This is a genomic window from Marinitoga sp. 1138, assembly GCF_013363265.1.
GTDB lineage: Bacteria > Thermotogota > Thermotogae > Petrotogales > Petrotogaceae > Marinitoga > Marinitoga piezophila.
On record NZ_LBFA01000019.1, the window covers coordinates 1 to 95,366 of the forward strand.

Annotated in this window: 83 protein-coding genes and 1 pseudogene; 55 read left to right on the forward strand and 29 right to left on the reverse strand. The window is 30.0% G+C overall.

What is annotated here, in order from left to right; genetic code table 11:
* Positions 1-214: 214 nt before the first annotated feature.
* The 4 genes from XO11_RS06905 to XO11_RS06920 are packed head-to-tail and all read left to right on the forward strand — an operon-like array spanning position 215 to position 8,318.
* The gene (locus XO11_RS06905; protein ID WP_254873316.1) at positions 215-4,528 is read left to right on the forward strand and encodes a PQQ-binding-like beta-propeller repeat protein; all 4,314 of its coding nucleotides are present in this window, start codon (positions 215-217) and stop codon (positions 4,526-4,528) included.
* 20 nt (positions 4,529-4,548) lie between these two features.
* On the forward strand, positions 4,549-6,297 hold the full coding sequence (locus tag XO11_RS06910) for a hypothetical protein (RefSeq protein WP_014296889.1): 1,749 nt from the start codon (positions 4,549-4,551) through the stop codon (positions 6,295-6,297).
* A 10-nt stretch (positions 6,298-6,307) separates the two neighbouring features.
* Entirely contained in the window at positions 6,308-7,939 is a 1,632-nt protein-coding gene (locus XO11_RS06915) for a hypothetical protein (protein ID WP_175418412.1), read from the forward strand.
* A gap of 10 nt (positions 7,940-7,949) precedes the next feature.
* Positions 7,950-8,318 carry a hypothetical protein gene (locus XO11_RS06920; protein ID WP_014296891.1) on the forward strand — a complete coding sequence of 123 codons (369 nt, stop codon included), beginning with the start codon at positions 7,950-7,952 and terminating at the stop codon, positions 8,316-8,318.
* Between the two features lie 30 nt (positions 8,319-8,348).
* On the opposite strand, the gene XO11_RS06925 is transcribed toward XO11_RS06920, so the two are convergent.
* From XO11_RS06925 to XO11_RS06960, 8 genes are all read right to left on the reverse strand, one after another.
* A complete protein-coding gene (locus XO11_RS06925; protein WP_175418413.1) occupies positions 8,349-10,433 on the reverse strand; it encodes a hybrid sensor histidine kinase/response regulator in 2,085 nt (694 codons plus the stop codon).
* Positions 10,434-10,450: 17 nt separating this feature from the next.
* Positions 10,451-11,530, reverse strand: a complete 1,080-nt coding sequence (locus tag XO11_RS06930; protein ID WP_014296893.1) for an ABC transporter substrate-binding protein — start codon at positions 11,528-11,530, stop codon at positions 10,451-10,453.
* Positions 11,531-11,555: 25 nt separating this feature from the next.
* Positions 11,556-12,587: an HD domain-containing phosphohydrolase gene (locus XO11_RS06935; protein ID WP_014296894.1), complete on the reverse strand. Its 1,032-nt coding sequence runs from the start codon at positions 12,585-12,587 to the stop codon at positions 11,556-11,558.
* A 104-nt stretch (positions 12,588-12,691) separates the two neighbouring features.
* The gene (gene fba, locus XO11_RS06940) at positions 12,692-13,642 is read right to left on the reverse strand and encodes a class II fructose-1,6-bisphosphate aldolase (RefSeq protein ID WP_014296895.1); all 951 of its coding nucleotides are present in this window, start codon (positions 13,640-13,642) and stop codon (positions 12,692-12,694) included.
* 64 nt (positions 13,643-13,706) lie between these two features.
* Positions 13,707-14,063, reverse strand: coding sequence for a signal transduction histidine kinase (locus XO11_RS06945; RefSeq protein WP_014296896.1), 357 nt, complete (start codon positions 14,061-14,063; stop codon positions 13,707-13,709).
* Position 14,064: 1 nt separating this feature from the next.
* Positions 14,065-15,408: a radical SAM protein gene (locus tag XO11_RS06950; protein ID WP_014296897.1), complete on the reverse strand. Its 1,344-nt coding sequence runs from the start codon at positions 15,406-15,408 to the stop codon at positions 14,065-14,067.
* Positions 15,405-16,175 carry a type III pantothenate kinase gene (locus XO11_RS06955; RefSeq protein WP_175418414.1) on the reverse strand — a complete coding sequence of 257 codons (771 nt, stop codon included), beginning with the start codon at positions 16,173-16,175 and terminating at the stop codon, positions 15,405-15,407. Before XO11_RS06955 ends, XO11_RS06950 begins: the two co-directional genes overlap by 4 nt.
* Before the next feature lie 3 nt (positions 16,176-16,178).
* Positions 16,179-17,204 carry an L-threonylcarbamoyladenylate synthase gene (locus XO11_RS06960; protein ID WP_014296899.1) on the reverse strand — a complete coding sequence of 342 codons (1,026 nt, stop codon included), beginning with the start codon at positions 17,202-17,204 and terminating at the stop codon, positions 16,179-16,181.
* A 151-nt stretch (positions 17,205-17,355) separates the two neighbouring features.
* Between XO11_RS06960 and XO11_RS06965 the strand changes: the two genes are divergently transcribed.
* Complete coding sequence (locus XO11_RS06965) at positions 17,356-17,949, forward strand: hypothetical protein (protein ID WP_014296900.1); 594 nt, start codon at positions 17,356-17,358, stop codon at positions 17,947-17,949.
* Positions 17,950-18,005: 56 nt separating this feature from the next.
* Here XO11_RS06965 and fliS read toward each other — a convergent pair whose 3' ends face one another.
* Together fliS and XO11_RS06975 are read right to left on the reverse strand one after the other, a co-directional pair.
* On the reverse strand, positions 18,006-18,464 hold the full coding sequence (gene fliS, locus XO11_RS06970; RefSeq protein ID WP_075780651.1) for a flagellar export chaperone FliS: 459 nt from the start codon (positions 18,462-18,464) through the stop codon (positions 18,006-18,008).
* Positions 18,465-18,473: 9 nt separating this feature from the next.
* Positions 18,474-19,082 (reverse strand): hypothetical protein, encoded by a 609-nt coding sequence (locus XO11_RS06975; protein ID WP_014296902.1) that lies wholly within the window; start codon positions 19,080-19,082, stop codon positions 18,474-18,476.
* Positions 19,083-19,433: 351 nt separating this feature from the next.
* On the opposite strand from XO11_RS06975, the gene XO11_RS06980 reads away from it, so the two are divergent.
* From XO11_RS06980 to malE, 7 genes are all read left to right on the forward strand, one after another.
* A complete protein-coding gene (locus XO11_RS06980) occupies positions 19,434-19,967 on the forward strand; it encodes a cupin domain-containing protein (protein WP_075780815.1) in 534 nt (177 codons plus the stop codon).
* A 36-nt stretch (positions 19,968-20,003) separates the two neighbouring features.
* On the forward strand, positions 20,004-20,399 hold the full coding sequence (gene speD, locus XO11_RS06985; protein WP_014296904.1) for an adenosylmethionine decarboxylase: 396 nt from the start codon (positions 20,004-20,006) through the stop codon (positions 20,397-20,399).
* Positions 20,400-20,412: 13 nt separating this feature from the next.
* Positions 20,413-21,294, forward strand: a complete 882-nt coding sequence (gene speE, locus XO11_RS06990; RefSeq protein ID WP_014296905.1) for a polyamine aminopropyltransferase — start codon at positions 20,413-20,415, stop codon at positions 21,292-21,294.
* Positions 21,295-22,218: 924 nt separating this feature from the next.
* Entirely contained in the window at positions 22,219-22,578 is a 360-nt protein-coding gene (locus tag XO11_RS06995; protein ID WP_014296906.1) for a DUF1622 domain-containing protein, read from the forward strand.
* Positions 22,565-23,545: a DNA-processing protein DprA gene (dprA, locus tag XO11_RS07000; protein WP_014296907.1), complete on the forward strand. Its 981-nt coding sequence runs from the start codon at positions 22,565-22,567 to the stop codon at positions 23,543-23,545. The genes XO11_RS06995 and dprA overlap by 14 nt, the downstream gene beginning before the upstream one ends.
* Positions 23,546-23,550: 5 nt before the next feature.
* Positions 23,551-24,633, forward strand: a complete 1,083-nt coding sequence (locus XO11_RS07005) for a hypothetical protein (protein WP_014296908.1) — start codon at positions 23,551-23,553, stop codon at positions 24,631-24,633.
* Positions 24,634-24,787: 154 nt separating this feature from the next.
* A complete protein-coding gene (gene malE / locus XO11_RS07010) occupies positions 24,788-25,993 on the forward strand; it encodes a maltose/maltodextrin ABC transporter substrate-binding protein MalE (RefSeq protein WP_014296909.1) in 1,206 nt (401 codons plus the stop codon).
* Positions 25,994-26,033: 40 nt separating this feature from the next.
* Here malE and XO11_RS07015 read toward each other — a convergent pair whose 3' ends face one another.
* Complete coding sequence (locus XO11_RS07015; protein ID WP_014296910.1) at positions 26,034-26,858, reverse strand: MBL fold metallo-hydrolase; 825 nt, start codon at positions 26,856-26,858, stop codon at positions 26,034-26,036.
* Positions 26,859-26,974: 116 nt separating this feature from the next.
* Here XO11_RS07015 and yfcE point away from each other — a divergent pair, with 116 nt between their 5' ends.
* Entirely contained in the window at positions 26,975-27,523 is a 549-nt protein-coding gene (gene yfcE, locus XO11_RS07020) for a phosphodiesterase (RefSeq protein WP_075780654.1), read from the forward strand.
* A 62-nt stretch (positions 27,524-27,585) separates the two neighbouring features.
* On the opposite strand, the gene XO11_RS07025 is transcribed toward yfcE, so the two are convergent.
* On the reverse strand, positions 27,586-28,041 hold the full coding sequence (locus XO11_RS07025) for an Hsp20/alpha crystallin family protein (RefSeq protein ID WP_014296912.1): 456 nt from the start codon (positions 28,039-28,041) through the stop codon (positions 27,586-27,588).
* An 893-nt stretch (positions 28,042-28,934) separates the two neighbouring features.
* Here XO11_RS07025 and XO11_RS07030 point away from each other — a divergent pair.
* Positions 28,935-29,654 (forward strand): hypothetical protein, encoded by a 720-nt coding sequence (locus XO11_RS07030; protein WP_014296914.1) that lies wholly within the window; start codon positions 28,935-28,937, stop codon positions 29,652-29,654.
* Positions 29,655-29,659: 5 nt separating this feature from the next.
* Positions 29,660-30,265, forward strand: coding sequence for a uridine kinase (gene udk, locus XO11_RS07035; RefSeq protein WP_014296915.1), 606 nt, complete (start codon positions 29,660-29,662; stop codon positions 30,263-30,265).
* A 28-nt stretch (positions 30,266-30,293) separates the two neighbouring features.
* Here the strand turns inward: udk and XO11_RS07040 are convergent, their stop codons facing one another.
* Positions 30,294-30,806, reverse strand: a complete 513-nt coding sequence (locus XO11_RS07040; RefSeq protein WP_014296916.1) for a cyclic nucleotide-binding domain-containing protein — start codon at positions 30,804-30,806, stop codon at positions 30,294-30,296.
* 8 nt (positions 30,807-30,814) lie between these two features.
* Entirely contained in the window at positions 30,815-31,972 is a 1,158-nt protein-coding gene (locus XO11_RS07045; RefSeq protein ID WP_014296917.1) for a TrkA family potassium uptake protein, read from the reverse strand.
* Between the two features lie 174 nt (positions 31,973-32,146).
* On the opposite strand from XO11_RS07045, the gene XO11_RS07050 reads away from it, so the two are divergent.
* The 6 genes from XO11_RS07050 (at position 32,147) to XO11_RS07075 (ending at position 41,088) form a co-directional block, all read left to right on the forward strand.
* Positions 32,147-34,333: a methyl-accepting chemotaxis protein gene (locus XO11_RS07050; protein WP_175418415.1), complete on the forward strand. Its 2,187-nt coding sequence runs from the start codon at positions 32,147-32,149 to the stop codon at positions 34,331-34,333.
* 154 nt (positions 34,334-34,487) lie between these two features.
* Positions 34,488-36,650: a polyribonucleotide nucleotidyltransferase gene (gene pnp, locus XO11_RS07055; RefSeq protein WP_014296919.1), complete on the forward strand. Its 2,163-nt coding sequence runs from the start codon at positions 34,488-34,490 to the stop codon at positions 36,648-36,650.
* Positions 36,643-37,866 carry a pitrilysin family protein gene (locus XO11_RS07060; protein ID WP_014296920.1) on the forward strand — a complete coding sequence of 408 codons (1,224 nt, stop codon included), beginning with the start codon at positions 36,643-36,645 and terminating at the stop codon, positions 37,864-37,866. The genes pnp and XO11_RS07060 overlap by 8 nt, the downstream gene beginning before the upstream one ends.
* A gap of 32 nt (positions 37,867-37,898) precedes the next feature.
* Positions 37,899-38,918 carry an HD-GYP domain-containing protein gene (locus tag XO11_RS07065; protein ID WP_041638557.1) on the forward strand — a complete coding sequence of 340 codons (1,020 nt, stop codon included), beginning with the start codon at positions 37,899-37,901 and terminating at the stop codon, positions 38,916-38,918.
* On the forward strand, positions 38,915-39,988 hold the full coding sequence (locus XO11_RS07070) for an HD-GYP domain-containing protein (RefSeq protein WP_014296922.1): 1,074 nt from the start codon (positions 38,915-38,917) through the stop codon (positions 39,986-39,988). Before XO11_RS07065 ends, XO11_RS07070 begins: the two co-directional genes overlap by 4 nt.
* A gap of 11 nt (positions 39,989-39,999) precedes the next feature.
* Complete coding sequence (locus tag XO11_RS07075; protein WP_014296923.1) at positions 40,000-41,088, forward strand: HD-GYP domain-containing protein; 1,089 nt, start codon at positions 40,000-40,002, stop codon at positions 41,086-41,088.
* Here the strand turns inward: XO11_RS07075 and XO11_RS07080 are convergent.
* Both XO11_RS07080 and XO11_RS07085 read right to left on the reverse strand, forming a co-directional pair.
* The gene (locus tag XO11_RS07080) at positions 41,085-42,143 is read right to left on the reverse strand and encodes a hypothetical protein (protein ID WP_175418416.1); all 1,059 of its coding nucleotides are present in this window, start codon (positions 42,141-42,143) and stop codon (positions 41,085-41,087) included. The two genes, XO11_RS07075 and XO11_RS07080, sit on opposite strands and share 4 nt — an antisense overlap.
* A gap of 19 nt (positions 42,144-42,162) precedes the next feature.
* Complete coding sequence (locus tag XO11_RS07085) at positions 42,163-42,909, reverse strand: hypothetical protein (protein ID WP_014296925.1); 747 nt, start codon at positions 42,907-42,909, stop codon at positions 42,163-42,165.
* 131 nt (positions 42,910-43,040) lie between these two features.
* Between XO11_RS07085 and XO11_RS07090 the strand changes: the two genes are divergently transcribed.
* The 5 genes from XO11_RS07090 to XO11_RS07110 all read left to right on the forward strand — a co-directional run bounded on the left by XO11_RS07090 (position 43,041) and on the right by XO11_RS07110 (position 47,592).
* On the forward strand, positions 43,041-43,691 hold the full coding sequence (locus tag XO11_RS07090; RefSeq protein WP_014296926.1) for a MarR family winged helix-turn-helix transcriptional regulator: 651 nt from the start codon (positions 43,041-43,043) through the stop codon (positions 43,689-43,691).
* A gap of 3 nt (positions 43,692-43,694) precedes the next feature.
* Entirely contained in the window at positions 43,695-44,831 is a 1,137-nt protein-coding gene (locus tag XO11_RS07095; protein ID WP_014296927.1) for a DegT/DnrJ/EryC1/StrS aminotransferase family protein, read from the forward strand.
* A 79-nt stretch (positions 44,832-44,910) separates the two neighbouring features.
* Entirely contained in the window at positions 44,911-45,087 is a 177-nt protein-coding gene (locus XO11_RS07100) for a hypothetical protein (protein ID WP_014296928.1), read from the forward strand.
* A 130-nt stretch (positions 45,088-45,217) separates the two neighbouring features.
* Positions 45,218-46,522, forward strand: coding sequence for a nucleotide sugar dehydrogenase (locus XO11_RS07105; RefSeq protein ID WP_014296929.1), 1,305 nt, complete (start codon positions 45,218-45,220; stop codon positions 46,520-46,522).
* Positions 46,519-47,592, forward strand: a complete 1,074-nt coding sequence (locus XO11_RS07110; protein ID WP_175418417.1) for a Gfo/Idh/MocA family protein — start codon at positions 46,519-46,521, stop codon at positions 47,590-47,592. Before XO11_RS07105 ends, XO11_RS07110 begins: the two co-directional genes overlap by 4 nt.
* A gap of 51 nt (positions 47,593-47,643) precedes the next feature.
* Here the strand turns inward: XO11_RS07110 and raiA are convergent, their stop codons facing one another.
* Positions 47,644-48,189 (reverse strand): ribosome-associated translation inhibitor RaiA, encoded by a 546-nt coding sequence (gene raiA / locus XO11_RS07115; protein WP_014296931.1) that lies wholly within the window; start codon positions 48,187-48,189, stop codon positions 47,644-47,646.
* 106 nt (positions 48,190-48,295) lie between these two features.
* A complete protein-coding gene (locus XO11_RS07120) occupies positions 48,296-48,853 on the reverse strand; it encodes an NTP transferase domain-containing protein (protein WP_175418418.1) in 558 nt (185 codons plus the stop codon).
* A 66-nt stretch (positions 48,854-48,919) separates the two neighbouring features.
* On the opposite strand from XO11_RS07120, the gene XO11_RS07125 reads away from it, so the two are divergent.
* From XO11_RS07125 to XO11_RS07165, 9 genes are all read left to right on the forward strand, one after another.
* Complete coding sequence (locus XO11_RS07125; protein ID WP_175418419.1) at positions 48,920-50,137, forward strand: extracellular solute-binding protein; 1,218 nt, start codon at positions 48,920-48,922, stop codon at positions 50,135-50,137.
* Positions 50,127-52,070, forward strand: coding sequence for an ABC transporter permease subunit (locus XO11_RS07130; RefSeq protein WP_175418420.1), 1,944 nt, complete (start codon positions 50,127-50,129; stop codon positions 52,068-52,070). Before XO11_RS07125 ends, XO11_RS07130 begins: the two co-directional genes overlap by 11 nt.
* Positions 52,071-52,093: 23 nt before the next feature.
* Entirely contained in the window at positions 52,094-53,815 is a 1,722-nt protein-coding gene (gene ade / locus XO11_RS07135) for an adenine deaminase (RefSeq protein ID WP_014296935.1), read from the forward strand.
* A gap of 72 nt (positions 53,816-53,887) precedes the next feature.
* Positions 53,888-54,967, forward strand: a complete 1,080-nt coding sequence (locus XO11_RS07140; protein ID WP_014296936.1) for a BMP family ABC transporter substrate-binding protein — start codon at positions 53,888-53,890, stop codon at positions 54,965-54,967.
* Between the two features lie 93 nt (positions 54,968-55,060).
* Positions 55,061-56,611, forward strand: coding sequence for an ABC transporter ATP-binding protein (locus XO11_RS07145; RefSeq protein WP_014296937.1), 1,551 nt, complete (start codon positions 55,061-55,063; stop codon positions 56,609-56,611).
* Between the two features lie 5 nt (positions 56,612-56,616).
* The gene (locus XO11_RS07150) at positions 56,617-57,762 is read left to right on the forward strand and encodes an ABC transporter permease (protein WP_198029609.1); all 1,146 of its coding nucleotides are present in this window, start codon (positions 56,617-56,619) and stop codon (positions 57,760-57,762) included.
* Positions 57,759-58,682, forward strand: a complete 924-nt coding sequence (locus XO11_RS07155; protein ID WP_014296939.1) for an ABC transporter permease — start codon at positions 57,759-57,761, stop codon at positions 58,680-58,682. The genes XO11_RS07150 and XO11_RS07155 overlap by 4 nt, the downstream gene beginning before the upstream one ends.
* A 30-nt stretch (positions 58,683-58,712) precedes the next feature.
* Positions 58,713-59,213 (forward strand): biotin transporter BioY, encoded by a 501-nt coding sequence (locus tag XO11_RS07160; RefSeq protein ID WP_075780660.1) that lies wholly within the window; start codon positions 58,713-58,715, stop codon positions 59,211-59,213.
* 153 nt (positions 59,214-59,366) lie between these two features.
* Positions 59,367-60,641, forward strand: coding sequence for an SLC13 family permease (locus XO11_RS07165; RefSeq protein WP_014296941.1), 1,275 nt, complete (start codon positions 59,367-59,369; stop codon positions 60,639-60,641).
* A 20-nt stretch (positions 60,642-60,661) separates the two neighbouring features.
* Here XO11_RS07165 and XO11_RS07170 read toward each other — a convergent pair whose 3' ends face one another.
* The 6 genes from XO11_RS07170 to XO11_RS07195 all read right to left on the reverse strand — a co-directional run bounded on the left by XO11_RS07170 (position 60,662) and on the right by XO11_RS07195 (position 66,852).
* Positions 60,662-61,828 (reverse strand): MalY/PatB family protein, encoded by a 1,167-nt coding sequence (locus XO11_RS07170; protein WP_014296942.1) that lies wholly within the window; start codon positions 61,826-61,828, stop codon positions 60,662-60,664.
* A 68-nt stretch (positions 61,829-61,896) separates the two neighbouring features.
* Positions 61,897-63,096 carry a hypothetical protein gene (locus XO11_RS07175; RefSeq protein WP_175418421.1) on the reverse strand — a complete coding sequence of 400 codons (1,200 nt, stop codon included), beginning with the start codon at positions 63,094-63,096 and terminating at the stop codon, positions 61,897-61,899.
* A gap of 5 nt (positions 63,097-63,101) precedes the next feature.
* Positions 63,102-64,106 (reverse strand): galactose-1-phosphate uridylyltransferase, encoded by a 1,005-nt coding sequence (gene galT / locus XO11_RS07180; protein WP_014296944.1) that lies wholly within the window; start codon positions 64,104-64,106, stop codon positions 63,102-63,104.
* Positions 64,107-64,120: 14 nt separating this feature from the next.
* The gene (locus XO11_RS07185; RefSeq protein WP_014296945.1) at positions 64,121-65,578 is read right to left on the reverse strand and encodes a glycogen synthase; all 1,458 of its coding nucleotides are present in this window, start codon (positions 65,576-65,578) and stop codon (positions 64,121-64,123) included.
* Positions 65,579-65,609: 31 nt separating this feature from the next.
* Positions 65,610-66,224, reverse strand: coding sequence for an MBL fold metallo-hydrolase (locus tag XO11_RS07190; protein WP_014296946.1), 615 nt, complete (start codon positions 66,222-66,224; stop codon positions 65,610-65,612).
* A 19-nt stretch (positions 66,225-66,243) separates the two neighbouring features.
* Positions 66,244-66,852, reverse strand: coding sequence for a CBS domain-containing protein (locus XO11_RS07195; protein WP_014296947.1), 609 nt, complete (start codon positions 66,850-66,852; stop codon positions 66,244-66,246).
* Positions 66,853-66,965: 113 nt separating this feature from the next.
* Between XO11_RS07195 and XO11_RS07200 the strand changes: the two genes are divergently transcribed.
* Positions 66,966-67,844: a DegV family protein gene (locus XO11_RS07200; protein WP_075780664.1), complete on the forward strand. Its 879-nt coding sequence runs from the start codon at positions 66,966-66,968 to the stop codon at positions 67,842-67,844.
* A gap of 17 nt (positions 67,845-67,861) precedes the next feature.
* Positions 67,862-69,088, forward strand: a complete 1,227-nt coding sequence (locus XO11_RS10740) for a replication-associated recombination protein A (protein ID WP_014296949.1) — start codon at positions 67,862-67,864, stop codon at positions 69,086-69,088.
* On the opposite strand, the gene XO11_RS07210 is transcribed toward XO11_RS10740, so the two are convergent.
* Positions 69,085-69,321, reverse strand: a complete 237-nt coding sequence (locus tag XO11_RS07210; protein ID WP_014296950.1) for a S4 domain-containing protein — start codon at positions 69,319-69,321, stop codon at positions 69,085-69,087. The two genes, XO11_RS10740 and XO11_RS07210, sit on opposite strands and share 4 nt — an antisense overlap.
* Before the next feature lie 126 nt (positions 69,322-69,447).
* Here XO11_RS07210 and XO11_RS07215 point away from each other — a divergent pair, with 126 nt between their 5' ends.
* The 5 genes from XO11_RS07215 to XO11_RS07235 all read left to right on the forward strand — a co-directional run bounded on the left by XO11_RS07215 (position 69,448) and on the right by XO11_RS07235 (position 76,184).
* The gene (locus XO11_RS07215; RefSeq protein WP_014296951.1) at positions 69,448-70,473 is read left to right on the forward strand and encodes an ABC transporter ATP-binding protein; all 1,026 of its coding nucleotides are present in this window, start codon (positions 69,448-69,450) and stop codon (positions 70,471-70,473) included.
* Positions 70,473-71,636, forward strand: coding sequence for an ABC transporter ATP-binding protein (locus tag XO11_RS07220; protein WP_014296952.1), 1,164 nt, complete (start codon positions 70,473-70,475; stop codon positions 71,634-71,636). Before XO11_RS07215 ends, XO11_RS07220 begins: the two co-directional genes overlap by 1 nt.
* Positions 71,637-71,656: 20 nt before the next feature.
* On the forward strand, positions 71,657-73,399 hold the full coding sequence (locus tag XO11_RS07225) for an ABC transporter substrate-binding protein (RefSeq protein ID WP_014296953.1): 1,743 nt from the start codon (positions 71,657-71,659) through the stop codon (positions 73,397-73,399).
* 117 nt (positions 73,400-73,516) lie between these two features.
* Positions 73,517-74,494 carry an ABC transporter permease gene (locus tag XO11_RS07230; protein WP_014296954.1) on the forward strand — a complete coding sequence of 326 codons (978 nt, stop codon included), beginning with the start codon at positions 73,517-73,519 and terminating at the stop codon, positions 74,492-74,494.
* Between the two features lie 13 nt (positions 74,495-74,507).
* Positions 74,508-76,184, forward strand: coding sequence for an ABC transporter permease (locus XO11_RS07235; RefSeq protein WP_014296955.1), 1,677 nt, complete (start codon positions 74,508-74,510; stop codon positions 76,182-76,184).
* Positions 76,185-76,249: 65 nt separating this feature from the next.
* Here XO11_RS07235 and XO11_RS07240 read toward each other — a convergent pair whose 3' ends face one another.
* Positions 76,250-80,020 carry a glucodextranase DOMON-like domain-containing protein gene (locus tag XO11_RS07240; RefSeq protein WP_175418422.1) on the reverse strand — a complete coding sequence of 1,257 codons (3,771 nt, stop codon included), beginning with the start codon at positions 80,018-80,020 and terminating at the stop codon, positions 76,250-76,252.
* A 211-nt stretch (positions 80,021-80,231) separates the two neighbouring features.
* On the opposite strand from XO11_RS07240, the gene panC reads away from it, so the two are divergent.
* The 12 genes from panC to XO11_RS07300 all read left to right on the forward strand — a co-directional run bounded on the left by panC (position 80,232) and on the right by XO11_RS07300 (position 91,045).
* On the forward strand, positions 80,232-81,074 hold the full coding sequence (gene panC, locus XO11_RS07245) for a pantoate--beta-alanine ligase (RefSeq protein ID WP_014296957.1): 843 nt from the start codon (positions 80,232-80,234) through the stop codon (positions 81,072-81,074).
* A gap of 26 nt (positions 81,075-81,100) precedes the next feature.
* Positions 81,101-82,972 (forward strand): methyl-accepting chemotaxis protein, encoded by a 1,872-nt coding sequence (locus XO11_RS07250; RefSeq protein ID WP_217671887.1) that lies wholly within the window; start codon positions 81,101-81,103, stop codon positions 82,970-82,972.
* Positions 82,950-83,414, forward strand: a complete 465-nt coding sequence (locus XO11_RS07255; protein ID WP_014296959.1) for a chemotaxis protein CheW — start codon at positions 82,950-82,952, stop codon at positions 83,412-83,414. Before XO11_RS07250 ends, XO11_RS07255 begins: the two co-directional genes overlap by 23 nt.
* A 136-nt stretch (positions 83,415-83,550) precedes the next feature.
* Positions 83,551-83,994 carry an MOSC domain-containing protein gene (locus XO11_RS07260; RefSeq protein WP_014296960.1) on the forward strand — a complete coding sequence of 148 codons (444 nt, stop codon included), beginning with the start codon at positions 83,551-83,553 and terminating at the stop codon, positions 83,992-83,994.
* A gap of 21 nt (positions 83,995-84,015) precedes the next feature.
* Complete coding sequence (locus tag XO11_RS07265; RefSeq protein ID WP_014296961.1) at positions 84,016-84,936, forward strand: extracellular solute-binding protein; 921 nt, start codon at positions 84,016-84,018, stop codon at positions 84,934-84,936.
* Between the two features lie 2 nt (positions 84,937-84,938).
* The gene (locus tag XO11_RS07270; RefSeq protein ID WP_050899164.1) at positions 84,939-85,601 is read left to right on the forward strand and encodes an ATP-binding cassette domain-containing protein; all 663 of its coding nucleotides are present in this window, start codon (positions 84,939-84,941) and stop codon (positions 85,599-85,601) included.
* Positions 85,573-86,349, forward strand: a complete 777-nt coding sequence (locus XO11_RS07275) for an ABC transporter permease (RefSeq protein WP_014296963.1) — start codon at positions 85,573-85,575, stop codon at positions 86,347-86,349. The genes XO11_RS07270 and XO11_RS07275 overlap by 29 nt, the downstream gene beginning before the upstream one ends.
* A gap of 5 nt (positions 86,350-86,354) precedes the next feature.
* Positions 86,355-87,299 (forward strand): GTP 3',8-cyclase MoaA, encoded by a 945-nt coding sequence (gene moaA, locus XO11_RS07280; protein ID WP_014296964.1) that lies wholly within the window; start codon positions 86,355-86,357, stop codon positions 87,297-87,299.
* Between the two features lie 4 nt (positions 87,300-87,303).
* The gene (gene moaC, locus XO11_RS07285; RefSeq protein ID WP_014296965.1) at positions 87,304-87,786 is read left to right on the forward strand and encodes a cyclic pyranopterin monophosphate synthase MoaC; all 483 of its coding nucleotides are present in this window, start codon (positions 87,304-87,306) and stop codon (positions 87,784-87,786) included.
* A complete protein-coding gene (locus XO11_RS07290; RefSeq protein WP_014296966.1) occupies positions 87,783-88,271 on the forward strand; it encodes a molybdenum cofactor biosynthesis protein B in 489 nt (162 codons plus the stop codon). Before moaC ends, XO11_RS07290 begins: the two co-directional genes overlap by 4 nt.
* Before the next feature lie 4 nt (positions 88,272-88,275).
* Positions 88,276-89,505 carry a gephyrin-like molybdotransferase Glp gene (gene glp, locus XO11_RS07295; RefSeq protein ID WP_175418424.1) on the forward strand — a complete coding sequence of 410 codons (1,230 nt, stop codon included), beginning with the start codon at positions 88,276-88,278 and terminating at the stop codon, positions 89,503-89,505.
* Positions 89,506-89,953: 448 nt separating this feature from the next.
* Complete coding sequence (locus XO11_RS07300; protein ID WP_014296968.1) at positions 89,954-91,045, forward strand: tungsten cofactor oxidoreductase radical SAM maturase; 1,092 nt, start codon at positions 89,954-89,956, stop codon at positions 91,043-91,045.
* A 23-nt stretch (positions 91,046-91,068) separates the two neighbouring features.
* Here XO11_RS07300 and XO11_RS07305 read toward each other — a convergent pair whose 3' ends face one another.
* A complete protein-coding gene (locus XO11_RS07305) occupies positions 91,069-92,532 on the reverse strand; it encodes a shikimate kinase (RefSeq protein ID WP_175418425.1) in 1,464 nt (487 codons plus the stop codon).
* The gene (aroC, locus tag XO11_RS07310) at positions 92,480-93,556 is read right to left on the reverse strand and encodes a chorismate synthase (RefSeq protein WP_175418426.1); all 1,077 of its coding nucleotides are present in this window, start codon (positions 93,554-93,556) and stop codon (positions 92,480-92,482) included. Before aroC ends, XO11_RS07305 begins: the two co-directional genes overlap by 53 nt.
* Before the next feature lie 627 nt (positions 93,557-94,183).
* On the opposite strand from aroC, the gene XO11_RS07315 reads away from it, so the two are divergent.
* Positions 94,184-95,050 (forward strand): VIT1/CCC1 transporter family protein, encoded by an 867-nt coding sequence (locus XO11_RS07315; RefSeq protein WP_175418427.1) that lies wholly within the window; start codon positions 94,184-94,186, stop codon positions 95,048-95,050.
* A 12-nt stretch (positions 95,051-95,062) separates the two neighbouring features.
* On the opposite strand, the pseudogene XO11_RS07320 reads toward XO11_RS07315, so the two are convergent.
* Positions 95,063-95,366 (reverse strand): annotated as a pseudogene (locus tag XO11_RS07320) (hypothetical protein); the annotation flags it as partial.

Sequence of the window (95,366 nt, forward strand, 5' to 3'; positions counted from 1 at the left end):
TTCCCCCAGTCAAAAGACTGGGGGTTTTTGTTTATGTTAAATTATATATTTTTTTAGACGATTTATTATTCGAATATGTATTTTTAACTAAAAATTTGTTATAATAGTATTATGAAGATAAAATGATAAAATCGGAGGGATGTGTATGAGGAGGTATTTCATTTTTTTAATTTTAATTTTTTCTTTGTTTTTATTTTCTAGTTGTAATCTATCCTTGCCTTTTTTTACAAAACCTGATAATAGACCTGTTGTTAATAATAATATTGATAATTCTGCTATGGTTGCTGAAGATGAAAAGAATAAAGTTGAATTTTTAGCTCCTCAGATTATAGATTTATTATCAATTGACGTTGATAATAAATTGTTTGGATCTTTTTTATCTTATGATAATCTTTTTTATTATCACGATATTGATACGTTATATATTTACTCTTTAAAGGATAAAAAAATTATATACAGTGAAAGATTTAATTCTACATTATTTAGTAATTTTATTATTTCTCATGATAATAATTTAATTTTTTCCAATGGCTCTGTTTTATATAAATATTCTTTTAAAGGGAAAAAACTTTTTGAATATGATTTTAATGAGAGCATTAAATCTATAGCCATTACCCCATTTAATGAAATATATGTTTTGTCAGATGTTGGCACATTATTTAAATTAAAGGATAAAGAAGTTCAATGGAGTAAGAGGTTAAATGCAACTATTACATCTAATTTGATTATTAGTTATAATAATAGAATATTTTTTGGCGATGCTAATGGTAATATATATATATATGATTCCAACGGTAACCGTTTAGGGGTTTCAAAGATAAGTGGTAGTGCTGTTGGAAATTTTGCCACTGATAATACAGGAAAGATTTATGTTTTAAGCAGTAATAAGTATTTATATGTTATTGATAATAATGGTGAAATTTTATGGACTAACGAATATGATGAAGTGCTTTTAAACGTATTGGTTGATGATAATTTGAATTATTATCTTGCAACAGATGAGAATATATATGTATATAATAAGGATTTTGAAGAAATAGGAAAATATGAAATTGGAAAAATCTTTACGCAGATAATATATGCTAAGGATAAAATATTGTTTGGCACAAAGGATAAATTGTTAAATGTGTTGGATTTAAAGGAGAAAAAGGTATATAGATATAAGCTTTCCGAGAATATTTTATTGGATTATATCTACTTTGATGGAAAGAATATCTTTATTCCTTTAAAAGATAAAGTAGTTTATACAAAATTAGATGTTGATTATAATGCTTTATTCTGGACACAATCTTATGGATATTTAAACAGAGGATATATGAATTTACCTCCTCAGAAGCCTATGCTGGTTTATCCTAAAAACAATACTTCTGTTGTTGTTGAAAAAGCCCTTAAATTAATATGGAAATCATATGATTTAAATAATGAGGGTTTAACCTATAATGTATATTATGGGACAAATAAAAATTCTTTAAGTTTAGCGGCAAAAAATCTTGTTAAGCCTACTTTCGAATTAAAAAATTTAAGAGGGAAAAGAACATATTATGTTAAAATTACAGCATTTGATAGTGTTAATGCTGTGGATAGTGATGTTTATGCCTTTAGAATTTTGTATAAACCTGAAAGACCTGTAGCTGTTCAACCTTTAAATGAAGAGAAAAATATATCTTTAAATCCTGTTTTAAAATGGGAAGCCAGAGATAAAGATAGTACAAGATTAAAATATAATCTGTATTTTGGCGAAGATAAAGATAATCTTTCTCCTGTTGCAACTAATCTCACATTAAATACATTTGATTTAAAACAGAAATTAAAGCCTTCTTTTAAGTATTATTGGAAGGTAGAGGTTATTGATGATAATAATAATAAGAATATTAGTAATGTTTTTGAATTTGTTACTTCAAATCCGCCATCTACACCTGTTATATTGGAACCTGACCTTTCTCAGGAAATTTCCTATGATGCAACATTTGTATGGGAGTCAAAAGATGAGGATAACGATAATTTATCCTATGATTTATATTTGGGATATGATGATGGTGAAATGAAAAAGATTATTGAAGATTATAAAAAGAATGAAATAGTTATTTCATATTTATCTCCTGGTAAGAGTTATAGGTTTAAAATAGGGGTTAGAGATGGTAAGGGAAATTATGTGGAAAGTAAGGTATATATTATAAAGGTAAAGTTTTCTCCTATTTTACAATGGAAATTTATTATGGATGACAAAGTTGAAGGTAATCCTGCATTGGATAATGAAGGGAATATTTATGTTGGAGATAATAGCGGTTATTTCTATAAAATAAATTCTAAAGGCATTTTATTATGGAGATTTAAAACAGAGGATAAAATCTGGTCCAGTCCAACTTATTATAATGGCCTGGTTTATTTTGGAAGCAATGATGGTTATTTATATGTATTAAATAGCAAAGGTGAATTAATCTGGAAATTTAAAACGCAGGATATAATAACCTCTTCTCCTTTAATAGATATAGATGGGACAATATATGTGGGAAGCTGGGATGGATTTTTGTATGCGATAAACCCGGATGGAACTTTAAAATGGAAGTTTAAGACTAATAATTCTATTAGCGGAAGTCCTGTAATGGGAAGAGATGGAACAATATATATAGGTAGCTGGGATGGATTTTTGTATGCGATAAATCCAGATGGTACTTTAAAATGGAAATTTAAAACAGAAAATAGAATATCCCAGACAGCAGCACTTGATAGGGAAGAAAATATCTATATTGGCAGTGAAGATGGAAATCTTTATGTTTTAAACTTTGAAGGGGAATTAAAATGGAAGTTTAAGACAGAAAGTTATATAAAATCTTCACCTGTTATTGATAGGAATGGTGTGGTATATATTGGAGGTTGGGATAACTATTTTTATGCAATAAATCCTGACGGTTCTTTAAAATGGAAATATAAGACAGAGTATGTATTGTTGTCTTCGCCGGTAATAGGTGATTTGGGAAATATATATATGGCAGGTTACGATCATTTTATTTACTGTTTTGATGAGGAAGGATCTTTGAAGTGGAAACGTGAAATGAATGATATGATAGGAACTAATCTCATACTTTCTAATAATAAGCTTATTTTTGCAGATGTAAAAGGATTTCTTTATGTTTTAAATGTTCAGGATAAAAATCTGGATTCTCTTGCACATTGGCCTGCATTTAAAAGGGATAACTTTAATATGGGTAAGCTGGTAACTGTAAGAAATTCTTTGCCGTTGGGACCTGATAATCCTTATCCAGAGGATAATCAAAAGGATGTTTCGCTGTATACAAAGTTAAAATGGCAGGCTTATGATATGGATGGAGATAAAATAGTATATGATTTATATTTTGGTACAGAAAAGGATAAATTGAAAAAGATTGTGGAAAATTCACCGGTATCTGAATATACGCCTGAACATATATTATCTCCAAAAACAGTATATTACTGGAAGGTTGTTGTAAAAGATGTTAGAAATGGAGTAAAGGAAGGGCCAGTGTGGTCATTTAAAACAATAAATCCATATGGAAAGATAAAATGGAATTTTAAAACACTGGGCTGGGTTGAAAATACACCTTTGATAGTGGGAAATAGCATATATTTTGGTAGTTATGATAAATATTTCTATGCATTAACTACAAATGGTAATTTAAAATGGAAATTCCTTGCAAATTCAGAAATTATTGCTTCTCCGAATACAGAGGATAATAACATAATATATTTTGGAGATGTTTCTGGAAGATTATATTCAATTACCAGAGATGGAACGTTAATCTGGACATTGAAATTAGATGGTGATATTATCTCTACACCTCTTGTAAAAAATGGTAAAATATATATAGGAACATCTAATGGAATATTATATGCAATAGATAAAAATGGTGAAATTTTATGGACATTTAAAACAGGAGATTATATTGCGTCTATGCCTTCTTATTATGATGGAAATATAATCTTTGGAAGTTCCGATTCATATGTTTATTCTATTAATGAAAAGGGAGAGTTAAACTGGAAGTTTAGAACAAGTGGTGCTGTAAAATCGTCGCCGTCTATAGATAATGAAGGAAATATATATATTGGAAGCGATGATAATTATCTATATAAACTGACAAAGGATGGAATACTGGTATTTAAATTTAAAACAAATAGTTCTATTCAGACAAAGGCAAGTATTGATTCAAATGGAAATATTTATTTTGGAAGTTTAGATCATTATCTATATATTATAAACAAAGAAGGAAAGCTTATTACCAGATTTAAAACAGATGGACCAATTATTTCAACGCCGACATTTGATGATAAAGGATATATATATTTTGCAAGCCTTGATTCTAAAGTATATGCGTTGAATAAAGATTATAAGATTGATTGGATATTTAAGAGCGGATATGGGATATCTTCAAGTCCAATAGTAAAGGATGGTATATTGTATATTTCAAGTAAAGATGGATATATGTATGCTCTTCAAATTGAAGGTGAAAATACTCCAGAAAACTATATTATAAAAAATTATTATAATAAATAACTTTGAAGGGGGCTGGATTAATGAAGAAGTTATTACTGATACTTTTGGTAGGAATGATGATGATTTTAAGCAGTTGTGGTCCATTGGCGTTTTTAAATCCTTTTGGAGGTAAAAAAAATAATGTGTCCACTACTTCACAAACAAAGAATTTATCAAGAGCAGAAGCTTTCTGGGATCAGCAAAAGATTTTTGTTGATAATTCCACCAATTACCTTTTAAAGGCAGCTGTTATACCGGGTACAGAAGGAAAGAAGATATTGGAAATTTATGATGAATCAATTTCAGAAAATCCAAGGGTAGAGATAGAAATACCTTCTGTATTTACAGATTTCAACATTGATTATATTTTAAGAATCTCTGCAGGAAATTATTATTTAATAGGTAATTTTTCCATATCTATTGGTAAAAGCAGCGGAAAGATATGGAAAATAGTATTATTAAAAAATGCCAATACAAATCCTATTTTGAGAATTCCAGATGCAGAAGCAGAAAATATAAATTTAAAAATCAATGTTTTAACTTCAAGAAATGAAAAATTCCCTGGTTCATGGCAACCAATTCAAATGGATAATACAGGATGGTTGTATTTCATAAATACAGCTAATGCAGGATTATATGCATTTGACTATGAAACAGGTGATTATTATAGATTGGTTGATAAAGAAAATAAGACACTGGATAAATTTTCTGCAAATGATTATTATCAGATAATAAATAATTTTATTGTATATTCATCAGGAAATAAAATTTATGTTGGTAAATTAGGGGTTACGGCAACTCTTGAAGAAGGACAGAAGATAAAAACTGTTACAGGGGTTAAAGAATTATATGATTTATCAAATAAGGTTTCTTATCCAATTGCTATGTCAAATTCCGGATATATTGTTTATCTTGATAATACCGAAAATATATCCAAGCTAAAATATCTTAATTTAAACGCAAGTAGTTCAAAACCAACAGAATTAAAGCTCTTTACTGATATAGAACAGAATTCTGATGTAAAACTTGGAGGAAGCGTTAAATTAACCAATAAAGATGTGGCAATAAAAATAAACAATATTGAAAGTGCTATATATAGCGATGGGAAAACATATATTTTATTTTCAGATTTAACAATAAAGTATAAGGTTCAAATAATTTTAGATTATAAGGTTCAAATTCCACTGGATGATCAAAACGAAGCAAGTTATTATGCTGTGTTGGTTGTTCCTCATAACAGGGATAATTATCCATTATTCACCAAAAAGGTAATTTATTTATTTGAAAAACCACAAAATGAAAATAACGGAGTAAAAAAGATTTTAAATAAACATTTCTTTGCTATAGTTCCAGCAGATCCACACAAAACTCTTGAAGATGGATCATATATTAAAAGATTTGATTTAACAAGTTCAACAGAATATAAAATAGAATTTAAAAAGGTTCAGGAAGAACAGGTTAAAGATGCTGCAGATATTAATCTCATTATAAAAGGTAATAAAATGCAAGTTAGATTAATGACACCTGTAAATCTTGATTTTGAAAAATTAAAGAATTTAGCTGTAAGAAATAATATTCCATATAAGTTTAAAACAATAAATTCAAAATTTGCTGATGACTTTGGAATATATATGTATTTTGAAGGTACAGACCTTGAAAATAAACCTATTTATGGGATATTGGATTTAACAAAAATAAATAATGAAAAGATGGAAGTAATAAGGGTTTTAAATAATGTTGATGTTGAATCGTTAAAGAGAGAAGCAGTAAAAAATATGATTACAAAGTGAGGTGTGAAGAATGAAAAAATTAATCTATATTTTTATATTAGTGATTATGTTAATGTTTGTTGGCTGTGTTACAAAAGAAAAGGTTGAATTTATAGAACCAACGTTTATTGAAAACCCAGATGTAAATTTAATAAATTTAGATGAAAACAGATTATATGTAAGTTATGATAAAGATGGGAATCAGGTTGTTTCTGGATTAATCACAATAGATAAGGATAATAATTTATCCTATTTAAGATTAACAGGCCTGGATAAGGTTTTATGGTATAGCGAAGTTTTAACAAAATTCAGCACCCAGAATATAAATACAGTTTTAATGGATGAAGAAAATGGAAATGTTTATGTAAATGGAACTTTTGAATTTGGAGATAATGAAAAAAGAACAGTTTTGCTTTATCCTGCAGGAAAAGATTTACCAAATTCAATTTCTACAGAAGAATTATATACTGAAAGAGTTGAGGCTAACGGAAAAACATGGTCTCCTTTGCAATTTGATTCAAATGGAAAACTTTTTGGATTTACTACAGATAAATATGAATTATTGATGTTTGATAACAATGTAAAAATTTCAAAACAACCAACATCAATGAAGATTACATTGGATAAGGATAATTTGTATTTTAAAGTATTGCAAAAAAATAAGGACAATAATAATGAAAAAGATAAATTATTATGGAAAGAAAAAGATGGTAGTAAAATAATTCTTAAGATTAGGGAGTATAATGAATCAGGGCTTTCTGGTAATGCAACGGTTTTAATTTCAGATTTATCAAATAAAAAAGGACCATTTTTATTAAACACGGATAAGTTATTATATGGTGAATTATCAAATTCAAAGATAGCAACACTTGTATCTATAAATACCTCAACAGCTACTAGTGATATAATAGATTTATTTCCTGAGGATATAGTAAAAGATACAGATATAGAACTTGTTGGAGCAAGTAATGCAGATATATCAGAATCACCTGTTTCAACAGCAACATTTGAAGGTATTTATGATGTATATTCAAAAGATAATTCTGCATATGCAGTATTTAAAAATTTCACACTTGAATCTACAATGGTTATTGAAGACTTAACAAGAGGGGCAACGAATGTAGTAATAGCAAATACCACAATTCCATTGTTTGTAGTGGAATTTCCAGAAGAAGGTAATATAACCCAAACAGCAACAAAAAAAGTAAATATATATTATTTATCAGAAGAGTATAAGGATATTATTAACGATGAATCAGATATTTATATTTCACCGGAGAATTATATAATAATAAAGACAGGTAATAATCTATATAAAATAGATTTAAGATCAAGTATAGAATCTGATTTTGTGGTAAATTATCAAACAGAAGACGAAAAATTGAGCTATAATGCAAAGTTTAAGTATTTTGCAAAGAAATACAAATTTAATGTATTGGATTTAAATTCAACAAGATTAGCAGGTTTGAATAATATTCAGGATATAGAATTTTATGATCAATATGGAAGATTTGCATATATTAAATATGGATCAAATAAAAATGTAGCTATATATGATACATATAAAGATGAATTATATACAGGTGATGGAGAGCTTTCATTAAATATGAGCGTTGAAAAGTTTACACAGATCTATGAAGAAATAATTAAAAATGCAAAGTGAGGTGTGTGAAATGAAAAAAATAGGAATATTTTTACTTCTAAGTATATTAATAATTTCAGTTTCATCATGTACGGATCTTGATGTTACTTCAATGTTTTCAGGTAAGGTAAATATAGCAGTTGTTAATAGTGTATATTATACAGATGGAAGCTCTACAACTATAAATTTAAAATTATATAAGGATAGTAAACCTGTTAAATCATTAAATGTAGAAAGCGGAAAAAAGGTAGAAATAAAAGATCTAGATAAAGGTGATTATAAATTCGAAGCCAAGTTAGATAAAGATGAAAAAACATATTCTGATACAATAAAAATTGATAAAGAAGTTACTATTGTAATAGAAAGCAAAGATGGAGTTCTTAAATTTGAAATAAAATAAAAAAGCGAGCATTATGCTCGCTTTTTATTTTTATCTGGTTATTGCAGTTATTAATTCAGCAAACTCAAAAGGTTTATTTAGAATTAAAACATTGAATTTTTCAAGCTTCTCTCTAACTTCATCTGATAAATATCCTGTGATTACTACAATTTTAACATCTGGATTATATCTTCTAATATATTCTACGAGTTTATCCCCTGTTTCTTCAGGCATCATATAATCTGTAATAACAATATCTATAATATCTTTAAATTTCTCATATAATTCAATTCCATTTTTTACACAATGGGCAGTATAAACTGTTGCTCCCATTTTTTCAAATTGTTTTTTTAAATTTTTTCTTATTCCAATTTCATCGTCTACAATTAATATATTTTTTCCTTTGAGATTTGTGGTTTCATATATTATATCCATTTCATTAAATATAATTTTATCGGTGGTTGTTGGTAGATAGATTGAAAAAATGCTTCCTTTATTTGGAGAAGAAGAAACTTCTATTTTTCCATTATGATCTGATATTATTTTGTTAACTATTGCAAGACCAAGTCCGGTGCCTTTTTTCCCTTTTGTAGTATAAAATGGATCAAATATTTTTTTAATATTTTCTTCTGGAATTCCTGTGCCATTATCTATTATCTGTAGCTTTATGAAATTATTATTTTCTATTATTTCTGTTGATATATTTATTATAATTTCAGGTTTTTCAACATTTTTTACAGCGTCACGAGCATTTGTAATTAGATTTAGTAATACCTGAGTTAGCTGATTTTGATCACCGAATATTTTAACATTATTATCTATGTTATTGTTTATGGATAATTTTATATTTAATGGAATTCCTTTTCTCAGTAGCTTATATGTATTATTTATAAATTCATTGAAATTAAATGTTTCAAAGTTAACATCTCCTTTTTTTGAAAAAACAAGCATTTGCTTTATTATATTACTTGCCCTTTTTATTGATTCTTCAATATTTTCCAATGATTCATTTATTTCTTCGGGATCATCTGTATATTTCATAAGTTCTACTTCTGTTTTTAAAACGGTGAGTATATTATTGAAATCATGAGCAAATCCACCGGCCATTAAACCCATTGTTTCCATTTTCTGGCTTTGCATAAGTTCAAACTGTGTTTCTTTGAGTTGTTTAAGTGTTGTATTTACATTGTTCATAAGAGCTATAAATGCATTATTTATAAGATGATTTTCATTAAAATGAGTCTCTTTTTGCAGAATAATATCTCCTGGATTCCAATTTCTTCCCCATTGGGTAATTTGCTTCATTTCATGAATAAAACTTCTTTCAAGTGTATGGATTATTATAAAGATTATTATTAGCATTAATAAAATTATTAGAAAAGATAGTTTTAAATAGAAAAGGCTATTTGAAAATTTTTCAAATGGAGTTATAAAATAAATATTACCGCTAAAAAAATCGAGTTTTTTTGAAGAGATTACGGCGTTTGCACCAAAAAATTGTTTAAGCTCTTCTTTGTTGTTTATTATTCTAATTTCATACGGAGAATTATTTAAGAAAACAACATTTTTATTCATTGTGAATATAATGTATGTTTTTTCAGGAACGAATTTTAATATTTCTGATTTTATAAATTCATTATCAAAGATAAAGATATAATACAGATTATTATCGTATTTTACAATTGCTGAGATTTCCGGAGAAGAGGATAAAGGTGAAAATACAAAAGGCAAAACCCTGTATTCACCAACAACCATATTTTGACATGTGTTTTTATAATATTTTACTGAAAAATCTTTTTTTAGATGTTCTGAACCTTGTTTTAGAATATTTTTTATTTTATAATGTTCATCAAAAGAATAAGCCCCTTTTATATATTCGAGGTGAAATAATTTTATATTAATATAATCAGGTGTTGTGTATAGATCAACTTTTATTACATTCATCCATTGATCTATTAAGGTTTTTACGTTGTACTCTGTTAAATCCATTAATTTTTCCTGTTTTTCAAGCTCATTTTCTTTTAATGCTGACGTGGTTGTTTTTGTTATAATAATGGAGATAATTGCGAATATTATAAATGTGAAGATGATAATATAATTAAAGTATTCAATGAAATTTCTTTTTTTATTAAGCATAGTTATCACCGCTTAATTTAATTGATTATTTCTACCCATTTATTTCCATCATAAATTCCAAAATACATATTTTTAGAGCTTTCGCCATATTTGTCGAATTTTACATTACCAAAAATAGTTTTAAATTCATGTTCTGTAATAAATTTTTCCATTTTTTCTGGTGTATTATTTCCTGATTTGTAAGATTCCCAGAAAATTTGCATAATTTCATAACCTAAAAATGCATGTAAAGAAGGTTCTTCTTTTAAATCATTTATAAAATAATCATAGAAATCCTTTAATTTTCCTGTGTATTCATATGGATAATGTGAAGGGACAATAACGTTTTTCAGATAATCTCCAGCAGCTATTTCAAGCCCTTTGCTTCGTACCCATGGAGTGGTTATAATATTTACATTTGAATTTGTTAATTTTAATTCCTGAATAACCATTCCAACTTCTCCAATTAAACCGGCAATAATATATACATTATTCTGGTTTTTATATGCATTTGTAATAAGGTCAATATATCCATCTGTTTTAAAATTAACCTTCAAATGTTCAATATGTCCCTTAAAATAAGTTTTAAAATATTCATATGCTGCCTCAGTGTATACAGGGTTTGAGGAATCTACTATGACAAAGATATCTTTTATGTTTTTCTTATTAAGAAAATTAGCTATTTCTTTTTGTTCTTTTTCTGTATCGGGAATTGTTCTAATAATTCTGTCGTCTATTCCCTTAAATTTAGGAGAAGTAGCAGAGATAACAAGACCTAAAATGTTGTCAGTTTTTAGTTTTTTATATACTCTATTTAATGAGCTTGAAGTGGTGCCAAAAATTATAAATCTGACACCTTCTTTTTTTAAACGATTATACTCTTTTTCTATCTTTTCCTGATCCCAGCTATCATCAGCAGGAATAACGGTTATATTGCTTTCAAGGTTGTTTTCCCTGATATAAAGATTAATAGCTTCAATTAAGGATTTTCCTGAGGGCATTGCTCTGCCAGATAAGGCTGTAATTACACCAACCTTAACAGGATTTTTTGAACATGAAATTATTAAAAATACAGAAATTAATAGAATAATAAAGATAAAGATAAATATTTTTTTCATAAAATCCCCCCTAAAATTTAATAAATTAGTCGGTGAATTTTTCTCGTAACTGTTTAAAGAGATGTTGGATATTTTCAAAAGCTTCAACTATTTCTGGATCAAATTGTGTTCCTTTTCCAGCCAATATTTCATTAACTGCAAATTCATGACTTTGAGCATCTTTATAAACTCTTTTTGAAGTTATGGCATCATATGTGTCACATAACGATACAATTCGTGCGGAAAGCGGTATTTGCTCTTCTTTTAATCCTTCAGGATAGCCTTTTCCATCCCAGCGCTCATGGTGATGAAGAACCACTTCATGGATGGTTTTAAAGTATTCAAATGACATTGTTTCTTCAGAGATTTCGCTTAACATTCGTGCGCCATAGACAGTATGCATTTTCATTATTTCAAATTCATTTGCTGATAGAGGCCCGGGTTTTGATAAGATCTGTTCAGGAATAAGTAGTTTTCCAATATCGTGTAAAGGTGCTGCATGATGTAATTCATAGAGAAATGAGATATCAGGTTCTTTGCCTATAAGATGAAAGTATTCTTTTGCAAGTAATACCGCAAATTTTTGGACTCTTTCTATATGTTTTCCAGTTTCAAAGGATTTAAATTCCGTCATTTTAGATAGCATTAAAATAAATGAATCTTTTATTTCCAGTGCATGATGTCTTTCTGCTGCTTTAAGACGTGCCTTTAATTCATGAATTTCAAATGGTTTTGTCATATAGTCATCAGCACCTAATTCCAAAGCCTTAACAATACTATCTTTATCTTCAATACCACTTAGAACTATTATGTATGGTTTTCGTTCAATAAAGGTATTTGATATTTTTTCTAACACTTCAAATCCATCAATTCCAGGCATTTTTAAATCTAAAATTATAAAATTCACGTGTATTTTCTTTTCCATTAATTGTACAGGCTCAGAAGGTAAGATCATATTTATTACTTCCTGACCATCCTGAGCTTCATAGATTTCATATCCCCATTTTTTTAAAAGTCGTTTAAGACTATATCTCACAGAGTCTTCATCATCAGCTACAAGTATTTTTAAGTTTGCCATATCTTCACCTCTTTTCTGTGGTTTACATATTTGTTAATACATTATTATTATATCATAAAAAAGGCCCGGATTTTTAAATCCAGGCCTTTTTTATGATATATGTATTATTTAAATAATTCTGCTTTTCCTGCTGAACCAAGAACTTCCATTCTATCTGAAATAACCTTAATTGTATATTCTTTGGCAAGTTTGAAGTATTTTCTTGGATCAAATTCTTTTGGGTTGTTGTTTAAGAATTCTCTTAAACCAGCAACAAAAGCAATTCTTAAATCTGTATCTGTATTTACTTTATTAATTCCACATTTTACAGCTTCTCTTAAGATATCTGCTGGAACTCCTTTGGCTCCACCAAAGTCTGCACCGTGCTTTTCGGCAATTTCAACAAATTCTGGAACTACTGATGAAGCGCCATGAAGTACCAAAGGTATTTTTGTATATTCTTTTACCTTTTTAATTCTGTCATAATCGATTTTTGCTTCTCCTTTAAATTTAAATGCTCCGTGTGAAGTACCTACTGCTGGTGCTAAGAAATCAACACCTGTTTCTTCAACGAATATTTTTGCTTCTTCAGGATTTACAAGAACATTTTCAGCTGCTACAGCTTCATCTTCAACACCGGCTAATTGACCAAGTTCAGCTTCAACTGAAACACCTGCAGCATGTGCAATTCTTACAATTTCTTTTGTTCTTTTCATGTTTTCTTCAAATGGATGTTCTGAAGCGTCGATCATTACTGATGAGTATCCAGCTTTTATTGCTGTTACTATATATTCGAAATCTTTACCATGATCAAGATGTAAAGCTACAGGAATATCAACTTCATCTGCAAATGTTTTAACCATTTTAACAAATAATTCGGCACCTTTTCTGAAATCGCCATTTCCTGCATATTTCATAGCACCCTGACTTGTTTCAATAATAACAGGTGAATTCATTTTTACTCCAGCTTCAATTATATAGTGTAAGAACTCAAGGTTGTTAATATTTAATGCTGGAACACCATAACCGTTTTTATCTGCATTTTCAAGTATAACTTTAGTATCTACGTAAGGCATACTTTTCCCTCCCATTTTTCAATGATTTTTCAACATATTATACCATAATTCTGTTACATCTCGTTTATCCGTTAGAATTGAATTTTCTTCGTGAAATTTCTTCGTTTACCTTCATATATCCATTTTTAATGGCGATTTTACCTTTATTTGTTGTTTTTAAAAGTTTTTTAATTTTTTCCATTTCAGGCTTTATATGATTTATTCTTTCTTTATCTTTTTCAATAATAGACAGAGCTTTTTCTTTTATTTTTTCATTATCTGCAAATGGTAACATCTTTTCAAGTATTTTTTTTCTTTGTTCTAAGATTTTAGGCATTGTTTCATAATCTTCATTTTTAATCATTCTATCTATTAACGACTCTATCTTTTCCAGTTCGTCAATTAACAGTTTTATTTCTTCTAAGTTTTCGTTATTTTTCATATTAATGCCTCCCAAGGAGATTGTATTCTTCTTTCTTTTTTTGTAGATATTTTTTAATTCCTTCTATTTCTTCAACGCTCATACCATATTTCCACCAATATGGCAATATGGAATTGTTAAGCAGTAATGGATCAGTATTTATATCAATCCAGCCTTTTTCAACAAGTTCCATATATTGTGGTGTGTTGGGTATAGGTGTAAATTCATTTACAGAAGGTATTATATTATTTTCCAGACAAAAATCTATAGCTTTTTTTACATCGTCTACCTTTTGTTCTGGTAAATTGGCCATTATATAGGCAGAAACATCTGTAAGCCCTTCATTTAATAGATAATTTGCTGCATTTTTTAAATCTTCATTGGAAACCTTTCCACCTGTTTTTTTCTGTAATTCTTCATCTGAAGTTTCATAACCGAGTTTAATTATTTTAAAATTAGCTTTAGCAAATAATCGAGCTATTTTTGGGGTTACAAGTTTAGCATGAATGCCATTTGGCAAATGATATCTAACATTGAATCTGGATAATTCATTTAGTAATTCTTCTTTTTGTGGATGTAACAAGAATGCGTCATCAAAGAAAACTACATCTTTAACAGGTTTTTCTGATAAGATTGTTTCTAAACCGGAAATTATTTTCTTTACGCTACGTGTTTGATATTTCCACATTCTTGGCGTTACACAATATGTACATCTAAATGGACAGCCTATTGATGAAGTTATAACCACGTGTGGCAATTGGGAATTATATAATTCATAAGCTGGATCAATCTCTTCAAACCAATTGAAATTATCTATTTGAAGATTATAATATTTCAGCATTTTGTTAATTGCAAATGTTCCTGTTCCATTTATTATATGTACATTTAATTCTTCAAAAATCTTTTTGGCATGTGCTGGCATTATGTTAACGTATATTCCTCCGAGAAATATAGGTTTTTCCGGAAATATTTTTCTTATTTCTTTTATTGTTTCGTATACTCCATAATACCAATATGTCATTACAGAGGTAACTATTATTCCATCTATATCTGAATAATTTTCCAGTCTTTTTTTTAACTCTTCTTTTGGAAGACCATAACGCTTGAATCTTCTTGGTATATCCTTTAATACAGGTGGGTTTTCAACCTTTTCATAATGAAATTTTCCTGTGCCGTAATATCTATCTTTTATTTTGTCGTTTTTTACAAAGTAATTATCATATCTGTTCATTAAGTCCAATAAACTTACCTGAAATCCTTCTTTTTTTAATATTCCACCTACATATAACAACCCTAATGGTTTCAACCAGAAATCATATGCTGCTGTATCGTATATCCAGGGGTTTATTAGCAAAAAATGCTTCATTTATTATCACCTTTTAATAGGTCATAGTATACATTTAATCCTTTTAAGGTTAAATACTGATCATATACTTCGAATTCCTTTATTACCCCTTTTAAACTCCTGCCAATTCCACCGGTAAGTACAACTTTAAAATCTGTATTATATTCTTTTTTTATTTCTGAGATTAATTTTTGTATACCATATACTACCGTTTTTATTATACCTATTTGAATATTGTCAATGGTATTTTTTCCAACGGTATAGTCAAGGAATTTAAATTCTACCTGTGGTAATTTTGCGGTTTTTGAGAATAATGCCATCATCTGGGTGTTTATTCCTGGTATAATGGCGCCACCTATAAAATCGCCATTATATACTACATCTATTGTTATGGCAGTTCCAAAGTCTATGGAGATAGCGTTATTTCCGTAATATTTTTTTAGAGCCAATGCATTTACTATTCTATCAGCACCAACTTCACGAGGATAATCAACCCTTAATTCCATTCCTTTTAATTGAGCAGCATTTACAAATATTGCTTCTACATTAAAATATTTGCTTGCATACTTTTCAAGTATATAATTTACAGAAGGCACAACAGAAGAAATTATAACTGTGTCTATTTCATTTTCAGAAATGCCTTCTCTTGATAAAAGTGAGTATAAATGTGAAAATAATTCATCTTCTGTTTCAAATGATTTTGTTCCAATTCGCCAGGTTTTTAAAAAGTCATTTTCAAATAATCCTATTACCATATGAGTGTTTCCTACATCAAATAATAGTCTCATTTTTTACCTCCATATTTCTGTTGCAGCTTTTCTCAATCTGTTCATTATGGATATTCCCAATCCTTTATCTTCTACTCCTTCTATAATTATAACATCATTGTTGGTTTTATCAGCTTCTCTTAAAAAAGCAAATAGATTTGTTGCTATTTCAAAGTAATTTTCTATGCTTCCAGAAATTAATGTATCTATCTCAGAAAAATATTTTTCATCTTCTTTAAAAGCAATAATTAAAGGATTTTTATAATTTTTAGCAAGTTGATGTATTTTTTCTATTCTATTCTCTGAATATTCTATGAGGATAGTTTTTTTGTCTGGAGCATAATGTCGGTATTTCATTCCAGGGGCTCTGGCAACATCAACTTTTGCTTTTCCATATATAAATTCAGGAATTTCTATTTTTCCAAATATTTCACGTAATTTTTCCGGAGTAATTGGTCCAGGTCTTAATAATGTTGGAATCTTTTCTGTTAAATCTATAACTGTTGATTCAAGACCAAAATCAACCTTTCCTCCATTTATTATTATATCTACTCTGCCATTTAAGTCCTCGATAACATGTTGTGGATCGGTAGGACTGGGTTTCCCTGAAAGATTAGCGCTTGGAGCGGCTATTGGTGTGTTTGATTCTTTAATTAAAGCGCGAGCTATTGGATGTGCAGGAATTCTTACGGCAACTGTATTTCGCCCAGCTGTTACAATATCCGGTATATTTTTCTTTTTTTTCAAAACAAAGGTTATTGGACCTGGAGTGAGTATTTTTATTTTTTCAAATAAATTTTTATCTATTTCCACAAAATCCAATATATCTTTTATATCACTAAAATGAGCAATTAAAGGATTATCTGAAGGTCTTCCTTTAGCTATAAAGATATTTTTTACTGCAGTTTCGTCAAGAGCATTTGCGCCTAACCCATAAACGGTTTCTGTAGGAAAAACCACTAATTTTCCAGCTTTTATATATTCAGCTGCTTCTTTTATTTTTTCAAGCTGGAAATTTAAAGGATCTATTTCTAAAATTTTTGTTTGCATGAAATTCTCCTTTCGCCTTTAAATTTGTTTGGTATTTTAATTATATCATCTAATTATTATAATATTTATATTTTTAATATTATTTTGAATTTAGAATAAAAATATGTTATAATTACTATTAGATAAATTATTCCGGAAGAGGGGGGAGAGTATGAAAAAAGCATTGTTATTTATTAGTGTGTTAGTTTTAAGCATGGTTGTATTTTCTTCACCTACAACAATTGTAGGAGCTTATGGATGGACGGATATTTTTATTGGTTTTAGTGGATATGGGGTATATGGTGGAGTAAGATATGATTTTGATACCTCAAAGATCTATGATTTAAAACCTATTTTGGGAAAAGAAAATTCAGAAGTCTTAGATGCAAGTGTATATGTTGGTGGCGGATTAAATTATGCAGAATTTGATGCAAGTGTTCTGGGATTAGAGGATGAAACATATGGATCCTTCTTATTAACCGGAAAAACATCTGCATTTTTTGGAACACCTATTTTGGGATTTAAGATTTTTGGATTGCAATGGATTCCAGGTCTTGAATTGGGAGTTACAATGGATTATTACTTTTCAGCATTAAGTGATGAAGCTAAAAAGAACATGAGTGGAATAGCTTTAACTGATAATATGGTTCTTAGTTTTGATTATGGAATAGGATTCCAGATTGAACCAATAGAAATAAATGGTATTTATGTAAAACCATTGTTCTTTCCATGGCCATTGTTATTAGGTGCAGAATTACAATTTTAATTGTTGTTAAAAATAATAAAACGCCTTCCATTTGGAAGGCGTTTTATTATTTTTCTTTATGTTGAAATATCAAGTCCTTTTCTTGGTTGCTGATTTACCTGTTGCTTTATAACATCGCCAGCCTGTTTCATGGCTTCTCTCCATGCTTCTAATAATGTGTTTAAAAGTCCCTTAACCTCTTCAAGAATTTCTGTGTCTTTTTTTAAATTTGCTTCTAATAATCTTCTGTACATATAGCTATACAATGCTCTTAGATTTTTTGAGATTTCTCCACCTTTTTCCATATCCAGAGAAAGATTTAATTCCATTACAATATCCTCTACGCGCACAATTTGATTATGTGCTTCCGGTAGTTTTTTATCCCTTATATATTTTATAGCTCTATTTAACCTTTCAATGGCATTTACATACAAAAGCTCAACTAATTTAGCAGGACTTGCGGTTTTAACCATACTTTCGAGGTATCTATCGTTTGCATTTGCAGTATTTGGATAATAACTGTTTGGTTGATACATTTTATCACCTCACTCAATTTCATTTATAGCCCTTTCAAAAGCGTCTTTAAACATATCTAATATTTGAGGAAAATCATAATCTAAAATATCCGAAATTTCTACATTATCTGCATTTGATTGTGATTCTATTATTTTTTCCAAAATCTCTTTTTGTTTTTCCATGTCTTCATCACTTATAAATTGTTTGTTTAATACATTGGAAGCCTGATTTATTATTGTATTCATTGCCTGCAAACCTTCAGCTAACGCTTTTAACATTTTATGCCCTTCTTCTGTGTTTAACATAACCTCTTTGGAAACATTTTCAAGTGATTTTTCAATCTTATCTATATATTCTTTTCCTTCAAGGAGCAATTTTTTTACAAGGCCATATAGATCATCAAATGTAAGTTCGACCTCTTCTCCGCCTTCAAAATATGCACCTTTTAATTCGTCATAGAATTTCATAGGTATATCTTTCCCGTTTATTTTCATTCCAACAAGAACAGAATTCAATTTTTCTGTTTGAAAGAAATTGACTAATTCATTGAAATTTGAAAATTGTTCTTTTGAAAATTCTCTGTCAAAATTTTGATTGTCAGATTCGTAAATTACCTTTACTTTTATTTTATCGTTCATATTATAACCTCCTACTAAATTCCATATGTATTATCGTCTAATTTTATTATATCATTAATTATGATTTTATAAAAATAGATGAATTTCCTATTTGTATTTTATACGAAGTATGTATGTCAAAAAAATTTAATATTGATATTAACATTTTGATATGTTTTTTTGTTGACATATAAAGAAAAAAAGATTATAATAATAAACGTATTGTTTATTATACCGTTCATTTTTAAATCTAAAAATACGATTTTTAAAAGAACTTTTTTTGAAAAAAATGTTGTAAAGCTTTATTATAGCGGTATAGAATTGTTTAATATAAGTTACATAAATAACGCATTTAAAAATACAGGTGATATTATGAAAATAGGGGAGAAACTGAAGAAATTAAGGCTTTCACGGGGATTAACTCAGGAAGAACTTGCTGTTAGAGCAGATTTAACAAGAGGTTTTATTTCTCAGTTAGAGCGTGATTTAACGTCTCCAACACTTGAAAGTCTTGAAATGATTTTGAGAGCGTTGGGAACAAATTTAAAAGAATTTTTTTCTGACTTTGAGGAAAAAAAGATTATATATAAAAAAAGCGAAAGAGTCCCATTGTATGATACGCCAGATGGAGTTAAAGAAGAATTATTAATGACTGATACTGAAGTAAAGAAGATTGAGCCGATGATAGTTGAGCTTGAACCGCAGTCTCAAACAGAGGAAGAAGATTATCATGAAGGATCAGAATTTGGATATGTCCTTGAAGGAAATATAGAATTGTGGCTTGATAATGCAAAATACAAAGCAAAAACGGGAGATGCATTTTATTTTAAATCAGATAAAAAACATTATATAAAAAACGCAAGCAGAAAAAAGAAAGCAAGAGTTTTGTGGATTGAAATACATTAAATAAAAATAAAATAGATACCATGGGGAGGGTTGTATATGGCAAAATCATTGGGAAGACATATTGTAGCAGAATTTTATGAATGTGATAAAGATATTTTAGATGATGTAGATAAAATTGAAGAATTAATGAAAAAGGCTTCTATTGAATCAGGAGCAACTCTTGTAACTTCAACATTCCACAGATTTTTGCCCCATGGGGTAAGTGGAGCTGTTATAGTTTCTGAATCACATTTTGCTATTCATACATGGCCAGAATATGGATACGCATCCGTTGATATCTATACATGTGGCGATCATGTTGATCCATGGAAAGGATTTGAATTTTTAAAGAAAGCATTTAATTCACAAAGGGCACAAACAGTAGAACATTTAAGAGGCGTTTATGAAGAAATTGGTATTGATGAAAATTCTCCACACAAGGTAGAAGCTTAAGGGAGGGATAAGAATGGAAAAGAATTTAGAACCAGGCAGACATTTATTATACATGGAATGGTATACAGGTGGCGATGTAGGATTATTCATGAAAATGAATAAGATTTTATTTTCTGGTCAGAGTGAATATCAAAGGGTAGATGTGTTTGAAAATCCAGAATTGGGTAGAGTATTTTCTTTAGATGGAATTACAATGACAACAGAAGTAGATGAATTTATGTATCATGAAATGTTAGTTCATGTTCCTATGTTCATTCATCCAAATCCAAAAAGGGTATTGGTAATTGGTGGTGGAGATGGAGGTTCAACAAGAGAAGTTTTAAAACATCCATCAGTAGAAGAAGTAATTTTGTGTGAAATTGACCCAATGGTTATTGAAGCAGCAAGAAAATATTTGCCAACAACAAGTGTTGAATTTGATAATCCAAAATTGAAAATAGTTAATGAAAATGGAGCAGAATATATAAAGCAATTCAAAGATTATTTTGATGTAATTATTGTTGATTCAACAGATCCAACAGCAGGTGAAGGTGGACACTTATTTACAGAAGATTTCTATAAAGCATGTAGAGATGCATTGACAGAAAACGGTGTATTCTCAGCAGAAACAGAAGATCCTTTCTATGACAGAGCATGGGTGGGAATTGCATACAACAGAATAAAGAACGCATTTCCTGTAGCAAAGGTTTATATGGGATTCATGACAACATATCCATCAGGAATGTGGAGTTATACATTTGCTTCAAAGGGACTAGATCCATTAAAGGATTTCAATCCTGAAAAATTAAAGAATTTTGAAAAGAAAGATACATTAAAATATTATAATGAAGAAATACATGTTGCAAGTTTCGCGCTTCCAACATTTGTAAAGAAGTTAATAGGTGTTGAAAAGTAATTATAGATGATTAAAATAAAAACCGGTGAGAAAATTCTCACCGGTTTTTATTTTATGTGCAGACTCACATTTGTGTTCGTCCTTTTGATGTTGATTGAGAAAAATAAAAGTTCATTTGTACGACTTGAGTGCTAATCTTCGAAAATTGCTCGTTCTCAGGGGTCGTTGCAGACTCACGTCCATGTTCGTCTTCACTCAAAATCACATCCGTGTGATTTTGACCCCTTCCACTCACAATTTTCTCAGGCACTCTGCGAGCCTTCACTCGCTTTTATTTTTTCCAACTATCCTGTAATCCCCGCTTCGGGAAATTCTTAGTCTTCGTTCATATTATTTTTCTACTTTCTTTTATACAACCTGGCAACCTGCGAGTTTTCGTTCGTTTTTATTTTTCTCAATCATAGTTGTTTCTCTTCGGAATTTTCAAGTTTTCGCTCATATTATTATTTCTATTTTCTTATTTCTTATTATATTTTATTATATAAGTAAAACATAAAAGATTTTATTATATAAGTAAAACATAAAAGAAAACTGAATAAAAAGATGAACGAATGCTCGAAGATTGCCCGAAAAAAACTGCGAATGAAGAGGGACAAAAAAACAGGATGTTTTTTTGAGCGAAGCTTCCCCAGGGATGGGGAATCTGAGCGCCCCAGCGTATATGAGCAGTTTTTGAGGATTAGCAATCGAGTCGCATGAGTGAATCTTTTTATGAAGTTTTCTAGAATGATATTTTTAAAGAACTTTTATTTTTTCCAACTATCCTGTAATCTTTGCTTTGGGAAATTCTTAGTCTTCGTTCATATTATTTTTCTTTATATATACAGATGGGTGTTCTGCGAGTATTCAGTTTTCACTTTTTTTATTATTAAACATCCTATGTTATAATTATAATAAATGCCTGTAAGAAGAGGGGGAATTTTTATGAATTTGCATCATTATGTTGAAATTCTTGTTGATTATATTGCCGATTTTTCATATATATTGGCTATTGTTGTAATTGTTTTTGGAATGATAGTGGCATTTAGAATTTTTATAAGGGATGTTTTATTTGGGGATAGATCAGAAGATGCTATTTGGGAAAGTAGGCTTGAATTAGGGCATTCATTTTCTTTGAGTTTGAGTTTTTTGATTGGTGCGAGTATATTAAAAACAACAGTTGCGCCTACATGGGATGATATTGGTAAATTAGCATCTATTATAGCAATTAGAACTACTTTAAATTATTTTTTAACAAGAGAAATTAAAGAACATAAAAAGGATGTTGCCAATGAATCGAAATAGTCTTATATGGATGAAGGAATTTTTAAAAGAAGATAATTTAAAAATTCTAAAACATTTGAAAGAAAATAGGATTCCGTTAATAGACTATGGTAAATTGGAAGAATTTTATAAAGATGTTGAAGCAAAAGGGATAAAAATAATAACATATTTTGATAATGAATATCCTGAAAAATTAAAGAGAATATACAATCCTCCATTGGTATTATATGTAAAAGGAAATATTGATTTATTATATGAGAAGTCCATTGGAATTGTTGGCTCTAGAAAATGTACTGCATATGGAAGAAATATATCAACAAATTTTGCAAAGATACTTGCTGAAAAGTATGTAGTAGTTAGTGGAATGGCTTTTGGGATAGACGCGGCAGCGCACAAAGGAGCTTTAAAGTCTGGAAAAACTATTGCTGTGCTTGGTAGTGGAGTTGATGTTGCTTATCCGAGAAGTAATGTGAAGTTATATGAAGATATCCTGAATAATGGTGGATGTATTGTGTCAGAGTATAGGCCGGGGACGCCTGCCACGCCATTTCGATTTCCAGAAAGAAATAGAATAATTGTTGGTTTAAGCGAAGGCATTATAGTAGTTGAAGCGGCTAAAAAAAGCGGTTCTTTAATTACCGCAAGATTGGCTGTTGAAAGCGGGATAGATGTATATGCTATTCCTGGAGATATAACAAGAAAAAGTTCAGAGGGTACAAATGAATTAATTTATAATGGAGCAATTCCTTTGATTTCTGAAAAGGTTTTAAAAGAGATATTTAATATAGAAGAAAATAAAAAAACAAAAAGAATAGAAAATGAAGATGATTTAAAAATAATTATGGCAATTGATAATGGATATAACACATTTGAAGGTATTGTTAGTTATACCAGGCTTTCAACACCTCTTGTGTTGCAACGTTTAACAATTCTGGTAATGAATAAGATTATATTTGAAGAAAATGGTAGGTATCATCTGGGAGGTTAATGTAAATGAGAAAAACAGTTTTTTTAATTTTATTATTTTTATTAATAATTTTTTCAGGATGTTCGAGTCAGCAAAATAAAAAGGAAGATATATTTAAAAGTTTTAGCAATATTTCAGAAGTATTATATAAAGAAATAGTGGTAATTGGAGAAGGAATAAGTTATAAAGATGCTGAGGCCAATGCAAGGGTTCAGGCGTTGCAAAATATTGTAGGTATGAAGGTTTATAGTCAAACAACTGTGAGAAATTATAAATTAGTGGATAAAAAAATATTATCAAAAACATATGGATTTATAAAGAAATCAGAAATTCTGGAAAAAAGTGAAAAAGATGGAATATTCACGGTAAAAGTAAAATATTATGTTTCTCCAGAAATTCCAGATGAAGATTATTTCTATATTTTACAACAGATGAGAAAACCAAGAATAGGAATATTAATACATGTTTTTGAAGAGAATAGTCTTAAGTATAATTTTTCTCCAGAAAATATAATTGCCAGTGAACTAACTGAAAAATATGGATTTAACGTTGTTCATAGTAATGAACTTATGAAATATAAATTGAAAAGTTACAATTCTATTGACTTAAGTAAGGAGTTATTTGATTTTGATGTTTTGATTGTTGGAGATATACATAGTAAATATTTAGGAGAATATCAAGGTTTAAAAACAGCCAGAGCTAATCTGGATTTAAAAGTATATTGGGTTGGCAATGGAAAGCTTATAACAGGTATGGCGAAAAATTCCAGTGGTGCTGATATAACTGTTGATGGTGCAATAAATAGAGCTATTAATAAGGTTTCTTCTTTAATAAGCGATGATATTTCTATGGAAATAATAAAAAAATGGATGGATTATCTTGCAAATGGATTGCCAATAAGAATAAAAGTTGAGGATATTTCAACAGAAGAATATAAAACAATAGAAAATATGCTTAAAACAAACTTTGATATTAATTCTTTTTCATATATAGATAATGCAGCAACTTTTGATATAGAATCGACTTTATTTACAGATGAGATATATAATCGGTTTTTTATTGGATATAAAATTGAATACCAAAATATGCTATTTTTAGTTATAAAATAAAGAATTTGAAATTTTATTAAGAATATTTGAATATTATCGACATTTTTGGCTTTACAATACCGGAAAAAGTAAATGAAAAAAGTATTTTTTGTGTTATAATTAATTTTGTAACTTGTTACAAAAAAGATATATAAACATCAAAGGAGGGTTTTAGATGAAAAAGTTTGGTATTATTTTATTATTGGTAATTTTTGCAATTACATCATTTGCAGCATCTAACAAAATTGTTATATGGTGTTCAGAAAAACAGGCAGATTTCATAAAAACATATGGAGAAAAGTTTACAAGAGATACAGGAATATTAGTTGAAGTACAACAGGTAAACTTTGGAGATATAAAATCAAAATTCTTAACAGCAGCACAGGCAGGAGAAGGTCCAGACATTATTATAGGGGCTCATGACTGGGTTGGAGAATTAGCAGCAAATGGACTTATTGATTCAATTCCATTTTCAGCAATAGAAACAGATAAATTTGCAAAATCAGGACTAGATGCGTTCACAGTAAATGGAAAATTATATGGTGTTCCATATGCAATTGAAGCAGTTGCATTATTATACAATAAAGATTATGTTGAAGAACCACCAAAAACAATAGAAGAATTAAAAGAATTAGCAGCAGAATATACAACAGATGAAACATTAGGATTAGTATATGATGCAGGTAACTTCTATTTCTCATATGGATTTATAGCAGGAAATGGTGGATATGTATTTAAATGGACAAAAGAAAATGGATATGACACAACAGATATAGGGCTTGCAAATGAAGGTGCAGTTAAAGGGGCAGAATTAATAAAATCATTCTTTGATGAAGGATTAATTCCACAGGGTGCAAATTATGGAACAATGGATTCAATGTTTAAAGATGGTTTAGCAGCAATGATAATCAATGGACCATGGGCAGTAAAAGATTATATAAATGCTGGTATTGATTTTGGAGTATTACCATTAACAGAATTAGAATTATCAGATGGACATTATGGAAAACCATTTGTTGGAGTACAGGGATTAATGATAAATGCAAGAAGCGAAAACAAAGCATTGGCAAAAGAATTTGTAATTAATTATCTTGCAACAAAAGAAGGAGTATATCAGTTCTATCTTGCAGATCCAAGATTACCAGCAAGAACAGATGTAGCAGCAATAATCGAAGAAAAAGGTGGACCAGTTCCAAAAGAAATAGTAGATGGATTTGTAAAGAGTGCAGCTGGCGGAGAACCAATGCCAAATGTTCCGGAAATGGGTGCAGTATGGGGACCAATGGGTGATGCTTTAAGCCAGATTATCAATGGTCAGGCAGAACCTGCACAGGCATTAAAAGAAGCAGTTGAAAAGATAAAAACAGCATTAAATAAGTAATAAATATATAAAAAATAATCGGGCGGTTAAAACCGTCCGATTATTTTATTTTAAGTCCATCAAAAGCAGTTATAATACCTTTAGTTGAGTATAATTTTTCTAATTCTGAGTGAATTGGATTGTGAAGATGAGAAAAATGTGTAGCGATAACTTTACTGTTATTATCGATAATTCCCATTTTTTCAAAAAAATCTTTTGTTGAAATAACTTCTTCAAAATCCATATGGAATTGATATTTTTTGTTAATTCCCATTGTGGCATCAAGAATAACTTTATTTATAATCTTTCCATTTAATTTTTCTTTTATAAATTCTATTGTTTCCGGGAGAAAAATGCCTGTATCCACTCCGTATAATAGCCAGTCATTATCTTTTTCAATAAGGAAGTTTAAAGGTGTTTCACCGTATTCTGAAGTGTGATTTGCTTTTAATGTATATACTATATATCCATTTATATGTAGTGTAATAAAAGGTTCTACTGACATAAGACTGATTTTATGTAATTCGGTTCTTTCTTTTATTATTGAACCCAATTTGTTTGGAACAATTAAATCAACATGATCTAATTGATCGAACGTTCCGGAAAAAACAGGATTTCTGTAATCGAGGTTTTTTATGAATAAATGATCTGAATGACCATGAGTTATAAGTATATGTTTTACCTTTGTTAAATCCTTTCCAAATCTATTTGCAGAAGCTACTATATCAGGTCCAAAATCAATTAATAGATTATCATCGATTAAAACACTTGAACGTAGTCTAATGCTTTTTTTACCTTCTTCACGTGCTTTCTGGCAGTTTTCACAGGAACAAAATGGATTTGGATATCCTTCTGAAGCGGCTGTTCCAAGAAATAAAATTTCCATACCTTTTCCCCCTCAAATAGTTGATTTTTCTTAATTATATCATATTTTTATTTTTGTTGTAAAATTATGATAAAATATAAATGTGCTAAATAAAAGTATTTTTTGGAGGTGCAAAAATGAAACTTGCTATAATAAGCGATACACATGGTTCTTTGTTTTATTTTGAAAAGGCGTATAAGTATTTAAAAGAAGCAGATAGAGTTATCCATCTTGGTGATTATTTATATCATGGACCAAGAAATCCTTTGCCTGAAGGTTATAATCCTATGGAATTATCTAAAAAATTAAATGAATTTAAAAGAAAAACGTTTATTACAGGTAATTGTGATTCTCAAATAGATATGAAATTATTAAATATACCTGAACCGGTTCCATATGCTGTGGAAAGTTATGGCTCATTTAATTTTTTCTTCACACATGGCTGGGATCCTACAATTGAGGATGCAGAAAATCTTGCTAAAAAATATAAATGCCAATTTTTAATACATGGACATACGCATATTCCTAAATTTGAAGAAAAAGAAGATATAACAATTATTAATCCGGGAAGTGTTTCTTTGCCAAAGAATAATACTCCACATAGTATTTTAATAGTTGAAATAAATGACTCAATAAAATTCGAATTTATAGATATAATTAAAGATGAAAAATATGAATTAAAATAAAAATAACACCCCTGAAAATCAGGGGTGTTGTTTTAATAAAGGGGGTAATGTAATTTTATCTATTAATCAATACTAATTTCTTTGAACTTTTTAACCTTTTCTGGAAGTTTAGGAATTTCAATCTTTAAAACACCATCTTTAAAGTGAGCCTTTATTTTTTCATAGTCTATGTAATCTGGAAGTTTTATAGCTCTTTCAAATTTTCCAAAGAATCTTTCTCTTCTTAAGTAATTTTTGCCTTTTTCTTCTTTTGTGTCTTTCTTTTCTGCTGAAATTGTTAATATGTCATCATCTAATTTTATGTTGATTTCTTTCTTGTCATATCCTGGAACATCTGCTTCAATTACTATTTCTTTTTCTGTTTCGTAAATGTCTAATTTTGGCATTGCTACAGGCATTACAGGTCTTTCTAATGTATCTAATGTTCCAAAATCATCGAATAATCTTTCAATTTCTCTTCTTAATGTTTCAAATGGTTCAAAGAAGTTTCTGTTTTCATATCTTCTGATTTCGCTCATATTATCCCCTCCTTTTTCATTTTTTTCTTTTTCATCGACTTCCACTATATATGACGATAAATTTTTTTGTAGGTTCAAAGGTTCAAAATTAATTTCAGAATTTTTATAATAATTTATATATAGCTATTTTTATTTTATTAAATATAATCATTACTAAATTTTATAGCAATCGTTACTATTAATTGATAAAAAGGGGAGGTGGAAAAAATAAAAGCTTGTTCAGGTGACTTGAGTGCTGATCTTCGAAAATTCTCTTTGAAAGTAGAAAAATAATATTCACTCAGACGGCAAGAATTTCTGATCCTTGCTCCATTTGAAAATTCGGGCACGCTCAGACACTTCGTCCATGAAGTGCTTCGCTTTCCAAAACGTCCTGTTTTTCCAACCCGAATTTTCTGCATTACGCTTCGGGAAATTCTTAGTCTTCGTTCATATTATTTTTCTACTTTCTTTTACATAATCAGGCACTCTGCGAGCCTTCACTCGCTTTTATTTTTTCCAACTGTTTAATACCTGCTTCTAAAACCTTTTACCTTCGCTCATATTATTATATCTATTTTCTTATTATATTTTATTATATAAGTAGAATAAAAAGAAAACTGAATAAAAAGATGAACGAATGCTCGAAGATTGCCTGAAAAAAACTGCGAATGAAGAGGGACAAAAAAACAGGATGTTTTTTTGAGCGAAGCTTCCCCAGGGAAGGGGAATCTGAGCGACCCCGCGTATATGAGTAGTTTTTGAGGATTAGCAATCGAGTCGCATGAGAGAATCTTTTTATTCAGTTTTCTAAATAAATATTTTTAAAGAACTTTTATTTTTTCAATGGTTTTATGATAGTAGTATGGTATAATAAAAGAAAAGTTATCTTTTATTATTCAGGGGGTGAGTAAATGGAGGAAAGTATTATTGCTACAATAACAAACATGGCTCCAGAAGCATTGAATTCATTATATACATATGCCGATTCATGGTATATAATTCTGGGAGTTTCTCTGCTTTCTATTTTATTTTATAAAAAGGTTTCAAAGTTGATTTTCTTTATTATTGGATTTTTGAGCAGTTATTTATTTATAATACCATTTATTATTGATTGGGAATATTCAAAACAATTTCTCGAATATATTAAGGGAAATGAAGGAATAGCTTATTTAATTTTTTCTATAATTATTGGATTATTAACATATGGTTTTTTTAAGTCTTCTGTTCAAATTGCCGGTTTTGTTTTGGGTGGAATGATAGGTTATGGATTATATGATTTTATCAGTACTTCTTTTCCCGGACTAATGGATAAATTGGATTTTTTAAAATCTGTAAAACCTGAATATATTCCTTGGGGATTTTCAATCATTTTTGGATTAATTGTTTCCATTTTATTATTTAAGAGTTTTGATAAAATAATTTCTTATTTAACCTTGATTATTTTTTCAGGTATAGCATCGTTTTTTAGTGTTTATTTTTTTGAAGAAATTCTAACTTTGAAAATAGGAACCAATGAAATATTAAAAAGAAATTCTAATTTAAGCCTTCAGGAAAGTTATTGGATTATAGGATTATTTGTGGTATATATTTTAATTGGAATTAAGTTCAATTCAAAAAAGATGAAGGAGTGAATTAAATGTATATTATTGGTATAGCAGGAGGGACCGGTTCAGGAAAGACAACAGTAGCATATAAAATGAGGGAAATTCTTGGAACCGAAAATTGCGAGATATTGCCTATGGATAATTATTATAGGGATTTAAGCCATGAGACTTTGGAGGAAAGAAAAAAGCATAATTATGATCATCCAAGTATGATAGAAAATGAATTAATGTTTGAACATTTAAATATGCTGAAAGAAAATAAAGTTATCGATTTACCTGAATATGATTTTTCTCAATTTACCCGTGTGGGATCTGTGAAGTTTGAACCAAAACCAATAATAATAGTTGAAGGTATTTTTGCCCTGTATTATGAAGAATTAAGAAAAATGTATGATCTTGCTATATATGTTGATACAGAAAACGATATAAGGTTTATTAGAAGGCTTGAAAGGGATATAAAAGAAAGAGGAAGAGATTTGGATTCTGTAATTAAGCAATATACAAATACAGTTAAACCAATGCATGATGCATATGTAGAACCCACTAAAAAGTATGCAGATATTATAATTCCCGAAGGTGGATTTAATGAAAAAGCAATTCAGGTTGTTGTAAATTATATATTTAGAAAAATGTTATAACTGTAAAAATAGCCCGAATTTTTTCGGGCTATTTTTTCTTTTTGGTAAGTGCAATACTTAGAGCTGTTGTTAGCTTTAAGATATTTTCGTTTAATCCTTCAATTCTATGTGATAAAACAGCTGCAATTTCTTTCATGATTTTGTATCCAATATCTGGATTCTCTTCTGCTAATTTTTCAAAATCCTCTTTTGACATCTCATATAACTCGCATTCTGTTAATGCCTTTATTGTTGCAGAACGTGGAGAACCAGTTACAAGAGACATTTCGCCAAAGAAATTAATTTTTTCGGCATCTAAAATGGCCATTGATTTTTCTCCCTCTTCCCAATGATTGGAACCGGTTCGAAGGGTTAATTGATGGGTTATTTGAACTTTTCCTTTTTTGAAAATATACATTGTATCTCCTTTTTCTCCTTCGGCGATTATAATTTCATCAGCTTTAAATTTTATAGGTTTTAGAATTTTTGCTACTTTTTTTATTTGGGAGTGGTTTAAATTTTTAAACAATTGTATTTTGCTTAAAAATTCTATATCAGCCATAATATCACCTACTTTATCACAAATACATGTGAATCATTTTCAGAAATAATATAATCGTCATTTGGATTGAGATTTAATTCATAATTTTCTTTCTTTTCTTCTTCTTCAAAGAAGTCTTCTTCTGCTTCTTCGAATTTCTGTCTTATGAAATTGTCAATAGAACTATCGGAATTTAAAAGATCATTAATGGTAAATTCTTTTTTGGTTGTTAATGTACCAATTACAAGCGCGTTTTCTTTCTGTTTGAAGTGTTCAAAAAGCTCTTTGAAAGTTTTTCCTATAAAAGAGCGTGGAATTGGCATTAATTTTACTCTCATATTTTCCAAAGAAACAATTTCCCTCATTAGCATATGATATGCTGGAGATATTAGTGCAGAAGATAATAGTACCGAATTAAATTCATTACTTAAAATTATATCATCTGCTCCTGCTCTTAGTATGTATTTTGCTTTTTCTTCTTTTATAACTTCAGCGAATATTTTAGCCTCACTATTTATAGTTCGTATAAGAAGGATGCTTATTAATGTCCTTTCATCACATTCTTCCAGGCTTCGTCCGCCATATGTGTCAGAAAGTATTATAATATATTTTGCATGGGCAATATTTGCTCTGTTTAAAACGTTTTCTTTTGTGAAATCTCCATGAATAAACTTTATATTTAAATCTGGAAATTTTGAACGAAAATCTTCATAATCCTCTTCTTCCGCCTGGTTTACCAATACAAGATTATAATCAGAGGCATTTATAAATTTTTTCATGGCTTCTACTGTTTTTTCAAGATGATTATTCCATCCCAATATTGCTATGTGATTCTTAAATTTCACGTAACCCAACCCCTTCCTTTCTCGAATACGTAGTTCAACAAGAATTGAAGCAATACTACCTGAAATAAGAGAGAATAAAGTTACACCGGTAATTATTGTAATCATTCCTATTGTTTTTCCTAAAGTAGTAGAAGGCACAATATCACCATATCCAACAGTGGCGATAGTAACAATTAACCACCAGAAAGCATCAAAAAGGCTATTAATTTCCGGGTTTTTACCAACTTCTGCAAAATATAAAACAAAACCTATAAGGATTATAAAAACAAATATTATACTTAATAATCTATTTCCAGGGTCTTTCCAGAGATTTCTAAAAAAGAATTTTACTTTTTTTAACATTAAAGCCACCTTCAATTATTATATTATTATATTTTGCCTATAGATATTATATCACACAATTATTTGAAGAAAGAATTTATATTTTCCAAAAAAAGAACAAAGATGCTATTTGAAAATTAATGTATCAGATGATATAATAATAAATTGTAAATTATTTAAACGAGGGGGTAAAACATGAAAATACAGGGAAAGATTATGGCATTTTTTGTAATATCGCTTTTGGTGGTATTATTGGCATTTTCGGGGATTAGTATTTTAAATTCACAAAAATCTTTAAAAGCGAGTTTTACAGATAAATTAATTATGGCGAGAAATTTAAAAATGGAATTTATAGGAAATTTACTTGAAGAAACAACTTCTGATCTTGAATATGTAAGAAATTTTGAAAAAATAAAGGATGGTTTCTTTAATGCTTCAAATCTTTTTGAAGATTTTATGAACGTAATGACATTGGATACAATAATGAAGACATTAAGAGAAATTTATATAGAAAAAAATCCATACAAAGACAAATCGCAATTATATGACTATTATTATGACGAAAAATTTGATAAAACAGGTTTTTCTGATGAAGTTATGAGCACTTTTTATGATTATAGTGTAATGCATTCAGATTTACAGAAGGATTTTAGAGATTTTATTAATATAAAAGGGTATAGCGATTTATTATTAATTTCTCCAAAAGGGTTAGTTTTGTATTCGGTAAGTAAAAATGAAGATTTTGCAACAGATTTAAATAAGGCAAATACGATTTTATCTGAATTATACAGGACTTTAAAAGAAAAGAATGACAATGAAGTGCATTTTTCAAAAATAGGAAATTATTTTGGTAAACCGGGATTTTTTGCAGGTATAAAGGTTGAAGATGAAGATTTTGGATTATATGGTTATTTAGTATTAAGAATTAATATTGAAAAAATAGATAAAATTTTACAGGATAATAGCGGTATGGGGGAAACAGGTGTAACTTATATTGTAGGAAACGATTATTTAATGAGAAATAATATTGCAGGGTTAAATACAATTCTCCGTCAAAAAGTTGAAACAGAACCTGTAAAAAAAGCATTAAATGGTGAATCTGGAGTTTTAATAACCAAAAATTTTGAAGGTAAAACAGTATTAAGTGCATATGCACCTTTTAAATTTAAAAATATTCATTGGGCTTTTGTATCTGAAGTTTCTGTATTGGAAGCATTAAGATCTGCTAATAACGTAAAAAATATTCTTATAATCACATCTTTTGTTATTTTGATTTTATCTATTGTTTTGTCTGTAATATTTGCAAGGAGAATATCAAATCCATTGATGGAATTAAGTAAAAAAGTTGATAAATTTGCAGAGGGTGATTTTACAGTTAAGTTTGAAGCTAAAGGTAAAGATGAGGTTGCAATGATTACCAATTCTTTGAAGAACATGACGGAAAATCTTAGAAATACATTTATCTGGTTAAGAGAAGCAGGAGATAGAATTGAAAAATCATCAAATCATCTTGCAGATATTTCAGAAAAAACCAGTGCAGCAAATGAAGATATTTTAGATAAAGCAAGAACAATAGAAAATAATGCTGAAAATGCTGCTGCTACCACAGAAGAATTAACCTCTGGGGTTAATGAAGTATCAACAGCAGCACAGAATGTTTCTGAAACAGCGGTTGAAATTTCTCAAGAGGTAAATATAACAACTGAACTAACCCAAAATGGTGAAAAATCGATAATTGAAATTACAGAAATTATCAGTGAAGCAGTTGATAAATCTAAACAGACGGAAAAAACTGTTGCAGTATTAGCTCAAAAAGCGAAGAATATTGGAGAGATTGTAGATACCATAACCAATATAACAGAACAAACTAATTTATTGGCATTAAATGCAGCAATAGAGGCAGCAAGAGCAGGAGAAGCAGGAAAAGGTTTTGCTGTAGTTGCCGATGAAATTAGAAAACTTGCAGAAGAAAGTAAAAAAGCTACAGAACAAATAGCGGTGATATTAAATGAAATAAGAAACGGTGCAGCTGAGGCAAATAAGGCAACAGACGAAACAGTAAATGTAATTTTAAATGTTGAAAAGAGTGCAGAAGAGGTCAAAGAGAAGTTTGAAGAGATTCTCGAAAGAGTTGAAAGCATAAATATGAGAGTTGAAGGATTAACTGCCAGTGCAGAAGAACAAAGCGCTTCAACAGAAGAAATGGCAGCAGCAAGCGATAAAACTGCTCAGATGATTCTTGAAATTTCAAATGAAATTACTGAAATTACAAGAGAAATAGAATTAGAAAGCGAAGATATGGAAAGTGTAAGTGAAAAATCGGTGGAATTATCGAAATTAGTGGATGAATTAAATGAAAAATTAAATCAATTTAAGATATAAAAACAATCCCGGGCTTTCACGGTCCGGGATTGTTTTTATTGTAAAGAAAAATAAAAATATTTGAATATTTTAGCAAACTTTTTTGATTTATAATATGTTAAATATTGGATAAATCTACTATTTATGTTATAATTTAATAAAAGGGGTGATATAAATGAAGGTATGGGAAACAGAATTATTTGGAAGGAAGCTTGTAATCGAACATGGAAAGATGGCGAAACAGGCTCATGGATCTGTTTTGTTAAGATATGGGAAATCAGCGATACTTATTACAGCAACTGCCTCAAAAGAAGCAAAAGAAGGCGTTGATTTCTTGCCATTAACAGTAGAGTTCCAGGAAAAATTTTATGCAATAGGTAGAATTCCTGGCGGATTTGTAAAAAGAGAAGGAAGGCCAAGTGAAGAGGCTATATTGTCTTCAAGGCTTATAGATAGGCCTATAAGACCATTATTCCCAAAGGATTTTCATAATGATATTCAGGTAATTGTAACTGCATTATCAATGGATAATGATGATAGTATAGAAACATGGGGTATAACAGGCGCATCATTTGCATTAAATGTTTCACCAATTCCATTTGAAGGTATGGTTGCAGGTGTTAGACTTGGATATGTAGATGGTGAATTTATTGTATTCCCAACTCAGGAGGAGTTAAAAAGAAGCAGGATGGATATTGTTGTTGCAGGAACTAAAGAAGCAATAACAATGGTTGAAGGTGAAGCCTTAGAAGTATCAGAAGAAGAAATGGTAAAGGCTTTAATGTTTGCTCATGATGCAATAAAGCAAATTGTGGAATTTCAGGAAAAAGTAATTTCTGAATTTAATATAGAAAAATGGGAAGTTGTTCCACCGGAAATTCCAGAAGGTTTTGTTGAAGATTTTGAAAAATTAATAGATAATGAAGAATTAAAGAAAAGAATTCTTGTAAAAGGTAAAAAGGATAGAGATGAAGCTCTTGGAAGTTATGAAAAAGAATTGCTTGAAAGATTCCAGAGTGAATATGTTGAAAAATGGGACAATGAAACATATGAAGCAAATAAAAAATTCTTAAAAGAAGCATTTGATGATGCTATTAAAAAGTTAATGAGAAAGATGATTATAGAAGAAAATACCAGAGCCGATGGAAGGAAAATAGATGAAATCAGACCTATAACCTGTGAAGTTGGATTATTTGAAAAAACACATGGTTCAGCATTATTTACAAGAGGAGAAACACAGAGTTTAGGTGTTGTAACTCTTGGTCAGCCATTTGACGTTCAAATAATAGATACAGTTTTCGAAGAAGGCGAAAAAAGATTTATGCTTCACTATAATTTCCCACCTTATTCCACAGGTGAAGTAAAGGGTTTAAGGTTAAGCAGAAGGGAAATTGGACATGGACATCTTGCTGAAAGAGCTTTAAAGAATTTATTGCCTTCAGAAGAAGAATTCCCATATATTATACGTGTGGTTTCTGAAATTTTAGAATCAAACGGTTCTTCATCAATGGCTACAGTATGTTCAGGTTCATTGGCATTAATGGATGCAGGTGTTCCAATGCCAAAACATATTGCCGGTGTTGCAATGGGGCTTATCTTTGAAGACGATAAATTTGTTGTTTTAACAGATATTCTCGGAATGGAAGACCATCTTGGAGATATGGACTTTAAAGTTACAGGTACAAGAGATGGAATAACTGCGTTCCAGATGGATGTTAAGGTTGCTGGGGTTAATGAAGAAGTATTAACAGAAGCTTTAGATAGAGCTAAGAAAGCAAGATTGCATATTCTTGACATTATGTATAATACAATTCCTGAACCAAGAAAAGAGTTATCACCATATGCACCGCTTATTAAAACAACGACAATTCCACTTGATAAAATCTCAGAAGTAATAGGACCAGGTGGAAGAGTAATTAAAGGTATTGGAAAAGATTATGATGTAGAGGTTTCAATAGATGATGAAACAGGTCTTACAAAGGTTAGTGGTACTGATTTAAAGAAAATAGAAGAAGCAATTAATTATATCCAGAATATCATAAAAGAAGTAAAAGCCGGTGAAGCTTTTGATGGGAAAGTTGTAAGAATTGAAAATTACGGATTATTTGTTGAGATATTGCCGGGAAAACAGGGATTATTGCATATCTCAAACCTTGGAAAAGACGCCAAAGAAGCTATAAAAGGGTTTAAAATAGGTGATGTAATAAAGGTTGAAGTAATCAGTATAGATGACAGTGGAAAGATTCAGTTAAAAAAATTTGGAGAACCAACAGCTCCAAGAAGAAATAATAATAATCGAAGACATTATGAAAAAAAGCCGGAGGAAAAGAATGATTGAAAAAGTTGTTATAGATAATAGATTAGAAGTTTTGTTACTTCCCAGAGACACCATCAGGAGTGTCTCTGTTATTGCTGCAGTAAGAAATGGTTCATCACATGAAACAGAAGAAGTAATGGGAATCTCTCATTTAATTGAACACTCCGTTTTTAGAGGTACAGAAAACCGAAATATGGTTGAAATAAAAAGGCCTATAGAAGAATTTGGTGGTTCAATAAATGCATTTACCGGAAAGAATCTTACAGCATATTATGCAAAAGTTCCATTAACAGCTTCTGAAATAGGACTGGAAATAATAATGGATATTATCTTTAATGCAAAATTTGATGAAAATGAGATAGAAAAAGAGAAAAGAATAGTTTTAGATGAAATTGCAATGTATGAAGACGAACCAGTTGATAATGTTTTTGAACAATTAAATAAAATAATGTTTTCAAATACATTTGCCAATCCGATATTGGGAACCAAAGAAAGCGTTTCAAAATTAAATGCTGAAATTTTAAAAGATTATTATAGTCGTGAATATACACCTGAAAATACAGTTTTAATGCTTGTTGGACCTGGGAAAGAACTTGAAAAGCTTGTTTTAAAAATAGGTTCATTATTACCTGAAAGAAAAGGAAAGAAAAACAAATTTAACAGTCCGGTTTTTAAGGAATCTGTGCAAAGAAAAGAAAAGGAAAAAGAAGAATTATCTCAAATATATGTTTCATATGCATTTAAAGCTCCATCAAAAATGTCAAAGGACTTTTATCCTTCTATGGTATTAAAAACATTTTTAGGAAGCGGAATGAGCTCGTTGTTATTTACCAGAATACGCGAAGAAGCAGGTCTTGCATACGAAATATCTGCAGATTATTCTGGTTATAATGAAACAGGTGTATTTAATATATTTGCAGCCACAGTACCGGAAAACTTTGAACGTTTAAACGGTATAATCTTTGATACTATCAATAATTTAAAAAATATGGAAGATATAGAAAAATGGATTGAATATGGTAAAAAAAGATTATCAGGAAGATATATGCTTGAAACAGAAAATAGCCTTAATTTTGGATTTTTGGCTCTGGATTATTATCTTGCATTTGATAAGATAATAGATATTGATAATATTGTTAATATAATTAATGCCCAAAGCAAAAAAGATATACTGGACAACGCAATAAAAATTTTTGAAAATGAACCGTATATATCGGTTGTTAAACCTAAAGGTTAAGATCTAAAACCTAAATTATTGGGGTTGAAAACTTGAGCAAAGTAAAAATTACGGATTTAAAACCCGGCATGATTGTAGGAGAAGATATATATAACTTAAAAAATAGATTAAGTTTAAAAAAGGGTCAGGAATTAGATGAAAAGACCATAAAGATGCTCATTTCCTCAGATATCACAGAAATAGAGATTTTATCCTCTGAATCGCTTGGGACGGGATTTGTAGAAAAGGAATTTGAAGAGTTACCACCTATAATAGATGAAGAGGTTTATAATAGATGGATTGAATCCGTTGGGCATGTTTTTAGTCATTTTTCTAAAGAAGAGTTGTATATATCCTTAAACAATTTAACAGAAGAGATATATAAAAAATTTGATATAAAAAAAGAAAATATAGTATTGAATTTTCTAAATTCAATAGGAAATGAAAGTTTACTATATCATTCAATGAATACAGCAATTTTAGTATCATTAATTGCCAAAAAAGTGGAATTACCATATATTATGTATAAACAAACGGTGAAATTTGCACTAATTCATGATATTGGTTATGCAATGCTCGGCGATAGGGTAATTAACGATTTTGAAAGTGAAGAAACCAATGCCACATTACATACAATTGTTGCATTTAAAAAATTACAGGGTTTAAAAAACGTATTAAATCATGAAATATTGGATAGTATTTTATATCATCATGAACGCTTTGATGGTAAAGGAAAATTTCAGATGAAAGGTGAAAAAATTCCACCGCTTGTTAGAATTACCCAGGTTGCAGACGCATATACCTCATTAACAGAAATAGGATATACGCCATATGAAGCTTTATCATGGATTTTAAAAAGATCAGGTTTTTTATTCGATCCGTATTATGTTGGACAATTATACGAAGTTACGGGATATTATCCAACAGGAACACGTGTAAAATTGAATAATGGACAGGTAGGGATTGTGCTAAAACGAAATGAAATAGAAATTTTTCCATTGGTTCTTGTGGATAATGAAAAAATACAAACAGGTCCCGATACAAATCTCTACATCCAGGAGGTTATAAAATGAAAGTAATTTCTTTGAATAAAGCACAATTTGGAATGGTATTAGCTATGGATGTTAGAGATACAACGGGAAAAGTAATATTTAAGAAAAATACACCGCTTGACGAAAAGGTTATTGCTGTTTTAAAGAAAAGCGGTATATTTACCATTCCTGTGAAAAATCAAAAAAATACGATAACAGGTCTTCAAAAAGAAACCCAAAAATATGGAGTGGTAAGCAAAGAGCATCTTGATTTAGGATTTAAAAAGATAAAAAGTGTATTTAAAGTTCTGGAAGATTCTGGAAATATAGATATTGATACCGTAGTGGATATTGCCTCAACAATAAAAGAAGATATAGAAAAAAACTTTTCAGATAAACTATTTGTTCCATTAAAAAAGTTGCAAACATTTGACGAATATTTATATTCGCACTCCTTGAATGTTATGATTATAAGTACATTGCTGGGTGTAGAAGCGGGTATTATAGGCGATGAATTGTTAAGCTTATCAATTTCAGCATTACTTCATGATATAGGAAAAACAAAGGTGCCTATTGAAATTATGAATGCTCCGAGAAAATTAACTCAGGAAGAAATGCAAATAATGAGAAATCATGTAAAGTTTGGTAAAGAATTATGTATTCAGAATAATATTAAAGATATAGGGATTGTTGCCGGGGTATATGAACACCATGAGCGTTTTGATGGTAAAGGATATTTAGAAGGAAAAACAAATGAAATGATAAGTGATTTTGGAAAGCTTATTTCCATAGCAGATGTATATGATGCGCTTACCAGCACAAGAAGTTATAAGGGGCCATGGACACCATATAAAACAATATCCTTTATATTAAGTAATGTTGAAAAACAATTTGATGGAAGATTTGCTCAGGGATTAATAAATGCTTTTGGAGTTTATCCTGTTGGAACGAGAGTAAAATTAAGTAACGGACAATTTGGTACTATAGTAGCTTCAAATCGTTCCAATAAAATCAGACCTTTAATAAAAATCGATAGAGGCGATACAATAGATCTTTCCGAAGAAAAAACTATAAGAATAGTTGAAGTTTTAGACTATATCTATATAGAATAAGGGGGATTTTAATGAAATTTTTACCGTTAAATAAAATAAAAAGCGGTATGATATTGGCAATGGATGTAAAAGACATTGATGGCAATATCATATTTAAAAAAGGTAAGGTTATAGATTCCAATGTTTTGAACACACTTCAAAAAAATAATATATTAAAAGTTCCAATAAACGAATTAAAAAGAAAATCTGCACAGTCAGTGCAGAATATAAAAGAAATGGCATATACCCATAGTTTTTTAAGTAAAGAGGTATTGGAAAGAAGTTTTTCACAGGTAAAAGATCTTTTTGCTGAACTGGAAAAAGGCGGAGATGTTGACATAGACAAGGCAACAGAGGTTGCTTCAACAGTAACCGATGAAATGCAAAAAAATTTTTCAGACAAAATATATATACCCTTGAAAAAATTAAAAACATATGATGAATATCTGTATTCTCATTCATTAAATGTTATGATTCTGGGATCTTTAATAGGATTTGAGGCCGGTATTAGAGGTGATGAATTAACAGAATTAGCTTTATCGGGATTATTGCATGATATTGGAAAAACAAAGGTGGATCTTGAAATATTAAACGCACCAAGAAAATTATCTGCAGAAGAGTTTGAAGTTATGAAAAAACATGTTATGTACACAAAAGAAATTTTAGAAAATAATAGATTTGTTAGCGATAAGATATTACGAGGTGCAATTGAGCATCATGAAAGATATGATGGAACAGGATATTTTTTCAAGAAAAAAGGAAAGGATATCTCGGAATTTGGAAGAATATTAGCCCTTGCAGATGTATATGATGCATTAACAAGTAAAAGGGTATATAAGGATCCATGGACGCCATACAAGACATTATCTTTTATATTATCACATGTAACCAAAAGTTTTGACCCTGAATATACTCAACATTTAATAAATGCATTTGGATTATTTCCAGCTGGAATGGTTGTTCAGTTAAGCAATAATAAAATAGGAATTGTAGTAGCATCTAATAAAGCCAATAAAATGAAACCAATAGTAAAAATAGATGATGAACTTGTTGATACTGCAGAAGACAAAACGTTGAGAATAGTAAAAATTTTAGGATATAAATATATAGATGAAGATTAATCAGAATATTCAGAAACCTTTAATAAAATATATTTATTATTATCAAACAAAGCAATAAACTTCTTACTTAAACCAATATTAATTTCATCATTTGAAAACCTTGCAAGTAAAGATCTTAATTTTCTTGGCTTTATTTCTACTAAATAATTATGGTTAAAATTAAGATCCAGATTCCATGTAAGCGTGGAATTTTTGTCTTTGCTTACAATATGTGATTTTTTCGAAAATACCATATAAACAGGTAAACCTTGTGGAATAGAAGTATAAATACGATTTAAAGATTTCTTCAACGAAGAAATCTTTATTTTTTTATTTTCAATAAAATTATCAGGCAATTTAAAATCAATAACCTCTTCTTTTACTTCACTGCATGTACTTATTATAAATCCCTGTCCCTTTAAAATAATATGATCTTTTCCTAAAAATATTTTTATTACTTCATTTGAAGAAATAAGTGAGAGTGATTTGATTATATGTCGCACAGTTGTAAAGGGAATAAGTCTATTAAAATGTATATTATTTTTTATAAAAAAAGATATAGCTGATATATTAAAATTTTCGGATAAAGCATATATTTCATTATTTTTTGTTGAAAAAAAATGAATAAATTCCCCTTCATAAGAATGAACGCTGGCGAAATCGAGCAATTCAAGAAATTCCTTTAAACGCATTTCAAATAAAAAAGTAATTTTATCTTCATTAATCTTAGGAATAGTAGAATTTTTATTACTATGTATATTTAATATCATTTCATCTAATTCTATTTTCAACCCTTCATCTAAAGCAAGCATTCTAACAAAAGGTGAAGAATTGCTTTTTAATCCTTTTAAGAGTCCTTTTAAATGTTGGATTGGGATTTCATATGTATTTTTAAAAGGAAAAAATTCCTTTGAAAAAAAGATATCGGCATTGGCACAACCATCAGTCATAGCCACACGTAAAACGTTATCGAAATAAAGATAAATATTTCTATGAATTGGCTCAACAGTACCGCAAAATTTATCAGCAAATTCAGTAATTTTTTTAAGTCTCTTTGTGGGTATCCAGCCTTCCATTAAAAATCCTCCATTTTTGTTAATTACTTTCGAAAATGAAAATTGTTCCTGCTAAAGCCATAAAAACATCCATTATAAAACTCAAAAAAGATGAATTTTTCAATTTATCTAATTCATCGGAATTATTATAAGTTTTTTGAAATAAAATGTTATTTTCATTATCTCTTAAAATTGCAGAGACTATATAGTGCCCTTTTACAACAGTATAATTAAATAAACTATAATCATAAAAATTGTAATTTATAGTTATATTATGAACGTATATATCCAGAGAATAAAATTTTTTCTTTTTTGATTCAGGTGTATTTCCATTAAAACTTTCTGATAATATATTTTTAAAAAGTATATTATCTATATTTGTATTTTTAAGAGAAGAAGATGATGGGTTAAACAATAAATAAAAATCAACTCCAATAGGAATAAAAAAAGAATAAAACAAAACATCATTATTTGACTTCATTAAATTAAAAAAAGTATATAATGCCGCGGTAAAAGCAGGAGCAGAATATTTTGCAATAGGGAGTGTAAATTGATTTACCTGTAATACATTATATCCAGAAGTATTATTCTTAAAATTATCATAAGAGCGATTGTCCACAAATGTATTAATTTTAATATATGCATCATTTTCAACATAATCTTTAATATCGGATTTTATAGTCTGTGAAATTTTATAATAATAATTAGCCACATCCTTATCAAGATTAAAAGAAAGCCCAATTGCTGAAATAATCAATACGGTGAATAAGATTAAAGTTTTTTTCATAAAAATCCCCCCTTCAAAATTAAAAACTATATTGTTATATAAAATATTATATCATAAAGTTAGAACATAATTCTTGACACATAGATTTTAATTTGTTATAATTCACTCAGTGAATAAAAAGAGGTGAAAGCATGTTTGATTTTGAAGACTATACATTTTTTAATCCATCTCCTAATTTCAGGGAGTTAATGATTTTACAGATAATTTCGCAAAATGAAAAGGTATCTCAGGAAATGATAGCCAGAAGCGTAGGGATAGTTCCTTCAATGGTAAACCGATATTTAAAAGATTTTGAAGATAAGAAATATATAATAAAAACTGGCGGAAACAGAAGAAATATGAATTATGAAATTACGCACGATGGGAAAAAGAGGCTGCAATTTTTGACCGTTTCCTTTATAAACGAAGTTTCAAAAATATATTCTGAGACGAAGAAATCATTTAATAAAGTTCTTAATAAAATTGAAGATATGGGGTATAAGAATATATTATTATACGGTGCAGGAGTTGTTGGAGGAATAGTATTAAAGGTATTAACCGGAGAAAATATAAACGTAATAGGGTTTATAGATGATTCTATTTCAAAACAGGGGGATAAAATACATGGAATAAACATATATTCTCCAGAAGAAGTGAAAAATATGGATTATGACATGATTATAATAGCTTCATTTAGACATTCTGAGGATATTTTAAAAAATGCGAGAGAGAATGAATTATCAAATATATATATTTTTAATATTGATGAAACAGGTAATGTTTCATTGGAGAAAGGGGAGTAAAAAATGAAAATTCCATTATTTGATATGACAAGGCAATATGAAAAAATAAGGGAAGAAGTTTTGGAGACTCTTGATAATATTTTTAAAACAGGAAAGGTAATTTTAGGACCACATGTAAAAGCTCTTGAAGAAGAATTGGCAGAATATGCAGGGACAAAATATGCAATAGGTGTTGCAAATGGCTCTGATGCATTATTTTTATCTGTGAGGGCTTTAAATATTGGAGAAGGTGATTATGTAATTACTACACCATATACATTTTTTGCAACAGCAAGCTGTATAACAAGAAATGGAGCAAAGCCTATATTTGTTGATGTTGAAGAAAAGTATTACAACATGGATTTAAATAAGGTAGAAGAAATTTTGAAAAATCATCCAGAAAGGGAAAAAATAAAGGCAATAATACCCGTTCATCTTTTTGGTAAAACAATAGATCTTGAAAGACTTCAATATTTCAAAGAAAAATATGGAGTTTATATAATCGAAGACGGTGCACAGTCCATAGGTTCCATGTGGAAGGGCAAAAAAGGATTTTCTGTTGGAGATTTAAGCATTACATCATTCTTCCCTACCAAAAACCTTGGAGGTTATGGTGATGGAGGAATGGTATTTACCAATAATGAAGAGTTAGCAACAAGAGTAAGAAAATTAAGAGTACACGGTGCAGCAAAAAAATACTATCATGATGAAGTAGGATTTAATTCAAGGCTTGATGAAGTGCAGGCAGCAATATTGAGAATAAAATTAAAACATCTTGATGAGTACATAGAAAATAGAATAAAAATAGCTAAAAAATATGATGAGTTATTTAAAGCATATAAATTAGAAAAATATGTAGAGTATCCAGGAGTATTTGAAGATAAATCTCATGTCTATCATCAATATGTAATAACGCTTAAAAAAGGTAATAGAGACGAGTTAAGAGAATATTTAACAGAAAAAGGCATAGGAACATCTATTTATTATCCGAAGGGATTACATGAACAGAAATGTTTTGAATATCTTGGTTATAAAAAAGGAGATTTTCCAATAACAGAAAAAGCAACAGAAACTACATTGGCATTGCCTATATTCCCTGAACTCACAGAAAATGAGGTTGAATATATAGTAGAATCTATAAAAGAATATTTTAATAATTAAACTAATCCCGCTTGAAAAACAGCGGGATTTTATGATATAATATGATTGATAATAAAATCACAAAGATGGAGGGATGGGAATGTTTGGTTTTTCTCCAGGACTTACAGTGCTATTAATAGTTGCCTTTTTTTTATTGATATATAGAGGATGGAAATCATATCAGGATGGATATTTTGGTGAATTTTTATTTAGACTTTTAAGAACCTTTTTATTTGTATTAGCGGCGAATTTTATTATGTGGATGATGGATATATAGTATATAATTAGGCTCTTCAATTTGAAGAGCCTTTTTAATTAAATTATATTGACACATTCTTTTTTTTATGATATAATTCACTCAGTGAATGAAAATAAATTCAAAATTTTATATATTCGGAGGGATGAATATGAGTTTAATGGAAAAGATTCAAAACAAAACAGCAAAAATAGGGGTTATTGGACTTGGTTATGTTGGATTACCTTTAGCAGTAGAAAAGGCAAAGGCAGGTTATAACGTTATTGGCTTTGATGTTCAGGAAAAAAAAGTTGAAATGGTTAATAAAGGTATTAATTATATTGGTGATGTTGTAAATGAAGAACTTGAAGATCTTGTAAAAAAAGGAAAGATTACAGCTACAACAGATTTCGAAAAATTAGCTGAATGTGATGCAGTAATGATCTGTGTACCTACTCCTTTAAATAAATTTAAGCAGCCCGATTTGCAATATGTTGTTGCTTCTACAAAAGAGGTTGCAAAAAGATTGCATAAAGATATGCTGGTAACCCTTGAAAGTACAACATATCCTGGAACCACAGAGGAAGTAATGCTTCCTATATTAGAAGAAACAGGATTAAAGGTTGGTAAGGATTTCTATCTTGCTTTTTCACCAGAAAGGGTAGACCCAGGAAATTTAAGGTTTAAAACAAAGAATACACCAAAGGTAGTTGGTGGCGTAACACCAGAATGTACAAAACATGCTAAAGCGTTATATGAAAATGTTCTTGAAGCAGAGGTATTTGCTGTTTCAACACCAAAAGAAGCAGAAATGGCAAAGATTTTAGAAAATACATTTAGAATTGTAAATATTGCGCTTATTAATGAAATGGCTGTAGTTGCAAAAAAACTTGGAATTAATATCTGGGAAGTTATTGATGCAGCAGCTACAAAACCATTTGGTTTTATGCCTTTTTATCCTGGGCCAGGTGTAGGTGGTCATTGTATTCCAATAGATCCATTTTATTTAACATATAAAGCAAGAGCTGTTGATTATCATACAAGATTAATAGAAATGGCTGGAGAAATAAATGATGCAATGCCTGAATATGTTGTTTCAAGACTTCAGGATATTTTAAACGATAGAAAGAGATGTTTAAATGGAGCAAAGGTATTATTGCTTGGTGTTGCTTATAAAAACGATATAGATGATTTAAGGGAATCACCTGCATTAAAGGTTATAGAACACCTTGAAAAGAAACATGCAGATATTATTATTCATGATCCGTATATACCAGAATTTACACATGAAGGAAAAACATATAAGAGTGTGGAATTAACAAGAGAGCTTCTTGAAAGTGTAGATGCTGTGGTATTAACTACTGCACATTCTAATGTAGATTATGAATTTGTGCTTGAACATGCTCCATTCTTATTTGATACAAAGAATAAAACAAAGAATATAGAAAAGAATAAGGATAAGGTGATATTATTATGATTCGACTGGCATTAATTGGTTGTGGTAGAATTGCTACTAAAAAACATACAGAAGCTATAATAAAGAATAGCGAATTATTTGAGCTTGTAGCTGTTGTTGATCCTGTAAAGGAAAAGGCAGAAAATATTGCTAATATAATAGAAGAAGCGGGATTAAAAAGGCCAGAAGTATATACTGATTATAATGAAGTTTTAAAAAGAGAAGATATAGATATGGTATCCATAGCTACAGAAAGTGGATATCATTATCAGATTTCTATAGATGCAATGTGCAATGGAAAACATGTGCTTGTTGAAAAACCTATGGCATTATCCACAAAAGAAATGGACCATATGATAGAACTTTCAAAAGAAAAGGATTTAAAATTAGGTGTGTGTTTTCAGAACAGATTTAATCCACCTATTCAGGAGTTAAGAAAAAAACTTGAAAATGGTGATTTTGGAAAATTGTTGCATGGACAGATTTCCATAAGATGGAACAGGAATAAATCATATTATGAACAGGCACCATGGAGAGGAACGTGGGAGCTTGATGGTGGAACATTAATGAATCAATGTACTCACGGAATAGACCTATTACAATGGACATTTGGTGAAATAGAAGAGATTTCTGGTAGAATTGAAAACTTTAATCATCCATATATTGAAGCAGAAGATTTTGGAAGTGCAATTATAAAGTTTAAAAATGGTGCTGTGGGAATTGTAGAAGGAACAGCAAATGTTTATCCAAAGAATCTTGAAGAAACATTATCTGTGTTTGGTGAAAATGGAACGGTTGTAATAGGTGGTCTGGCAGTAAATAAAATAGAAACCTGGAGATTTGAAGGCGAAGAATCACATCCATTTCAAAATTTGCCTGATCCTGATACTGTTTATGGTGCAGGTCATGTGCCGCTTTATAAGGACTTTTATGAAGCTATAATAAATGATAGAAAACCATATATTTCTGGAGAAGATGGAAAAAAAGCTGTTGAAATTGTACTTGCAATTTATAAATCTTCTAAGGAAGGAAAACCAGTAAAATTTCCATTTGAATTTTCAACACTTGAGATGAAGGAATATTTTAAGTAATAATAAAATAAAAATGTCGGGCTGAAAATCAGCCCGACTTATTATTATTTATTATTCTTCAAATTCTATTAATCCCAATGTTCCGTCTTTTCTTTTGTAAATAACATTAACTTCTTCTGACTCTGAATTTCTAAATACAAAAAATTCGTGTCCCAATAATTCTAACTGTAATATCGCTTCTTCTAATGAGAACATACTCATATCAAATCTTTTTCTTTTTTCAATTTTGCTGAAAAGTTCATCTTCATCATCTAATTCTACAGGTTTAACATCTTTTAATGGGTTTGGAGCATCGTGATTTTGTAATTTTCCTTTTACTTTCTTTAATTTTCTTTCAAAAGCGTCAGAAACTTTATCTATAACCTCGTAAAGGTCTGTCCCCCTTTCTTCTACTTTGAAAATACTGCCTTTAAATTTAAGATGTGAAGTAACTTCAACCTTATAAGTTTCTCTGTCTTTTTCTACCCTAATTTCTGTTCCCATTAACAAATCATCGTGTTTTTTGAACATTCTGTCGATTTTTTCCATTCTCTTTTCTAAATAATCTTCAAGAGCTTTAGTGAGCTCAATGTTTTTTGTGAATAATTTGTAATCCATAAGAACACCTCCTTTGGAAGATCCCTAACCACATCTCCTACTATAATAATAGCACTTTTTTTAAAAAAAGTCAAATTCTCTTAATAAATAGTTTTCTTTAAAGTAACTAAAGGGGAGTGTCTATGTCAAAAACGGGCATAGGTATATTAATTTCTATTCTTTCTACTAATTCTGGTTGTTTATATATTATCTGTTTTATACCGGCATCGCCTGATAAATCTAAAACATTTTTATATAATTGTTTATCAATTAATGTTGGAAATCCTTTTTGTCCCTGATAATACGGAGCAACAATAGGTTTTTTAGTATTTTGATATAAAATTTTTTCAACTGTTTCTTTTGTGATTAGAGGCATATCTCCAAGAAATATTAGAGTTTTGTCATAATTATTGTTTAAAGCATATTGTATTGCTGTTTTTACTGAAGAGGAAATTCCTTTTTTATATTCGTGATTATAAATGATTTTGAAATTAGAATAGTCTTTGAAATGATTTTCTATTTCATTCCAATTTTCATTTACAACAAGCAATTTATCGAAAGCATATTGATTTAACAAATCTATGGTCCATTGCAAAAGTGGTTTGCCATTGTAATTATATATAAGTTTATTGCCTTTAAATCTCTTTGATAAACCTGCAGCAAGTATAACTCCCAATATTTTCATTTTAAAAAACCTCCAATTTGATGTATAATTATGTTAACATTATATCACAGATTAAGGGGGTTGTTTATGAAAAGGTTTTCAGTTTTAATACTTTTTGTCTTAATGATTACATTTTTATTTGCCGGTGAAATTACTGTATGGTTTGAATATGAAGGTTTTGATCAATTTGAAGATATTGTAAAATCATTTGAAAAAGAGAATCCTGGAATCACTGTGAAGGTGATAAGACAGCAAAAAATATCCTCGAAATTATTTACAGTTTTTAGAGGAGATGGAGATATTCCTGATATTGTTTTAGTAAAAAATGATGAGATAGGGAAGTTAACAGATGCAGGATTATTAGAAAATATAGATGCATTAAAAGATAGATATGAAAAATCATTTATAAAAGGCTCATTTGATGCATTTAAAATAGAAAAACATATTGTTAAAGATGGAAAATCTATTTCTAAGGAAGTACATTATTATGGCATACCATTTTATTTTGATACACAGGTATTATTTTATCATTATAAAACCTTTTATGATGCTGGATTTCCTTTGGAATATGGACATACATTTGAAGATTTATTGTTTGCAAGTTATGCAGTGGAAGAAAAAACAAAGGGAAAAACACTTGGGCTTGCATGGGGCGCCAATTCGCCTTATTGGTTTCCACCATTCCAATGGGCATTTGGAAAAGAAAATTTAATGGAAAATGGAAGAATAATAATAGATGATGATAATACCTATAATGCAATTTCTTTTATATTTACAACAGTTGCAGGAGGTAGTGTTCATCTCATAGAAAGGCAGGGGCTTGTTTCTGGATTTAAAAAAGGCAAAATAGCAGCCATGTTTTTTGGAACCTTTATGATTCCTGATTTTATTAAATCCGGTATAGAGTTTAAAATATTACCATTACCATATATAAAAGAAGCAGGAAATTATATGACACCTGTTCTGGATTACAAAGGTTTTAGCGTTATAAAAGGGAAATTAAATAATGATGTTGAGAAATTTCTTGAGTATATTTCAAAGAAAGAATCTCAGATTACATTTTGTAAGGACTTATACAAATTTCCTTCTTCCAAAAGTGCTTTTGATGAATTGAAAGAAAAGGATGAATATTTTAAGGTTGCCTATATGTCTGCGGAAAGAGGAAAGGTTTTGCCAAATTCCGCATATTTTAAATCAAAATACTGGCAGGGAATACGAACGATGATGACATTAATTCTTAAGCAAAAAGATGAAATGGATGATTCTATTATAGAAAAAACACAGAGGTTTATGGATGAAAAATAAAAGTAAGTATATTCTTTTATTACCAGCGGTATTTTTAATAACCTTTATTTTAATAATACCAATGTTTTCGATCTTGAAAACATCATTATATACCTCACCGTTTGGTGAGAATGGGGGTTTTGTTGGTATTAAGAATTATATAGAGGTTTTAAAAGACTCTGGAATGTCTATAGCTGTAAAGATTAGTTTCATATGGTCTGCTATTATTTCTTCAATAGTGATGATAATAGGTATTTTAATAGCATATTTGATAGAGGAAAAATTTAGAAATAAAAAATTGGTTTTCTTTTTAACGATGCTTCCATGGATAGTACCGTCTTATATAGGTGTATTGATATGGAGAGCTTTAATATATGGATATGGAACAGATTCTATTATAAAAAATATTTTTCATATTAATACAAATATATTTACAGATGTATTATCTGGATTTGGATGGGGGGTTTTTGTAAGTATCTGGCTTGAATTACCGATAGTAATAATGGTTTTAATTTCTGCATATCAGGAAGTTCCAAAGGAATTATATTTTGCAGCAGAGATAGATGGTGCCAACTCATTGAATACTCTTATTAATATTACTATTCCATATATAAAGCCAACGATTATTGCATGGTTTCTGATAATATTTGCTGCGCATTTTAAGGACTTTACTGTTCCATTTCTTTTAACAGCAGGAGGACCACCATTATTGGACGGAATAGGTAGTCATAGTATTGTTGGTATTACAACAACTATGGGAATATTCAATTATTTTGTTTCAAATACGTATTATGATTTTGGAATAATATCAGCTTATAGCGTTATTTCAGCGTTTTTTGTAATGCTTATAGCTTTTATCTTTCTTACCAGAAGAACTATATCTTTAAATAAATTTATAACCTTTGTTATAGCCATAAAGGTTCTTACCTATATGTTTAATCATAATATAGTATTATTGCTATCTGCGGCAATGTATCTTTTGTTGCTAAAAAACAGAAATTTATTTGGAGTAATAGTATTTGTAGATTTTGCAATAATGATGCTAAGCATAAATCATTATGGATTCTGGAAAGGATTTGATTTTGTTCCTATAATAGGATTAATGTGGCTGATTTTTAAAGAAAAAACGCCTGTATTGCCACAAATTAGATTTAACATGACAAATTATATGAGATATATTGTATTGGGAATATTAATTTTAAGTATATTATTACCATTATGGAGCATAATAAATATATCTCTTTCCGGAAATAACGATATAACAATGAACCTTTTACCGAAAAATGCAACATTTGAAAATTACAAAAGGATATTCACAGAAGCAAATATAGATTTAAACTTAAAAAATACATTTATTTTATCCACACTAACAGCAATATTAGTACCATTAACTGCGTATCCTTTAGCATTGTTTATATCAAAAAATAGAATGGGATGGATATTGCCTATACTTATATTTATGGATTTTCTTGGAGGAGTGCATTCTATTATAGCTTTATTTATGGTCTTTAAGAAATTAAAATTATTGAATTCATTATTTGGGCTTTCATTGGTGTATACAACACATACATTGCCAATGGCCACATTCCTCATAAAAGGATATCTCGATAAGATTCCAAAGGAAATAGAAGAAACAGCCATAATGGATACATCAAGAATAAAATCATATTTTTATATATTATTTCCATTGTCTATTCCATCAATACTGGTGTCTTCATTGATAGGGTTTATGAAAAGCTGGAATGGGTTTATACCATCATTGATGTTATTAACAAAAGACAATTTATATCCAATATCTGTTAAACTATATTCCTTTATAGGAGAACCGGGAACTTCATATCCGCGTTGGGATTTATTTGCTGCATCATCGGTGCTTAATATGATATTCCTTGCAATAATATTTATAGCCATTAGAAAACCATTAATGAATGGGGTGTTGAAAGAAAGATATTAATTGAAATATAGGGGGGAAAATAGATGAAAATAAAGGATATTATTCCTGTGGCATTGGGAGAGGAAATGCCAGATGTATTGATAAAAAATGCGAAATTGGTAAATGTATTTACGGGGGAAATAGAGGAAACTAACATTGCATTATTTAGAAAAAGAATAGCAGGTATAGGGGATTATAATGAGGGTAAGGAAATAATAGATCTTAAAGGAAAATATATACTTCCAGGGTTTATTAATGCTCATTTGCACATTGAAAGTTCAATGTTAGCCCCAAGACAATTTGCTAAAGCAGTATTGTTAAGAGGAACAACAACGGTAATAGCAGATCCGCATGAAATATCAAATGTATTAGGATTAGATGGTCTTGAATATATGATAAAATCCACAGAAGGAATTCCTTTAAATGTTTATATAGCAATACCTTCTGCTGTTCCGGCGACCAATATGGAAACAACAGGAGCCAGATTAGGACCAGAAGATATGGTGGGATTTGTGGATACATATCCCAATAGAATAATTGCCCTTGGTGAGGTTATGAACTTTCCTGGTGTGCTAAATAGAGATCCTGAATTATTGACAAAGATAGAAATCTTAAGACATAAATATAAAAAGATAGATGGGCATGCACCAGGAGTAACAGGAAAAGCATTAAATGCGTATATAGATGCATTTATTAGATCTGATCATGAGTGTTCTACAGAGCCAGAAGCTTTGGAAAAGATAAGTAAAGGCATGCATGTGTTTATAAGAGAAGGAACAGCAGCAAAGAATCTCGATGATTTGATTGGTGCTGTAAATATTATGAATCACCACAATTTTTCCTTCTGTACAGACGATAGGGAACCGTTGGATATTTTACATGAAGGCGATATAGATTATCTTGTAAGAAGAAGTATTCAAAAGGGTGTAGATCCTATAATAGCAATAAGAATGGCAACAATAAATACAGCAAGATATTTTAATCTTAGAAGCATGGGTGCAATAGCACCGGGATATAAGGCTGATATGATAGTTGTTGATGATTTAGAAAACCTCAATATTAGAATGGTTATAAAGGATTCTAAAGTGGTTGTGAAAGATGGAGAATTAGTAGATGAAATGAAAGGGCTATATGATGACCTTCCAAAACGTTTTGGAAAGGTTATATTGCCAGAATTTTCAGTGGAAGATTTGAAAGTAAAACCTGAAAGCAATAAAATGAGAGTAATAGAAGTGTTTGAAGGTTCGCTTTTAACCAAAGAGTTAATAGTAGAACCAAAGGTAGAAAATGGTGTAGTAGTTTCTGATATTGAAAGAGATATAATTAAGATAGCTATTTTTGAAAGACATACAGGTTCAGGATTTTCAAAAGGGTTTGTTAAAGGATTCAAATTAAAAAGCGGTGCAGTTGGAACCAGTGTAGGTCATGATTCTCATAATATTGGAATAATTGGTACGAACGATGAGGATATGTATATTGCAGCTAAAGAGATAGAAAGAATGAATGGTGGTATGGTTGTTGTAAAAGATGGAAAGGTATTATCTCGTGTTCCGTTGCCAATAGCAGGTCTTATGGCAGATAAAGAATTGTTTGAAGTTGTTGAGGAATTGGAATATCAGGAAGAGCAATTAAAGAAACTTGGAGGAATAAAAGAGGTGTTTATGACATTATCCTTTATACAATTAGCAGTTATTCCAGAATTAAAAATTACTGATAGAGGTCTTGTAGATGTGAATAAACAGAAGTTCGTGGAATTATTTGTTTAAATTGAATTTTACCGTGAATAGTCTTTATGATATAATTTAATTAAATTTAGAATCCGAAAGGGAGGGATATATATGAAAAAGTTATTGGTTATTTTAATGGTTGTATTGCTTGGTATTACCTTATTTGGTAAGGTAAAGGTTGCGTTGTTAATTAATGGTACTCTTGGAGACAAATCATTCTTTGACTCAGCAGCAAGAGGAGTAAAATGGGCAGAAGAAAAATTAGGTGTAGAAGCAAAGATTATTGAAATGAGTTATAATCCAACAGAATGGGAACCTACATTGGAAGATATTTCTGATCTTGGAGAATATGATTTAATTATTGTTGGAACATGGCAAATGGTTGAATTATTACAGAGAATAGCTCCAATGTATCCTGATCAAAAATATATAATTTATGATGATGCAGTAGATTATTCACAGGGAAATCTTGATAATGTATATTCCATCACATATAAACAGAACGAAGGTTCATTTTTAGCTGGTGCAATGGCTGCAATGGTTTCAAAATCAGATAAATTTAAATATTCATTACCAGATAAAAAGATAATAGGTTTTCTTGGCGGTATGGATATACCTGTTATTAATGACTTTTTAGTAGGTTATATTGAAGGTGCAAAATATATTGATCCAGATATGAAAGTATTAATTTCATATGTAGGTGTATGGAATGATCCGGCAAAAGGTAAAGAATTTACATTGTCCATGTACAGGCAGGGGGCAGATGTTGTATTTGCAGTAGCAGGTGAAACAGGAAATGGCGTTTTGGCAGCAGCAAAGGATATGGACAGATGGGCAATTGGAGTTGACTCAGATATGCAATTATTATATGAAGAAAAAGATATGGATATAGTAAAACATACAATAACATCAATGCTTAAAAACGTAGATTATTCTTTATATAAATCAATAGAAATGTTCATAGAAGGGAAATTACCTTTCGGAAAGGCTGAAGCATGGGGATTAAAGGAAAAAGGTGTAGGACTTGCCGATAACAAGTATTTCCAGCAGGTTATGTCTGTAGATCCATGGATATTAATAAAATTAAAGGATATTGAACTTGGAATTATCAGAGGAGATATAAAGGTTCCAACTGCATATGGAATGAGCAATGAAGAGTTAAACAAAATTAGAAATTCTGTAAGACCATAATAACATAAAAGACATATAATAAATTATAATCTGGGGCTACGCGTAGCCCCACTTTTATTAAATTTTTAATTTCATTTAGGAAAGGTGAGAGGTATGAGTGAATATGTCCTTGAAATGAGAAATATATGGAAGGTATATCCCAATGGAGTTACTGCAAATAAAGGAGTAGATTTAAAGGTTAAAAAAGGCGAAATTCACGCATTGCTTGGTGAAAATGGAGCAGGAAAAAGTACATTAATGAAGATATTATTTGGTTTTGAAAGAGCCACAGAAGGCGAAATATATTATAATGGTGAAAAATTGGAGAATCATACCGCAGATAAAGCCATTGAATTGGGAATTGGTATGGTTCATCAGCATTTTATGCTTGTTCCTTCTTTGACAGTTGTGGAAAATGTAGTTCTTGGAATGGAACCCACAAAAGGTTTTTCAATAGATTTAAAAAAAGCTACAGAATTTGTTGAAAAGGAAATGAACAAATATGGATTACCTGTACCTTTGCATGAAAAGGTAAAGGATATCAGTGTAGGTATGAAACAAAGGGTTGAAATTATAAAAACTCTCGTTCGTGGAGCAGATTTAATTATTCTTGACGAGCCAACAGCTGTATTAACTCCACAGGAAACTGTGGAATTATTTAAAGCGTTGAAGAATCTTACTGCTGCCGGGAAAACTGTAATTTTCATTACTCATAAATTAAATGAAGTTAAGGAAATTGCTGATAGAATTACTGTTTTAAGAAGAGGTAAAACAGTAGGAGAGGCAGAAGTAAAGAATATAACCGAAAAAGATATGTCAAGAATGATGGTTGGTAGAGATGTGGATTTGAATATAGAAAAGAAACCTGCACAACCAGGAAATGTTGTTTTAGAAGTGAAAAATCTTCACTTTACAAGAAATGACGGAGTAAAGATGTTAAAAGGTGTATCTCTCGCTTTGCGTGAAGGTGAAATTCTTGGTATAGCCGGTGTAGAAGGAAACGGTCAAACAGAATTAGTTGATATAATCACCGGTATGGAAAAACCTGAAGATGGAGAAATCTTCGTCTTCGGAAAAAATATGAAAGATAGCGATAATCCACATGAATTTAGAAAAGCTGGTATGAGTTTTATACCTGCAGACAGAATGATTTGGGGAGCTTCAAAAGAGGATACAATAGAGGAAAATCTTATAAGCGACAGATTCTATAAAGAACCATTTTCCAAACGAGGAGTATTATCGTATAAAGCAATAACAGAAAATGCAAAAAAAATGATAAAGGAGTTTGATATTAGAACAGACGGCCCTAAAACTGCTGTAAAAATGCTTTCAGGAGGAAATATCCAGAAAGTTGTTGTAGCAAGGGAATTTACTGCAAATTCAAAGATTATTATAGCTGATCAACCTACAAGGGGTATTGATATAGCAGCTGCAGACTTTATAAGAAGACGACTTGTAAAAGAAAGAGATAACGGTGTGGGTGTTCTTCTTGTTTCCGCAGATTTAACAGAATTACTTGAAACTTCGGATAGAATAGTGGTTATGTATCATGGTGAAATAGTGGCAAAATTTGATGATGTATCACAACTTACAGAAACAATACTTGGTGAGTATATGCTTGGTATAAAAAAGATGTCAGCAGAAGAAATGGGTGATAAATCATGAAGGGTATGAAAAGATATGAAGTTTATAGAACTATTATAGCAATACTCATAGCTCTTGCTTTAGGGTATGTATTAATACTTCTTTCTGCTATACCAAAAGGAGACATGGCATTTTCAGAGAAATTAAAGGTTGCTATTACAGATGCAAATGATGCATTTGTAAAGTTTTTGACACTTCCTGTTGCAAGGCAGAGAAGAGGACACTGGCAATTTAATCTTAGAGGTTTCATTCAATGGATTAATGAAAGTGTTCCTATAATGATTACAGGTCTTGCTGTTTCGTTGATATTTACAGCGAAACAATTTAATATAGGTGCTGAGGGACAATTATTCCTTGGTGCTGCCATAGCAAGTTTTGCAGCAATATACTTTCCGGCGATACCAATTCTACATCCTATTGTTGTTATTCTTGTTGCTTCATTGGTAGGAGCTGGGTGGTCAGCAATACCTGGTTATTTAAAGGCAAAGTGGAATGCATCTGAAATAGTAACTTCATTAATGCTTAATTATGTTGCATTATATATGGGATTATTTATAATCAAAGTATTTTTAAGAGATCCCAATGCAGGTCAATTGGTATCTTATAAATTTAAAGAAACAGCTATGTTATACCTTTTAAATTCAAGATATAGATGGCATATAGGTATATTAATAGCTCTTGCAATGAGTTTACTTTTCTGGTTTATTATGAAAAAAACAACATGGGGTTATAAGGTAAGATTAATCGGTAACAATAAGAACTTTGCATATTATTCAGGAATAGACACACAAAAGACATTGTTCCAGGCTCATGTTGTAAGTGGTGCAATTGCAGGAACAGCAGGTATTATTGAGTTAATTGGATATCACGGTAGATTTTTATGGTTGTTTTCTCCAGGATATGGATGGGACGGTATAATTATTGCCACATTGGCAAGAAATAACCCGTTATATGTACCACTAGCCGCTTTATTCCTTTCTTATATCAGGGTAGGAGCAAAAACAATGGGAAGATATACAAATATACCACCGGAAATGGTATCGATTTTACAGGCAACTATAATCTTACTTGTAACTGCTGAAGCATTCCTTTCAGGAATGAGACAAAAAGCTATAGAAAAAGAAGCAAAAAAATCAGAAAATGCCATTGCGAATGGTGGTGAAACAGCATGAATGGAGTTTTAAGTTCTATATTATCGTGGGATTTTTTATCAGCTGGAATCAGGGTAACAACGCCGATATTATTGGCAGCTCTTGGTGCATTAGTAGCTGAGCTTGCAGGAACGCCTAATATAGCTCTTGAAGGTACAATGCTATTTTCTGCTTTTGTTGGAGTAATAATCAGCGGATTTACACAGAATATATGGTTATCTATAATAGGTGCATTAATAACAGGTTGGGTAATGTCATCAATACTTGCGTATTTTTCTTTAAAATTAAAAACAGATATAATAATGGCAGCAATTGCTTTAAATATTTTTGCAAGTGGTGGAACTGTGTATGCACTGTATTTATTAACAGGCGATAAGGGTTCATCAGCTTCTGTTAAATCGCTTGTTTTACCAAATATAGATATACCTATAATAAAGGATATACCTATTTTGGGAAATATTTTAAGTGGGCATCATGTACTTACGTATGTTGCGGTATTAATGATATTCCTTGTTCAGTATATGTTATATAAAACACCTCTTGGTTTGAGGATTAGATCAGTTGGTGAATCACCTGATGCTGCACGTTCTGTTGGGATTTCTGTATTTAAAACACAATATACAGCCCTTGTAATTAGTGGTTTATTAGCAAGTTTAGCAGGTGTGTTTTTATCCATGGGTTATGTTTCATGGTTTGCAAGGGATATGACAGCAGGTAGAGGGTTTATAGCCCTTGCTGCTCAGGCGTTAGGTGGAACTTCTGCATATGGTGTAGCGTTAGGTTCATTATTGTTTGGTTTTTCAGAAGCTCTTTCATTCTCTTTGCAATTCTTAAATATTCCATATGAAGTAACGCAATCAATGCCATTTTTAATTACTGTTGGCGCATTGGCGTTTTATGCATGGAATAAGGTTAGAGAAAGTAAGGAAAAAATCTTTTAATTTAATTAAAGATTAAAGGAGGTTTTCGGGGTGAGTAAAAAACTTTCTTTGTTAGGATTATTTACCGCATTTTTAATTGTTACTGCGTGGATAAAAATTCCAACGCCATTTGGTGTGCCGTTTACCCTGCAGGTATTTGGAATTATACTTTCTATTTATTTCTTAAAAAAAGATGCATGGAAGGTTGTTTTGATTTATGTAATGCTTGGTATGCTTGGGCTTCCTGTATTTGCAGGATTTAATGCTGGGATAGCAACAATCTTAGGTCCAACTGGTGGATATATAATAGGATTCTTATTGGCTACTGTTGTTGCATTTTTGCCTTTTGAAGGAATATTAAGAGGAATTTTAGCCTTGATAATAATTTATGTATCAGGCGTAATAGGATTAATGATGAGGTTGGATATAAATTTAATTAAAGCAATTCAAATAGGTGTTTTACCATTTATTGTTTTTGATGTTATCAAGGTTGTACTTGGATATTATACATATGTACTTACAAAAAAATATAATATAGAAATTGTAAAATAATCTTTGTATAATAGCCTCTTCTATTAAAGAAGAGGCTATTTTTAATTTGTAATACTTTTTTCTTTTTATTTAAATCTTTTCGAAAGATTTTCATTATATTAGAGGAATAAGATATAAATGTTTTTTGCCTTTTATTAAAGAAAGGGGGATAAAATGACTATAAACGGTATTTTAGTTCTGGTAATAGTTGGATTGGCGTATCTGTATATTATTTTTGGAAAAAAGAACAAACCTGTGGTAGTTTTTAGTCTGGCTTTATTGATTTCTGGATTAAGATTGGTAGAAGGGTTAGATGCAGAAAACTTCAGTCATGTTGTGGATATTGATACATTGGGATTATTAACAGGTATGATGATGATAGTAGCTTTTTTAAGTAAGTCTGGTTTTTTTGAGTTTTTTTCTATTAAGATTATAAAGCTTGGGGGAAAACGATTCTTTTTAACAATTACAATGTTGATGATAATAGTAGCGTTAACATCAGCATTTTTAGATAATGTAGTTACTATTCTTGTTATGGCGCCTATGATTTTTTTAATAGCAGATATGCTTGAAATTAGTCCTATACCATTGATAATGCTAACTATTTTAATGGATAATATTGGAGGAGCTGCAACATTAATAGGTAGTCCTTTAAACCTTGTTATAGGTTCAATTAGTGGATATTCATTTAATGATTTTATTGTAAAAATGGGTCCTGTATCTATTCTGGCTTTCATAGGAGTATTGTTTTATTTTAAAAAGCATTTGAGAGTAGACGAAAAAACATTAAAAAATATAGCTAAATTAAATGAAATCGATGAAAGAAAAGCTATTACTGACAAAAAAATGATGATTTATTCATTAATAGATTTTATAATAGTAATTATATTATTTATTTTGCATTCTACTTTGCATTTAGAATTAGCTGTTATAGCACTTTTGGGTGGTTCTATTTTAGTATTTAAATTTGCAAATGGATATGAAGATGTTGCAAAGGATATAGATTGGGATATGCTATTCTTTTTTGCAGGTTTGTATATGACTTCATATGCATTGGAAGAAATAGGATTTACGGAAAAGATTGCGAATATGTTTATTCCACTTGAATCCAATCAATTACTGCTTATAGGTGTTTTTTATTTAATAGCTGTTATTACAATTCCAATTTTAAATAATGTACCATCGGCATTAATTCTGGCACCTGTTATAAGAATACTTGTAAATCAGGGTATTACACCTGTGTTATGGTGGGCTTTTGCAATAGGAGCAAATTTTGCTACCAGTTTAACCCCATTGGGAGCTGTTCAAAACCTGGTTGCAGTTAATTATCTTGAAAAGAATTTAGGAAGAAAGTTTGGATTTATTGAATATATGCGATGGAAGATAATACCAGTTTTAATATCTCTGGTAATTGGATTAATATATGTAGGATATTTATTATATATGTAAAACTGAGGCCATTAGAGGCCTCAGTTCAATTTATTAATGGCGTATTCAATTTGCTTACAGGCTCTTTCTACAATTTCTCTGGATGTTGCGATATTCATTCTCATAAAACCTTCTCCACCAGGACCAAAGGTATCGCCAGAATTAAAACCTACCTTCGCTTTTCTTTCCAGGAATCTTTTTAAATCATCCTGTTTCATATTTAATTCTCTGAAATCCAGCCAAACCAGGAAGGTGCCATCAGAATCAATCACTTTTACCTGTGGAATATTTTTTTCAAAGTATGACTTTACAAATTTATAATTTTCTTCTATATATTCCATAACTTCATTTAACCAATCTTTTCCGTGTTTATATGCAGCTTCTGCTGCGACGAGACTTGAGATATTTTGTAAATATAAACCAGCTTTTTGAATCCATGCTTCAAATGTGTTTCTTAATTTTTCATTTTTTATAATTGCAAAAGAATAATGAAAACCAGCAATATTAAATGTTTTGCTTGGAGCCATTAAAGTTATAGTTCTTTCTGCAATTTCATCAGAAAGTGAAGCAATTGGTATATGTTTTGAATTTTTAAATACAAGATCAGCATGAATTTCATCGGAAACTATTAATACGTCATGTTTTATACATAATTCTCCAATTTTTTCCAATTCTTCTTTTGTCCATACTCTACCAACGGGGTTATGAGGACTGCATAAAATAAACATTTTTGAGTTTTTAAGTTTTTCTTCTAAATCTTCAAAGTCTATTTCATATTTATTATTTTTCAATACTAATTCATTTATTAAAAGATTTCTGTTATTATTTTTTACAGAACTCATAAAAGGTGGATATACAGGTGTTTGAATTAATATATTATCTTTTGGTTTGGTGAATAACATTATTGAAAAGTTTAAAGAGGGTATTACGCCATGTTCTGATAAAATCCAATCTTTTTTTACTTTCCAGGAATGTTTATATTCAAGCCAGTTTATAATATTTTCTTTTAAACTTTTTGGTTCATAAGTATAACCAAAAACGCCATGGTCTATTCTTTTTTGTAAAGCTTTTATTACTTCTTCAGGTGCTTTAAAATCCATGTCCGCTACCCACATGGGTATTACTTCATTATCAAAGAATAAATCTGTTTTCCAATCTTTCCAATCCCATTTAATAGAGTTTGTGTTTTTTCTTTCAACAAATTCCATTTTCTTCCCCCCATTTTTTTATAAATTAAAAGATTTTACCGGGCTTTCTGCCCGGTAAAATAAAAGTATTAAAATTCATTTATTACACTAAATTCTATTTTATCTTTAAATTCGTCATTAAATGAATCATAATATTTTGTATATAACATAAATAAATTGTTTGATACAGGATAACCTACAGAAATTTCGGCTGATGTATTTTTATCTAACCAATTATTAATATCTTCTAATGATTCCATAGGTCTATAGTATTTTCCAATAATAATTAGAGGAAATTCTTCAGAAGGTATTTGTGCATATAATGAGCCGGTAATTTCAGGATTTTGAACCTCAAAAGTTTTTGTTAAATCATAATGTAATCTTCCATTTGCATTTATAATATTTCCAAGATGAATATCAATTTCATTAATTCCACCAAATCTAATGGTATCATAATTTAAAATGTCGTAAGCTGTATCAGGATTTTCAAGGTTATTTTCATATTCAACATTTACAAATCCCAATTTATAATAAGGCATCTGTATAACTACAGGAAGTGATTTTAATGTTATTATACCTAAATTTAAAATTCCTCCTGCACCAGCGCCATAACCATTAACTGTTGTTGAGTCAATTGTAGAAGAGATATAACCAGCTTCCCCACCAATTTTTAAAATACCTTCTCCGAGATATGCACTTACACTACCGAGGACATCATCTCTTAAAGGTTTTATATCTTCTTTTTCCATGGTTTTACCGCCAAAAAATTCAAGGTTTATAAAGCCAACATGTGTTTTTAATATTCCATAGTATAAATAACCGCTCTGACTATAATTTACAGGAATAATTGAATCCAATGAATAAGGCATATGAACTTCTGCTTTTATATCTTCACTTATAAAACCTAAGTCTAAAGCATTTTTGAAGTTATTAGTATAATTATACATTAATATACCCAAGCCTGCAGTTTTAGGATATGAAATTCCATATCTGAAATATAAAGGTCCAATTCTTAATTTTAATAAATTTATTGTTAATCCTGATAAAATATTATCTGTTTCTTCCATATTTGGAGTTCCATAATATAATGAACCACCAATTTCTTTTTGATATGCATTAAGACCCAACCCAAGCCCAAAAGAATTATTTTCGAAAACACCATTAATAGAATATAAAAGATAATCCTGTCCGTTTTCAGATACTGTGTTGAAATATGGTTGAACATAAAATTCCCCAAAGGATAAAGTTGCTAAAATGCCGATCAATATAATAGATATAAGTTTTTTCATGATATCTACCTCCTCTGTTTTTTTAGATTTTTTGCTGCAACTTCAGGAGATATTGAGTTTATAAAGAAACCTGATCCCCATTCAAATCCTGCAGCATGTGTTAGGCGTGGAATTAATTCAAGATGCCAGTGATAAAAGTTATTATTTAAATTATCAAAGGGAGAGGTGTGTATCATATAATTATATGGAATGTCTCCCAATAAAGAATAAAGATTATAAACAGTATGCTGCAAGATTTCAGCAAAGCTTTTAACTTTTTCAGGGAACTTTCTTAAAATTCCAAAATCAGATGAATGTTCTTTGGGAATTATCCATGTTTCATATGGAAATCGTGGGGCAAAAGGTTCAAATGCAATAAAGTGTTCGTTTTCTTCGATTATTCTGATATTATCTATTTTTTCCTGTTCAATTATAGAACAAAAAATACATTTTTTCTTTAAAGAGTAAAAATTTTTTGCACCTTTTAATTCTTCTTCTATGTATATAGGAATTATAGGAGTTGCAATTAATTGGGAATGTGGATGTTCTAAAGATGCTCCGGCATCGCTTCCATAATTTTTAAATATCTGTATGTATTTTATTTTTTTATCTTTTTTTATTTCGTTGAACCGTATTAAATATGCCCATATAATTTCTTCAACTTCTTTTTCGGACATATTATATATTTTATGATGGTGTTTTTGTGATTCAATTATTACTTCATGATAACCATATCCATCTAATGAATAATATATGCCATTTTTTTTGAATTTTGGTGATATATCAGGTATTACAGCAGGGAATTTATTTGGAACTACTCTTATCCACCAGTTTTCATCATTGGGTTTTGAATTTTCAGGTTTAAATGCCAGTATTTCTGGTGGAGTTAAATGTTCATTTCCCTTATCAAAAGGGCAAAATATTTCTTCGGATATTTCTTTTCTTTCAATTTTTTGAATAGGGCGATTTGAACGTTCTGAAGATATTATCACCCATCTGTTTGTTATAGGATCTTTTCTATATTCTGGCATAAAACCTCCCTGCCCTAGACTTTTTTAGCCAAAGCTCTTTTATACAAATGTATGTATTCTTCAGCAGATTTATCCCATGAAAAGTTACTATTCATAGCGTTTAAAACAACATTTTTCCAACATTCAGGTTTTCTATAATATATATTAAGTGCTTTTAAAATTGCAACCAATAAATCTGAAGAATGGTAATTATAAAATCCAAAACCGTTGCCTATATTTTTTTCACAATTAAATTCTTTTACTGTATCAGCCAGACCACCTGTATATCTTACAATGGGTATTGTACCATATCTCATGGAGTACATCTGTCCAAGGCCACATGGTTCATATCTTGAAGGCATTAAAAACATATCGCTTCCAGCGTATATTAATTGAGCTAATTTAATATCAAATCGTATATTTATTGACAATCTATTATTATATTTGTTCTGAAATTCCTTTAATTGTTTTTCAAAACGTTCTTCTCCTGTTCCAAGAATTATTACCTGAACATCTAAAAGAGTTAAATAATCGAGTATGTCGGCGATTAAATCTATGCCTTTTTGTTCTACTATACGGCCTATAAAACTTATTACAGGAATATTTTTATTTTCTGGTAATCCCAATTCCTTTTGAAGTGATAATTTATTTTTGTATTTATTTTCAAGATTTTCTTTACTGAAATTATATGGAATATTTTTATCTGTTTCAGGGTTTATTTTTTCATAATCAACACCATTTATTATTCCGTACAAATCATTATTTCTAACCTTTAATACACCATCTAATTTATACCCGTATTCTTCTGTTTGTATTTCTTCTGCATATGTTTTACTTACTGTATTAATTATATCGCTGAAAAGTATTCCACCCTTTAGAAAATTAATTTGACCAAAAAATTCAAGTGCATCGATATTGTATAAATAGCCCGGTAAACCTGCAATACTTAATATATCAGGTGGAAAGATTCCCTGATAGCCTAAATTATGAATAGTAAAAACAGTGGCTATTTTTGATAATACATCATCATCGCGGTAATTGGTTTTTAAATAAACAGGAATTAACGCTGTTTGCCAATCATTCAAATGAAGTAGATTTGTTTCTGGCAAATAATTTTTTATAAATGAAATTACTGCGTCAGAAAAATACGTTGTTTGATGTTCTTTATGAGGATATTCATATACGTCATCTGTTGAAAATAATTCTTCATTTTTTATCAGATATACAGGAATATCTGTATCTGGAAGAAAGGATTTAAATACAGAAAATGAATATTTAAAGGAATGACTGAAAGGATAAAGATTTTCCGCAACCTTTTCTAAAAGGTACCCTTTGCTTTTTATATTTTTTTCTGCAACTTTATGAAATGGCATAATAATATTAAGTTGGTCTGTATATTTCTTAATATATTTTGGCAATGTTCCCGCAACATCAGCAAGTCCGCCAACCTTCGCGAAAGGATCAACCTCATATGAAACAAAAGAAATATTCATATATCCCACCCCTTATATAATAATAAAAAGATTATTTAACCTTATATGGTGTATCATGAGTGAATATTACGTAATCAGACTTTTCCGTCCATTCTTTTACTATTTCTGCAACTTTATCTGTTCTCAAATTTCTCATAATATCATAAAAATCTATTTTTGTCATACATATATCTCCAGGCAAAAAGAGATTTCCGAAATTTTCACTTTCTATAAATAAAGATACATGTTCTTTTGAGTGGTAAGGAGTATAAATTACGGTAATGGCATTAAAAAGTTTTTCGCCACCTTTAAAAGTTTCCACGCGACCTTCCCAGGAATCAACCATTTGTTGATAAGCCTGACCAATTAAAGGACCGAAGTTTCGATAATTTTTTCCTTTATAATTTTCATGAATTCTTATTGTTGCATTAGGGAAAAATATTGAATTATATGCATGATCAAGATGAACATGTGTAAGTACTATATCAGTAATTTCTTCTGGAGGAATATCTAAATTTTCTTCTATATCCTGGATTGTATGGATATGGCCGGGGTCTATTAAAACCTTTCTATTTTCATCTTCGAGTAAAAATACAGAAGAAAATGTTCCATGTACCCTTCCAGTAATAGTTAACAAGCCACCATCGAGTATAATCCTGAATTTCATATTTTCCCTCCTTTAAATATTAAGCCTCTTCGTAAATTCCATCATATTCTATATCATTATCATCAAGTATATTAGAAACAGCATTAACATCCTTTAGAGATAGTTTTACAGAAATCATACGTCTGGTTTTATTTATTTTACATGTAGTCATGGAAAGTATATTTAAATTATTATTGCTGAAAGTTTCAACTATTTTTTTTAATTGTCCAGGTTTATCGTCGAGAGTAAGTATAACTTTTGTTCCAGCTTCATTTAATGCTGTAATATTCACCATTGCACTGATTATCTCATCAAATCCAAATAATCCCACAGGATTCATATCATAATCTACAACGGGTAAAACTTTGAATTTAGTTTCCATCATTGTAAGAAGTACGTCTTCAACTAAGTCATCTTCATATAAAAAATCTTCAATAGGATCAAAAACATTAATTAGAAATTCATCGCTATCATATTCTCTTAAAATAGCAATATCTTCCTTTCTAATTGAAGAAAAAAGAGTCCCGTTTTTTCTTAAAATAAGTATTATATCAATATCTTTTTCGAAAAAAAGTTTTATTGCATCATCAATGGTATCATCAATATTTAATGTTTTAAAATCATTCCTCATCCATAATTTGACATACATTCTTATATCCTCCTTAATACTCTTTTATTATAATTATACACCAAAATATATGTTTTTTATGTTATAATGATATTGCCGACTTTTATACAGTAATTTTAAGGAGGAAATTAAAAATGAGTGAAAAAGAAAAAATAGCTATTGTTGCTGATTCTGGTTGCGGTATTCCAAAAGACATTGTTGAGAAATACGATATAAAAATCATTCCTTTAAGAACTATCATCGATGGTAAGGAATATAATGAAGGTGAATTTTCTCAGGAATTTTTATACGAAAGAATGGATAATGGGGATGTGAAAACTTCTCTTCCGAATCCTGATATTATAAGGAATACATTTGAAGAATTAATAAGAAACGGTAAAAAAAGAATAATTACATTTAATCTATCAGGGAGTATGAGTGGAACGTTTAATATATTTAGATTAGTTTCAAATGAAATTATGCAAAAATACGAAGATGTGGAGATAGTAAATATTGATACATTAAACATTTCTATTGGTGGAGGTTTGGTTGCATATAGAGCGGCGCAAATGATATTTGAGGAAGGAAAATCATTTGAAGAAGTTGCAAAGTGGGCTGATGAGTATAGATTTAAGTCAAAGATATTCTTCGTTATTCCAACATTGAAATATCTTGCCAAAGGCGGAAGAATAGGTAAGGTTTCAGCCAAAATAGGTGAAATGTTAAACATAAAACCCATTATTTCCAATAGTGATGAAGGAATATATTATACTGTTACAAAGGTTCGCGGATTAAAACGTTCATATGATAAAGTTTATCAGGAATTTTTAAAATTTGTAGATGGAAGAAAACATATGGCGGCAGTTTATATAAGTGGAACATCAAAAGAATTGGAAAAATTACAAAAAGATTTTGTAAAAAAGATTGAATCTTTGGAAAATAATATAGAAGTTCTTGTTGGTAAAGTTTCAAGCACTATTGGTGTTCATTCTGGACCGGATATGTTTGGAATAGCTGCATTAGTTCTTGAATAATTTGAAAGGGGTTTAATGTGAATAGGCCTTTATACGAAGAATTAAGACCAAAAAATCTGGAAGAGATAGAGGGAAATGATGAATTAAAAAAGATTTTAAAAAGATGGATAAAAACAAATAAATTAAAGTCGTTTGTTATATATGGACCACCGGGGTGCGGGAAAACCACGGTGGTTTCTGCGTTTTTAAATGAACTGGATAAAAATAAATACGAAATCCATAAAATTTCTGGAGCATTAGAAGGAGCAAAAACATTAAAAAATATAATTAATACAAAAAATCCCCTTTTCCAGAAACAAATTGTATTATTTGTTGATGAAATTCATCGCTTAAATAAGGCAGAACAGGATGTATTATTATTGCATGTGGAAAATGGAGACGTGGTTTTAATAGGCTCTACAACAGAAAATCCTTCTTTTTCCTTAAATCCTGCTTTGCGTTCGAGGGTATTGTTATTTGAAATAAAACCGTTAGATACAGGAGAAATAAAAAATATTTTGGAAAAAATAAAGAAGAAATATAATATGACCTATTCGGAACAATTGCCAGAAATTCTTAAAGAGATATTTGGTCATGATATAAGACAAATGATAAATATATTAGAAGCTTTAATTGACATAGGAGAAAAAAATATAACCCCTGAAACGTTAAGTAAAATAAACTCTTCGTACAGGGGATTTTCAAAAGAAAATAAATATGATGCTATTTCAGCTTTTATAAAGAGCATTCGTGGAAGTGATCCTGATGCGGCGGTTTTTTATCTTGCATATATGCTCGAAAATGGGGAGGACCCTGTATATATAGCAAGAAGATTAATGATTCTTGCAGGTGAGGATATAGGACTTGCGGATCCGATGGCATTAAATATAGCAGTTTCAGCATTTATTGCTACAAAAGAAATTGGCTATCCTGAATGTTTATATCCTTTAACAGAAGCAACGTTATATTTATCATCAGCGCCAAAATCCAATACTGTAATGAAGACATATTTTAATGCTAAAAATGCAATAAATGAAAAATTTGAAATTCCTTTGAAATTGAGAAATCCAGTAACTAAATTTATGAAAAATAAAGGGTATGGCAAAGAATATAAATATCCTCATGATTTTGGCGGTTTTATAAAAGATACGTATCTTCCTGATAAATTGGAAAATAAACAATTCTTTAATCCCAGAGAAATTGGTTTTGAAGGGAAAATAGCTCAAAGATTAAAAAAGTTATGGAAAGGTATTAAAGACTATTAATCTTTATTATCGTTAAAAATTTCATTTATAATTTCGATTTTATAGTTATCTGTTACTTTAAAAATTATTTTTTTGTTGTATAATATTATGCTGATTATGTCACCAGGTTTTACTTCGTACGAAGGTTTTAATGTTTTTTCATTTTTTAATATTTTACCAGCCTTTGCCAATTCATTGGCTACAGTTCTTCTTTTGATAATTCTATTTACCTTTAAAAATTTATCCAATCTCATAAAAACACCCCCAAAAATATATTAATTGAAAAAATTCCTTGACATAAAAGACTAAAATAATTATAATATATTTAGCGTGTAAAAATAATTAAAATATTTTAAAATATATATTATGAGGTGATAGAGTTGTCAGAGCCAGTTCTTATAGTCGAAAACTTAAAAACATATTTCGACATAGCTGAAGGAACAGTTAAAGCAGTAAACGGCGTATCCTTTACTTTAAATCCCAACGAATCATTAGGAGTTGTTGGGGAAACAGGTTCAGGAAAAAGTGTTACAATGAAGACCATTATGGGACTTATAAAAAAACCAGGCTATATTCCAGAAGGTAGAATTTTATTCTTAACTGATGAATTCAGTAAAGACGGTAAAAAAGAGTATGTTGATTTAACCAAACTTACCCCACAGCAATTTACACGCATTAGAGGAAGACATATTGCTATGATCTTCCAGGATCCAATGACATCCTTAAATCCGATGTATACTGTTGCTGATCAAATGATCGAAACTATTATGTATCATCAGAATGTTTCTGAATTAGAGGCAAGAAAAAGAGCTGTAGAATTATTAAGAAAAGTTGGAATTCCAAATGCAGACAAAAGAATAGATGATTATCCATTTCAATTCTCTGGAGGGCAAAGACAGAGAATCGTTATTGCTATAGGTTTATCATGTAATCCCGAATTATTGATTGCAGATGAACCTACAACAGCACTTGATGTTACAATTCAGGCTCAAATACTTGAGTTAATGAAAGATCTTCAAAATGAATTTAACACAGCAATGATATATATTACACATGACTTATCTGTTGTAGCTGAAATAGCAGATAAGGTTATGGTTATGTATGGTGGTAACCAGATGGAGGTTGCCGATGTAAATACAATCTTTGAAAAGCCAACACATCCATATACAAATATGTTGCTTAATTGTATTCCAAGACACGACGCAAAAAAAGATGAATTGGAACCAATTCCTGGGCAACCGCCAATAATGCTCGATCCTCCAGATTTGTGTCCATTCTTGCCAAGATGTCCAATGGCAACGGAAAAATGTAGAAAAGCAAAACCAGATTTAAACGAACTTGAACCAGGACATTTTGTAAGATGTTGGAATCCTGTATTGGACGCAAAAATGGGAGGAGATAAATAATGCTTTTAAGAGTTAATAATTTAAAAAAATATTTCCCTATAAAACACGGATTTATTGTTGAAAAAACTGTAGGATATGTAAAAGCAGTTGATGATGTTTCATTTACTCTTGATAAAAATGAAACATATGGTCTTGTTGGAGAATCTGGTTGTGGTAAGACCACTATCGGTAAAACAATTTTAAGATTATATAATCAAACAGATGGTGAAATCTTTATTGATGACGAAGATACAAGTTATTTCTTCATGAAAAGATCAGAAGCAAGAAAGTATCTTCAAAAACATTATATAGATGTATTACATGAAGGAATAAAGGAAAAATCAGAATCAGAATTCTTAAAATCAATTCCAGATTATAAAAGAAAGTATTTTGAATACATTATAAAAAATGGTGAAGCAAGATTTATAAATTACATGCTTTCAGATTTAAAGCAAAAAAGAATGCATTTTAGAAGAAAGGTACAGATTGTTTTCCAGGATCCAACATCCTCATTGAACCCAAGAATGGCTGTTGGACAGATACTTGCTGAACCGCTTTTATTCCATGGTATTGCAAAAAACAAAAATGAAGCGTATGATATAGTTAGAGAAATACTTGTAAACGTTGGATTAAAAAAATACCATGTTGATAGATATCCACATCAGTTCTCTGGAGGACAAAGACAGAGAATTGCTGTTGCAAGGGCAGCTATTTTAAAACCAGATTTAATCATTCTTGACGAGCCAACTTCAGCTCTTGACGTTTCTGTTCAGGCACAGATAATCAAATTATTAAAAGATTTACAGAAGGAATTAGAAGCTGGATATCTCTTCATTTCACACGACTTAGGTGTTGTAAGATTCATTTCAAATTATGTTGGTATTATGTATCTTGGAAGAATGGTTGAATATGGCGATTCTGATGAAATATTTGACCATTATAAACATCCATATACAGAAGCTTTATTAAATGCAGCTCCTGTACCGGATCCTAAAAAGAGAAGAGACAGAAAACAATTTATTATACAGGGACAGGTTCCATCTCCAATTAATAGACCAAGCGGATGTTTCTTCTCACCAAGATGTAAATATGCATTTGAACCATGTTCAAAGAAATATCCACCTTATTATAAAGTAGGTAATAATCATTTTGTAAGTTGTTATAAGTATGAAGCAAAATCATGAAAATCAAGGGAGGGAGTAGCATGAAGAAGTTATTAGTATTGTTGTTTGTTCTTGTTACAGCATTAGCTGTGTTTGCAGATGAAGTAGATTGGGCTATTGAAGATGTTGCTGGAAAACCAGGGGGAACACTTTTCTTAAGTACAACATCAGGTCCAAAAACTATGAACCCAGCATGGGCACAGGAAACATCTTCAACAGAAATTATTGGATGGGTATTAGACACATTGGTACATTCTTCAAACAAAGGTTTGCCAGAATTACCAGGTTTAGCAAAGGAATTTTCAGCTGAAGTTACAGCAGACGGAAAAACAGTATATACTTACGTATTGAGAAAAGGTTTAAAATGGTCAGATGGCGAACCATTAACAATTGACGATGTTATCTGGTCATTTGAAAAAATTTGGTTCGATCCAAACATGACAGCAAACGGAAATGGTGGATACCTTGATGCTAATGATGAATTACCAACTATTAAAAAAGTTGATGACTACACAGTAAAATTCATTTACAACTCAAAATTCAGAAGAGGTCATCAATCAATAGGATGGGCAGAAATCTTACCAAAACACGTATTAGAACCATATTACAAAGCAGGTAAATTCTCAGAAGCATGGTCATTAAAAGAAATAGATAAAGTTGTAGGTTCTGGTCCATTTGTATTAAAAGAATACAAAGAAGGCGTTAGAGTTGTATTAGAAAAGAACCCATATTACTATAGAAAAGATAAAAATGGTGTACAATTACCATATTTAGATAAAATCATTTATATTGTTGTTAAAGACTTAAACACAGCAAGACTTAAGTTCGAAGCTGGAGAAACAGATATCTATTCACCAACAGCAGAAGAATTCCCAGAAATCAGGGCAATGGCTGACGAAAAAGGTTGGATAGTAAGACAGGGTGGACCAAACTTAGGTTCAAACTTTGTAACATTCAACTTCAATGCAAAAGATCCAGTTAAGAGAAAATGGTTCAGAAATGACCACTTCAGAAAAGCTATTGCATACGCAATTGATAAACAAACATTAATCGATGTTCTTTACAATGGATTAGGTGCTGCATTATACGGTCCTGTATCACCATCATCAGGATACTATAATCCAGAAGTTGAAGAATTAGGATACAGATACTCATTAGCAAGAGCTAAGAGAGAACTTAAAAAAGGCGGATTTGTATTAAAAGGCGGAAAATTATACGATGCAGATGGAAATCCAGTTAAATTTGAATTAACAACAAACGCAGGTAACAACGTTCGTGAAGAAATTGGAAACATCTTAGCAGAAAACTTAAAGAAATTAGGAATTGAAGTTAACTTTGCACCAATGCAATTCAATGCACTTGTTGGTAAATTGGTATCAACAGGAGATTGGGAAGCAATTATTATTGGTTTAACAGGTTCTGTAGATCCAGCATCAGGATGGAACGTATGGAAATTAGATGGTGGATTACATTTCTGGAACTACTCACCAGAAGTAAAACCAGATATGTTTGACGAAGAATTAAAAGCAGATTACTGGGTACCAGATTACGAAAAGAGAATTGACGAAATTATGAGAGCTCAGGTTGGAGCAGTTGATGAAAAAGAACTTAGAGACTTATTCAACGAATTCCAGATGTTAGTAGCAGAACATCAGATTTTAGTATACACAGTTGCACAGAACTACTTAGTAGCATACAAGAACACAGTTCATATCTACAATCCAGAACCAAATCCAGCAGCTGGTGTATTATGGTCAGCATGGAACATCTGGAAAGATCAATAATACATAATTTTATGTTTAATTAATTTATTATTATCTTTTTAATTTCAATTGGGAGTGGGGGAATGTGGAGATTTCTCCACTCCCTTTTAAATTCATTCCATAAGGAGGTCAGTTTTAATGTTAAAGTATATTTTAAGGAGGCTTATATTAGCCATTCCTGTACTTCTTGGAGTTTCCATTTTTTCTTTTATGATTATTTCACTTGCTCCAGGTGACTTTTTGGATTCTTATAGAATGAATCCGGCAGTTAACCCTGAACAGGTAAAGAACCTTGAAAGAAAATTTGGTCTTGATAAATCCCCTGTTGTACAATACCTATTATGGTTGAAGAATATTCTTCAAGGTGAATGGGGAGATTCATTTACCTATCAGGTTCCTGTTTGGGATTTAATCTGGAGAAGAGCAGGAGCAACATTATTACTCAGTATCACTACATTCATTTTTACCTGGGGGATAGGTATCCCGCTGGGTATATATGCGGCGTTACACCAGTATAGTATTGGTGACCAGATTATAGGGGTTATAGGTTTCATAGGATTATCTATACCTAACTTCTTCTTTGCATTATTGTTCCTCTATTTTGCAGCAAAGACAGGTGGAAAGATATTCCCTGTTGGTGGATATATCTCATTAGATTACGATACATTCCCAGCATGGAAGAAATTTTTAGACCATGTATGGCACGTATTAGGACCTATGATTACTCTTGGTACTTCAGGTTTAGCTGGTACAATGAGGGTTATGAGAGGTCAGTTGCTTGATGAATTAAAACAGGATTATGTTGAATTTGCAAGAGCAAAAGGTATGCCAGAAAAGGTTGTTATTTATAAACATGCTTTGAGAAATGCTATAAATCCAATAGTTACATCATTGGGTTTTGCAATTTCCGGTCTTTTAGGTGGAGCTGTTTTAACAGAAAACGTATTTGGATGGCCAGGTATGGGGCAATTAATTATTGAAGCTCTCATGCAACAGGATATGTTTGTTATTATGGCTGATATTATGTTAGCTTCTGTATTGTTGGTTATAGGTAACTTAATTGCTGATATCTTACTCGCTGCTGTTGACCCAAGAGTAAGATTAAGATTAGGATAACGGAGGGAAGATAATGGCTGAAAATAAAGAAATAAAAAACAATCAGGAAAATCAGGACGTTTTTGAGAAACAATTTTTGTCCACCCCTCAGTTAATATGGAGAGCTTTAAAAAGACATAAATTTGGTATGGTTTCAATGTGGATTTTGATTATATTCTATATTTTTGCATTGTTTGCAGATTTCTTATCTCCAATGGATTATAGGGTACAGCATATACAATATAAGTTTGCTCCTCCAATGAAGGTATTCTGGAAGGATGTAACAGGAAAATCTACAGGACCTCATGTATATTTATATAAGAGGGTAAAGGATCCAGTTACATTTCAGAGTACATATAATCCAGCAACATATTTTGATAGATTTGTTGCATATGATGATTTAAATTTTGATACAGAAAAGGAAACAGAATTAAGCCTTCAGGAATATAATCCAGATTTCGAATCAACAGTAACAAATTATCTTTTCGTTTTAAAATATGAAACATATGCTGTTGATAAAAATGGAAAAGAATACAAAATTGATTCTCAAATAAAAGAAGAACCTTTAGTAACCTTTGAAGAATTAGGAATTGCAGGAAAAACTGTTGAAGCAGATGAAAATGGATATATTTCTACAGATCAAATTCCGTTATTAAAAGGAGATAAGGTTCTTTTAAGTGAAGAAAACAGTAATCTCAGTAAGGTATTTTATTTTGAAGAAAACCCAAAAACAAAAAGAAATCTTGATAGATATAATTTAAAGAAAGAAGATATTACAGAATTTAAAAAATATGTTTTACTTGATACAATCTCAGTTGAAACAGAAGAAGATTTTTATGAATATTATCCAGAAAACTTAGAAAAAGTAAAATTAAAAACATTTAACATTAAATTCTTTACACATGGTTGGGAATATAAATGGCTTGGTTTAATTCCAATGGATCTTCATTTATTTGGAGTTGAAAAAAGTAAATTACCATATTTTGCAGAAGATTATGCAACAAAAGATGGAATTATTTATCTCTGGGGTGCAGATAAATTTGGAAGAGATATGATTAGTAGATTGGTATTTGGAAGTAGGGTTTCATTAACAATAGGTCTTTTAGGTATTGCTATTACATTTACTATAGGGTTATTCCTTGGTGGTGTTGCAGGTTACTTTGGTGGATGGATTGATGAAGTGTTAATGAGATTTACAGAAATACTTATGTCAATTCCAAGTTTCTATTTGCTTGTTTCATTGAGTGCAATATTGCCATCAGAACTTTCACCAGCTATAAAGTATATTCTTATTATAGTAATACTTTCATTTATAGGTTGGCCAGGAATGACAAGGGTTATCAGAGGTATGACTCTTGGTTTAAAAGAAACAGAATTTATTCAGGCAGCTGTAGCATTGGGATATCCATCAGGTAGAATTATCTGGAAACATTTATTGCCAAATACTGCTACATATGTTATAGTTTCAGCTACATTATCCATACCAGGTTATATTCTTGGTGAAGCAGGTCTTAGTTTCCTTGGTTTGGGTATCAGGGAACCCTCTGCAAGTTGGGGATTAATGTTAGCTCAGGCACAAAATATTACAGCATTAACTAATTATCCATGGTTGTTATTGCCAGGTTTATTTATCTTTATAACAGTTCTTGCATTTAACCTCTTTGGTGATGCTATAAGAGACGCACTTGATCCAAGAGCATTAGGACATTAATATTTAGTTATATAAATATCAGCCCTCTCATTTTTGAGAGGGCTGATTTGTTTAATATTTTAATATTAAAAATCTATTTCTACAGGTATTAATGTTGCATATTTTTCTTTTGAAGCATCATATGAAGATAATACTTTATGCTGATCATAACCTTCTGGAACGATAATATCAAGAACAAATGGTCCAAAATCACCAGCATCTGATGGATATCCTCCAAGTGTCCATTGTCCTGATTCAGGAGTTACTGCTCTGAAGTGATCTGCACCATATCCATCCTGAGAACCAACCATAAAGTATGCAAATATTTTATTTGAATCCATTTTTAAATATTTTTTCATTACTATAACTGAAATAATTTTTTCTCCAGGATCACATTCTACCTGAACACCTTCTGGAAATTCCTGATCATTTGAATCAGCAAGCAATTGTCCATATGAAGGCCAACCGGCAATTTTTATGAAATAATCCCATGGATGTGCAGTATCAAATTGAACCCTTGCACCTTCTTTATAAGTAGAAACTTTTCCACCATCTTTGGTATCGAGATAAATATTTATAAGCTGATGTGAAAAACCTTTTGGAGCTCCCCATGGATTTGTAATTTCACCAAATTTGAATTTAAATACAATTGAATCATCTGCATCATAAACCTTTACCCATTCAATATCCCATAATCCTTTAAATGGTTCAAAAGCACCGTCTTTTGGATATGTATATCCTCCAGGACCATCTTCGTCTCCTATAGGATCTTTAAATTCTTTTACTAATTTTCCACCAATTTCTTTTGGAATCATTACATGTACAGGACCACTATTTGGTGCGAAATCAACATCTTTTGAATTGCCTTTTTCAGTATATGCCATAACAACTGCAAGATTAAATTCATCACCGCTTTTTACACCAATTAAATCGTAAGGAATTTTAAATTCAACAATGTTTCCTTTTACTGCGATTAGATCCTTTTTCTTTCCACCAATCATCCATCTTTCTGTTCCGCTTGCATTATAATAATATAAATCTGATAATTTAGGATATTTTTGTAAATTGAAAGAGAATCTCTTTGCCAGTGCGAAACCGAGATCGGTTACTTTTTCTCCTACTCCGGAATATGCAGTCCTTGTATTTAATTTTTGTGCTCCTGGTTTATCTGTGTAGATTTCTAATTTATAAGGTTTACCTTTTAAATCTTCAATGGATTTTTTCAATTCTACAGCTACATATAAATTAGCATTATCTCTTCCCACATAAATTCCTGAAATTAAATCTCCTTCTTTATACATTACGCCAGAATCATCATCAAGGTAATATGCGGATTTTTCCATTTCATTATCGGATATTTCGCCATCAAGAGTAATTTCAACTTTTCCAATATTACCTTTACTTGCTGTTGAAGGGCGTTTGTTTGCTATATATAAATATCCAGGGATTTTTTCTTCAGGAACTCCTGCAAGTTTATATATTTGAATTAAAAGTTTCTTAAATTGCATGTCAAATAATACCTCATTTGGTCCAGCATCCTGATCGCTTCCATACCACCAGAACCAGTCACTACCTTCTGCAGCGTATAATGTATTTAATGCCTTTTTGAAATCTTCTTTAGATATATTATCTTTATTATTCATTAAAACTTCTCTTGCTTTTGCCAATCTATCCCATGCTTCATTTTCTTCCTTTTCTCCGTACCATGTATCTAAGCTTCCACCAACCCATGAGCCCTTTGGCAACTGATTTAATTCATTATTTACTCCGTAATTTTCAATATATTCTTCAGGTGTAACGAGTTCTATATATGGATCATTTGATAATGCTTCATAGAACAATTTTCTGAAATCATTACCGTTGTTTGGATAATGTTCCCAGGCGTTTTCACCATCAAGAGCTACAGTTACAACCATATTCCCTTCATCATTCATCTTTTGAATATTATGTAAAGCACTCAGAAAATCTTTTACAGCTCCTTCTTTAGACATATTAGAATATTTAAAACCTATTCTGTCTGAAAGGTCAGTGTCTCTAAAGAATACCACTACACTTTTTCCGTTTACTGTTACTTTATATGGTTTATATAATTGATGTGGATCGCCTGTATTTATTCCAGCTTTTTGAAGTATTTGTTTATCTGTAACTATCCATTTTACATTATTATCTGCAAACATTGGAACAAGTGGAGTGCTTACAGCCTGTTCAGAAGGCCACATACCTTCAGGTCTTTTTCCAAAAATTTCTTCGAAATAACTTAAACCTTTTTCTATTTGAGCTTTTGCGTCTTCTGGCCAACCCATATCTATTAATAATGGCAAAATTGGGTGATAATAAGGTGTTGTGGTTAATTCAATTTTTCCTTCTTCCCATAATTTTTTGTATTTTTCAACTATACTATTCATTAATTCATAATGTTTTGAAATTACGTAATCAAGATCATCTTTGGTATAGTTCCTATCTTTTTCCATAAGTGCTTTTAATCTTTTGTCTGCATTTATATATTCTATGTTTATCCAGTATAAGTTCCACATTACCTTTAAATCAAGCCAATCCTGAGAATTGAATTCTTCATTTTTATCTCTTTTTTCCCTTAATTCAACATATCTTGGATGTGTATCTACAAATTGAGGATTTATATCAAAAAAGTGCCACTTTACAAAATCCTTTTCTTCATCTGTAAGATTATCTTTTAATGATAATTTAAGATATTTATCTTCTCCGCCATTTTTTACATAATCCATTAGTTGCATTAATAATACAGGTGTAATATTGAAGGTTACTCTTCCAGAGGTAAGGTATTTATCTACAAGATCAGCCATATATGGATAATCGTTTACGGCATGAGCTCTAACCCATGGCATTTCAGCATCCTTTTCGCCAGGTATTTTATAGGCAGGTTGATGATGATGCCAGATAATAACTACTTTTAAAGGTTCCTTATCTTCATTTCCTTTTGGAACTGAATTTAAAAATGCTTCTACGCTTTTTTCATTTACTTCATTAATTTCTGGTGTATTGGAATTATCAGAAGCTGTAGCTTGAGGAGGTAAATCTCTCCAGGAAGCAACAGAATCCTTTTGTTCCTGTTCAATATCTTTTACTATAACAACTCTATTTGGAATTTCCTCTCCATTTTCATCCTTTTCAACAGTATCCCAGTTTCCTCTTGTATATTTATATTCAAGTCTTTTTCCAACTTCTGTTTCTAATTCAAAAGTTGCTTTTAATCCATTTCTTTTCATTGCCAGCTTTCCAGGATCCCAATTATTAAAATTACCAACTATATAGATAACATCATTTTCTGGAGTGTTTGGAGGCAGGGTTACCTCAAATTTTACAACGGCTTTTTCACCAGGCTGAGCAGCAGTTTTTATTTCAGCAGGAATATCTGCCCAGCTTTCAACAGTATCTTCAACAATTTTGTTAGAATCAGCAATAACTTTTCTATTTGCTATTTCATTTCCGTCTTTATCCTTTTCAACTGTTCCCCAATTTCCCCGTGTATATTTATACTCAATCTCTGTATCTTTATTAACAGTGATAGTAACAGTTCCTGTATTGCCATCTCTGTTTAATACATAAGCGTCATCGCCGGGATTCCAATCATTAAAGGAACCTACAATATAAACCTTTTCATCAGCAGGTGTGTTTGAAGGTAAAGCTACTTTAAAGGTTAATGTAACTTCTGAGGTGTTGCTTTCTACTTTTGCATTTGATTCAACAGATGTTTCTGGTGGTGTAATTGCTGTGGTAGTAGATTGCTGTTGAGCTCCACAACCAACAAATAATACCAATGATAAAATACTTAATAAGATCATGAGCACATAGCCATGACGAAGATGTGTCTTTTTCATAGACTCTTTAACCCCCTTTTAAAATTTGTGATATACGGTATTTTAATATATATATCTTCACTCAAAGATAATTATACACCAAAATATAATATTTTTTCAAGTTTTTAACTGTTTTCTATATAAAATATTTATAACCTATTATATTTTGATTTATGTTTTTTATATGGTAAAATTCTTTTAGAAAAAGAATTTGAATAGAGGGGGAAAAAGTATGAAAGTAATAAATTCTATTAATGAAATGAAGGATATTAGAAATTCGCTTATTATGGAAGGCAAAACTATAGGTTTTGTTCCAACAATGGGGTATCTTCATAAAGGACATTTATCTCTTGTAAAACAGGCAAGAGAAGATAATGATATTGTTGTTGTGAGTATTTTTGTAAATCCAACACAATTTGGTCCAAACGAAGATTTTGATAGATATCCAAGGGATTTAAATAGAGATATGGAGTTATTAAAAGAATTTAATGTTGATTATATTTTCCATCCTGATGTAATGGAAATGTATCCAGACGGATATTCTACATATGTTGAAGAAACAAAACTTACAAATGTATTATGTGGAAAGTCACGTCCTGGGCATTTTAAAGGAGTAACAACAATAGTTTCAAAACTTTTTAATATCGTTAGACCAACAAGAGCTTATTTTGGTCAAAAAGATGCACAACAATTTAGAGTATTAAGAAAAATGGTTGATGATTTAAATATGGATGTAAAAATGGTTGAAATGCCTATTATTCGTGAAGAAGATGGATTGGCTATGAGTTCAAGAAATATTTATTTAAAAGGCGAAGAAAGAGTTCAGGCATTAGCATTGTATAAATCATTATTAAAAGCAAAAGAATTATTTGAAAATGGTGAAAGAGATGCTACAAAGATTAAAGAAGAAATGAAAAAGGTTTTTGATGAAAATCCGCTTGTAAAAGTTGATTATATTGAAATTGTTGATGAATATAATCTTGAACCAGTTGAGAAAATTGAAAAAAGAGTTCTCGTAGCTGTTGCTGCATTTGTTGGTAAAGCGCGTTTAATTGATAATATAATATTAGGATAGGGGTGGCGAAAGTGTCTCGCATATCAATGAAGGTTTTATTAAATACTTTTTCAATGATAATTATAATAATTGCTGTATTTGCTACAATATTTTATTTAAAATATGATCTTGAATCAAAAGTATATACTCCGCTTTCAGAAAGCATTATGAACGAAATCTCCCAGACAGGAGATTTTATATCCATGTATTTTGAAAATGAAATGCTAAAACTCAAAACTGCGTCTTCACAAATAACTATAAGTTCTACCAATACTATTGAAACATTAAAAGGTTTAAAAGATACTCTTAAAGAGTTTCCGGAATTTGAAGAATTTTTTGTGGCAAATAGCGAAGGAGAAAGTATTTCAAGTTCAAATATCTTTACTAATATTTCAAGATATAGATATTTCAGAGATATATTTAATACAGATAAAAAAAATTCTTTAAGTGATTTATATATTTCAAAAATTTCCGGTAATGTTGCAATTATCCTTGCAACTTCTGTAGAAAAGAATGGTAAAAAATATCTTTTTGGTGGTGCTTTAAATTTAAAGGATTTATTTTCAAAAATTCAAAAATATAAATTCAAGGATTATGGAGAGATATTTTTTATAGATAAATTGGGAAATTATTTTAGTATAAAAAATGAAGGAGATATTGACTCTGGAACATTTGCGAAAAATTTTAGAGATAATATTATAAGGGATTTAAAAAATGAAGAAGGTTATATGGAAGTAAAAAAGAACAAGGAAAATTATTATTTGTTTCTAAGTAAGATTTCGTTTCTTGATTGGAATATAGGATATTATGTAAAAAAAGATATGATTTCCCCAAAATTTACAAAATATTATATATATGGAGGAATATTTACTCTACTGTTGATATTGTTTGAAATTTTAGCTAATCATATAGTATTGAAAAAACGTTTTAATAAATCAATAGATGTATTAAAATCGGAATTAAAGAAATTAAACGAATTAAATTTTAATTCAACTAATATTATAGTTAAAGAACCAATGTTTATAGATTTTACAGATAATTTGCAACTTACCATAGTAAATTTGAAAGAAAATTTTGAATCATTTTCTCGTAAAGTAAATGCATTAGAAAAATTTCTTGCACAAAATAGATTATTAATAAATGAAGAATTAAAGAGAATAGGTGAAGAAGAGGAAACAGTAGAAAAGCTTTCAAAAACCTTTGAAGCAATATCAAAATCCATTTCCGATTCACAAAAGATTTCTGAAAGCTATAAATCCAAATTAAATAATTATGATGATGAATTAGAAGAATTACGCCATATATTACTGAAATCAAAATCGAAGATATCATATTTTTCTGATTTATCCAAAAAACTTATAGATATATCTGAAAAGGTTAGTGATTTGTCGTATAGAACAGAGATTTTGTCTTTGAATGCAGCATTAGAAGCATCAAAAGAAAAATCTTCATTAACCTTTGCTGTTATTGCAGCAGATATGCGAGATATGTCATATACATTGAAAGAGTTTAATAATAAAACCGTTTCTCATGTAAATCATATTAATGAGAATCTCAGCGACTATAAAGAAAACCTTAATGAGTTATTTGATAATATTGATAATAATATTTCTGAATTAAGAAAAATATCCGGTAATTTCGAAGAAATAGAAACTTCAATAAAAGAACATAATCTTTCTGCTGCCCAAATTAAAAACGTTTTAAATCTTTTAAAAGTAGTAATAGGAAAGAATAAGAATATTATGAACGATATTGTATCGAATTTTGAAATGATAGAAAGAAACTTTAAAGAGTTGAAAAAGGCATTTGTAACCAAAAAAGCTACAAAGAATCTTGAGGAGATTTTTCAAAAATTAGAAGAAATAGAAAAAAAGGAAAATATTGGAAGTGAAAGTAATGATGAAAACCAATCCGTTTAAAGATTTAAAAAAGAAAATTCTGTTAAAAGATAAAATGGATAGCTTTATTATATTTAAGATTAAAGATATGCAATATGCATTAAAAACAGATTATGTTAAATATATACTTCCATATTTAGAAGTAAAAAATGTAGAAAATATGCCAGAATATATTAAGGGAACTATTATTTATGAAGATATTCCAATTACGTTAATAGATATGAGCATACTTCTCAATCAGCAATCTCAGGAGTATACAGATAAAACTTTTAATATTGTATTTTCTATAGAAGATAAAATGTATTCTATATTTACTAATAATATAATAGATGTAATAACTATAGATAAAAATATATTAAAGGATGCCGGGGAAGAGTTTAAAGAGTATTTTTTTGTGGATAAAATTTTTTCATATAATATGGAAACATTTATGGTGATAAATCCTGAAAAGCTAATAAGTTAGATATTAATAAAAAACTCGGGCTTAAGATAGCTCGAGTTTTTTATTTTTTCAATTAAGTTAATCTTTTATTCGTGTTATTGATAACGTAAACTTATGGCAAAAATATGATATAATTTGTAAAGAAAGGGGGGCGTATATGAAAAGTGTGATAATATCATTAAACGTTTCATCGCAAAAAGGAGTTCCAAAAGAAGAAGTTAAAGAGTGTGAATTAATAGAGAACTGGGGGATTAAAGGTGATGCACATGCAGGAAAATGGCATAGGCAGGTTTCAATGTTATCAACAGTTAGTATTGAAAAAGTTGATCCTGAAATAAGAAAAAAATTAAAATATGGAGATTTTGCTGCAAATATTGTTGTCAAAGACCTTGAAATATTTAAATTTCCTGTTGGAACACAGGTTAAAATTAATGATGCATTGCTTGAAATAACGCAAATAGGAAAAGAATGCCATGAAGATAATCTTGTTTTGAAATTAACGGGAAAATGTATAACACCTGAAGAAGGAATATTTCTTAAAGTAATAAAAGGGGGAAAAGTAAAAATAGGAGATAAAGTAGAGTTTTTAATAAATAAATAAAAAAGTAAAGGGGGATTATGGATGAAAAAAGTGTTATTTTTATTCGTTATTCTTTTTACCGTATCTATTATGATGGCAGAAGAATTGGTAATTTTTCATGCAGGTTCTTTGACCAATGTATTAAATGCAGTTGCCAGAGAATTTGAAAAGGAAAATCCTGGAGTAAAGGTGAAGCTAATGGGATCAGGTAGTCTTGTTGTTGCAAGAAAAATTACAGAATTAGGTCAAAGAGCAGATCTGGCATTTGTGGCAGATTATACAATAATACCAAAATTCTTTTTTGATAAATATGCTGATTATAACGTTGTTTTCTCTTCAAACAGCATGATTATAGCGTATAACGATAAATCGAAATATAGTAAAGAAATAAATGAAAAAAACTGGTATGAAATACTATTTAAAAATGGAGTTAAATTTGGTCACTCCAATCCTGATCTTGATCCATGTGGTTATAGAACATTAATGACAATGCAATTAGCGGAAAAATATTACAATCTTCCAGGAATATACGATAAATTTCTTAAAACAAAAAATCGTATGGTGTTAAAAAAATCTATAGATTTAATAGCATATCTTGAAGCAAATGAAATGGATTATGCATTTTTATATAAATCAGAAGCATTTCAGCATAATTTAAAGTATATAGAATTGCCTGAAGAAATAGATCTTTCATCTTTGAAGTATGAAGAAAATTATAAAACAGCATTTGTAGAAGTGCCAGGAAAATCAGGAAAGAAGATAAAAATATATGGAAAACCTATTAATTATGGTTTTACATTATTAAAGAATGCACCACATAGAAATCTTGCAATTGAATTTGTTAAATTTATGTATTCTGAAAAGGGAAAGGAAATATTTAAAAATATGGGAATGGAATTATTTGCAAATGTAGACAGACCTAAAAATCTTCCAGAAGAATTTAAGGAATTGTGGGGTTATTGAGATTGAAGATACAAATAGAAAATCTGGAAATAGCTATTGATGCATTTAAATTAACAGTAAAAGAGATGAATATAAAGTCAGGAGAATATGTATATATACTTGGTCCTACAGGATCAGGAAAAACTGTATTTCTTGAAATACTTGCAGGTTTTTTAAGTCCAGATGAAGGAAGGATATATTTTGAGGGAAAAAATGTAATAAATATTCCACCTGAAAAACGCAACATAGGGTTTATGTATCAAAACTATCATCTTTTTCCTCATTTAAATGTAAGAAAAAATATAGAATTTGGAACAAGAATGAGAAATAATTACGATAAAGATTTTATAAATTATCTCTGTGAAAAGCTGGGGATAATAAAATTACTCAATAGAAAAGTTCAAAAGCTTTCTGGAGGCGAAAAGCAGAGAGTAGCTTTAGCAAGAGCACTTGCTATAAAACCTTCGTTATTATTGTTGGATGAACCTCTTTCAGCTGTAGATGCACACACAAAAAATGAAATTCTTAAATTATTGCATGAATTAAATCAGGAATATAATTTAACCACCATACATGTAACTCATGATGAAAAAGAAATTATAAATAATAGTCCTGTATATATTATAAAAGATGGAGAATTAAAGAAGAGGTGTTTAAATGTTCAAGCACATAATAATATTTATTAGCATAATATTTGTTCTGGCAGTAACCCTTCCATTTATAGTTGTTTTTTTAAATGTTGATTTTAATTTATTAATTGAAATATCAAAAAGCCCGGAATTCTTAGATGCTGTTGAAACAACATTTCTTGCTGGATTTACTGCAACGTTTATAGCAATAATATTTGGAATTCCTTTTGCATATGCAATAACCAGATATAATTTTCCATTTAAATCAATTCTTGAAGCTATTGTAGATATACCACAAACAATTCCGCATACTGCAGCAGGTATTGCATTATTAATGACGCTTGGAAGAGCTTCAACTATTGGTAAAATTGCAGATAATTTTGGAATATCCTTTGTTCAAACATTCTGGGGTGTAGTTGCCGCTATGGGATTTTTGAGTTTTAGTATATTTGTTAATTCTGTAAAAGAAGGTTTTAGAAAACTGGATATTAGATATGAAAAAGTGGCACGTTCCCTTGGAGCAACGCCATCAAAGGTATTTTTTCTTATTTCAATTCCAATGGTAAAACATGAAATTATAACTGGAGCATTATTAATGTGGGCAAGAGGTATATCTGAATTTGGTGCTGTAGCAATTCTGGCATATTATCCAATGACATTATCTGTTTTAACCTATGATAGATTTCAGGGATATGGATTAAAACAATCTCTTGCGCTTACAGCTTTAATTTTTATAATGTCAATGATTATATTTGTAGTAATAAGGGTTATACAAAATCTCTGGAAATATTCTGAAACGAGGTAATATTAATGTATGTAGATAAATTTAACAGAAAAATAAAATATGTAAGACTTTCAATAACCGATAGATGTAATTTTAGATGTATATATTGTATGGGAGAAAATACAGAATTTCTTCCAGAAAATGCGTTATTGTCTTTAGAGGAAATAGAGAAGTTGGTAAAAACATTAAAAGATATGAAAATTGAAAAGATAAGAATTACCGGTGGTGAACCTACCATCAGGACGGATATTATAGAAATTGCAAAGGTTATAAATAAATATTATTCTGGTTTTAGTATTACAACCAATGGAGCTATGCTTTCAAATATAGTTGAAGATTTGAAAAAATATGGATTGGATTCTGTAAATCTCAGTTTGGATTCATTAAATGAAAAAAACTTTTTAAAGATTACACGAAGAAATATGTTGAAAAATACATTAGAAGGATTATACAAAACTTTAGAAATAGGCGTTCCTGTAAAGTTAAATACAGTAGTGCAAAAGGAAAATTTTGATGAAATACATGATTTAATAGAGTTCTCAGCAAAATTGAAAATACCTATAAGATTTATAGAACTTATGCCTATAGGAACCGAATATAATGAAGATGAGTTTGTAAAAGAAGATGAAGTAAAAGCAAAAATACAGGAAAAGTATACTCTGGAAAAAATTCAAAAAAAATTTGGATATGGTCCATCAAATTACTATAGAATAAAAGAATTAAACTCATATGTTGGATTTATTTCAGCAATAACACATAACTTCTGCTCTACATGTAATAAAATTAGAATTTCTTCAGATGGAAATATATATCCATGTTTAGCCTTTGATTATCATGTTCCAATAAAGGATGTAATTAACGATGAAGAAAAATTAAAGGAAAGAATTGAATTTGCAATTTCTAAAAAACCAAAACAACATTTTTTAACAGAACTAAGAAAAAAGACACCTATGCATAAGATGGGGGGATAATAAATTGAATTTATCGCATATTGATGAAAATGGAAATGTACAAATGGTTGATGTAAGCCAGAAAAAAAGCACTTTAAGAATAGCAAAAGCGCATGCGAAAATAACCATGAAAAAAGAGACGCTGGAAGCAATTATAAGCGGAAAGATAACTAAAGGTAATGTTTTAACAACAGCAAAAGTAGCAGGGATTATGGGGGCTAAAAAAACTTCAGAATTAATTCCAATGTGCCATAATATATTTATTTCAAAGATAGACGTTGAATTTAAAATAGATAAAAAAAACAATTCAATAGAAATATTCTCTTTGGCAAAGACAGAATCACAAACGGGAATTGAAATGGAGGCATTAACAGCGGCTTCCATAAGTGCTTTGACAATATATGATATGTGTAAGGCAATGGATAAAGGAATGGAAATATCAGAAGTATATTTAATGGAAAAATCTGGTGGAAAAAGCGGTCATTATATAAGGGAGGAAAAGAGATGAAGTATTTTATCCTGACATTAAGCGATAAAGGTTCTAAGGGAGAAAGAGAGGATTTAAGCGGAAAAGAAATAGAGAAATTAATGGATAGCATAAATGCAGAAAAGGCAGGATATAAAATATTGCCAGATGAAAAGGAATTAATTGCAGAAGAATTAAGAAACCTGGTAAAAGAAGATATTGACCTCATTTTAACAACTGGAGGTACTGGATTAACAACAAGGGATGTAACCCCGGAAGCAACACTTGAAGTAATAGAAAGAAGGATATATGGAATGGAAATGGCAATGATAATAGAAGCATTAAAACACACGCCTCATGGAATGCTTTCAAGGGCTGTAGTTGGAATAGCAAATAAAACATTAATTATAAATTTGCCGGGAAGTCCAAGGGCCGTAAGGGAAAACCTTGCAGTATTATTGCCAGCAATTCCACATGCTGTGGAAAAAATAAATGACTCACCGGTAGAATGTGGCAACGAGGAGTGAAAGGATGAAAAAAAGATTTCAGAAATTTGTTCCAAGAACAGAAATATATGAAAATTTTATTGATAAACTTAATATAACAACATCTGTAATTGAAAAACATGTATCAGAAAGTTTCGGATTTGCAGTTGCAGAGGATATATATGCACCGGAAAACATTCCAGGATTTGATAAGGCTACTATAGATGGTTATGCTGTAAAAGCTGCAGATACATTTGGAGCCTCCGATGGAAATCCAGCATTATTAAAAATAGTTGGAGAAGTATTTATGGGAAAAGAATATGACGGGAAACCTATTAATCCTGGAGAATGTGTAAAAATTCCAACAGGAGGAATGCTCCCAGAAGGTGCTGATGCATGTGTAATGATAGAAAATACCAGTCAAATAGGTAAACGTGTTGAAATATATAAATCTGTAGCACCAGGTGAAAATATAATAAAAAAAGATGAAGATGTAAAAAAAGACTCTATAGTCTTAAAAAAAGGTGAAAGAATAAACATTGGACATATTCATAATTTAATGAGTTTGGGAATCACAAAAGTAAAGGTTTATCAAAAACCTATAATATGTATTATTCCAACAGGAGATGAAGTGGTAGAACCTGAAAAGGATAGGAAGTTAACACAAATAAGAGATGGTAATTCTTATGCATTAATGGCATGGCTAAAAAGTTATGGATATAATGTAAAAAGGCATCCGTTGGTGAAAGATAATCCTGATGAGTTTAAAAAAGGTGTAGAATGGGGATTGGAAAACGGTGATATAGTGATAATATCAGGTGGAAGTTCTTTAGGAGCAAGGGATTATGCTTTATCAACAATAGAACATTTTGGTGAAGTGTTATATAATGGCGTTCAGGTGAAGCCAGGTAAACCGGTAATATTTGGCAAAACAGAAAATAAGGTAATTCTCGGATTACCGGGAAATCCAACATCCTTTGTTGTGAGTTCATATTTATTTTTATTTCCAATAATAAGAAAGGTTGCCGGGAATATAGATTATCTTCCAAAACCAGATTCTATTGTAAGAATTAGCACTAATGTTCCTGCAGCACAGGGAAGAGAAAGGTTTGTATTTGTGCAATTGGAATATACGGAAAAAGGTTTTATTGCACATCCTATTCTTGGAGAATCAGGATTGGCATCGCCGTTTAGAATGGCGGATGGTGTTGTGAGAATTCCTCTTGGGAAAGAAGGATTATATAAAGATGAAGAGTGTGAATTTTATAGATTTTAATGGAGTGAGAAAAACAAAAATAACTAATGAAGAAAATAGTACGAATAATGTTCGCCAAACCGTAGAAAAATCTTATCCTCAAAAATTCTCGTTCCCGCCGGCCGTTGCAGACTCACGTCCGTGTTCGTCCTTTTTGTTGTAGATTGAAAAAAATAAAAGTTCATTCATACGACTTGAGCACTAATCCTCAAAAACTGCTCATATACGTGGGGGCGCTCAGATTCCCCATCCCTGGGGAAGCTTCGCTCAAAAAAAACATCCTGTTTTTTTGTCCCTCTTCATTCGCAGTTTTTTTCGGGTGCTCTGCGAGTATTCATTCACTTTTATTTTTTTCAATCATCATTGTTTTTCCTTGGGAATTTTCAAGTTTTCGCTCACATTATTTATACTATTTTCTTTATCAGATATTTTTCTCACAACATAGAGAGTTAAGATTGGAGATGACATGATGAAAAAGAAAGAGTATATTTTTGAAATGAAAAGCGCTCAGTTGATTTTAAAACCGGAACCGGATATAAAGAAGGTTTATCTGGAATTATCCTCAAGGTGTAATCTCGATTGTCCAATGTGTTTTAAAAATACCTTTACAGATCCAGAAGGATTTATGACTAAAAAAACGTTTAATAAAGTAATGGAAGACCTGAAAGAGTTTCCAGAAGTTGAGCACATAGTTTTTGGTGGTATTGGAGAATGTTCCATGAATCCGCATTTCTTTGAAATGGTTAAAAGGGTAAAAGAAGAAGGGTATATGCTTACAGTAACCACAAATGGATATTTTTTAAATGATCTTCAGATTTTAAAACTTATAGATCTTAAAATTGATGAAATGGTAATTTCTGTTGAAACAGGAGACGTAGGACATCCGAGTTTTAAGTATGTAAGAAAGCTTCTTGAAAAAATAGATAATTACAAAAAACAAAAAAATACTGGGAAACCGGCATTATCCATTGAAACAGTTTTAACTGAAAAAAATCATAATGATTTTCCAGGAATTATTCAGACTTTATTGCCATATGGAATACGTAAAGTTGTAATATCGAATATTATACCTGTATATGAGCATTTTCTTGGACTTGAGTTATATAGAGAAGATAGCAAAGAAAAGGATTTAATGTTGAGAAAACAGATTTCAGATGCAGTTACAGCAAAGGTTAGTGCTATAATACCAAATTTTAGGTTAAAAACAGAACGTCATTGTAATTTTATAGAAAATAATGCCACTGTAATTAGATGGGATGGAGAGGTAGTTCCATGCTATAGGTTTTTACACGATGGAATAGAATATGTTTATGGTCAGAAGAAAGAAATAAGAGCATATTCCTTTGGTAATGTAGAGAAAAAATCATTATATGAAATATGGACATCTAAGGATTATTCATGGTTTAGATATAAGGTAAAAAATGCATTATTCCCTTCTTGTACAGATTGCGATTTAAAGGATGGTTGCCATTTTATAGAAAATACCGATCTAGATTGTTGGGGAAATACTCCTTCATGCGCAGATTGTATATGGTGGAGAAATATAATTATGTGTCCATAATAAAATGAAGCCAATATATGGCTTCATTTTATTATATCAGTTATTTTTATTTTTTCAAGTTCCACATTTCCTATAGATTTAATTATTGGAAAATCAATAATGCTATTATTATTAATCTTTTTATCCTGAATAATATAATTTTTAAGTTTTTCAGTTGGTATATCTTTTTTGAATATTTCTTCAGGTAATATTTTTTTAAGGAAATTCAGAATAATCTTTTTATCTTTTTCTTTGATTTTATCCTCAAAAAGTTCTATTTCTTTTTTTATTCCCCATCCCACGGATAATCCGTGAGTAATTCCTGTAATACTCTCGAATCCATGCCCGAAAGTATGACCGAGATTTAATAATCGTCTTATATTATTATCATAAGGGTCTTTTGAAACTATTTTTAGTTTAGTAATTGCAGCGTATTTAATAATCTTTTCCAGAATATTGAGATTTCTATTTTTTATTTTTTCTATATTTTCAGTGAACAATGAAGTATTTCCGTCTATTATCGCTATTTTAAATCCTTCAATAATTCCACTGAGATAATTTTTTTCATCCTGTGAAATAATGGTAATAGGATCTATAATAACCTTTTCAGGAATGGAAAATGTTCCAATTACATTCTTAATTTTTGAAAAGTTTATTCCCGTTTTTCCGCCTATTGATGCATCTATTTGGGATAATAATGTGGTTGGATAAAAATAAAAATCAAGCCCTCTTTTAAATGTAGAACCAATAAATCCCGTTAAATCTGTAACGCTTCCGCCACCAACACCATAAATTTCATCTTTTCGTGAAATTTCATTTTCAATGAGATATTGATATATATATTCCAGATTTTTATAATCCTTTTTTTCTTCTCCTTCTTTAAGCAAAAATGGTTTATTGAAAAATTCCCTGTATATTCTATAAACGTTTTTACTTGCAAATACGTATTTTTTATTCTTTAAATCCATTAATCCTTTGTATTTTATAATAACTTCCTGAAAATCATTTTCCAGTATTTCTTCTTTTTCATCTATTATCTCATATAAAATCTTTGCCAGGCTTTCCTGAATATTTAAATTGCTTAAATCTATCTTTTTAAATTCATTGTATAAAGCTTTTCTCATATCCCATATTTTATACAATCTATCTTTTCCATCTTTTAACAATGGACGATTGTCAGGATTAATTCTTTTGATTAAATCCTCAACAGGAACATATAAAAAAATAGTTTTATGATTTTTTAAGAATAATCTATTTTCTTTTTTTAAAACAATACCACCACCCGTTGCTACAATTGCATTTTTCCCTTCTGTATTTTTTAAAACCTTTGATTCTAAATTTCGAAAATATTCTTCTCCTTTTTTTGAAAAAAGGTTATTAATGGTGGTGTTTTCAATCTTTTCAATTTCTTTGTCAAGGTCTATAAAGGACATATTGAGAATCTTGCTTAATTTATTACCAAGTGTGGTCTTGCCAGAACCCATCATTCCAATTAGATAAATTGGCACTATTATACCTCCTTGCTATTTCCTCAACATTATCATTTCCAAATTGATTAATAATACTTTTTGCAATAACTAATGCTACAGCATTTTCAAGAATAACCACACTCGCTGGAATAACAGTTACATCTGATCGAATATATGGAGATTTTGTATTTTCTCCTGTTGCAAGATTTATGGAATTTAACGGTTTTGCAAGTGTAGGGATTGGTTTGAGAAAAACAGTAATCTCAATATTCTCACCATTGGTAAAACCTGCTTCAATTCCACCGGCATTGTTTGATTTTCTCTTGATTTTATTTTTTTCTTTTTCATAATAAAATTCATCATGATATTCTCTTCCTGAAAGTGAAAAGTCATTATTGCCTATTATCAATCCTTTAACAGAAGGGATTGTCATTATAATTTGTCCAAGTTGTGAATCCAATCTTTCAAATATGCTTGAGTATCCACCAATTCCAGGGTTTATATTTTTTACAATGATTTTTACGCTTCCTCCGAGCGTATCGCCATTTGTTTTAGCATTATCAATATACTCTTTTGCTTCCTCTGTTAAAATACCGTTTTTTAATTTTATCTTCCCTATACTTTCAACATATCCTTTTATTTCAATATTTAAAAGATTGAGAAATTGCTTTGCAATATTTCCAAGAGCTGTAAGAACAACGGTCCAACGAGCGCTATTCCTTTCAGGATATATATTTAAATCAGGTAATTTATATTTCATATATGCGCTATAATCACCATGACCAGGGCGAGGAATGCTTCTAACTTCTTTTTCTGTATTTTTACCTTTGTTCTCAATTAATACTGAAATTGGAGCACCTGTGGTGATGCTTTTCCATATTCCTGAGACAATTTCAACTTTATCATTTTCTATTTTCATACGTTTTCCACGGCCATATCCTTCCTGGCGTCTTTTTAAATCTTCATTTATCTTTTCAATATTTATCTTTAATCCTGCTGGAAATCCAGTTAAAGTGCCAATCATCACCGGCCCATGAGAATCACCTGAAATTACAAAATCCATACTATCAACTCCATAAACAATTGTTTTCAGTGTAAATTATACCATCTTCATTGGAAGTTTCTTTATGTTGGAAAAATAAAAGTTAAGTTTAAGAATAAAAAACACGAGTAAAAAAGTGAATGAAGTCTTGAAATTTCCCTAACGGAAATATTGCGTGAGCCGGAACAGCAAAAGTATTGTGAAAAATAAAAACGAATGAAGACTCGAAGAACGCCCGAAAAAACTGCGAATGGAGAGGGTCAAAAAAACAGGATGTTTTTTTGAGCGCAGCTTCTGCAGGGATGCAGAATCTAAGCGACCCCGCGAATATGAGCAGTTTTTGAGGATCAGCGTTCGAGTTGTCTGAAAGAGTTTTTATTTTTCACAATTATAAGAAATTTCACCGCCTGAAGAAACCTTTTTAGGAGTGTTTTTTATAGAGCAAGGATCAGAAATTCTTGCCGTCTGAGAGAATATTATTTTTCTACTTTCAAAGAGATTTTTCGAAGATTAGCACTCAAGTTGCCTGAAAAAGCTTTTATTTTTCACAATATATCATTTAAAATCTGACAAATTTGGATATATTTCCAGTTTTATGATATAATTAAACTTGAAAAATTATATTAAATACAAATTTGAGGTGAGAGTATGATTGATAATGAGCTAAAGAAAAAATTAATGGCATTTCAGAAAAATGAAATTACAGAACACCATGTTTATAAACACCTTTCCAAAAGAATTAAAGGAAAAAACGCTAAAATCTTAGAAAACATAGCAAAAGATGAGTATAAGCATTATAACATCTTAAAAAAATATACAGAAACTGAAGTATCTCCTAATTCATTTTTAGTATTCTGGTATGTTTTATTATCCTACATCTTTGGACTAACCTTTGCCTTAAATGCAATGGAAAAAGGAGAAGAAAATGCTCAAAAAGTCTATGAAGAAGCAAAAGATGTTATTCCTGAATTCAAAGAAATTATCCTTGATGAAAATGTTCATGAAAAGAAATTATTAGGTCTTATTGATGAAGAAAAAATACAGTATGTAAGTTCAATGGTTTTGGGGTTAAATGATGCACTTGTTGAATTAACAGGTACATTAGCAGGTTTAACCTTTGCATTTCAAAATTCAAGACTTGTTGCATTATCAGGATTAATTACTGGAATTGCAGCCTCATTTTCAATGGCGGCATCAGAGTATTTATCTCAACGAGCGGATAAAAATTCCAAGAATCCTTTAAAGGCTTCTATTTATACGGGAATTGCATATATATTTACTGTAATTTTGCTTGTTGCTCCTTATTTTATCTTCTCAAATCCAATGATTTCATTAATATTTACAATGATTAATGCAGTTATAGTAATTGTATTCTTTTCATTCTTTGTTTCTGTGGTTCAGGAAAAAACATTTAAACATTATTTCTTTGAAATGCTCTTTATTAGCTTTGGAGTAATGGCATTATCCTTTGTAATAGGTCTTATAGCAAGGGCTTTCTTTAATATAGAAGTTTAGTAGAAAAATCAATTATAAAAACCTCTCAATAATATCATCAAGTAAAACTCTTTCATCATCTTCAAAAGAGTAATAACCAAGAGCAACACGCTTATAACCTAAACCATATTTAAGAGCAAAATCACGAACCTTACCTTTTGGATAAGGAGTAATGGGCCATTTAATATCGTATCGAACGCAATTTCTTAAAAACACATCAAAGATTTTCATTTCCTCATCACTGAGCTTAAAATAATTAAAAACAAACTCCTTAAAGTTCTTTGGTTTCTTAAAAAGCTCAGTGATGAGTTTTTTTCTTGCTAAATAAAATGGTGAA

Coding starts and splice junctions, on each gene's coding strand:
- XO11_RS06920 (WP_014296891.1), top strand. CDS start 7,950: ATGAAAAAAATAGGAATATTTTTACTTCTAAGTATATTAATAATTTCA.
- XO11_RS06910 (WP_014296889.1), top strand. CDS start 4,549: ATGAAGAAGTTATTACTGATACTTTTGGTAGGAATGATGATGATTTTA.
- XO11_RS07110 (WP_175418417.1), top strand. CDS start 46,519: ATGATTCGACTGGCATTAATTGGTTGTGGTAGAATTGCTACTAAAAAA.
- raiA (WP_014296931.1), bottom strand. CDS start 48,189: ATGGATTACAAATTATTCACAAAAAACATTGAGCTCACTAAAGCTCTT.
- XO11_RS07170 (WP_014296942.1), bottom strand. CDS start 61,828: ATGGAATTTGTTGAAAGAAAAAACACAAACTCTATTAAATGGGATTGG.
- XO11_RS07235 (WP_014296955.1), top strand. CDS start 74,508: ATGGCTGAAAATAAAGAAATAAAAAACAATCAGGAAAATCAGGACGTT.
- fba (WP_014296895.1), bottom strand. CDS start 13,642: ATGCCTTACGTAGATACTAAAGTTATACTTGAAAATGCAGATAAAAAC.
- XO11_RS07090 (WP_014296926.1), top strand. CDS start 43,041: ATGTTTGATTTTGAAGACTATACATTTTTTAATCCATCTCCTAATTTC.
- moaA (WP_014296964.1), top strand. CDS start 86,355: ATGTATGTAGATAAATTTAACAGAAAAATAAAATATGTAAGACTTTCA.
- XO11_RS07105 (WP_014296929.1), top strand. CDS start 45,218: ATGAGTTTAATGGAAAAGATTCAAAACAAAACAGCAAAAATAGGGGTT.
- XO11_RS06945 (WP_014296896.1), bottom strand. CDS start 14,063: ATGAAAAATAACGAAAACTTAGAAGAAATAAAACTGTTAATTGACGAA.
- XO11_RS07070 (WP_014296922.1), top strand. CDS start 38,915: ATGAAAGTAATTTCTTTGAATAAAGCACAATTTGGAATGGTATTAGCT.
- fliS (WP_075780651.1), bottom strand. CDS start 18,464: ATGTATCAACCAAACAGTTATTATCCAAATACTGCAAATGCAAACGAT.
- XO11_RS07300 (WP_014296968.1), top strand. CDS start 89,954: ATGAAAAAGAAAGAGTATATTTTTGAAATGAAAAGCGCTCAGTTGATT.
- XO11_RS06955 (WP_175418414.1), bottom strand. CDS start 16,175: ATGAGACTATTATTTGATGTAGGAAACACTCATATGGTAATAGGATTA.
- glp (WP_175418424.1), top strand. CDS start 88,276: ATGAAAAAAAGATTTCAGAAATTTGTTCCAAGAACAGAAATATATGAA.
- XO11_RS07140 (WP_014296936.1), top strand. CDS start 53,888: ATGAAAAAGTTATTGGTTATTTTAATGGTTGTATTGCTTGGTATTACC.
- XO11_RS07005 (WP_014296908.1), top strand. CDS start 23,551: ATGAGAAAAACAGTTTTTTTAATTTTATTATTTTTATTAATAATTTTT.
- XO11_RS07145 (WP_014296937.1), top strand. CDS start 55,061: ATGAGTGAATATGTCCTTGAAATGAGAAATATATGGAAGGTATATCCC.
- XO11_RS06930 (WP_014296893.1), bottom strand. CDS start 11,530: ATGAAAAAAATATTTATCTTTATCTTTATTATTCTATTAATTTCTGTA.
- galT (WP_014296944.1), bottom strand. CDS start 64,106: ATGCCAGAATATAGAAAAGATCCTATAACAAACAGATGGGTGATAATA.
- XO11_RS07240 (WP_175418422.1), bottom strand. CDS start 80,020: ATGAAAAAGACACATCTTCGTCATGGCTATGTGCTCATGATCTTATTA.
- XO11_RS07255 (WP_014296959.1), top strand. CDS start 82,950: ATGATGAAAACCAATCCGTTTAAAGATTTAAAAAAGAAAATTCTGTTA.
- XO11_RS07075 (WP_014296923.1), top strand. CDS start 40,000: ATGAAATTTTTACCGTTAAATAAAATAAAAAGCGGTATGATATTGGCA.
- XO11_RS06975 (WP_014296902.1), bottom strand. CDS start 19,082: ATGAACGATAAAATAAAAGTAAAGGTAATTTACGAATCTGACAATCAA.
- XO11_RS07185 (WP_014296945.1), bottom strand. CDS start 65,578: ATGAATATTTCTTTTGTTTCATATGAGGTTGATCCTTTCGCGAAGGTT.
- XO11_RS07040 (WP_014296916.1), bottom strand. CDS start 30,806: ATGGCTGATATAGAATTTTTAAGCAAAATACAATTGTTTAAAAATTTA.
- pnp (WP_014296919.1), top strand. CDS start 34,488: ATGAAGGTATGGGAAACAGAATTATTTGGAAGGAAGCTTGTAATCGAA.
- XO11_RS06915 (WP_175418412.1), top strand. CDS start 6,308: ATGAAAAAATTAATCTATATTTTTATATTAGTGATTATGTTAATGTTT.
- XO11_RS07190 (WP_014296946.1), bottom strand. CDS start 66,224: ATGAAATTCAGGATTATACTCGATGGTGGCTTGTTAACTATTACTGGA.
- XO11_RS07175 (WP_175418421.1), bottom strand. CDS start 63,096: ATGAAAAAACTTATATCTATTATATTGATCGGCATTTTAGCAACTTTA.
- malE (WP_014296909.1), top strand. CDS start 24,788: ATGAAAAAGTTTGGTATTATTTTATTATTGGTAATTTTTGCAATTACA.
- XO11_RS07155 (WP_014296939.1), top strand. CDS start 57,759: ATGAATGGAGTTTTAAGTTCTATATTATCGTGGGATTTTTTATCAGCT.
- XO11_RS07045 (WP_014296917.1), bottom strand. CDS start 31,972: ATGTTAAAAAAAGTAAAATTCTTTTTTAGAAATCTCTGGAAAGACCCT.
- XO11_RS07315 (WP_175418427.1), top strand. CDS start 94,184: ATGATTGATAATGAGCTAAAGAAAAAATTAATGGCATTTCAGAAAAAT.
- XO11_RS07100 (WP_014296928.1), top strand. CDS start 44,911: ATGTTTGGTTTTTCTCCAGGACTTACAGTGCTATTAATAGTTGCCTTT.
- XO11_RS07250 (WP_217671887.1), top strand. CDS start 81,101: ATGAAGGTTTTATTAAATACTTTTTCAATGATAATTATAATAATTGCT.
- ade (WP_014296935.1), top strand. CDS start 52,094: ATGAAAATAAAGGATATTATTCCTGTGGCATTGGGAGAGGAAATGCCA.
- XO11_RS07125 (WP_175418419.1), top strand. CDS start 48,920: ATGAAAAGGTTTTCAGTTTTAATACTTTTTGTCTTAATGATTACATTT.
- XO11_RS07050 (WP_175418415.1), top strand. CDS start 32,147: ATGAAAATACAGGGAAAGATTATGGCATTTTTTGTAATATCGCTTTTG.
- XO11_RS07130 (WP_175418420.1), top strand. CDS start 50,127: ATGAAAAATAAAAGTAAGTATATTCTTTTATTACCAGCGGTATTTTTA.
- yfcE (WP_075780654.1), top strand. CDS start 26,975: ATGAAACTTGCTATAATAAGCGATACACATGGTTCTTTGTTTTATTTT.
- XO11_RS07260 (WP_014296960.1), top strand. CDS start 83,551: ATGAAAAGTGTGATAATATCATTAAACGTTTCATCGCAAAAAGGAGTT.
- speE (WP_014296905.1), top strand. CDS start 20,413: ATGGAAAAGAATTTAGAACCAGGCAGACATTTATTATACATGGAATGG.
- XO11_RS07275 (WP_014296963.1), top strand. CDS start 85,573: ATGTTCAAGCACATAATAATATTTATTAGCATAATATTTGTTCTGGCA.
- XO11_RS06995 (WP_014296906.1), top strand. CDS start 22,219: ATGAATTTGCATCATTATGTTGAAATTCTTGTTGATTATATTGCCGAT.
- XO11_RS07265 (WP_014296961.1), top strand. CDS start 84,016: ATGAAAAAAGTGTTATTTTTATTCGTTATTCTTTTTACCGTATCTATT.
- speD (WP_014296904.1), top strand. CDS start 20,004: ATGGCAAAATCATTGGGAAGACATATTGTAGCAGAATTTTATGAATGT.
- XO11_RS07220 (WP_014296952.1), top strand. CDS start 70,473: ATGCTTTTAAGAGTTAATAATTTAAAAAAATATTTCCCTATAAAACAC.
- XO11_RS07200 (WP_075780664.1), top strand. CDS start 66,966: ATGAGTGAAAAAGAAAAAATAGCTATTGTTGCTGATTCTGGTTGCGGT.
- XO11_RS07015 (WP_014296910.1), bottom strand. CDS start 26,858: ATGGAAATTTTATTTCTTGGAACAGCCGCTTCAGAAGGATATCCAAAT.
- XO11_RS07195 (WP_014296947.1), bottom strand. CDS start 66,852: ATGTATGTCAAATTATGGATGAGGAATGATTTTAAAACATTAAATATT.
- XO11_RS07210 (WP_014296950.1), bottom strand. CDS start 69,321: ATGAGATTGGATAAATTTTTAAAGGTAAATAGAATTATCAAAAGAAGA.
- XO11_RS07030 (WP_014296914.1), top strand. CDS start 28,935: ATGGAGGAAAGTATTATTGCTACAATAACAAACATGGCTCCAGAAGCA.
- XO11_RS06935 (WP_014296894.1), bottom strand. CDS start 12,587: ATGGCAAACTTAAAAATACTTGTAGCTGATGATGAAGACTCTGTGAGA.
- XO11_RS07095 (WP_014296927.1), top strand. CDS start 43,695: ATGAAAATTCCATTATTTGATATGACAAGGCAATATGAAAAAATAAGG.
- udk (WP_014296915.1), top strand. CDS start 29,660: ATGTATATTATTGGTATAGCAGGAGGGACCGGTTCAGGAAAGACAACA.
- XO11_RS06925 (WP_175418413.1), bottom strand. CDS start 10,433: ATGCTTAATAAAAAAAGAAATTTCATTGAATACTTTAATTATATTATC.
- XO11_RS07085 (WP_014296925.1), bottom strand. CDS start 42,909: ATGAAAAAAACTTTAATCTTATTCACCGTATTGATTATTTCAGCAATT.
- XO11_RS06950 (WP_014296897.1), bottom strand. CDS start 15,408: ATGAAGCATTTTTTGCTAATAAACCCCTGGATATACGATACAGCAGCA.
- XO11_RS07225 (WP_014296953.1), top strand. CDS start 71,657: ATGAAGAAGTTATTAGTATTGTTGTTTGTTCTTGTTACAGCATTAGCT.
- panC (WP_014296957.1), top strand. CDS start 80,232: ATGAAAGTAATAAATTCTATTAATGAAATGAAGGATATTAGAAATTCG.
- XO11_RS07080 (WP_175418416.1), bottom strand. CDS start 42,143: ATGGAAGGCTGGATACCCACAAAGAGACTTAAAAAAATTACTGAATTT.
- aroC (WP_175418426.1), bottom strand. CDS start 93,556: ATGGATTTTGTAATTTCAGGTGATTCTCATGGGCCGGTGATGATTGGC.
- XO11_RS07120 (WP_175418418.1), bottom strand. CDS start 48,853: ATGAAAATATTGGGAGTTATACTTGCTGCAGGTTTATCAAAGAGATTT.
- XO11_RS07165 (WP_014296941.1), top strand. CDS start 59,367: ATGACTATAAACGGTATTTTAGTTCTGGTAATAGTTGGATTGGCGTAT.
- XO11_RS07230 (WP_014296954.1), top strand. CDS start 73,517: ATGTTAAAGTATATTTTAAGGAGGCTTATATTAGCCATTCCTGTACTT.
- XO11_RS07150 (WP_198029609.1), top strand. CDS start 56,617: ATGAAAAGATATGAAGTTTATAGAACTATTATAGCAATACTCATAGCT.
- XO11_RS06980 (WP_075780815.1), top strand. CDS start 19,434: ATGAAAATAGGGGAGAAACTGAAGAAATTAAGGCTTTCACGGGGATTA.
- XO11_RS06965 (WP_014296900.1), top strand. CDS start 17,356: ATGAAAAAAGCATTGTTATTTATTAGTGTGTTAGTTTTAAGCATGGTT.
- XO11_RS07290 (WP_014296966.1), top strand. CDS start 87,783: ATGAAGTATTTTATCCTGACATTAAGCGATAAAGGTTCTAAGGGAGAA.
- XO11_RS07060 (WP_014296920.1), top strand. CDS start 36,643: ATGATTGAAAAAGTTGTTATAGATAATAGATTAGAAGTTTTGTTACTT.
- dprA (WP_014296907.1), top strand. CDS start 22,565: ATGAATCGAAATAGTCTTATATGGATGAAGGAATTTTTAAAAGAAGAT.
- XO11_RS07025 (WP_014296912.1), bottom strand. CDS start 28,041: ATGAGCGAAATCAGAAGATATGAAAACAGAAACTTCTTTGAACCATTT.
- XO11_RS06960 (WP_014296899.1), bottom strand. CDS start 17,204: ATGCAAACAAAAATTTTAGAAATAGATCCTTTAAATTTCCAGCTTGAA.